Raw genomic sequence first — 113,446 nt, 5'->3', positions numbered from 1 at the left:
CGCGACGAGCCCGCTGCCGAGCGCCGCGCACGCAGTATCGGCCGCCCCCGTCGCCAGCGGCACGCCGGCCGGCAGCCCGAGCGCCCCCGCGGCCCGCGCAGCGAGCGTGCCGCAGCGCGCGAGCGACGCGTGCACCGGCGCGAACCGGTCGGCCGGCAGGCCCAGCGCATCGATCAAGGCCGGATCCCAGGCGCCGTCCGGCGTCGCGAGCGCGGTCGCGCATGCGTCGCTCGGATCGGCCGCCACCTCACCGCCCAGCGCGACGCGCAACCAGTCCTTCGGCTGCAAGGCCCAGCGCGCGGCACGCAGCACCTGCGGTTCGTATGCGGCGAGCCAGCGCAACAGCGGTCCCGCCATGCCGGGCGCGACGGGGTTCGGCGCGCCGGGCCAAGCGGCCGCGTCCGCTTCGCGCGCTGCGCGCGTATCGGGCCACAACAGCGCCGGCCGCACCGGCTGCCCGGCCGCGTCGATCAGCACGACGCCATGCATCTGGCCGGACAAGCCGATCGCGGCGACCTGCTCGCGCTCGCCGGCCGGCAGCCGCGCGGCGGCGCGCACGAGTGCCTGCCACCACGCGTCAGGCGCGATTTCGGCCCAGCCGGGCTGCGGCGACGACAACCCATAAGGTTCGCTCGCGACCGCGCGCTCGACGCCGTCGGCATCGAGCGTGACGAGTTTGACGGAGCCGGTGCCGAGGTCGATTCCGAGCAGGCGCATGACGTGATCGCAGATTCGAATGAACGGATATCGATGATAGCGGGATCGCGACCTGCGCCCCGATTTACGCAGCGCGTTTTGCCGCCGCGGCGACGCGACCGCGCGGCCGCGAACGACCGGCTTCACCGAGCTGCACTTTGCCCGCAAAACCGGCCGCTCGCGGGTTAACCCGGCACGATTTTCCGCAGGTCGTTTTTGCCACTATGCCGCAGTCGCGATACACACCATAAAGCCACCTATATTTGACACGGGGGCCCGCACTATTTTGAAGGGCTATAAAACCGGGAAACCTCACTCCAGCGGCAGTTTCCCGATGATCGACCCCCTGTTCCATGCCGAAATGGCATATCGAACCAGCAAAGAACGGAATAGAACCCAGCGCTCTTGTTGCGATGGTTCATTCCGCATAACTTCGTATCACCCCGAAAACAAGATCATGGAGTGAGACAGATGCAATCGAACACGGTCCATCCGTGCGATGAGGTGCTGCCGACCGGCAAGCTTGTAACGCTTGGTCTCCAGCACGTCCTCGTCATGTACGCCGGCGCTGTCGCCGTGCCGCTTATCGTTGGCGCCGCACTCAAGCTGCCGAAAGACCAGATCGCGTTCCTGATCAGCGCCGATCTGTTTTCGTGCGGCATCGCCACGCTGATCCAGACGCTGGGCCTGTGGATCTTCGGGATCCGCCTGCCCGTCATCATGGGCTGCACGTTCGCGGCAGTCGGCCCGATGATCGCGATCGGCACGAACCCCGGCCTCGGCATTCTCGACATCTTCGGTTCGACGATCGCGGCCGGCATCATCGGCATCGTGCTCGCGCCGATGATCGGCAAGCTGTTGCGGTTCTTCCCGCCGGTGGTCGTCGGCACCGTGATCGCGGTGATCGGGCTGTCGCTGATGGAAGTCGGCATCAACTGGGCGGCCGGCGGCGTCGGCAACCCCGAGTACGGCAGCCCCGTCTATCTCGGCCTGTCGCTGCTCGTGCTGACGCTGATCCTGATGATCAACAAGTTCGGCCGCGGCTTCATCGCGAACATCTCGGTGCTGCTCGGCATCGTCGCCGGCTTCGCGATCGCGTTCGCGATCGGCCGCGTGAATACCGACGGCGTCGCGCACGCACCGTGGGTCGGCATCGTGATGCCGTTCCACTTCGGAATGCCGCACTTCGACCCGCTGTCGATCGTGACGATGGTCACGGTGATGTTCGTCACGTTCATCGAATCGACCGGCATGTTCCTCGCGGTCGGCGACATGGTCGACCGTCCGGTCAACCAGGAACGCCTGGTGCGCGGCCTGCGCGTCGACGGCCTCGGCACGCTGATCGGCGGCATCTTCAACTCGTTCCCGCATACGTCGTTCTCGCAGAACGTCGGCCTGATCGGCGTGACGGGCGTGAAGAGCCGGTTCGTCTGCGCGACGGGCGGCGTGATCCTGGTGCTGCTCGGCCTGTTCCCGAAGATGGCGCAAGTCGTCGCGTCGGTGCCGCCGTTCGTGCTGGGCGGTGCGGGCATCGTGATGTTCGGGATGGTGGCTGCGAACGGCATCAAGGTGCTGTCGAAGGTCGACTTCGTGAACAACTCGCACAACCTGTTCATCGTCGCCGTGAGCGTCGGCATGGGCCTCGTGCCGGTCGTGTCGCCGCACTTCTTCTCGAAGCTGCCGCCCGCGTTCGCACCGATCCTGCACAGCGGCATCCTGCTCGCGTCGGCCACGGCCGTGATCCTGAACATCGTGTTCAACGGCGTGAAGGGCGAGAAGGACGCGCGGTGCGACATCCGCCGCGCCGGACACGACTTCGACGGACGCCCGGCCGACGTGCATCACTGATCGGCCCGACCCGGACGCGCCGGATCCCGGCGCGATGCGGTAAAGGAGAAACGCCACGGCATGCCGTGGCGTTTTGCTTTGTGGGGGGCGGACGGGTGACGCGTTGGTTCGCCGGCTCGTGGCTGGAGGCCGGGGGCCAGGCAACCAGGCAATGGAACGGCCCGGCATCAAGCGACATCGCATCGTGTGACGTCGATCGGTTCCGCCGATCGACACATCCGATCCGCACCGTGGCGGTGCGTATCGGCCAGCCCCATGCCGCATCGCCAACCCGCCGCGCTCGCTGCAAACCGGCCGCGCAAAAAGAAACGCCACGGACGCTCGTCCGTGGCGTTGTCGCGTGCCGGATACGGCAACGTCGGCGAACCGGCACGGTCTCCCGTCCCTGCCCGCCTCGGTGCTTACCCGTTCGTCGCGGCTGCCGACGCAGGCGCCGGGGCGGCCGCCTTGTCATAGTCGACCGTCTCGTCCGGCGCGCGCGGCGTCTCGCCAGCCCGCTGAATCCAGCCACCGCCCAGTGCGCGGTACAGCGTGACCAGGTTCGTCCAGCGTGCCAGACGCGCGCTGATCAGCGTCTGCTGCGCGGCGTACAGGTCGGTCTGCGCGGTCAGCACCGACAGGTAGCTGTCGACGCCATTCTTGTAGCGCAGGTCGGACAGATCGAAGCGGCGCTGCTGCGCGTGCTCGTTGCGCTCGAGCGCGGCGATCTGCTGGTCGTACGTGCCGCGTGCTGCCAGCCCGTCGGACACTTCGCGGAACGCCGACTGGATCGCCTTCTCGTAGTTGGCGATCTCGATGCGCTTCTGCACGTTCGCGAGGTTCAGGTTCGCGATGTTCTGCCCGCCTTCGAAGATCGGCATCGTGATCTGCGGCGCGAACGACCACGCCGCCGTGCCGGCCTTGAACAGGCCGCCGAGCGTCGGGCTGCCGGAACCGAACGCGCCCGTCAGCGAGATGCGCGGGAAGAACGCCGCACGCGCCGCGCCGATATTCGCGTTCGCGGCCAGCAGCGTCTGCTCGGCCTGCATCACGTCCGGACGACGCGTCAGCAGGTCCGACGGCAGGCCTGGCGGCACGTCCGTCAGCAGGTTCTGCGCGTCGAGCGGCATGCCCGCCGGCAGATCGTCCGGCAACGGCTCGCCGATCAGCAGCACCAGCGCGTTCAGTGCCTGCGCACGCGCACGCGCCTGTGCCTGCTGGTTCGCGAGCGCCGTCTCGACGACCGTCTGCGCCTGACGCAGTTCGAGCTCGGAGCCCGTGCCGTTGTCGAACTGCAGCTTCGTCAGGTCGTACTGCGCCTGAGCGGACTTCAGCGTGTTTTCCGTGACCTGCAGCAGGTCGTCGGTCGACAACAGCGTCAGGTACTGATCCGCCACTTGCGACACCAGCGAGATTTCCGACGCCTGCCGTGCATACGACGTCGACAGGTACTCCGCGAGCGCCTGGTCCTTCAGGCTCTGCACGCGACCGAACAGGTCGAGTTCCCACGACGCCGACAGCCCGACGTTGTAGGCGCGCGAGATGTACGGCGCACCCGTCGTCGACAGGCCTCGCGGCACGCGCTGGATGTTGCCCGTGCCCGTGCCGTCGAGCGTCGGGAACAGGCCCGCACGCGTGATCTGGTACTGCGCGCGCGCCGCCTCGATGTTCAGCACCGACACGCGCAGGTCGCGGTTGTTCTTCAGCGCGATCTCGATCAGCCGCTGCAGGCGCGGATCGACGAAGAATTCGCGCCAGCCGATGGCGGTCGCCGCCTGGCCGTTCGCGCTGCGCGCGCCGGCGGCACCCGGCTGCGTCGCATAGACGCCGCCGGCCGGGTACGCCTGCGCGACGGGTGCATCGGGCCGCTTGTAATGCGGCGCCATCGTGCAACCCGTGGCAAAGAGCGCGACCGCGATTGCAGTCAAAGCGTGTTTTTGCATCATCACTGTCCCTTGTTGCCTTGGTCGCCGTTGCCCGGCTTCTCTTCGTGGTGCGAGTGCTCCTGAGCCAGGCGCAGTGCCTCGTCGACGTCTTCCTTCTCGCCGCTGAAGATCCCGCGGATCTTCACGAAGAACATCGGGATCATGAAGATCGCGAGGAACGTCGCCGTGATCATCCCGCCGATCACGCCGGTACCGATCGCGTGCTGGCTGGCCGAACCCGCGCCGTTGCTGATCGCGAGCGGCATCACGCCGAGAATGAACGCGAGCGACGTCATCAGGATCGGACGCAGCCGCAGGCGCGCTGCTTCCAGCGCGGCCTCGATCGGCCCCATCTTTTCCGTCTGCTGCAACTCGCGCGCGAATTCGACGATCAGGATCGCGTTCTTCGCGGACAAGCCCACCGTGGTCAACAGGCCGACCTGGAAGAACACGTCGTTCTCGAGGCCGCGCATCGTCGCCGCGAGCAGTGCGCCGATCACGCCGAGCGGCACCACCATGATCACCGAGAACGGGATCGACCAGCTTTCATACAGTGCGGCCAGACACAGGAACACGACGAGGATCGAGATCGCGTACAGGATCGGCGCCTGCGAGCCCGACTGGATTTCCTGGAACGACAGGCCGGTCCACGAATAGCCGATACCGACCGGCAGCTTCTTCGCGAGCCCTTCCATCGCGGTCATCGCCTGACCGGTCGACTTGCCCGGTGCGGCCTGACCCTGGATTTCCATTGCCGACACGCCGTTGTAGCGCTCCAGCTTCGGCGAACCGTAGGTCCAGTGACCGGTCGCGAACGCGCTGAACGGCACCATCCCGCCCGAGCCGTTGCGCACGTACCAGATGTTCATGTCTTCCGGCGTCATCCGGAACGGCGCATCCGACTGCACGTACACCTTCTTGATCCGGCCGTCGGTGTCGAGGAAGTTGTTCACGTACTTCGACGCCCACGCGATCGAGAACGTCTGGTCGATCGCATCCGCTGTCACGCCGAGCGCGTTCGCCTTCTCGCGATCGATGTCGACCTTGTACTGCGGCGTGTCGTTCAGCCCGTTCGGACGCACACCCTGCAGCGTCGGATCCTTCGAGGCCATCCCGAGCAGCTGGTTACGTGCGGCCATCAGCGCGTCGTGGCCGAGACCGGCGTTGTCCGTCAGCTCGAAGTCGAAGCCGGCGGCGGTGCCGAGTTCCGGAATCGACGGCGGGTTGAACGGGATCACGATCGCGTCCTTGTAGCCCGAATAGCGCCCGAACATCCGGCCGATCAGCGCCTGCACCTTCTGGTTCGCGTGCTGACGCTGCGAGTAGTCCTTCAGGCGCACGAACACCAGGCCGGAGTTCTGGCCGCGGCCGGCGAAGCTGAAGCCGTTGACCGTGAACGCGGATTCGACGATTTCCTTCTCGTCCTTCAGCAGGTAGTCGGAAATGTTCGCGAGCGTCCGCGCGGTCGTTTCCTGCGTCGAGCCCGACGGCGTCTGCACGATCACGAACATCAGGCCCTGGTCTTCATCGGGCAGGAACGACTTCGGCAGGCGCACGAACAGCAGGCCGACCGCGACGATCACGACCAGGTAGATGATGAGCCAGCGACCCGACCGCTTGATCACGTGGTGCACGCCGACGTGATACTTGTCGCGGCTGTTGTTGAACGTGCGATTGAACCAGCCGAAGAAGCCCTTCTTCTCTTCGTGATGCCCTTGCGGGATCGGCTTGAGGATCGTCGCGCACAGTGCGGGCGTCAGAATCAACGCGACCAGCACGGACAGCACCATCGCCGACACGATCGTCAGCGAGAACTGACGATAGATCGCGCCGACCGAACCGCCGGAGAACGCGACCGGCACGAACACCGCCGACAGCACGAGCGCCACGCCGACCAGTGCGCCGGTGATCTGGCCCATCGCCTTGCGGGTCGCCTCCTTCGGTGACAGCCCCTCTTCCGCCATCACGCGCTCGACGTTCTCGACCACCACGATCGCATCGTCCACCAGCAGGCCGATTGCGAGCACGAGGCCGAACATCGACAGCGTGTTGATCGAGAAGCCCACCATCGACATGATCGCGAACGTGCCGAGCAGCACCACCGGCACCGCGATCGTCGGGATGATCGTCGCCCGCAGGTTCTGCAGGAACAGATACATCACGAGGAACACGAGCACGATACCTTCGAGCAGCGTCTTGACCACTTCCTCGATCGACAGCTTCACGAACGGCGTCGTGTCGTACGGATACTTCACGACGAGGCCGTGCGGGAAGAACGGTGCGAGCTCGTCGATCTTCGCGCGCACGGCCTTCGCGGTCGCAAGCGCGTTCGCGTTGGTCGCGAGCTGGATACCGAGTGCCGCGGTCGGCTGACCGTTGTACTTCGTGTCGAAGTTGTAGTTTTCACCGCCGAGGCCGATCTGCGCGACGTCCTTCAGGCGAACCTGCGAGCCGTCCTGGTTGACCTTCAGCAGGATGTTGCCGAACTGCTCGGGCGTCTGCAGCAGCGTCGATTCGGTGATCGTCGCCTGCAGCACGGTGCCCGGCTTGGCCGGCGTGCCGCCGATCTGGCCGCCCGCGATCTGCACGTTCTGTGCGGTGATCGCGCTCGTCACGTCGACCGGCGTGAGGCCGTAGTTCGTCAGGCGGTTCGGGTCGAGCCAGATCCGCATCGCGTACTGCGAGCCGAACAGCGTGACGGTACCGACGCCGTTCAACCGGCTGATCGGGTCCTTCACGTGCGACGCCACGAAGTTCGCGAGGTCGTACTTGTTCATGCTGCCGTCTTCGGAGTTGAAGGCGAGCACCAGCAGGAAGCTGCTGCTCGACTTCGTCACCGACAGGCCGAGCTGCTGCACGACCTGCGGCAGAATCGGCGTCGCGAGCGACAGCTTGTTCTGGACCTGAACCTGCGCGATGTCGGCGTTGGTACCCGGCGCGAACGTCAGCGTGATGGTCGCGTTGCCCGAGTCGTCACTCGTCGACGACATGTACAGGAAGTTGTCGAGACCGCTCATCTGCTGCTCGATCACCTGCGTCACCGTGTCTTCCACCGTCTTCGCGGAAGCGCCCGGGTAGTTCGCGGTGATCTGGATCGATGGCGGCGCGATCGTCGGATACTGCGAGATCGGCAGCGTGAAGATCGCCGCAACCCCGGCCAGCATCAGGATGATGGCGATCACCCACGCGAAGATCGGGCGATCGATAAAAAACTTTGCCATGAAACAGGCTCCCTGTTATTGCGCGCTCGACGCAGCGGCGGCGCTCGCCGGAGCGGCGCCCGATGCGGCGGCACCCGATGCGGCTGCGGCGCCGGAACCGGCGGCGGCCGGTGCGGCGGATGCGGCGGCGGCGCCCGACGCGGCGTCGGCAGCCGGCAACTGCGCCGCTACCGACTTCACGGTCGCGCCCGGACGCACCTTGTCGACGCCCTGCACGATCACGCGGTCGCCCGCTGCCAGACCACCTTCGACGATCCAGTTCTGACCCTGCATGCCGGTCGTCTTCAGCGGACGCGGCTCGACCTTGTTGCTCGCGTTCACGACCATCGCGACCGCCTGGCCCTTCTGGTCATGCGTAACGCCGATCTGCGGCACCAGGAACGCGTTCTCGTTCACGCCTTCCTCGATCCGTGCACGCACGAACATCCCCGGCAGCAGCACGCGGCCCAGGTTCGGGAACACCGCGCGGATCGTCACCGAGCCCGTGGTCTGGTCGACCGTCACGTCCGAGAACTGCAGCTTGCCCGCGTCCGAGTACGTCTTGCCGTCTTCCAGGATCAGCGACACCTTCGCCGCGCCCGGGCCGCTCGTCTTCAGGCGGCCGCTCTGCACGTCCTGGCGCAGCTTCAACCCTTCGAGGCTCGACTGCGTCAGGTCGACGTACACCGGATCGAGCTGCTGCACCGTCGACATCAGCGTCGCCTGGCTCGCCTGCACGTAGGCGCCCGGCGTCACCTGCGAAATGCCGACACGGCCGGTGATCGGCGACACGACGTCGGTATAGCCGAGGTTGATCTGCGCGGTGTCGACCGCCGCCTTGCCGGCCGCGACGTCCGCCGCGGCCTGCCCTTGCGTGGCCACCGCGTTGTCGTAGTCCTGCTTGCTGACCGCATTCGCGGCCACCAGCACCTTGTAGCGCGCAACCAGTGCGTTCTGCGTGACCAGGTTCGCCTGCGCCTTCGCGAGCGTCGCCTTCGCGCTGTTCAGTGCAGCGAGGTACGGCGCCGGGTCGATCTTGTAGAGGCGCTGGCCGGCCTTGACGTCGCTGCCTTCGGTGAATTCCCGGCGCAGCACGATGCCGTCGACCCGTGCGCGGACCTGCGCGACGAGGAACGCGCTGGTGCGGCCCGGCAGTTCGGTGAAGATCGCGACGGATTGCGGCTGGACAGTAACGACGCCGACTTCCGGCGTTTGCGGCGGCGGTGCCGATTCTTTTTTCCCGCACGCGGCCAGGAAAACGGCGGCCGTCGCGACAGTGAGTAAGCGGTATGGAACCCGTTCGACGCGCATGGAGCGACCTCTGTGTATAACCAATGGAATAAGTGCGGCGCCCGGACGGAGCGCCACACGGATGCGCCTCGCGGCGCAGATCGAACACCTGAATTACTGGACTACTAGATACAGCAAGTCGGCACGAAGACCTCCATGCCGACGAGACGCCGCGAACTGCGGACGGGTACTTTGGCGGGAATCAGCAGAGTGGGATATTAACTGATTGCCACTTGGGTCATTCGATCGTAGGGTGGTATTGTATATACATTCACGAATGTATGTAAAAAGCCCGCTCGCCCGTCGCCAGGTGCCCAGTCTTACGAATTGTTACCAGTCGCAAGCATATCCGGTCCACGTGATGGCGACGAGGGTTGCAGACCCTATATTCACCTACGATCGATCCATTCAGGCCTGCACATGGTCAGACGCACCAAGGAGGAGGCGCTCGAGACGCGCAATCGCATTCTCGACGCCGCCGAACACGTCTTTTTCGAGAAAGGCGTGTCGCACACGTCGCTCGCGGACATCGCCCAGCACGCCGGCGTGACGCGCGGCGCGATCTACTGGCATTTCGCGAACAAGAGCGAGTTGTTCGACGCGATGTTCGACCGCGTGTTCCTGCCGATCGACGAGCTCAAGCGGATGCCGCTTGACGCACCCGGCGGCAATCCGCTCGAGAAGATCCGCAAGATCCTGATCTGGTGCCTGCTCGGCGTGCAGCGCGACTCGCAGTTGCGGCGCGTGTTCAGCATCCTGTTCATGAAGTGCGAGTACGTCGCGGACATGGAGCCGCTGCTGCAGCGCAACCGCGCGGGGATGAGCGAGACGCTGCACGCGATCGATGCCGATCTCGCGGGAGCCGTGCGGCTCAAGCTGCTGCCCGAGCGGCTCGACACCTGGCGTGCGACGCTGATGCTGCACACGCTCGTCAGCGGCTTCGTGCGCGACATGCTGATGCTGCCCGACGAGATCGATGCCGAGCAGCATGCTGAACAGCTCGTCGACGGCTGTTTCGACATGCTGCGCTTCAGTCCGGCGATGCTGAAGACTGGCGACTGACCGGCTAGCCCACCGACGGCGCGGCGCGCGCCGTTTCATGTTCAGCGGCCGGGCCCATCCGGCCGCGCGCGGGCGGCGGCGTCGCTCCGCCCGATACCTTCCACGACGCTCCCCCGAACCGCTCAGGCCGCCTTCGCGCGTTGCGCGCGGGCCCGCCGGTTCGACCCGGCCACCGAATCGCACTTGGGCATCGCCGCGCCGGCGAGTCCCGCGATCCACGCCGCGGTCGACATCACCGCCGCGAAATTCGACTGGAACACCACCGTGTACGCACGGTGAATCTCTTCGGCGCTCGCCGCGCCCGCTTCGTTCTCGTACGGCAGCGCACCGGTCGCGTCCGCCAGGTATTCGACGTTCAGCCCCGCGTGCGCCGCATGGTAGACCGTCGCCGCATTGCAGTTGTGCGTCATGTAGCCGGCGACCGCGAGCGTGTCGATGCCGTGCGCGTCGAGCCACGCGGCGAGGTCGGTCCCGGCGAATGCGCTGGCCTGTGCCTTCACGATCAGGTGCGCGTACGGCCGCCCGGCGACGACCGGGTGCAGCGCGACGCCGTCCGTGCCGGGCGCGAAGATCGGCGCGCCGGCCGGTGCGACGTGCTGGACGACGATCACCGGCACGCCGGCCGCCTGCGCGGCGTCGATCGCACGGCCGATGTTCGCGAGCGATACGTCGATGTCCGGATACTCGATCGGCAGGTCGCCCGTCACGTATTCGTTCTGGACGTCGATCACGATGAGGGCACGGCGGGAAGCGGACGGGGAAGCGGACGAGGAAGCAGAAGAGGCAGACGGCGCGGCATTCGACATGACAGGCTCCGGGTTCGACAGCGCTGCCCTGCTCCGGAACGGGGCGGCCAGCAGCGCGATGCGATGCATTGTCGGATCGCGCGGCATACGCGGACAGTGGCCCGATAGCCATTCTTCGATAGAATCGGGCCATCAGCCTTCCGGAGCCCGTCATGCGCACCGCTACGTCGCCCGTTGCCCCCGCCCCGACCGTCGTCGCCGTGATCGCGTACGACGGCATCAGCCCGTTCCACCTGTCGGTGCCATCCGTCGTGTTCGGCAAGGAGCGCGATGCGGCCGCGACGCCCGCGTTCGAGTTCCGCGTGTGTTCGGCCGAGCGCGGCCCGCTGTCCACGACGGGCGGCTTCACGATCACCGCGCCGTACGGGCTCGACGCGCTCGACGACGCGGACATCGTCATCGTGCCGGCGTGGCGCGATCCGGACGAAGCACCGCCGGACGTGCTGGTCGACGCCGTGCGCGCGGCCGCCGCACGCGGCGCGCAGGTGGTCGGCCTGTGCCTCGGCGCGTACGTGCTCGCCGCGGCGGGGCTGCTCGACGGGCGCCCGGCCACGACCCACTGGGCGTGGGCCGACGACTTCGCGCAGCGCTTTCCGCGCGTGAAGCTCGACCCCGACGTGCTGTACGTCGACGATGGCAACCTGATGACGTCGGCCGGCACGGCCGCGGGGCTCGACTGCTGCCTGCACGTCGTGCGGCGGCGTTTCGGCTCGGACGCCGCGAACCAGATCGCGCGCCGTCTCGTGATCCCGCCGCACCGTCAGGGCGGGCAGGCGCAATACGTGCCGCAGCCCGTCGCCGCGCATCCGCGCGACGCACGGCTCGCGGGCCTGCTCGACTGGGTGCGTGCGCATCTCGACGTCACGCACAGCGTCGATTCGCTCGCCGAGCGCGTGCTGATGAGCCGGCGCACGTTCACGCGCCATTTCCGCCAGGCGACGGGCACGACCGTCACCGCATGGCTGCAGGCGGAGCGGCTCACGCGCGCGCAGCATCTGCTGGAAACCACCGGACAGTCGATCGACGCGATCGCGCAGGCGGCCGGCTACGGCTCGAGCGTGTCGCTGCGCCAGCATTTCGCCGGCGCGCTCGGCACTTCGCCGTCGGCCTATCGAAGGGAATTTCGCGGCGCCGGAGCGGACGCGCGACGCTAGCGGCCGCCGCGCCGGTGCCGGGCGGCCGGGCAATGCGCCGGCGGGCGCCGGCGCTCAGCCGCCGTTGATCCAGCCCGCCGCATACAGCAGCAGCGCGACGAACAGGATGATCGCCGCCCACGCCCAGACCGGAAGCGGGCTCGATTCGCGATGATGGAGCGCACTGGCGGCACGGCCGCTCAGCGCGCCGCCGAGGTGCGGCGGCACCGGACGCTTCGCCGCGGCCATCAACGACGCGGGCCGCAGGAACACATGCTGGCGACGCTGCGCGCTCGAGCGTGCGCGGTTCGGCACGAGACCGTGCTTCGCCTGTACGACCGCGCAGAATTCACGGAAGAAATCGTCGGTCCATTCGTGCAGGGCGTTCTCGATCTGCCGTGCCGGCAGTTCGGCGAGCGGCCCGCTCGCCGTCGTCCAGACCACGTATTCGATGCGTGTCGCGTCCGCGTCGTCGTCCGGCAACAGCACGAGTTCGACCTGGCCGCGCAGCGCGCCGAGGCCGTCGGCCCGCGCCTTGAAGCTGAGCACGCGGCGCGGCTGCCCTTCCGCGTCGCCCTGCTCGCTCGCCGAATGCGCGCGCACGTCGTAGCGCGCGCGCAGCGGGCCGAGCGGCACCGTGATCGTCAGCGCGAACTCGCCGTGCGCGAGCTTCACGAACGATTCGCAATGGTCGAAACTCGCGCGCAGCAACGCGAGATCCTCGAGCGCCTCCCGCACGACCGCCGGCGCGAGCGGTACGCGTAACGTGTCGTTCAGTTCCATGATGCCTCCCCGATGAACGCGCGCCGCATCAGGACGTCTCGACGAGACAGTCGACCCGTGCGACATCGAAGGCGACGTAGTGCGCGAGCGCGAACGCGGCCTCCTTCGGTTCCTCGTAACTCCATGCGGCGTTCTCGATCACGCCGTCTTCCGTCTGTAGATCGAAATGCACGGCCCGCCCCCTCAGCGGGCAGGTCGTCGTGATGCTCGACTTCACGAGCCTGCGCATGTTGACGTCGCCGCGCGGCAGGTAATGGATGTCCGGCAAGCCCGTTTCGCGCACGGTCAGCGCGCCGTGCGAATCGGCGTACGTGATGCCGCGATGGATCACGCGCACGCGATGGCGGTTCGGCATGATTTCGAGGCGAGGGTCGGCGGCATCGGACATCGTTTCTCCTCCGGGCGGCCTCGGCGGGCAAGCCGGGCGCAGGAAACGAAAAAGCCACGGCACGAGTGCCGTGGCTTTCATTATGGGCGAAACTTCATCCAATTGCGCGACCCCGACCGGCGCCGCGCGCGATGCGCTACTGTGCACTCCACTGGAACGCGGCTTTCGCGCCGCCCTTCGCGCCGACCGTGACCGCGCGCGCCTCATCGCTACCCTGGTACGACGCATGCACGGTGTAGCGCCCCGGCGGCAGCTTCACGAGCATGTACGGCCCGCGCGCATCCGTCTTCAGCAGTTCGGTGCCCTGGCCATCGACGATCCGCACATGGACGTCGGCCAGGTATTCGCCGCCCTTGCCGGTGAAGCGCAGCGCCAGCGGCCACACCGACTCGTTGCTCTCGAATGCCGTCGACTGGTCCTTGCCGATACCGCCTGACACGTAGCTGACATCGCCCTGCTGGCTCGCCGCGGGCAAGCCGTCCGATTGCGCGTACGCACCAGGCGCGGCCGCGAAGCCGGCGGCCAGTGCCGCGGCGACGGCAAATCGGGACACGTTGCGTAGATATTGCATGGCTCTCTCCTTTCGGGTCGGAACACAGCACCACGCGGCCGAACGCCGACGGCGCCCGCCACGGCCGGCCGGGGCCGGCCCGCAACGGTGACCGTCAGCTCAGGTCGACCGGCACGAAGATCTGTGCATTGTCGCGTTGGATCAGCAGAGCAAGACTGTTGCCTGCTCCCTTGACCGCATCGCGCAACTGCTCGGGACTCGTGACCGGGCGGCCGTTGACCGCGAGGATCACGTCGCCGGGCTGAATACCGGCAGTGGCCGCCGGGCCGCCGGCCTGCTGGACGATCAGCCCGTGCGACAGGTTGCTGGCGCTGCGCTCCTGCGGCGTGAGCGGACGGACCGCGACGCCGAGGCGCCCCTGCTCGACCGGGCCGCCGTCGTTCGACGCCAGCTTCGCGTCGGTCATCGCGCCGAGCGTCACGCTGATCGACTTCTTCGACTTGTCACGCCACACCTGCAGGTCGGCCTTCGAGCCGGGCTTGAGGTTGGCGATCTGCGCGGGCAGCGCCGAGGAGTCGGCAACCGGCGAGCCGTTGACCGCCAGAATCACGTCGCCCGGCTGCAGGCCGGCCTTCGCGGCCGGGCCGTTCGCGTCGACCGAGCTGACGAGCGCGCCGTCCGGCTTCTGCAGCCCGAACGAGCTCGCGAGCGTCTGGTTCAGCCCCTGTACGGCGACGCCGAGGCGGCCGCGGCTTACGTGGCCCGTCTTGACGAGCTCGTCCTTGACCTTGATCGCCTCATTGATCGGAATCGCGAACGACAGGCCCTGGAAGCCGCCCGTCTGCGAATAGATCATCGAGTTGATGCCGATCACCTCGCCCTGCAGGTTGAACAGCGGACCGCCCGAGTTGCCGGGGTTCACCGGCACGTCGGTCTGGATGAACGGCGTGTAGTTCTCGTCGGGCAGCGCGCGCGATTTCGCGCTGATGATGCCGGACGTGACCGTGTTGTCGAAGCCGTACGGCGAACCGATCGCGACGACCCACTGGCCGACCTTGCTCTGCGCCGGATCGCCGATCTTCACGGTCGGCAGGCCGCCCGCGTCGATCTTCAGCACCGCGACGTCGGACTGCTTGTCGGCGCCGACGACCTTCGCCTTGTACTCGCGCTTGTCGGTCAGCTTGACCGTGACCACGTTCGCGCCGTCGATCACGTGCGCATTGGTGAGGATGTACCCGTCGGAGCTGATGATGAATCCCGAACCGAGGCTCGCGCTCGGCTGGTCGTCCTGCTGCGCGTCACCGCCCATGCCCGGCATCTGGCCGTAGAAGTGCTTGAAGAACTGATAGAACGGATCGCTCGGGTCAATTGGCAGTTGCGGCTGCGGCACGCGTCGCGACACCTGCTTCACGACGTGCTTCGCGCTAATGTTCACGACCGCCGGGCCGTAGGTTTCGACCAGCCCGGAGAAATCGGGGATGCCGGTCTTCGCCGCGGCCTCGGCCGGCATCAGCGCGGCCGCCTGCGCGGGCGTGATGATCTGCGGATCGGCGCGGCGGGTGCCTGCGACATAGCCGGCGGACAGGGCGGCCGCCACGGCGACCGCGACGGCGCCGCGCGCAAGGAATCGGGTGTTCATCGTAGGACCTCCTCGTTGTTAGGTCGCAGCGTAACGACCCTGACTTAAAGGAGGCTTAATCGGCCTTGGTCGAGGCTCAAGCCGGCTGGCGCCGCACCGGCGGCGCCATTCTTCACACGGATTCGGACGCCTGCGGCGCCTGCGCCGGCAGCGCAGCGTCACGGAACACGACGCTCACGAGCAGGCCGCCCGCGGCCGCGTCGCCGAGCGACACCGTCGCGCCCTGCTGCGTCGCGACGCGCTTGACGATCGCGAGCCCGAGCCCGCTGCCCGATACGTCGGTGCGCGCCCGCGCGGAGCTGTCGCGGTAGAAGCGATCGAACACGCGCTCGCGCTCGTCGGCCGGGATACCGGGCCCGCTGTCGCCGATCTGCACGCAGGCGCGCCCGGCCGCGTCGCGCGTCAGCGACACGTCGATGCGCCCGCCGTCGGGCGTGTACTTCACCGCGTTGTCGAGCAGGTTGCCGAACATCACGCGCAACGCGCCGACGTCCGCGACGACGCTCGCCGCGCGCGTCTCCTCGAAGCCGAGATCGATGTGGTGGCGCTGCGCGAGCGGCGCATGCGCGGCCACGCATTCGGCGAGCAGCGCCTGCAGGTCGACCGGCTCGCGCATCGTCGCGCCGTCCGGCTCGGCGCGCGCGAGCGCGAGCAGCTGCTCGGCGAGGCGCGTCGCGCGCGTGACGCCGTCCTGCAGATCGGCGACCGCCTCGCGGCGCGACGTGTCGTCCTTCGCGCGTGCGACGAGCTGCGCCTGGATCTGCACGGCCGCGAGCGGCGTGCGCAGCTCGTGCGCGGCATCGGCGACGAACGCCTTCTGCGTGTCGAGCGCCGCCGACAACCGGGCGAGCAGCCCGTTGAGCGCGCGCACGAGCGGCTGCACCTCGAGCGGCAAACGCTGGTCGGGCAACGGATCGAGCGCCTCCGGCCGGCGCGCCTCGACCGCGCGCGTGAGGCGCTCAAGCGGCGCGAGCCCTTGCCCCACGATCATCCAGACCGCCGCGCCGAGGAACGGCAGCAGCACGATCAGCGGCCACAGCGTGCGCAGCGCGACGTTCGCCGCGAGCCGGTTGCGCACCGACAGCGGCTGCGCGAGCTGCACGACGTTGTCGCCGACGATCGCGCCGTACACGCGCCATTCGCCGCGATCGGTGCGCTCGGTCGAGAAGCCGAGTTCCGCGCGCGGCGCGATCGGCGCGCGCGGATGCGAGAAGTACATCAGCACGCCGTTGCGGTTCCAGATCTGGATCACGATGCCTTCGTCGCCGTTGGTGCGCGAGCCGAACACCTGCGAGAACGGTTCGGACGGCAGCGCCGCGGCGATTTCCTGCAGCTGGTAGTCGAACAGCTCGTTCGCCTCGGCGAGCGCCTGCCGGTAGATCAGCCAGCCCGCGATACCCACGCCCGCGACGACGATCGCGAGCAGCCAGATCAGCAATTGATGACGAATCGACCTCACGCGTCAGCTTTCCTTGACGACCATGTAGCCGAGCCCGCGCACGTTGCGGATCAGGTCCGAACCGAGCTTCTTGCGCAGCGCGTGGATGTAGACCTCGACCGTGTTGCTGCCGATCTCCTCGCCCCAGCCGTACATCTTCTCCTCGAGCTGGCTCTTCGACAGCACTGCGCCGGGCCGCGCGAGCAGCGCCTCCAGCAGCGCGAACTCGCGCGCGGACAGCGCGACGGGCGCACCGTCGAGCGTCACCTGGTGCGACGCGGGATCGAGCGTCAGCGCGCCGTGGCGGATCAGCGACTCGCTGCGCCCCGCCTGGCGGCGGATCAGCGCGCGCATCCGTGCGCCCAGTTCGTCGAGGTCGAACGGCTTGACGAGGTAGTCGTCGGCGCCCGCGTCGAGCCCCTTCACGCGATCGGCGACCGCGTCGCGCGCGGTGACGATCAGCACCGGCAGCGACAGCCCGCGCGCGCGCAGCGTGCGCAGCACGTCGATGCCGTCGCGCTTCGGCAGGCCGAGATCGAGCAGCAGCAGGTCGTACGTCTCGCCGCCGAGCGCCGTGAGCGCCGCGTCGCCGTCCTGCACCCAGTCGACCGCGAAGCCGTCGGAGCGCAGCGCCTTGCGTACGCCTTCGGCAATCATTCGATCGTCTTCAACAAGCAGAATCCGCATCGGAACTGGAACCCATCGGCGAATAAAACATGGCGACCATTGTAGCGCCGCGCATCGCGCGCGCGGCCCCTGCAATGCAACAGAAAGGCCGGTTGCGAGGGGCGCGTGCGGACTTGTCTCTACAATGTGCGCTCCGGCGCCGCGCGCGCCCTGCCCGAGCACCGTGCTTTTCCCGTATTCACCCATGCCGATTTCCGATCTTTCCGCCCGGTTCGCCCCCCGCGCCCGCCTCTGCGTGCGCGCGGCCGCCGTCGTCGCCACCTGCACGGCCCTTGCGTTCTCACCGTCCGCGCAGGCCCGCAAGAAGCCCCACAAGGAAGCGCGCAAGACCGCCGTCGTGTCGCCGGCCGCGCGCGCGGCCGGCCTGCCGGCGTCCGTGCTCGTCGCGCTGCAGCGCGCGAACGTGCCGGCATCGGCGATGAGCGTCGTCGTCGAGCGGGTCGGCAATCCCGAGCCGCTGATCGCGTGGAACGCAAGCCAGCCGATGCTGCCGGCGTCGACGATGAAACTCGTCACGACGTTCTCGGGCCTGTCGATCCTCGGCCCCGACTTCCGCTGGCGCACCACCGCGTATGCGGACGGCCCGGTCGACCCGGACGGCACGCTGCAGGGCAACTTGTACATCAAGGGCACCGGCGATCCGAAGCTCGTCCCCGAGGAACTGATCGACCTCGTCGACAAGATCCGCAAGGCGGGCATCAAGCGCGTGGCCGGCGGCCTCGTGCTCGACAAGAGTTATTTCGCCGCGTCGACGCGCGACCTGCCGTCGTTCGACGACGACGTGAGCGCGCCGTACAACGTCGGCCCCGATCCGCTGCTGTACGCGTTCAAGGCCGTGTCGTTCACGGTCACGCCGGGCGACGACGGCAAGGTGGCCGTCGACGTGCTGCCGCCGCTCGCGAACCTGTCGATCGACAATCAGCTGTACGAAGGCACGGGGTCGTGCGGCGCGGCCGCCGCGGCCGCGCGCCCGACGCTGTCGGCCGGCGGCCCGATCATGACCGCGTCGTTCGCCGGCGACTATCCGCTGCGCTGCGGCGCGCGCACGACCAATCTCGCGATCCTCGATCACACGACGTTCTTCGCACGCGGCTTCCTCGCGCTGTGGCAGCAGGACGGCGGCACGATCACGGGGCCCGTGAGCGAAGGCAAGGTGCCGACCACCGCGCGGCCGCTCGCCGTGCATCACAGCCCGGTGCTCGGCAGCATCGTCTACGACATCAACAAGTTCAGCAACAACGTGATGGCGCGCAACCTGTTCCTGACGATCGGCGCGGTCGCCGGCAAGCCGCCCGCGACTCCCGAGCAGTCGAGCCGCGCGATCCAGGCGTTCCTGCAGAAGAACGGCATCGCGATGCCCGACCTTGCGCTCGAGAACGGCTCGGGCCTGTCGCGCGAAGAACACGTGAGCGCGCTGTCGCTCGCCGCGCTGCTGCAGGCCGCGAACGCGAGCCCCGTCGCGCAGGCGTTCATCGATTCGCTGCCGATCGCCGGCATCGACGGCACGATGAAGAACCGCCTCACCAACGCCGGCGTGCTCGGCAACGCGCACATCAAGACCGGCACGCTGCGCGACGTGCGCGCGATCGCGGGCTACGTGGCCGGCGCCGACGGCCAGAGCTACATCGTCGTCAGCTTCATCAACAACGATCATGCGGAAGGCGCGCGCGCCGCGCACGACTCGCTGCTCGAATGGATCTACACGGGCGCACACTGACGCCCCGGCCGGCGCACGCGCGGCGACGCGCGCGCCGGCCTCGCCTTCCATCGGCCGCCACGGCCGCCCGTCCCGCGCCCGATTCTCGTCCGTAAAGCGGGGCCGCACCGTCCGCCCCCGTGCCGTGCGGCTTCCGTAGAAACCCTGTCCTCAGAGGGAACCCTCTACGCTCCCCTCTCGCCTAGCGCGTGGCGATTGCGTAGGCTGATGCCCTGACCGATATCTACAACGGGCGACACGCCCGGCCTCACGGCTTGCAGGGGAAAGGAGGAGACACGTCCATGCGATTCGACGTCGAATTGCTTCTGCTCGCGCTGGCGCCCGTCTTCCTGCTCTGCATCGCGTGGGAAGCCTGGCACCTCGCCCGCACGCGTGCGCAGGACCATGTCTATGCGTGGCGCGACACGCTGTGCAACGCGGCCCTCGCGCTGATGCACCAGGGCGCCGACAAGCTCGCGTGGCTGATCGTGATCCCCGTTTATGCGTACTGCTACGCACACTTCCGGCTGTTCACGTGGCACGACGGCTGGCTGTCGTTCGCCGTGCTGTTCGTCGGCCAGGATTTCCTCTACTACGTGTTCCATCGCGCGAGCCATCGCGTGCGCTGGCTGTGGGCCGCGCACGTCGTGCACCACTCGTCCGAGCGGATGAATTTCTCGACCGCGTTCCGGCAGAGCCTGATGTATCCCGTCGCGGGCATGTGGGTGTTCTGGCTGCCGCTCGCGCTACTCGGCTTTCCGCCGCAGCAGATCGTCGGCATCGTGCTGATCAACCTCGCGTTCCAGTTCTTCGTGCATACGCAGGCAATCGGCAAGCTCGGCTGGCTCGAATACGTGTTCAACACGCCGTCGATCCATCGCGCGCATCATGCGCGCAACCCGCGCTACATCGACCGCAATTACGCAGGTGTACTCGTGATCTGGGACCGCCTGTTCGGCAGCTACGTCGAGGAATCGCCCGGCGATCCGCCGCAGTACGGCATCGTCGAGCCGCTCGGCTCGAACAACCCGCTCGTCGCGACATTTCACGAGTGGGTGTCGATGGCGGCCGACACGTTGCGCGTCGACGGATGGCGCAACAAGCTGCGCGCGATTTTCGGCCCGCCCGAATGGGCGAGCACTTATCATGCGCAGAGCGCCGAAGCCGTACACCACGATCCGCGCACCGCGCCGTCCGCGGCCGTGCGCGACCAATAAACCACTTCAGCCAACGGCCGCCGTGCAGCCCGAACCTGAGCGGGCACGCGACAGATGCACCATACATCGGGCCATATCTACGAGGAGATCCATCGATGCAGTCACGACAACCTACCCCGTCGCGCAAACCGCAACGCCTGCTGCGCACCGCGCAGGTCGCGATCGCGGGCGCCGCGCTCGCACTGCTCGCCGCATGCGGCGGTGGCGACGACAACAACAGCAGCGCATCGAACACGCCGCCGTCCGGCGTGAAAATGCAGATCGTGTCGTTCGGCGACAGCCTGCAGGACGCCGGCACCTACTCGCAGATCAAGCTCGGCTTCGGCGGCGGCCGCTTCACGACCAACCCCGGCCAGGTATGGACGCAGGACGTCGCGCAGTACTACGGCGACACGCTGCAGCCCGCGAACCAGGGCGGCTTCGGCATTCCGCTGCAGGCCACGGGCGGCCTCGGCTACGCGCAGGGCGGCTCGCGCGTGACGCAGCAGCCGGGCCTCGGCCACGCGGACGCAAGCGTCCCGAACGCCGACTACGCACAGGCCACGACCACGCCGGTCGCCGACCAGGTCAAGCAGTACCTGTCGCAGCACGGCAGCTTCAACGCAGGCCAGATCGTGCTGATCAACGGCGGCGCGAACGACATCTTCTATCAGGCGCAGGTCGCGCAGGCGCAAGGCAACACGCCGGCCGCGCAACTCGCGGCCGCGCAGGCGATCGGCCTCGCCGCGCAGCAGCTCGGCGGCATCGTCCAGCAGATCGTCGCGGCCGGCGCAACGCACGTGTTCGTCGCGAACGTGCCTGACATCGGCGGCACACCGTTCGCGCTGCAGAGCGGCACGCAGGCCGTGTTCACGCAACTGACGGGGCTGTTCAACCAGACTCTGGTCGGCACGCTGGCTGCGCTGAAGGTCGACACGACGAAGTACGCGGTGATCGATTCGTTCACGTGGCAGGACGGCATCGCGGCCAACTACCAGGCGAACGGCTTCAGCGTGTCGAATACCGACACCGCGTGCAACCTGAAGGCGATGGTCGCGGCGGCCACCCAGTACGGTGTCGCGAACCCGACCGCATTCGGCCAGTCGCTGTTCTGCTCGCCGCAGACCTACACGGTCGCGAACGCGGACCAGACCTACATGTTCGCCGACACGGTCCACCCGACGACGCACCTGCACGCGCTGTTCGCGCAGTACGCCGAACAGCAGATCGCGAAGTCCGGCGTCGGCAAGTAAGCCGCCGGTCACGCGCGCAAACGAAAACGCCCGACTGGTTTGCCGGTCGGGCGTTTTTCATTTCCGGATCGAGTGCGGCAGGCGGTGTCAGTCGCGCGCTTCGAATGCCGCGGCCGCACGGCCGAGACGATCGTTGACCGCGATCCACTCGACGGTCTCGGGCAGCTTCTCGACGAGGATGCGTGCGACCTGCGCGCGGTCGAGCGCGCGCAGCATGCCGTACAGGTCGCGCGCATACGCCTGCGGATCTTCCGGCGCCGCGACGAAATGCACGCCGTCGGCCTGCGCCCAGCGCCCCGCGCGCGATGCGCGCGCGACGAGCGCAACGCGTTCGCCGTCGGTCTGCGCGGCCGCCAGCAGCGGCTCGAGTGCGTCGAACGGCAGCAGCGCAAGCGGCGTGCGCGGTGCGTAATGGGCCTTCAGCGTACCGGACGCGCGCGGCGCGGTCGCGTCGCTGCCGTCGGGCAGGCGCGGCGCGCGGCCGAGCACGTCGGCAATCTGCTGCGGCGTCACGTGCCCCGGGCGCAGCAGCGCCGGGAAGCCGCGCGACAGGTCGAGGATCGTCGATTCGATGCCGACTTCGGACGCGCCGCCGTCGAGCACGTGCACCGTGTCGCCGAATTCGTCGCGCACGTGCTGTGCGGTGGTCGGGCTCACGTGGCCGAAGCGGTTCGCGGACGGCGCAGCGACGCCGCCGTGGCCGCCGCGCCGCGCGCTGAACGCGGCCAGCAGCGCCTGCGCGACCGGATGCGACGGGCAGCGCAGGCCGACCGAATCCTGGCCGCCGCTCACGGCGTCGGGGATGCGCGCGTGGCGCTTCAGGATCAGCGTGAGCGGACCGGGCCAGAATGCATCGATCAGCGCCAGCGCATCGGCCGGCAGGTCGTCGGCCCAGTAGCCGGGATCGCCGCCGGGCGGCAGATGCACGATCACCGGATGGTTCGCGGGGCGCCCTTTCGCCGCGTAGATGCGCGCGACGGCCTCGGGATTCGCCGCGTCGCCACCGAGCCCGTAAACGGTTTCGGTCGGGAACGCGACGAGCTGGCCCACGTCGAGCAGCGCGGCAGCCGCGTCGATCTGCGCGGGCGTCACGGAGTTCGGGAGATCGATGGACACGGCTGGCGCCTCAGTCGAGCGGCACGCGCAGCAGCTGCGCGCACGCGGTGGCGGCGGCGACGGCCTCGTCGCACGTCTCGGCCGTGAAGTTCACGTGGCCCATCTTGCGGCCGACGCGCGCTTCTTCCTTGCCGTACAGGTGCAGGTGCGCGGCCGGCATCGCGGCGACCGTGTCCCATGGCGGCGTGACGGCATCGGCCGCCGCACCGTTCGGGAACCACACGTCGCCAAGGATGTTCAGCATCGCGGCCGGCGAGTGCTGGCGCGGGTTGCCGAGCGGCATGCGCGTCATCGCGCGCACCTGCTGCTCGAACTGGCTCGTTGCGCACGCATCGACCGTGTAGTGGCCGGAGTTGTGCGGGCGCGGTGCCATCTCGTTCGCGACGAACGAGCCGTCTTCCAGCACGAAGAATTCGACGCACAGCACGCCGACGTAGCCGAGCGTATCGGCGATCCGTACGGCCGCCTGCTGCGCCTCCTCGACGCGCGCGGCATCGGCGGCCGGCGCCGGCACGATCGTCAGCGCGAGGATGCCGTTGTGGTGCGCGTTCTGCGCGAGCGGGAACGCGGCCGAGCGGCCGTCCGCGCCGCGCGCGATCAGCGCGGACACTTCGTATTTCAGCGGCAGGCGCTTTTCCAGCACGCACGGCACGCCGCCGAGCGCCGCATGCGCGTCGCGCGCTTCCCGCGCGGTGCTCACGCGCACCTGGCCCTTGCCGTCGTAGCCGAGGCGCGCCGTCTTCAGGATGCCCGGCAGCACCGCGTCGAGCGCGGCATCGTCGAGCGCGGCGAGCGCCGCCGCCGATTCGATCACGACGTGCGGTGCGACCGGCACGCCCGAGGCCTCGATGAAACGCTTCTCCGCGATCCGGTCCTGCGCGACCGCGACGCAGCGGCCGGCCGGCGCGACGAACGTCGTGCGCGCGAGGAAATCGAGGCTCGCGGCCGGCACGTTCTCGAATTCCGTCGACACGGCATCGCACAGTTCGGCCAGTTCGGCCAGCGCGGCTTCGTCGTCGTAGGCCGCGCGCAGGTGGCGGTCGGCGACCGTGCCGGCGGGGCTCGTCGGATCGGGATCGAGCACGGCGACGCGATAGCCCATCGACTGGGCGGCAAAGCAGAACATGCGGCCGAGCTGGCCACCGCCGACCATGCCCAGCCACGCGCCGGGCAGGATCGGGGAAACGGAATCAGGAGTTGCGGTCATGTCAGTGGTCGATCGCGGCGGGCGCTGCCCGCCGCAGTGGGGAGGGTCAGGCGGCCGCCGGAATGGCAGTGCGGCCGCCGGTGCGCCGTCATGCCAGCGGCGGCAGCACCATCGCGTGCGCGGCTTCGTTCTGGCGCACGCGGAACGCGGCGAGCCGGTTCGCGTAGTCGACCGACGTGCCGGACAGGATCGACACCGCGAACAGCGCGGCATTCGCGGCGCCGGCCTCGCCGATCGCGAACGTCGCGACCGGCACGCCCTTCGGCATCTGCACGATCGAGTGCAGCGAATCGACGCCCTTCAGGTACTTGCTCGCGACCGGCACGCCGAGCACCGGCACCGTGGTCTTCGCGGCGAGCATGCCGGGCAGGTGCGCGGCGCCGCCGGCGCCCGCGATGATCGCACGCAGCCCGCGCTCGCGCGCCTTCTCCGCGTAGTCGAACATCTCGTCGGGCATCCGGTGCGCGGATACCACCTTCGCTTCGTACGGCACGCCGAATTCCTGCAGGATCGCTACCGCGTTCTTCATCACGTCCCAGTCGGAATTCGAACCCATCAGCACGCCGACGAGCGGCGCGCTGTGCGTGTGGGCGGTCTGGACTTCACTCATGTCGTGCGTTCCTCGCTCAGGCAAGCGGCTGGCCGGTGATGCGCTCGAGCGCTTCCTGGTACTTCGCGGCCGTCTTCTCGACGACGTCGGCCGGCAGCGCCGGCGCCGGCGCGGTCTTGCCCCACGGCTGCGCCTCGAGCCAGTCGCGCACGAACTGCTTGTCGAACGACGGCGGGTTGGTACCGACCTGGTACTGGTCGGCCGGCCAGAAGCGCGACGAATCGGCCGTCAGCACTTCGTCCATCAGGTACAGCTTGCCGTGGTTGTCGAGGCCGAATTCGAACTTCGTGTCGGCGATGATGATGCCGCGCGTCGCCGCGTAGTCGGCCGCTTCCTTGTACAGCTTGATCGAGATGTCGCGGATCGTCGCGGCCAGCTCGGTGCCGATGCGGCGCTCGGTTTCCTCGAACGTGATGTTCTCGTCGTGCTCGCCGAGCTCGGCCTTCGCGGCCGGCGTGAAGATCGGCTCGGGCAGCTTCTGCGCGTTCTGCAGGCCTTCCGGCAGCTGGACGCCACACACGGCGCCCGACGCCTGGTATTCCTTCCAGCCGCTGCCGGCCAGGTAGCCGCGCACGACCGCCTCGATCATGATCGGCTCGAGGCGCTTGACGACCACACCGCGGCCCTTGACCTGCTCGACCTCGTCGGCCGCGACGACCGCTTCCGGCGCGTCGCCCGTCAGGTGGTTCGGCACGATGTGCGCGAGCTTGTCGAACCAGAAGTTGGCCATCTGGTTCAGCACGCGGCCCTTGTTCGGAATCGGCTCGCCCATGATCACGTCGAATGCCGACAGGCGATCGGTCGTGACGATCAGGAGCTTGTCGTTGCCGACCGCGTAGTTGTCGCGGACCTTGCCGCGACCGAGGAGCGGCAGCGAGCGGAGCGTGGATTCGTAAAGGGTAGACATCGTCTTTTCGCAGATAAGGAGCCAAACAAAAAGGGAAACGCCGTTCCCCGCGGCAGGCGGGAACGGCGGTCTTGCAATGCGTCGGCGAACCGCCGGGCGATCATGCCCGGTGGCTGCCGGCCGGCCCTCGTTCGGCCGGACGGAACGGCTGCCGGGGCCGGATCAGATCGGGCCCCGGGGCAGTCAGCCCCGGCCCGGCGGCAAAACCGGGCGGGGCAATCGTACTACAGTCTCAGCGCACGACCTGCGCGAGCGCGCCGGACTTGTACTGTTCGGCGATCTTGTCGAGCGACACCGGCTTGATCTTCGCGGCCTGGCCTTCGCAGCCGAACGCGAGGTAGCGGTCGACGCACACCTGCTTCGCCGCTTCGCGCGCGGGCTTCAGGTAGTCGCGCGGATCGAACTTGCCCGGGTTCTCGAACAGGTAGCGGCGGATCGCGCCGGTGATCGCGAGACGCAGGTCGGTGTCGATGTTGATCTTGCGCACGCCGTGCTTGATGCCTTCCTGGATTTCCTCGACCGGTACGCCGTAGGTTTCCTTCATGTCGCCGCCGAATTCGCGGATCTCGGCCAGCAGTTCCTGCGGCACCGACGACGAACCGTGCATCACCAGGTGCGTGTTCGGGATGCGTGCGTGGATTTCCTTGATGCGCTGGATCGACAGGATGTCGCCCGTCGGCTTCTTCGAGAACTTGTACGCGCCGTGCGACGTGCCGATCGCGATCGCGAGCGCATCGCACTGCGTGAGCTTCACGAAGTCGGCTGCCTGCTCCGGATCGGTCAGCAGTTGCTCGCGGGTCATCGTGCCTTCCGCGCCGTGGCCGTCTTCCTTGTCGCCCTTCATCGTCTCGAGCGAGCCGAGCACGCCGAGTTCGGCTTCGACCGTCACGCCGATCGAGTGCGCCATCTCGACGACCTTGCGCGACACGTCGACGTTGTATTCGTACGAGGCGACCGTCTTGCCGTCCGCTTCGAGCGAACCGTCCATCATCACGCTGGTGAAGCCGCTGCGGATCGCGCCCATGCAGACCGCCGGCGACTGGCCGTGGTCCTGGTGCATCACGACCGGGATGTGCGGATACGACTCGACCGCCGCTTCGATCAAGTGGCGCAGGAACGGCTCGCCCGCGTACTTACGCGCGCCGGCCGATGCCTGCATGATCACGGGCGCGCCGACCTGGTCCGCCGCCGCCATGATCGCCTGGACCTGCTCCAGGTTGTTCACGTTGAAGGCCGGCAGGCCGTAACCGTGCTCTGCCGCGTGGTCCAGCAATTGACGCATTGATACGAGAGGCATTGTGGAACTCCTTGGAATGAAAACCGGTGCGCCCTGACGCCGGCGCGGCGCTCGCCCCCCGTCGAAACCGGGGCGGCACGGCGCGGCTGAGCGTCGAATAGCCGCATTTTATCGCGAAGCGCCTCCGATTCCGACCGCCCGGTGGCGCGTACTCGCATTTTGTTACCTTCGCACGGCACAATGCGGGCAAAAAACAGAAAAAAAGCCGCGCGGGGCATCGGACCCCACGCGGCTTTCGACAAATAATCGGTGCCCGATCAGCTCGGGCGGCCGGTGGACCGGTCAACGGACCGGCCCGGTGCGCTCCGGCGCTCAATAATGCTCGCCGACCCGCACGATCTTCAGCGTGTTGGTGCCGCCCGCCTGCCCCATCGGCTCGCCGACGGTCAGCACGACCATGTCGCCGTGCTGCACGTAGCCCTGCTTGACGACGATCTCGAGCGCTGCCTGCAACGCCGAGTCGCGGTCGCTGTTGAAGTCGACGTGCAGCGGCGTCACGTTGCGGTACAGCGCCATGGTGCGCTCGCTGCCGACGCGCGGCGTCAGCGCGAAGATCGGCACGTGCGTGTAGTGACGCGACATCCACAGCGCGGTCGCGCCGGATTCGGTCAGCGCGACGATCGCCTTCGCGCCCAGGTGATAGGCGGTGAACAGCGCGCCCATCGCGATCGACTGGTCGATCCGCGTGAACGTGCGGTCAAGGAAATCCTTGTCGAGTTCGACGTGCTCGGATTTTTCTGCCTCGACGCACACGGCCGCCATCGTTTCGATCGTGACGACCGGATACTTGCCGGCGGCCGTCTCGGCCGACAGCATCACCGCATCGGTGCCGTCGAGCACCGCGTTCGCGACGTCCGACACTTCCGCGCGGGTCGGCACGGGTGCGTGGATCATCGATTCCATCATCTGCGTCGCGGTGATCACGAGCTTGTTCGACTCGCGCGCCATCCGGATCATGCGCTTCTGCAGCGCCGGCACGGCCGCGTTGCCCACTTCCACCGCGAGGTCGCCGCGCGCGACCATGATGCCGTCGGACGCGTCGAGGATGCTCTGCAGCGCCGGAATCGCCTCCGCGCGCTCGATCTTCGCGATCATCTTCGGCTTGATGCCGTACGGCGCGCCCGCGATGTTCGCGAGCTGGCGCGCCATTTCCATGTCGGTGGCATTCTTCGGGAACGACACCGCGACCAGATCCGCGCCGAGCGACATCGCCGTGCGGATGTCCTCCATGTCCTTCGCGGTCAGCGCAGGCGCCGACAGGCCGCCGCCCTGGCGGTTGATCCCCTTGTTGTTCGACAGCTCGCCGCCCACCTTGACGATCGTGTGGATCTCGTCACCGAGCACGCGCTCGACGATCAGCACGATCAGGCCGTCGTTCAGCAGCAGCAGGTCGCCCGGCTTCAGGTCGCGCGGCAGTTCCTTGTAGTCGAGGCCGACCCGCTCGTCGTTGCCGAGCTCGCAGCCAGCATCGAGGATGAAGGCCTGGCCGGGCACGAGCGTCGTCTTGCCGTTCTCGAACTTGCCGACCCGGATCTTCGGGCCCTGGAGGTCGGCCATGATCGCGATCTCGCGGCCGACCTTGCGGGCGGCCTCGCGCACCATCTCGGCGCGCTGGCGGTGATCGTCGGCCGTGCCGTGCGAAAAATTGAGCCGCACGACGTCGAGGCCCGCCTGCATCATCTGCAGCAGAATCTCCGGCGAACTGGAAGCCGGGCCGATCGTGGCGACTATCTTGGTGGCGCGCTGCATGAAACTCCTCATCTGGATCAAGGTGGATGCGCTGGGTGAAACGCTGCGAGAGCCGGAATCGGCGGGCCCAGCGGCGGCCGTTCCGGGGGGCGTGCCGGTGCTTGCGCCCGGCATCGCTTTGTTCTGAATCTCGTGGTGCTGCACGGCCGCGTCGCCGGCGGCCGCCGGTGCGCGCGGGGTTGAGTTCGCCCGCGCGGGCGCGCGTTTGCGCTTGCCCGCGCCGGCCGGCTGCTCCGCCTTCGCGGAGCGCGCGGCCCTGGTCACCCCTGCGCGCGCCGCCACGCTCAGGCCGCCCGCGTTTCGAGCACTTCCACTGCCGGCAGCTTCTTCCCCTCGAGGAACTCGAGGAAGGCGCCGCCGCCCGTCGAGATGTAGCTGACCTGATCGTGGATGCCGTACTTCGCGATGGCCGCGAGCGTGTCGCCACCACCCGCGATCGAGAACGCGGACGATTTGGCGATGGCTTCTGCGAGCGTCTTGGTGCCGTTGCCGAACTGGTCGAACTCGAACACGCCGACCGGGCCGTTCCACACGATCGTGCCGGCCTTCTCGAGCTGGCTCGCGAGCGCCTTGGCCGTATCGGGGCCGATGTCGAGGATCATGTCGTCCGCTTCGATGTCGGCGACCTGCTTCACCGTGGCCGTGGCCGTCGGCGAGAATTCCTTGGCCGTCACGACGTCGGTCGGGATCGGCACCGACGCGCCGCGCTCGCGCGCTTCGTCGATAATCGCCTTCGCTTCCGCGACGAGATCGGCTTCCGCGAGCGACTTGCCGATCGACAGGCCGGCCGCGAGCATGAACGTGTTCGCGATGCCGCCGCCGACGATCAGCTGGTCGACCTTGCCGGCCAGCGACTTGAGAATGGTCAGCTTGGTCGACACCTTCGAGCCGGCGACGATCGCGACCAGCGGACGCGCCGGATTGCCGAGCGCCTTGCCGAGCGCGTCGAGTTCGGCGGCCAGCAGCGGGCCCGCGCACGCGACCGGCGCGTACTTCGCGATCCCGTGGGTGGTCGCTTCCGCGCGGTGCGCGGTGCCGAACGCGTCGTTCACGTACACGTCGCAGAGCTTCGCCATCTTCTGCGCGAGCTCGTCCGAATTCTTCTTCTCGCCCTTGTTCACGCGGCAGTTCTCGAGCAGCACGACCTGGCCCGGCGCGACGTTCACGCCGTTCTCGACCCAGTTCGAGACGAGCGGCACGTCACGGCCGAGCAGCTCGGCGAGGCGCGTCGCGACCGGCGCGAGCGAGTCTTCCGGCTTGAATTCGCCTTCGGTCGGACGACCGAGGTGCGACGTGACCATCACGGCCGCGCCGGCGTCGAGCGCGGCCTGGATGGCCGGCACGGACGCGCGCACGCGCGTGTCTTCGGTGATGTTGCCGTGATCGTCCTGCGGGACGTTCAGGTCGGCGCGGATGAACACCCGCTTGCCGGCGAGCTGGCCGGCGGCGATCAGGTCGGTAAGACGCTTGACTTGGCTCATGTTGAACAGATTGAAGTAGTGGATGGGGAAAGGGGGTTCACGCTGGACGTGCGCGGGCTGCCGCGTAAGGGCGCCGGATGCGGCCGTGGCTGGCGGTTCGCATGACGCGCACGGGTAAAAAATCTCGAACGGGCATTCTAGCCGATCCACCCGGCAGACTGACCCGTGCGGCGGCGAATTCCGCCTATTTGGGATCGCGCGCGGCAAGCGATATATTGCTGCAACGCAACAATGCGCGTGCGCGAGCGGCTCAGGGCCGGCTGGCCTGAACAGTGGTCAATCAGAAGATCAGGCGCAGCACGGTGAAGACGAGCATCCCGACGATGATCGTGCCGAGCATGCTGCGCCGCCACAAAAACCAGCCGAGGCCGGCGAGCGCCGCGTAGAACGGATGGTTGGACAGCGCGAACGACAGCCCGGCCGGCGTTTCGAGCACGTCGGGCAGCACGACCGCGACGAGCGCGGCGGCCGGCGCGTAGCGCAACGCGCGCTGCGCGCGCTCGGGCAGCACCGTGCGCTCGCCGCCGATCAGGAACAGCGCGCGCGTGACCGCCGTGACGATCGTCATCCCGACGATCACGATCCAGATTTCCGTCGCGCTCATTCGACTTCCTTTTCGTGCACGGTTTCGGTGCGGATGCGCCGCCAGTCGGCGCGTTCGACGAAGAAATCGGCCGTGCAGCCGGCCGCGAGCGCGGCCAGCACCGCGATCGGCAGCGCAAGCCGGTACGGCAGGTCGAATGCGATGAGCGACACGATGCCCGCGACCGCGACGGCTGCGAGCGTCGAGCGGTTCGCGACCGCCGACACCATGATCGGGATCAGCGCGAGCGTGCCGGCCAGTTCGAGGCCCCAGCTCGCGGGAAAGAAGCTCGCGAGCAGGATGCCGGCGAGCGACGACGCCTGCCACGACGCCCAGCTCGCGAGCGCCATCCCCCAGAAATACGCTTCCTTGCCCGGCACGTGGCCGTACGCGAAGCCCTGTTTCTGGAACAGCAGGTAGATCACGTCGCCGTTGAAATAGCCGATCGCGAGGCGCCGCCACAGCGGCAGGTAGGAAAAATGGGGAGCAAGCCCGGCGCTGAAGATCACGAACCGCATGTTGACCATCGCGGCCGTGAGCAGGATCGTCCAGATCGGCAGCTTCGCGACGAGGAGCGGCAGCACCGCGAGCTGCGACGAACCCGCGTAGACGAAGATCGACATCGCGCTCGCCTGCCCGAGCGTCATCACCGACTTGCTCATCGCGATGCCGGTGACGAGCCCCCAGGACAGGATCGCCATCAATGTCGGGGAATAATCGCGCGCGCCCTGGATCAGCGCGAAGCGGTCGGTGGCGGACAATCGAGCGAGCATGGGAAAGCGGGCCGCAGCGGGCGGTTCGTCCGAGCCCCGGCGTCTCCTGCCGGCGTGGCCCGTCGTTATTGGAATCGGTGCCGGACGATTATAGACCCGGCCCCGTGCCGACCGACCGGATCGACACCAAATGACGCTAAAATAAGCGTCTTTGCAGCTCAACACTGCACACAACCCGCAGCACCTCACTGCTTCCAGGAGAATCCTATGTCAATGGCCGACCGCGACGGCAAGATCTGGATGGACGGCAAGCTGATCGACTGGCGCGACGCCAAGATCCACGTCCTGACCCATACGCTGCACTACGGCATGGGCGTCTTCGAGGGCGTGCGCGCGTACAAGACGGCCGACGGGAGCACCGCGATCTTCCGCCTGCCGGAGCACACGAAACGTCTGCTGAATTCGGCGAAGATCTTCCAGATGGACGTGCCGTTCGACCGGGAAACGCTCGAAGCCGCGCAGTTGGAAGTCGTGCGCGAGAACAAGCTCGAGTCGTGCTACCTGCGCCCGATCATCTGGGTCGGCTCGGAAAAGCTCGGCGTGTCCGCGAAGGGCAACACGATCCACGTCGCGATCGCCGCATGGCCGTGGGGCGCGTACCTCGGCGAAGACGGCCTCGCGAAGGGCATCCGCGTGAAGACGTCGTCGTTCACGCGCCACCACGTGAACGTGTCGATGGTGCGTGCGAAGGCGTCGGGCTGGTACGTGAACTCGATCCTCGCGAACCAGGAAGCGACCGCCGACGGCTACGACGAAGCGCTGCTGCTCGACGTCGACGGCTACGTGTCGGAAGGCTCCGGCGAGAACTTCTTCCTCGTGAACAACGGCAAGCTGTACACGCCCGACCTGGCGTCGTGCCTCGACGGCATCACGCGCGACACAATCATCACGCTCGCGAAGGACGCCGGCATCGAGGTGATCGAGAAGCGCATCACGCGCGACGAGGTCTACACGGCCGACGAAGCGTTCTTCACGGGCACGGCCGCCGAAGTCACGCCGATCCGCGAACTCGACAACCGCACGATCGGCAGCGGCGCGCGCGGCCCGGTCACGGAAAAGCTCCAGTCGGCGTTTTTCGATATCGTGTCGGGCAAGAACGCGAAGTACGCGCACTGGCTGACGAAGGTCTGAGCGCGCCGCGCCACCGACCGCCCTACAAAAGAGTGATAAGAGAAAGTCTCATGAGTGAAATCAAGGAAATGCCGCTGGTCGAGCTGACGGCCAAGGATCTCCCCGCTTACTGCCCGAACCCGGCCATGGCGCGCTGGAGCGCGCACCCGCGCGTCTTCATCGACGTCTCGCACGGCGAGGCGCGCTGCCCGTACTGCGGGACGCGCTACAAGCTGCGCGACGGCGAGGTGGTCAAGGGCCACTGAGCCCCGGCCGGGCCTGCGGGCCCGCCGCTCGCGAGGCGGCGCAGCCGGGAGCCCCGGCGCGCCGCCCTTTTCCTGTTCTGACAACCCGAACGCGGTGCATGTGCGCCGTGCTTCATTACGACATCGGAAGTCGACCTGATGCGTCGAGCGCTGGTTATCGCACCGAACTGGATCGGTGACGCATTGATGGCGCAGCCGCTTTTTGCGCTGCTGAAGAAGCTCCATCCCCGCATCGCGATCGATGCCGTCGCGCCCTCGTGGGTCGCGCCCGTGCTCGAGCGGATGCCCGAGATCCACGATGTCTACGCGACCGACCTCGCGCACGGCAAGCTGCAGCTGCTGCGGCGCTGGCAGCTCGCGAGCGACCTGCGCGACGTCGGCTATGACGCGGCGTACGTGCTGCCGAATTCGCTGAAGTCCGCGGTGATCCCGTGGCTCGCGAACATCCCGCTGCGGATCGGCTACACGGGCGAGCACCGCTACGGCCTGCTCAACGTGCGGCACGCGAACCCGACCAAGTCGGGCGAGCGTCCGCCGATGACGAGCCACTACGCGGCGCTCGCGTATGCGCCGGGCGCGAAGCTGCCCGAGTCGATGAAGACGCTGCCCGCGCCGCGCCTCGACGCCGACCTGAACGAGACGGCGCGCGTGTCCGCGCGTTTCAACCTCGATACGCGCAAGCCGCTCGTGGTGTTCTGCCCCGGCGCGGAATACGGCCCGGCCAAGCGCTGGCCGCCCGAGCACTTCGCGACGCTCGCGACGATCGTCCACCAGTCGTTCCCGTACACGCAGATCGTCGCGCTCGGCTCGCAGAAGGACGCCGCCGCCGCGCAGGCGATCGCCGACCACGCGCCGAACGTGCGCAACCTGTGCGGGCAAACGTCGCTGTCCGAAGCGTGCGCGCTGATCGCGCGCGCGAACGCGGTCGTGACCAACGATTCGGGGCTGATGCACGTCGCCGCCGCGCTGCGCCGGCCGCTCGTCGCGTTGTACGGATCGACCGATCCGCGCCACACCCCTCCGCTGTCGGACCTGGCGAAGGTACAATGGCTGCATCTCGAATGCAGTCCCTGCTTCGAACGCGAGTGCCCGCTCGGCCATCTGAACTGCCTGCGCGAACTCGGTCCCGAGCAGGTATTCGGCGATTTGCGCGGCATGCTCGTCGGGCAGCGCTGACCCTGACCGGCAGCGTCGCACGACGCGCCGGGCAATCCGATTCACCGGTGTACGGCGGCTCCACGCGGGCCGCCGTGCTGAATACGGCGCGCGACGCGCGCGAGAGATAACCCCGATGCCACGTTTTGCCCGCCTCTTCGAAGCCGCTGCCGATACGCTGAATGCCTACTACCAGGCCGTCGCCGATGCCAATCTCGACGCGCTGCTGGGGTTGTGGATCGACGAGGACTTCGCCAGCTGCGTCTGGGCCGACGGCGAGCATCTGCACGGCCTCGACCAGATCCGCAGCGGGCTGGCCAACCGTCTGGCGACGCGCCCGGTGACGATCGAACCGCTCGACATCCGCGTATACGACAGTCTCGGCACCGTCGTCTACACGATCGCCGAAGCGCATCAACAGGCCGACCTGACGGCCGAACCCGACATGGTTTTCGCCACGTACGTGATGATTCACGAACGCGGCGAGTGGCGCATCGCGCATATTCACGCGAGCCTGATTCCCGAACAAGCGGCCGGACAATTCGCCGCGAAGATCCGTCACGGGCAGGGTCCGCTGCACTGACGAAGAAAGAAGCAACGCATTAGCGGGGCGATCATGAGTACGGCTTCTCCGCCCACCTCGCCGCTGACCGGGGCCCCGGCCCCCGACGACGATTCATTGCGCTATCGCGCACCGCGCTGGCTGCCGAACAGCCATGCCCAAACCATCGTGCCTGCGCTGTTCGCACGGCGTCCGGCTGTCGCATACCGACGAGAGCGATGGGAAACCCCCGACCACGACTTCATCGATCTCGACTGGGTCGCGCATCTCGACAGCGCGGCACCGCCGCCGGACGCGCCGCTGTTCGTGCTGTTCCATGGCCTCGAAGGCAGTTCCGGCTCGCACTACGCGCTGGCGATGATGGCCGCCGCGCGCGCGAAGGGCTGGCACGCGGTCGTCCCGCACTTTCGCAGCTGCAGCGGCGAGCTCAATCGGCAGCCGCGCTTCTACCATCTCGCCGACAGCGCCGAGGTCGACTGGATCCTGCGCCGGCTCGCCGCGCAGCATCGCGGGCCGATCGTCGCGGCCGGCGTGTCGCTCGGCGGCAACGTGCTGCTGCGCTGGCTCGGCGAGCACCGCAGCGACACGTCGATCGTGCATGCCGCCGCCGCGATCTCGACGCCGATCGACGTGCATGCGGGCGGTCGTGCGCTGTCGCAGGGCTTCGCGATGATCTATACGCGCAGCTTCCTGAAGACGCTGAAGCGCAAGGCGCTCGCGAAGCTCGACCAGTATCCGGGGTTGTTCGACCGCGACGCGATGCTGCGGGCGGTGACGATGCGCGACTTCGACGAAGTCGTGACCGCGCCGCTGCACGGCTTCGCGGACGCCGACGACTACTGGACCCAGGCCACGACGCGCCCGCTGCTGCCCGCGATCGACGTGCCCACCCTGATCCTCAACGCCCGCAACGATCCGTTCCTGCCCGAATCCGCGCTGCCGAGCGCCGCCGACGTGTCGCCGGCCGTCGAGCTCGACCAGCCCGCGGCAGGCGGCCATGCGGGATTCATGACCGGGCCGTTCCCCGGCCGCCTCGACTGGCTGTCGGCGCGGGTGTTCGGCTATTGCTCGAAATTCGTCGACCATGGATGACATCGTCAGGCAGGCCCTCGCCAAATGGCCGAACGTGCCGCACTGCACCGGCTGGCTGCTGCTCGACCGGCGCGGTGAATGGCGGCTGCGCGACGACGCCGCGCAAGCCGCCGGCGAGCTCGGCTCGCCGATCCGGCATGCGGCGCTGAACGCGTTCATCGGACGCAACTACGAATGCGATGCGCACGGCCAGTGGTTCTTCCAGAACGGGCCGCAACGCGTGTATGTCGAGCTCGCCTATACGCCGTGGGTCGTGCGCCTGGCCGAACGCGACGGGCAGCTTGCGCTGGCCGACCAGACGGGCACGCCGTTCGAGCCGGACGCCGCGTGGCTCGACGACGCGGGCGGCGTGCTGTTTCGCGCGGCGGGCACGCCGCCGCGCATCGCGGCGCTGCACGACCACGACCTCGGCTTGTTCGCCGATCATGCAGACTTCGACGCGACACCGCCCGTACTGCGCTGGCGCGACGGGCGCATGCTGCCGCTCGGCAACCTCGCGTGCGCCGACGTGCCGGCGACGTTCGGCTTCGTCGCAAGTCCAGCGCAGAGAGCCGGCGATGCGCCGGACGACGGCCGCGCCGGAACCTGACGCGCAATCGCCGTGCCCGCCTGACCGCCGTTATCCGCGGCCGTTCTTCTCGTCCTCGCGCTCTTCCTTGTAGCGCGCCTCGAATTCCAGCAGCCGCGCGCCGATGATCGACTGGTCGTAGAACGACACGTCCTTCGCGTCGCGCGCCTCCTTCAACTGGCGAATCGCCGACGGCCACGCGCCGTCGAGCGCCAGCTTCTCCGCGAGCGCGCGGCGCCGCGCGAGCACGTCGCCCTTGCCGTCGCTGGCCTTCGCGAGATAGTCCCACCAGTCCGGCTGCTCGGGGTCCGCTTGCGCCTGCGTGCGCGCGAGCGCCTGCGCTTCGGCGAAGCGGCGCGCGGCGATCAGCGCCTGCAGGTGCGCGACGATCGCCGCGTGCGACGCCGGCCAGCGCCGCTGCGCGAGCGCCGCGAGCCGCACCGCGTCGTCGGCCCGGCCCGCGCGGCGGGCAATGTCGGCGGCGAGCACGTCGAGGCTCGGCGAACTCGTCTCCGGATCGCCCGCGCGCCGTTCGCGCGCGTCGAACGCGGCGCGCGCCGACGCGAGCGCCTTGTCGGCCACGTCGTACTGGCCGAGCAGCGTATTCGCGAGCGCGATGCCGTACGCGTTCGCCGCGACGTTCGGCGCGGTGCGATCGTCGATCTCGAGCTGCATCCGGCGCGCCTCGGCCGCGATGTCGTTCGGCGCGCGGTTCTGCAGGATCCGCAGCCGCGCGCGCACGAAGCCGTACTCGGCCGACTGGTGCGGTTGCCGATACGGCGCGCGGCGTGCGCGATCCTCCATGTCGGCGATCCGTTCGCCCGTCAGCGGGTGCGTGCGCGCATAGGCCGGCACGCCCGCGTCGCCTGTCGACCTGCGTTCGAGTCGCTCGAAGAAGCCCGGCATTCCATACGGGTCGTAGCCGGCGCCGGCGAGCAGCTGGAAGCCGACGCGATCGGCCTCGCGCTCGGCCGAACGCGAGAAGCGCAGCTGGTTATCGACCGCATACGCCTGCCCGCCCATCGCGATCGCGCTGCCGAGATCGCCGCTGCGCGCGAGCACGCCCGCCAGCACGCCGAGCAGCATCGTCGCGAGCGCGGTGTAGCCGGTCTTCTCGTTCGCGCCGATCATCCGCGCGATGTGCCGCTGCAGCACGTGGCCCATCTCGTGGCCCACCACCGATGCGAGTTCCGATTCCGTCTGCGTCGTGATGACCAGCCCGCTGTTGATCCCGATGAAGCCGCCCGGCATCGAGAACGCGTTGATCTGCGAATCGCGCACCGGGAACAGGTCGAAGTCCGGCATGTAGCCGCCGATGTAGCGCGCCGCCGCCGCGGCCGCGAGCCGCGCCGCCATCGCATTCAGGTAGTCGCGCACGAGCCAGTCGTCGAGATAGTCCGGGTCGCGCCGCACCTCGCGCATCACGCGCTCGCCGAGACGGCGCTCGGCTTGGGGCGTGAGCGAACCGCCGGAGCCGTCGCCGAGATCGGGCAGTTCCAGTGCGCGCAGCGGCGCGCGCAGGCCCGCGACGGGCGCGGACGTGCCGTCGCCGCCCGAGAACCGGCTTTCGGTGCCGCCGTAGGTGCCGAATACGCCGGTCGCGATGCCGGAGGGCACCGTGGAAATCGACGGCGAATCGCCGGCCGCCGGCTCGAGCGGCAGCGTGGACGTGCGCTGCGCATGGCCGTTCGGCGGCAGCACGAGCGCCGTCGACAGCAACACGGCAAGCAACTGTTTCACACGCATGGCAGGATGAAAACGACGACGCCCCGCGCGCCGGGCGCGCATCGCGGCGTTTGGTCTGAAGATCCCGGTCATTGTACCGGTGCAATCGCGACTGTCCCGTGCGGCGGATGCGCCGTCTGCGCTCCCGGCGTCGCGTATCCCGCTGCTATGATAGGCGCCCGTTGAAACGTTGCATGTGATCGCGGTACGACGCCGGATGCGGTGTGTCGACCGGCCGCGAAGCATGAGATCGGAGCAAGACATGTCAGGACTTACCCATTTCGACGCCGCCGGCCACGCGCACATGGTCGACGTCGGCGGCAAGCAGGAAACGCAACGCATCGCGATCGCGCGCGGCACGATCCGGATGCTGCCCGCGACGTTCGCGCTGATCCGCGACGGCAAGGCCAAGAAAGGCGACGTGCTCGGCGTCGCGCGTATAGCCGCGATCCAGGGCGCGAAGCGCACCGCCGACCTCATCCCGCTGTGTCACCCGCTCGCGCTGACGCGGGTGGCCGTCGACTTCGAGCTCGACGACGCGCTGCCCGGGGTGCACTGCGTCGTGCAGGTCGAGACGTTCGGGCGGACCGGTGTCGAGATGGAAGCGCTGACTGCGGTGCAGGTCGGGCTGCTGACCGTGTACGACATGTGCAAGGCCGTCGATCGCGGGATGGTGATTACCGACGTGAGCGTCAGGGAGAAGCGCGGCGGGAAGTCGGGGGACTGGAAGGCGGAGGATGTGGCGGGCTGAAGCACGCATATCCCCGGGGCAGTTCGGGATGAATCGTCGGCCGTAACGATTCCCCGTTTCGAACAATAGAAAATCAGAACAACACGTCATCGATGAAGAAGACGCTGACGTACGCCGCGCCGATGCTGTGCGCACTCTCCATGCTACCGGCAGCCTTCGCCGCCAGCCCCTGCCCCGCCGCCGACACCGCCGCACGCGCGGCGCTCGATGCGCAGCGCCGTGTCCAGCAGGTCCGCAATCCTCAAGGGGACGGCGGCGGCACCGTCGACGTGTCACCGCCTTTGCGCGATGCGCTGCGCGCATACAAGCAGGCGCTCGTCGGCGCGATCGACGCGCGGCTTGCGTGCAGCGACGAACACGTCGAACCCGCTGCGCTGAAACGCACGCTAGCCGCAACGCTCGGCGTACCGGCCCAACCGACCCAGCCGAAAAACGGCGAATCGGCATTCGGCCGCAACCCTGACGTCGATATCGCGCGCGACGGCGCGTCCCACCCACTGCTCTTCGTGCGCGCCGGCTTCGACATCGCGTGCGGCGACGACAACCTGCTCACGGCCTATGCATGGGAAAACGGCAGCTGGCGGCGCGTGCTGCGCTGGCAGGCCGACGACTACAAGGACATCGGCGGTGCCTACGGCGGCGGTTTCTGGTTCGGGGCGTTGCCCGGCGGGCAGGTAGCGGTGGTCCACGGCACGCCGTGGTGCTCGTCGCGCTGGAGCCGGTTCGGCGCGGACGTGGTCGCACCCGCAAACGGGTCGGCCGCGCAACGCACGTTGTTCCATACGGAACACGGCTACGTGCTCGACGACAACGCGATCCGCTTCAAGGTGCGCCCCGACGGCTTCGAGATGCGCACGACGGTAGGCTCGCTCGACAGCGACGTGATGACGCGGCCGGGCATCTTCCGCTACCGCGTCGACGGCGACACCGTGCAACGCGTGCAGCCTGCGGCAGTCAACGGCCGCGATTTCGTCGACGAATGGCTGAAGACGGACGACGCGCTCGCGCGCGACTGGAGTGAACCGGTTGCGGCCGCAGCGGCGCTGAAAGCCCGGCAGGCGTTCAACGCGGACAGCAAGGCGCCCGATATCGGATTCACGTACGGCCCGGTACGCGGCTGCTCGGACAGCAAGGACCGCTTCCAGGTCGAACTGGATCTGACGGGCAAGGGCGGAGACACGGTCGCGCGACGCTACGCGCTGATCCGCCAGGAGCGCAACGGCTTCACGATGCTCGGGCTGCGCAATGCGGCCGAGCCGACGTGCCGCGGTGCAAACCTGATGCCGCAGCACTGACCCACGATCGCGCCGCGAACCGGCGTGACCGGCCGGGCAAGTGCGACGCGGCGTGACCGGCCGCGCCGGCCGCGCATCATTCGGCGCGGCGCGGCTCGAACACGAACGGTTGCGTGAGCAGGAACGGATTCGCGGTGGCGCCGGTCTGCGCGCAGGTCGCATGCGTCATCGCGTCGACGGCCGCGCGGTCGGCCGCCGCGTTGCGGCTGCTCGTCGTCACGGTGACGTTCTGCGCTTCGCCCGAGGTCGTCATCAGCGCGCGCACGAGTGCGGTGACCGGACGCGTAAGCGGCTTCGCGCCATCTGGATAGACGGCGCGCGGAATGTGGCAGGTCAGCTTGCTTTCCTGCGATGACGAAAGCATCGCGCAGCCGGAAAACAGCACGGCGACGGCAGGCAGGATCAGGATGGTCGAGCGAAGGGCCATGGTCGAATATCGTTCTTCAGTACTGTTCCGGACGAACGCCACGCCGGCGGACCTCGCCCGGCCGTATCGCATGCGTCGCCCTGCGCCGCAGCCATCGGACCGGCGCCCCGTTACGGCCGCGCGACCGTTGGTTGCAGCGGTCGCGATCCTGCTTGGCGGGTTCCCGGATAGCCGGGGACTGCGTTCGCGTCGATGAGCCGCACCGGGCGGTCACGCTCGCGATCGCTTTCGCGCATTGTGCACGCGCCGCCCCGCACGTGGCGGCGATTTGACAATGGTTGACGCGAATCACGCCGATTTCGGCCGGCATCCATTCTCTGCGGGAAGCAATCGCCGCCCCGTCACGGGCTGCCACCGCTCCCCTGCCTCACGGCAATCCGACCCGCGCCGGGATTCCCCGCCCGGCGCCGACCGGCTTCACTCCGAATCGTCGTCCGAGTCGTCGTCCGCGTCGGCCGGGACCTCACCGTACTTCGCGACGAGCTCAGCCTTGAACGCCTTCAGCGCCGGTTGCTGGTCGCACAGCTTGTACAGCGACGCCAACTGCTGCGGCCAGTCCTTCAGCTCCTTCGCGAATACCTGCAGGCGCGCGACCGTATCGAGCGCGTCGGCTTCGCGACCGGCCAGCGCCTGCAGCGCCGCATAGCGGCGCAGCACCGTCTCGCCGGGCAGCAGCGCGACCGCGCGTTCGTGCGCGGCAAGCTTGAGCGGCAGGTTGTCCGGCGAAATCGTCAGCAGCGTGGCCGCCCCGTAATCGCCCCATGCGCCGAACAGCAGCGACGGCGCATCGCGGTATTGCGCGGCCGGATCGCTACCGTAATACAGCACTTCCGCGCGCTGGTAGTCGCGCAGCACCGGCACCGCAGCCAGCACGCCGCCGACCGACAGCACCGCGAACAGCCCGAACGCCGCGCGCCCCGGGAGGATGCGCAGCGATTTCACTTCGAGCAGGCCGATCACAAACATCGCCGGCAGCAGGAAGAACATGTACTGCTGCGGATACTCGACGAGTGCGTGCATCAGCAGGATGCCGATCAGCGCGAGGCCGAACACGCGCGTGCTCGACTGCGGCGCGCGCACCGCGCGCACGAACCACGTCACGAGCGCGACGACGAGCACGCCCAGGCCGGCGAGACCGGACTTCGCGAGCAGGTCAATGAAAATGTCGTGCGAGTTGTTCGCGATCTCGACGCCGCCGAGCGTGCGCACCAGCGCGAACTGGTGCGACGGGAATTCGCCCCAGCCGACGCCGAGCAGTGGGTGCTCGCGGAACATCGCAAGCCCGTACTTCCACAGCGCGAGGCGCGGCGCGATCTGCCCGGCGTCGCGCATCCGGTCGGCCGCCGACTCGGCGAGCCCCAGATGGAAGTGCACGTTGGCCCAGCGCACCGCGACGTTCACCGCGACGAAAGCCACTGCGAGTACGACCGGCAGCAGCCACGCGCGCCGGTTGCCCGGTGCGCGGCGCGACTCGAGCCATGCCATCCAGAAGCCCGCGACGACCATCACCGCGACCTGCAGCCACGGCCCGCGCGACACCGTCAGCGCGAGCCCGGCCGACAGCACGATCGACAGTGCGAGCCACGCCCATACCGCGAGCCGGCGCGTCTGCACCAGGTACAGCGCGCCCGCGAGCGCGAACGCGATGTAGGTCGCCAGGTGGTTCGCCTGCGCCATGTTGCCGTACGGACGGCGATCGACCGCGATGTTGTACATGACGACGAACGGCGACACTGTCGACTCGAGGTGGAACAACTGCACGACCTGGCTGGCAACCGCGAGCATCCCGCCGAGGAGCAGCGCGCCGGCCATCATTGGCGCGGTGGCTTCGGCAAGCCCCTCGCGCGCGAGCGCATAGCCGGCCTGCATCGCGACCAGCGCGGCGGCCAGATAACCGACCGCCAGCCAGTTCATCGACGGCACCTTCAGCGGCATCAGCGCAACCTGCGCGATCAGCACCGCCGCGAAGCCGAGCGGCGCGACGAACGCGGCCGGCGCAGCAAACGGCTGGGCCGGGCGGCCAGTGCGCGCGAGCAGGACGACGGAGAGCCCCACCAGCAGATACAGCACCAGCGCGGAGAACTCGGAATAGAAGGTCGGGATCGGGTACGTGTGATTCGTGATCGAGTACGGCACGATCAGGGCGACAGCCAGTGCAACGAGCGGCAACGAACGGGAAAAAGTAGAAGGCATGAGCGAACCGGATGTCAGCAACCGGCGCACTATACAAAACTTTCCCCCCTCTGTGCGGGCCCGTCGCGCCGTCACACGATGACGCGCGACCGGCGCGGCCGGCTGGAGCGGCCGGCGCCCTGCCCTGCACGCGGCCCCGCACCGGCCAGAACGCGGCCGACACTACGCGCGGCACTCCGCCGGCGCATATTTCGCGGGCAACGTCGCGGCCTCGACCGGCAACGGGCCCGCGCCCGGCGCCGGCAGTGACGACGCGTCCTTGCCGGCGGCAAAGCATTCCCACGCGATCCCGCCGGCCTGCATCGCGCCCTTTTTTAGCGGCACGCGGGCCGTGGGCGTGTCGGCCTTGTCCGGTGCGGACGGCACCAGGACCAGCGTATTTGCGCCGGCCGCGGCGACGCGGGCGCTGAACGCCACCGTGATCTCGCCGGTGTCGGCGTCGATGAGCACGGATTCGACGTTGCGGGTGGCGGCCGGCGGGCTGTAGCCGCCGTCGAGGCCGGCGCCGCTCGCGGCGTTGTCCGCGACCGCAAGCCTGGCGGACGACGCGAGCGCGAGCCCCTCGCCGACACGCGAACGCGCGAGGTAGTCCTGATACGCGGGAATCGCATAGGCGGCGATCACGCCGACGATCGCGAGCACGATCATCAGCTCGATCAGCGTGAAGCCGGCCAGCCGCCAGCGCGGCACCGGCCGGCGCGTGCGCCGCAGATCGGCGGCAATGCGGCGGAACAGGGAAACGGAAAAAGCTTCGAACATGACTGGCTCCGGAAACGAAAAACGCCTGCCGAACGAGGCAGGCGTTTCGATCGTAGCCAGCGGGCCGCGAACCCGGCAGTCAGCCGGATGGCCAACTTCAATGCGCTTGCGGGGCGCCGCGGCGGCGCCGGAGCGCGTAACCGGCCGCCACGACGAACAGCGCGCCGGCGATGCTCGCGCCGTAGATCGCGGCCGGCGTATCGAGGACCGGCCAGCGATCGCCGACCGGGTCGTGCACCATCAGCCCGCCGGCGATCCAGCCGAGCAGCCCGGCGCCCAACGCGACGACGATCGGAAAGCGATCGAGCAGCTTCAGCACCAGCGTGCTGCCCCACACGATGATCGGCACGCTGACGACGAGCCCGAAGATCACGAGCGCAAGCCGGTGCGACGGTTCGGCCTGCTCGGCCGCGCCGGCGATCGCGATCACGTTGTCGAGGCTCATCACCGCGTCGGCGATCACGATCGTCTTCACGGCGTCCCACAGCCGGTCGGCCGGCTTCACGTTGTCATGCGCGTCGGCGTCCGGCGCCATCAGCTTGATGCCGATCCACAGCAGCAGCAGGCCGCCGCCGAATTTCAGGAACGGCACGTCGAGCAGCACGACCGCGAACGAGATCAGCGCGACACGCAGCAGGATCGCGCCGGCCGTGCCCCACACGACGCCGCGCAGCCGCTGGTTGGCCGGCAGGTTGCGGCACGCGAGCGCGATCACGACCGCGTTGTCGCCGCCGAGCAGGATATCGATGATGACGATCTGGAACACGGCGCCCCAGTGCAGCGACGTCAGGAATTCAAGCATGAGTGGTATCAGGTGCGGGGCAACGACTGTCGGACAGGCGACCCGGTTCATCGCCGGCACATGCATCGCGCATGCCCGGGCCTTACAAATTCATTGCGCGAGCATAACAAAAAACGCCGGCAAAGCCGGCGTTTTCTGCAGGACGAAACCAGACGGAATTTACAGCGCCTTCTTCAGCAGGCGACCCATTTCCGACGGGTTGCGCGTGACGGTGATGCCGCACGCTTCCATGATTTCCAGCTTCGCTTCGGCCGTATCCGCACCGCCCGAGATCAGCGCGCCGGCGTGGCCCATGCGCTTGCCCGGGGGCGCCGTGACGCCCGCGATGAAGCCGACGACCGGCTTCTTCATGTTGTCCTTGATCCACTCGGCGGCGTTGGCTTCGTCCGGACCGCCGATTTCGCCGATCATCACGACCGCATCCGTATCCGGATCGTCGTTGAACATCTTCATCACGTCGATGTGCTTCAGACCGTTGATCGGGTCGCCGCCGATACCGACTGCCGACGACTGGCCGAGGCCCAGTGCCGTCAGCTGTGCAACGGCTTCATACGTCAGCGTGCCCGAACGCGACACGACGCCGATACGGCCCTTGCGGTGGATGTGACCCGGCATGATGCCGATCTTCAGCTCGTCCGGCGTGATCGTGCCCGGGCAGTTCGGCCCGAGCAGCAGCGTCTTGCGGCCTTCGCGACGCATGCGGTCCTTCACTTCGATCATGTCGCGGACGGGGATGCCTTCCGTGATGCAGATCGCGAGATCCAGATCGGCTTCGACCGCTTCCCAAATCGCAGCCGCTGCGCCTGCCGGCGGAACGTAGATGACCGACACGGTTGCGCCGGTTTCTGCCTTCGCTTCCTTGACGCTCGCGTAGATCGGAATGCCTTCGAAATCTTCGCCGGCCTTCTTCGGGTTCACGCCCGCGACGAATGCTTCGCGACCGTTTGCATATTCACGGCAGGCGCGCGTGTGGAACTGACCGGTTTTGCCGGTAATGCCCTGCGTGATGACCTTCGTGTCCTTGTTGATCAGAATCGACATGTATTTTGACCTCTGTTCGATTGGCGTCGCGTGCAAGCCGCGCCGCCATGCGTGTTCAATAGCGCGCTTACTTGCCTGCGGCAGCCGCGACGACCTTCTGCGCAGCTTCTTCCATGCTGTCAGCGGAGATGATCGGCAGGCCCGAATCGGCCAGCATCTTCTTGCCGAGGTCCTCGTTCGTGCCCTTCATGCGCACGACGAGCGGCACGTTCAGGTTCACGGCCTTCGAACCGGCGATCACGCCTTCCGCGATCACGTCGCAGCGCATGATGCCGCCGAAGATGTTCACGAGGATCGCCTTCAGGTCCGGGTTCTTCAGCATCAGCTTGAACGCTTCGGTGACCTTCTCGGTCGTCGCGCCACCGCCGACGTCCAGGAAGTTCGCCGGCTCGCCGCCGAACAGCTTGATCGTGTCCATCGTCGCCATCGCGAGGCCTGCGCCGTTCACGAGACAGCCGATGTTGCCGTCGAGCGAGATGTACGCGAGGTCGAACTTCGACGCTTCGATTTCAGCCGGATCTTCTTCGTCCAGATCGCGGTACGCGACGATTTCCGGGTGGCGGAACAGCGCGTTCGAGTCGAAGTTGAACTTCGCGTCGAGTGCGATGACCTTGCCGTCGCCGGCGACGTTCAGCGGGTTGATTTCAGCCAGCGATGCGTCGGTTTCCCAGAATGCCTTGTACAGGCCTTGCAGGATCGCGCGTGCTTGCGGAATCGAAGCAGCCGGCACGCCGATCTTCGCGGCGAGGTCGTCAGCTTGCGCGTCGAGCAGGCCCGTCGACGGCTCGACGATGACCTTGTGGATCAGTTCCGGGTGCTTTTCCGCAACTTCCTCGATGTCCATGCCGCCTTCGCTCGAACCCATCAGAACGATCTTCTGCGTCACGCGATCGACGACGAGGCTGACATACAGTTCCTGCTTGATGTCGGCGCCTTCTTCGACCATCAGACGGTTGACCTTCTGGCCTTCCGGGCCGGTCTGGTGCGTGACGAGCTGCATGCCGAGGATCTGGTTCGCGTATTCGCGAACCTGCTCGATCGACTTCGCCACCTTCACGCCGCCGCCCTTGCCACGGCCACCCGCGTGAATCTGAGCCTTCACGACCCACACCGGGCCGCCCAGCTCTTCTGCCACCTTGACGGCCTCGTCAACCGAGAACGCCGGCTTGCCGCGCGGTACCGCGACTCCGAATTTCCGCAGGATTTCCTTACCCTGGTACTCGTGAATCTTCATGCGTGATTCCCTTCAGTCTGAGAGTTGGATGAAAAGTCGCTTAAGACGCTTCTTCGAATGATTTCCGTTCATTCCTTCGTGCTGCCGTCACCGGGCAGATCCGGCCGAAGCGGGCCATACCACTGCGGGTAGTACTGCCGCACGACCTCGCCGTCGAACCGCAACGCCTGGCAGCGGCCAAGCTGGAAAGGCGGTTCGGCGTGCACGGCGTCATGGTCCGGCCCTTCGCCACCCTCCTCGCGCACGTTCCACACATCACCGGCGAACGCCTGGATCGCTGCCGTCGGCAGCACGGCGCACAGTTCGGTGAGATGGGAACAGCCTGCGACGCCGGCGAGCAGCCGGTTCGCGTTGCGGCGGAAATTGCGGAAGAGATTGAGCCCGATGAGGGCCCGATAGGCAGGAGGGGCGGCTTGACAGTGACCGGGATAGGGAACCCATTCCGAAGACGCTTCGGCGTCGACGACATTGAGGTCACGATCGATAGTCACGCGCAGCCAGAGTTCGTGGATCGGCAGGCCTTGGGGCCGGATGCCCGACGCAAGTGCGACATCGCGCGGCTTGTGGTCGGTCAGGCAGGCTTCGATGTCCCACAAGCCGTCGCCGCGCTCGTAGGCTTCCGCTCGGATTGCGCGTCGATGTCGCAACTGACGGGGCACGGGCTCGGATAGCGGCATGCTGGAGGTTGAGGCCGAAGAGGAAAACCCGTGGATTTTAGCATATTGGGTATTTGAGGCATTCGGCCGCGACGGCGGGTATTCCCGCCTGTCCGGAAACGGTTGCATTGCAGCAAAATCGCGCGCAGCGCGCGCGACCGAGCCGCTCAGTCGTCGATCGGGAAATCGTCGCCGACCTTCAGCAACTTCACGATGGTCGCGCTCGAGAAGCCGCGCGCAGCAAGGAAGCGCGCCTGCTTCGCGCGCTCGGCGGGCGTTTGCGGCAGTGCACCGAATTTTTTGCGCCAGACCGCCTGCGCGCGTGTCAACTCGGTCTCGCGCAATTGTGCATTCACTTCCTCGACGAGACCGTCGCCGACCGCATGGCGCTTCAGCTCGCTGACGATGCGCGCGACCCCGACGCGCGATGCGCGGCGATGCACGAGGCTCTCGGCAAAGCGTGCGTCGGACAGCCAGCCGTCCTGTTCCAGCGCATCGAGCACCGGCTCGACGGATTCGTCTTCGCCGACGTAAGGCGCGAGCTTGCGCGCGAGTTCCGCGCGGCTGTATTCACGCCTGGACAGATAACCGAGCGCGCGGCCCTTCAATGAACGTGGCGGTTTCGACGACTTGCGCTCGGTGGCGCCGGACTCGCCGCCGGAAGCAGCGCTGGCGGAACCGCCGGACGCACGGCGCGTGCGACGCGGATGCTGGCTGCTGCGCGTGTATACATCTTCCTTGACCGGCGCCGCCGCATCGGCTGCGCGATCGCCGGGGAAGCTGACACCGGACACGCGACGACGTGACCGGTCATGCGCGTCGAACGATTCGTCGTCATCGAACGGATCGGCCGGCGCGGCAATCTCAAACGAAACGAGGGCATCGTCGGATGCCCTCGTCGCGGTGCGGTTCACGGCCTGACTGCCCGCGCCCCGCCGGTTGGCACCCGAGGATTCGGCTCGCCGGCCGGAGCGACCCGCCGTTTCAGGCGCGTCGCTCGGTTCCGGTTCGCCAGCCTGACCTCGGCGCCCGACCATCACTCTTCTTCGTCCATCGCCTCGGCTTCGTTGCCTGCGCCATCCGGCATTGCGACGACACCGAGCGATTCGCGGATGCGGTTCTCGATCTCGCGAGCGATTTCCGGATTCTCGCGCAGGAACTCACGCGCGTTGTCCTTGCCCTGGCCGATCTTCTCGCCGTTGTAGCTGTACCAGGCGCCTGCCTTGTCGACGATCTTCGCCTGCACGCCGAGATCGATGATCTCGCCCTGACGCGAAATGCCTTCGCCATACAGGATGTCGAAGATCGCTTCGCGGAACGGCGGCGACACCTTGTTCTTGACGACCTTCACGCGGGTTTCGTTGCCGATCACCTCGTCGTTCTTCTTGATCGAGCCGATCCGGCGGATATCGAGACGCACCGACGCATAGAATTTCAGTGCGTTGCCGCCCGTCGTGGTTTCCGGATTGCCGAACATCACACCGATCTTCATCCGGATCTGGTTGATGAAGATCACGAGGCAGTTCGTGCGCTTGATCGTACCCGTCAGCTTGCGCAGCGCCTGCGACATCAGGCGAGCCTGCAGGCCCGGCAGCGAATCGCCCATCTCGCCTTCGATTTCGGCCTTCGGCACGAGCGCCGCGACCGAGTCGATGACGATCATGTCGATCGAGCCCGAGCGCACCAGCGCGTCGGTGATTTCGAGCGCCTGCTCGCCGGTGTCCGGCTGCGAGATCAGCAGCTCCGGCACGTTCACGCCGAGCTTCGACGCGTATTGGACGTCGAGCGCGTGCTCGGCGTCGATGAAGGCTGCCGTGCCGCCGATCTTCTGCAGTTCGGCGATGACCTGCAGCGTGAGCGTGGTTTTACCCGACGATTCCGGACCGTAGATCTCGACCACCCGGCCGCGCGGCAGGCCGCCGACGCCAAGCGCGATATCGAGACCCAGCGAGCCCGTGGAGACGACCTGGATGTCCTCGGCCGCTTCGCCGTCGCCCATCCGCATGATCGACCCTTTGCCGAACTGCTTTTCGATCTGCGCGAGTGCGGCCGCCAGCGCCTTGCTCTTCTCGGCGGTCATCCCGGAGCCCTTCTTGCTATCTTCCATGAATCGTCCTTTGCTATGATGAGCAGCGTCTGTTAGAGGCGCGCCCGCTTTCAAGCGCCGCCCACGAATGCAGACACTGTATAAAAAAACAGTGTTTTATGCAAGCCCGCAATGCGGGCTGCGTTGTACACGAATAACTTCGGAGACAGCCGCGCCGGCGTGAACGCCCCGCCGGCCACCGGTCAGCAACATGCGAATTCTCATCGCCGAAGACGACAGCATACTCGCGGACGGCCTCACCCGGTCACTCCGCCAATCGGGCTATGCGGTCGACCACGTGAAGAGCGGCGTCGAGGCCGATACCGCGCTGTCGATGCAGTCCTTCGACCTGCTGATCCTCGATCTCGGGCTGCCCAAAATGTCCGGGCTCGAGGTGCTGAAGCGCCTGCGCGCGCGCAATTCCAATCTCCCCGTGCTGATCCTGACCGCCGCCGACAGCGTCGACGAACGCGTGAAGGGGCTCGACCTCGGCGCGGACGACTACATGGCCAAGCCGTTCGCGCTCAACGAGCTCGAGGCGCGCGTGCGCGCGCTGACCCGGCGCGGCGCGGGCGGCGGCCCGACCGTCGTGCGCCACGGTTCGCTCGCGTTCGATCAGGTCGGCCGCATCGCGTATGCGAACGAGCGCGTGCTCGACCTGTCTGCGCGCGAGCTCGGCCTGCTCGAAGTGCTGCTGCAGCGCATCGGCCGGCTCGTGTCGAAGGAGCAGCTCGTCGACCATCTGTGCGAATGGGGCGAGGAAGTCAGCAACAACGCGATCGAAGTGTACGTGCACCGGCTGCGCAAGAAGATCGAGCCGAGCGGCGTACGGATCTCCACCGTGCGCGGCCTCGGCTACTGCCTCGAGAAAGTCGCGCCCGCGGCGCCGGCCGACACGGCGGCGCCCCAGCCCGCGGCGGCCGGCACGCCGCTGCGCTGACACCGGCCGTCGCCGCGATGGCCACGCCGGCCCATTCCCGCCATCCGACCGGCGAGCAGCCGTCCGCCGCCGACGCCGCGCGCGACGCGCGCTACGAGAACCCGTTCGCGCCGCCCGACGAAACCGACACACCCGAGGCCGCGCGCCCGCGCTCGCTGTTCGGCGAGATCCTCGACTGGATGCTCGCGCCGCTCCTGCTGCTGTGGCCGATGAGCATCGCCGTCACCTATCTCGTCGCGAAGACGATCGCGAACGGGCCGTTCGATCGCGCGCTCGAGACCAACGCGTACGTGCTCGCGCGGCAGATCCATCCGGTCAACGGCGTCGCCGAGCTGACGCTGCCGCAGCAGACGCGCGACTTCCTGCGCGCGGACAACGTCGACAGCGTGTACTTCCAGGTGCTCGGCGCGCGCGGCGAGCTGGTCGCGGGCGAGGCCGACATGCCGCTGCCGCGCGACGAGGATCGCCCGCCGCCGGGCGTCGTCGTGTTCCGCGACGACCTGCTGCGCGGCAACGACGTGCGCGTCGCGTATACAACTGTCGCGCTGCCGGAATCGAGCGGCACGCAGCCTGTGCTCGTGCAGGTCGGCGAGACGCTCGACAAGCGCAACGCGCTCGCGAACGACATCATCAAGGGCGTGATCCTGCCGCAATTCGTGATCCTGCCGCTCGCGATCCTGCTGGTCTGGTTCGGGCTGTCGCGCGGGCTCGCGCCGCTCAACGCGCTGCAGGCGCACATCCGCGCGCGGCGGCCCGACGACCTGTCGCCCGTCGAGGCGCAGCGGGCGCCACCCGAGATCGAGCCGCTCGTCACGTCGTTCAACGACCTGCTCGCGCGCCTCGAACAGAACATGGCGCTGCAAAAGCGCTTCATCGCCGACGCCGCGCACCAGATGAAGACGCCGCTCGCGGGCCTGCGCACGCAGGCCGAGTTCGCGCTGCGCCACCCCGTGCCGCCCGACGTGCAGCGCTCGCTCGAGCAGATCGCGACCAGCTCCGAGCAGGCCGCGCGGCTCGTCACGCAGTTGCTCGCGCTCGCGCGCGCCGAGAACCGCGCGAGCGGGCTGACGTTCGAGCCGGTCGAGATCGCCGCGCTGGCGCGGCGCACGGTGCGCGACTGGGTGCAGGCCGCGCTCGCGAAGCGGATGGACCTCGGTTACGAAGGCCCGCCGGACGAGGACGACGCACCGCTCGACGTCGACGGCAACCCGGTGATGCTGCGCGAGATGCTCGGCAACCTGGTCGACAACGCGATCCGCTACACGCCCGCAGGCGGCCGCATCACCGTGCGCGTGCGGGCCGAGCGCGCGGCGCAGCGCGTGCATCTCGAGGTCGAGGACACCGGGCCGGGGATCCCCGCCGCCGAGCGCGACCGCGTCGTCGAGCGCTTCTACCGGATCCTCGGTCGCGAAGGCGACGGCAGCGGCCTGGGGCTCGCGATCGTGCGCGAGATCGCCGCGCAGCACGGCGGCACGCTGACGCTCGACGATCACGTCTACCAGCGCACGCCGCGCCTCGCGGGCACGCTCGTGCGCATCAGCCTGCCGCTATCGGACACGCCCCCCGCGCAATCCTGACGCACGCACCGCGCCCATCCGGCGCCGCGATCGCATCGAAACCGGCGTTTTACCGCCCGTTTGCGACACGATCGGGACGCGAAGCGGCCGATTCGCCGCGGGTTAACGCGCAGTCGTTTTGTGCGCGCGAGTCAGTGCGCCGTAAGTTTCCGTGCCAATAATCGTCGACAGGCCCGCCCACCCAAGGCGGCCGCATATCTATATCAAGGGACTTGGAGACGATTCATGGCAACGTTAGGCGGGCAAATTTCGCACTCGCCGATGACGGGCGAAGAGAAGAAGGTGATCTTCGCGTCGTCGCTCGGCACCGTGTTCGAGTGGTACGACTTTTACCTGGCCGGGTCACTCGCGGCCTACATCAGCAAGAGCTTCTTCTCCGGGGTCAATCCGACCGCCGCGTTCATCTTCACACTGCTCGGCTTCGCAGCCGGCTTCGCCGTGCGACCGTTCGGCGCGATCGTGTTCGGCCGGCTCGGCGACCTCGTCGGCCGCAAGCACACGTTCCTCGTGACGATCGTAATCATGGGCATCTCGACGTTCGTGGTCGGCTTCCTGCCCGGCTACACGTCGATCGGCATCGCAGCGCCCGTGATCTTCATCGCAATGCGGCTCCTGCAGGGCCTCGCGCTCGGCGGCGAGTACGGCGGCGCGGCGACCTACGTCGCCGAGCACGCACCGGCGAACCGGCGCGGCTTCTACACCGCGTGGATCCAGACCACCGCCACACTCGGCCTGTTCCTGTCGCTGCTCGTGATCCTCGGCGTGCGCACGTTCATCGGCGAAGAAGCGTTCGGCAGCTGGGGCTGGCGCGTGCCGTTCGTCGCGTCGATCCTGCTGCTCGCGGTGTCGGTGTGGATCCGGATGCAGCTGAACGAATCGCCGGTGTTCCTGCGCATCAAGGCGGAAGGCAAGACGTCGAAGGCGCCGCTGACCGAAGCGTTCGGCCAGTGGAAAAACCTGAAGATCGTGATCCTCGCGCTCGTCGGCCTGACCGCCGGCCAGGCCGTCGTGTGGTACACGGGCCAGTTCTACGCGCTGTTCTTCCTCACGCAGACGCTGAAGGTCGACGGTGCCAGCGCAAACATCCTGATCGCGATCGCCCTGCTGATCGGCACGCCGTTCTTCCTGTTCTTCGGCTCACTGTCGGACCGGATCGGCCGCAAGCCGATCATCCTCGCCGGCTGCCTGATCGCGGCGCTCACCTACTTCCCGCTGTTCAAGGCGCTCACGCACTACGCGAACCCGCAGCTCGAGCTCGCGACGCAGAAGGCACCGATCTCGGTCGTCGCCGATCCGGCCACCTGCTCGTTCCAGTTCAACCCGGTGGGCACGTCGAAGTTCACGAGCTCGTGCGACATCGTGAAGAGCGCGCTCGCGAAGGCCGGCCTGAACTACGAGAACGTCGCGGCACCGGCCGGCTCGACCGCCGAGATCAAGGTGGGCGACACGGTGATCGCGGCCTATGACGGCAAGGCGGCCGATGCGAAGGCGCAGGGCGCGGCGTTCGACAAGACGCTCGCGTCGACGCTGAAGGCTGCCGGCTATCCGGCCAAGGCCGACCCGACGCAGCTCAACTGGCCGATGACGATCGTGATCCTGACGATCCTCGTGATCTACGTGACGATGGTCTATGGCCCGATCGCCGCAATGCTGGTCGAGATGTTCCCGACGCGGATCCGCTACACGTCGATGTCGCTGCCGTATCACATCGGCAACGGCTGGTTCGGCGGCTTCTTGCCGGCAACCGCGTTCGCGATCGTCGCGGCGAAGGGCGATATCTACTCGGGGCTCTGGTATCCGATCGTGATCGCGCTGGCCACGTTCGTGATCGGTCTGCTGTTCGTCAAGGAGACGAAGGACTCGAACATCTACGCGCAGGATTGAGGCCGGGCGGCGGGCGGAAACCCGCCCGCAACCCGGGCCGGCATGGGCCGCCGGCAACTTTTTTCAGGAAAGATGGAAAAAGGTGTTGACAGCCCGACTGCATATCTACATAATTCAATTCTTCGGCGAATTAGCTCAGTCGGTTAGAGCGACGGAATCATAATCCGCAGGTCCGGGGTTCGAATCCCTGATTCGCCACCAAATGCGAAAGCCCGGTAGATCTTCGATCTACCGGGCTTTTTCAGTTGGGCTCAGCGGGGTGTCCGCCGCGAGCCCACTTCTTTTTCCCGCCCCTCCGCGCACCGTCCTCAACGCAGATTGCACGTCACGCCGTGCCGCACGCGAGCCGTCCCAGATAGTCCTGCACGAAAATGCATCGCGATGCGCCCCGAGCGCGCGCCGCGCTCGATCGTCCATTGCAGCGCCGGCTCCCGCGAACGCCGCGCCCTGCACCGCGTTCGTCGTGCCATCCACCTGTCAGGCCACCACCGCCCCGCCCCGCACCTCGGGCGGCGCCTCCACACGCACCTTCCCGCGCCAGTTCTCCCCGCCCTCCAGCGCCGGCGTCGACTCGAACAACTCCGCGATCCAGTCTGCGAACACGCGCACCTTCTGCGACAGATGCCGGTTGTGCGGATACACGATCGAGATGGGCTTGGGCTTCGGATTGCAGTCCGGCAGCACCTCGACCAGCGAGCCGTCGCGCAGGTTCGGCAGCACCATGAACAGCGTCGGCTGGATCATCCCGAAACCTTCGAGCCCGCACGTCACGTATGCATCCGAATCGTTGACGGTGACGCTGCCGTTCATCCGCACCTCGACCGGCTTGCCCTCGATCATGAACACCCACGGAATCGCGCGCGCACCGTGACTCGCGCGGAAATTGACCGCGTGATGGTCGGCCAGATCGGCGATCTCCTGCGGCTCGCCATGACGCGCCAGATAGCCGGGCGACGCGCAGGTCACGCGCTTGAGCATCCCGATGCGCCGCGCGACCATCGACGAATCCTCAAGCGGGCCGACCCGGATCATGCAGTCGATGCCCTCCTCGACCGGATCCACGTAGCGGTCCGCCAGGCCGAGATCGAGCGTGATGTCCGGATAGCGCTGACGAAAGATCGACAGCGCCGGCAACACGATGCGGCGCCCGAGCGAGCTCGGCATGTGGACGCGAAGCACGCCGCTCGGCTTGCGGTTGCCGGTCTGGAAGCTCGCGTCGGCTTCCGCGATCTCCGAGATGATCTTCATGCAATGCTCGTAGTACGCCGCGCCCTCCGGCGTCAGCGACAGCCGGCGCGTCGTCCGGTGCATCAGGCGCACGCCGAGCAGCGCCTCGAGATTCTGGATGATGGTCGTCACCGACGCGCGCGGCATCGCGAGCGTGTCGGCGGCACGCGTGAAGCTGTTCGCGTCGACCACGCGGGTGAAAACTTCCATTGCCTGGATGCGGTCCATGCTGCGCCCCCTTCGAATCGCCAACAGAACAGAATAGAGCGCGCGGCCGGCGCGGCACAAGCCCCCATCCATTGTTCTCCGCTCACGAATAGTTCCAGCGCTTCGAACTCGAAAGTGATCGAATTTCGTTCAGTTCAGCGCACCGATCGGTCCATCCCCGGTTGCCGCGCCCACGCCACCCGCAGTACGCCCACGCGTTACCGCACGAACCGCTCGCGATATCCCTGCGGCGACACGCCAAGCACGCGCACGAAACTGCGCCGCAACGTCTCTTCCGAACCGAATCCGCACCGCGTGGCGATCCGCTTGACGGGCCACACGGTTTCCCCGAGCAGGCGCTGCGCGGCCTCGACGCGGATCTGCTCGACCGCACGCGCGGGCGTGCGCCCGGTGCCGGCGCGATAATGCCGCACGAAGCTGCGCTCGCTCATGCTGACGCGCTCGGCCAATGCAGGCACGGACAGGTCGGCGGTCAGGTGCTCGGCGATCCATGCATGCAGTTCGCCGAAGCGGTCGTCGGTGCGCTGCATCGACAGCATCGCGCTGAACTGCGCCTGCCCGCCCGGCCGTTTCAGGAACACGACGAGTTCGCGCGCGGCGTCGAGTGCGATCGCCCGCCCGAGATCCTCCTCGACGAGCGCGAGCGCGAGATCGATGCCGGCCGTGACGCCCGCCGACGTCCACAGCGCGCCTTCGCGGATGAAGATCGGATCGGCTTCGACACGCACGTTCGGGTAGCGCGCCGCGAATTCGTCGCAGCGTGCCCAGTGCGTGACCGCGCGCCGCCCGTCCAGCAGGCCGGCCTCGGCGAGCAGGAACGCACCGGTGCAGACCGACGCGACGCGTCGCGCGCGCCGTGCCTGCTGCCGGACCCAGCGCACCATCCGCGCATCCCGCGACGCGGCGTGCACGCCCTTGCCGCCCGCGACGATCACCGTATCCGGCCGGACGGCCGAGCGCAGCGCATCGGCCACCACCACGAGACCGGACGACGTCTCGATCGGCCCCGCCTCGGCGGCCACGACACGCGGCGCATACGGTGCGGGCTGCCCGCGCTCCTGCGCGAGTTCGTTGACGGACGCGAACACCTGCAGCGGCCCGGTCACGTCGAGCAGTTGCGCACCGGGGAACGCGAGGATCAGGATCGAGCGCGAAGCGGCAGACATGGCGATTGGCTGAAAACGTGGGTGATCTGGCAATTTCGCCAAACACTACGCGCCTAGAATCGATCTGTCCATCGAGCGCCGGACGCGGCGTGTCCCCCTTCCATTCGGAGCCTTCGCATGACCCTGCATATCGGCCTTCTCGTGTTTCCGGGCGTCCAGCAACTCGATCTCACCGGCCCGCACGACGTGCTCGCGTCGCTGCCCGACGCGGCGGTTCACCTGGTCTGGAAATCGCGCGACACCGTCGCATCGAGCAGCGGCCTCGCGCTCGCGCCGACCTGCACGTTCGACGATTGCCCGCCGCTCGACGTGATCTGCGTGCCCGGCGGGATCGGGATCAACGACCTGCTGCTCGACGCCGCAACGATCGCGTTCGTGCAGCAGCGCGCGGCCACCGCGCGATACGTGACGTCGGTCTGCACGGGCGCGCTGCTGCTCGGCGTGGCCGGCCTGCTGCGCGGACGCCGCGCGACGACGCACTGGGCGTTTCATGGGCTGCTCGAACCGCTCGGGGCGGTGCCGGTGCACGAGCGCGTGGTGCGCGACGGCAACCTGATCACCGGCGGCGGCGTGACGGCCGGCATCGACTTCGCGCTGACGATCGCCGCCGAACTGGCCGGCGAGGAAGAGGCGCAATCGATCCAGCTCGCCCTCGAATACGCGCCCGCGCCGCCGTTCGACGCAGGCTCGCCGGACACCGCGCCCGCATCGGTCCTGAAGCGCGTGACCGAGCGCTCGGCTGCCGGCCTGGAGAAGCGCAGGCAGCTGATCGAAGCGGCATTGAGCGCGATGTCGCGCTGATCTCGCGCATCCGAAATCCGGCAGGCAGGCCGTCGCACGACGCCACTGCGCCGCCGCCCTGCCGCAACATTCGCACTTCAGGACCACCGATGAAAATCATCCGCAGCACCGCGTTCACCGCGCAGCGCCCATGGGGTGCGCTCGACATTGCCGATCTGAACGGCATTTCGGTCCGCCTGCACTGGACCGATCAGCCGTACCGGTGGCATGTGAACGAAGGCGAGGAAGTCTTCGCGGTGCTCGACGGCCGGGTCGAGATGCGCTATCGCGAAGCGGGCATCGAGCACGCAACGGTGCTCGAAACGGGCGACGTGTTCCACGCGGCGATCGGCACCGAACACGTCGCGCACCCGCTCGGCGAAGCACGCATCCTCGTGATCGAAGCCGCAGGCAGCGTCTGATGCGGGGCAACCGTTCGCGGACGCGTCGGGGCCGTTGATCGCCGCGCCGGCCACCCGGCCATCGTGCCGGAAGGCACGATCGTGGATCGTCACGTCGATCTCGTGTCGGAGGGCTTCGACATCGGGCTGCTGCTGTCGCAACAAGTCAGCCACAACACGCTGGTGAAACGCCCGCTCACGCGACTCAAGCGGATCGTATGCGCAGCGCCGCAGTACGTCGAGCGGCGTGGTGCGCCGGCCCATCCGCACGATCTCGCGTCGCCCACGTGCCTGGCATTCCATGCCGATTTCGCGGGCGAATACCTGTCGTTCGAGCACGACCACACGCGCGTCACCGTGCGGCCGAACAAGTCCGCATCGTCGAACAACATCGGGTTGATCCGGCGCTGGACGATGTCGGGCATGGGCATCGCGGTCCTGTCCGACTTTCTCGTCGAACCGGACCTCGCCGACGGCCGGCTGCTGACGCTCCTCCCCGACTATCGGCTGGAGGCGCTCGAGATGAATATCGCTTACCCGAGCCGGCGCCATTTTCCACGCAAGGTCCGGCTGTTCGTCGATCACCTGATCGAACATTTCGTCAGGTGAATGAAGGATGTAATCGCGCACCATTTTCCGTATCGACGTCGGGGCCCTTCCCCGCCCCCGACCGGCCAGGCCGGCTCGCCGGCTGGCCCGCGGATGGCCGGATCGCAGCCCCCGGGCCTGGCCAGGCCGGGCACGGCTGTTGCGTCCGTGCATCTCCGTAGTGAACGCTCTTGGCAGCCCGCCGTTGAGGACTAAACTAATCCTTAATGAGGCGCGGCCGGAGCCCGTGCCTTCAGGGAGATGCCGCCATGAATCGGCCGCTGAATCGCATCCTGCCGCGCATGACCGGTAGCGCATCGGTCTGGACGTGGATCAAGTGGTCTTTGCTGGCCGCGCTGCTGATCGCGATCGCGATCATTGCGCGGCTCGTCATGACCGAGATCGAGACGTCGCGCCTGCAGGCGCACTACTTGTCCGACCTCACCCGTGACGTCGGCTACACCATCGAGACGGGCGCGAGCGATCACATCCGCTTCCCCGCCAACGGCCCGTACGACCAGCGCCTCGGCTACGCGATGATTCCTGCGTTCCAGCAGCGTCTGCTCGCGCGCGGCTTCGTCGTGGGCAAGCAGGCGCGCGATTCCGAGCGGATGCTGTCGCTCGCCGATCACGGCCTGTTCCTGCCTTACGAAGAGAAAGACCAGGCCGGGCTGATGCTGTTCGATTCGACCGGCTCGCCGCTGTTCGCGACCGTGTTCCCGCAGCGCGTGTACGCCGATTTCGACACGGTGCCGCGCGTGGTCGCCGATTCGCTGCTGTTCATCGAGGACCGCTACCTGCTCGACGCGAACCAGCCGAACCGCAACCCGGCGATCGACTGGGGACGCTTCAGCCGCGCGGTCGCCGACCAGGCGATGCACGTCGTCAACCGTCACCAGACGCGCCCGGGCGGCAGCACGCTCGCGACGCAGATCGAGAAGTTCCGCCATTCGCCCGACGGCCGCACCGCGACGCCGCCGGAGAAGCTGCGGCAGATCGCGTCCGCGTCGATCCTCGCGTACCTGAACGGCCCGCAGACGATGCTCGCGCGCCGCTCGATCCTCGTGCGCTACCTGAACTCGGTGCCACTCGCCGCGCGGCCGCATGTCGGCGAGATCACCGGCATCGGCGACGGCCTCGCCGCGTGGTACGGCCGCGACTTCAACGACGTGAACCGCATCCTGTCGGCGCCGACGACCGGCGACAACGTCGACGAACAGGGCAAGACGTTCCGCGAGGTGCTGTCGCTGATCATCGCGCAGCGCGCGCCGTCGTACTTCCTGAATCGCGGCTATCCGGCGCTGCAGAAGCTGACCGACAGCTACCTGCGGCTGCTGTCGAACGGCGGCGTGATCTCGCCCGCGCTGCGCGATGCCGCGCTGGCCGCGCAGATAGAGCGTAGCGCGCCGCCGGCCGCCGCGCACGTGCAGTCGTTCGTGTCGCGCAAGGCCGTGTCGTCGGCGCGCGCGTCGCTGCTGTCGGCGCTCGGCATCAGCGACGTGTATCAGCTCGACCAGTTCGACCTGGAGGCGACCAGCACGCTCGACAACGGCGTGCAGCAGGCGGTGGCCGAACGGCTCGCGCGGGCCTCGACCCGCGACGGCGCGCAGGCCGCCGGCCTGTACGGCTTCGAGATGCTCGCGCCGAAGGACGACCCGTCGCACCTCACGTACAGCTTCACGCTGTACGAGCGTCGCAACGGCGCGAACATGTTGCGCGTGCAGACCGACAGCGTGAACCAGCCGTTCGACGTGAACCGCGGCGGCCGCATCAACCTCGGCTCGACCGCGAAACTGCGCACGCTGATCACCTACCTGCAGATCGTCTCCGACCTGCACGCGCGCTACGGCAACCTGTCGAACGCGCAACTCGCGCAGGTGAAGCCCGACCCGATCGACGGGCTGTCGCACTGGGCGCTCGACTACCTGTCGCATACGCGCGATCGCTCGCTGCAGGCAATGCTCGACGCGGCGGTCGAACGCAAGTATTCGGCGAGCCCCGACGTGTTCTACACGGGCGGCGGCGCGCAGGTGTTCTCGAACTTCGAGAAGTCGGACAACGGCCGGATCCTGACGCTGCACGCGGCGTTCGAGCATTCGGTCAACCTCGTGTTCGTGCGGCTGATGCGCGACATCGTCCATTACGAGATGCTCAAGACGGCCGGCCCGTCGTCGTCGTGGCTCGGCGATCCCGAGCAGCGCAAGCATTACCTCGAACAGTTCGTCGACGGCGAAAGCAAGGTCTACGTGAAGCGCTATTACACGCGCTATGCGGGCAAGGCGCCCGACGACGCACTCGCGCTGATGCTGCAGGACGTGCGCAAGTCGCCGCCGAAGATCGCGACGGTGCTGCGCAGCGTCGCGCCGAACGGATCGCTCGCGTGGTTCGATGCGCAGATGCGCGCGCAGCTGAAGGGCACGCCGGCCGCTTCGCTGTCGGACGACGATCTCGCCGCGCTCTATGCGAAGTATGCGATCGACCGCTTCAACCTCAACGATCGCGGCTACATCGCGAGTGTCCACCCGCTCGCGCTGTGGACGCTCAACTACCTGCGCGCGCACCCGAACGCGTCGCTCGACGAGGTCCAGCGCGATAGTCACGATGCGCGCTTCTACACCTATTCGTGGCTGTACAAGACGCGCTACCGCGGGACCCAGGACCGGCGCATCCGCCGCATGGTCGAGCTGCGTGCGTACGGGGAAATCACGAAGGCGTGGCGCGCGCTCGGCTACCCGTTCGCGGAAGTCACGCCATCGTACGCGGCCGCGATCGGCGCATCGGGCGACCAGCCCGACGCGCTCGCGAAACTGATCGGCCTGATCGCGAACGGCGGCCAGAAGGCGCCGACCGAGACGATCACCCGCCTCGACTTCGCGAAGGGCACGCCGTACGAAACGCGCTTCGTACGCGCGGCTGCACAGCCGCAGCCGACACTGTCGCCGGAGATCGTCAACGTGACGCGCACGCTGCTGCGCGACGTCGTGCTGAACGGTACCGGGCGGCGCCTTGCGGGCGGCTTCACGCTGCCCGACGGCAAGACGCTCGAGGTGTACGGCAAGACGGGGACGGGCGACCAGCGCTTCAATGTCTATGCGCGTGGCGCGCGGCTGATCGAGTCGCGCAAGGTCAATCGCAGCGGCACGTTCGTGTTCGTGCTCGGCGACCGCTTCTTCGGCGTGCTGACCGCGACCGCGCACGAGCCGTACGCGGCACGCTACGACTTCACGAGCGCGATGGCCGTGCAGTTGCTGAAGTCGATGGCGCCGGCGCTCGCACCGCTGATCGAGCGCCCGGCCACGGGCCCGGCACCGCAGGCGGAAACGCCGACGCCGCAGGCCGCGGCCAGGCCGTCCTGACGACGCCCCGTACGCTCACGCGACGACGCACCGCTCAGTGCGAGCGGCCGTCGTAGTGCGTGACGGGCAGCGCATCGATATCGACATCCTCGAGACATCGCACGTTGATCGCGGCCATCTCGGTGCCGTTCGGATGAGTCCCCTCGCCGAACGTGTGAATCCCGCATCGCTTGCAGAAGCGATGCCGGATCACGTGCTTGTTGAACATGTAGGTCGCGAGATTCTCGTCGGGTGTGAGGAGCGTCATGTGATCGCGCGGCACGAACCACATCAGCGCGCCCTTGCGCCGGCAGATCGAGCAGTTGCAGGCCATCACGCCCTGCAGGTCGCCTTCCGCCTCGAACTTCACGTCGCCGCAGTGACAGCTTCCACGATAGAGCATGGTCGTCTCCCGGGGCAGCCCGTGCGCGTCGACGGCATCCCGGCGGGACACCGTTGGCCGGGCCGGCTCAAGCGGTTACAGTAGCGCGCACCCGCGTCGCGCGCAATGCCCGGCGCCACCCGTCCCGAACCGCTCCGACCACGAGGAAAACCGCCATGCTCGAACTGCGTCCCGGCTGCGAATGCTGCGACAAGGACCTGCCGCCCGATGCGGCGGATGCGCTCATTTGTACCTTTGAATGTACCTTTTGCGCGACCTGCGCCAACGACGTGCTGAAGGGCCGCTGCCCAAACTGCGGCGGCGAGCTGGTGGCGCGCCCGCGCCGGCCGGCGAGCCTGCTCGCGAAGTATCCGGCGTCGACGCAACGCGTGCTGAAGCCGGGCGGCTGCCCGAACCACTGACGGCACGACGACGCCCTTCCCGTCACGACATCTCGATCCGCGCGCGCGTCACCGCGAGCAGCGACGCCATCGCGCGGCGCGCGCCGTCCTCGTCGCGCACGCGAATCGCATCGCTGACCGCCGCATGCTCGGCGAGCGACGCGTTGAACACGTCCGCGCGGCGCGCGTTCAGATGCAGTTGCGCCTCGAGCGTGCGGTCGATCAGCGCGCCGAGCGGCACCAGCAGCTCGTTGCCACCGGCCTCCAGCACGCTCAGGTGAAAGCGCAGGTCCGCGCGCACCCATTCGTCGACATTGCGCGCGGCGGCCATCGCGCGCACCGCGTCCTCGATCGCGTCGAAAGCACCCGGCCCGTGCGCGCGCGCGGCCAGCGCGGCCGCGTGCGGCTCGATCATCTCGCGCATCTCCTGCAGCTTCAGCGCGAACGCAAGCGGCGGCGCGACCCGCGCATACCAGTCGAGCAGATCGGCGTCGAGCAGGTTCCACGCGCGGCGCGGCCGCACGCGCGTGCCGACCTTCGGCCGCGATTCGACCAGCCCTTTCGACGTAAGCGTGCGCAGCGCCTCGCGCAGCACCGTGCGGCTCACGCCGAACATCTCCATCAGGTCCGGCTCCCGCGGCAGCAGCGACTCGGGCGGGTAGTCGCCGCGCAGGATCGCCGTCGCCAGCTGAAAGGCCGTCTGTCCATGCAGGTCGCGTTGAATGATCGTCCTCCGTTGAGCGGGCACGCGTCGGCTGCCCACTATCTGCACAATAATACTATTAATACTATTTTTTATCGGGCTGCGCTAGGATAACCGCCACGTACTCGACCGGCGCCGCATCCGCACGTCCGCGCCGGTCAACCCTGGAGACTCGCGCCATGAAAATCACCCGCCTCGAAACCTTCGTCGTCCCGCCGCGCTGGCTGTTCCTCAAGATCGAAACCGACGAAGGGATCGTCGGCTGGGGCGAGCCGATCGTCGAAGGACGCGCGCATACGGTCGAGGCCGCCGTGCAGGAGCTCGCCGACTACCTGGTCGGCCGCGACCCGCTGCTGATCGAGGATCACTGGCAGGTGATGTATCGCGCCGGCTTCTACCGCGGCGGCCCGATCATGATGAGCGCGATCGCGGGCGTCGACCAGGCGTTGTGGGACATCAAGGGCAAGCATCACGGCGTGCCGGTGCACGCGCTGCTCGGCGGGCAGGTGCGCGATCGCATCAAGGTGTATTCGTGGATCGGCGGCGACCGCCCGAGCGACGTTGCGAACAACGCGCGCGCGGTGGTCGAGCGCGGCTTCAAGGCGGTGAAGATGAACGGCTCCGAGGAGTTGCAGATCGTCGACACCTACGACAAGGTCGAACAGGTGATCGCCAACGTTGCGGCGGTGCGCGACGCGGTCGGCCCGCACGTCGGGATCGGCGTCGATTTCCACGGCCGCGTGCACAAGCCGATGGCGAAGGTGCTCGCGAAGGAGCTCGATCCGTACAAGCTGATGTTCATCGAGGAGCCGGTGCTGTCGGAGAATGCCGAGGCGTTGCGCGACATCGTCAACCAGACCAACACGCCGATCGCGCTCGGCGAACGGCTTTACTCGCGCTGGGACTTCAAGCACATCCTCGCGGGCGGCTACGTCGACATCATCCAGCCCGACGCGTCGCACGCGGGCGGCATCACCGAGTGCCGCAAGATCGCGACGCTCGCGGAAAGCTATGACGTCGCACTTGCGCTGCACTGCCCGCTCGGCCCGATCGCGCTGGCCGCGTGCCTGCAGCTCGACGCGGTCAGCTACAACGCGTTCATCCAGGAGCAGAGCCTCGGCATCCACTACAACCAGGGCAACGACCTGCTCGACTACCTGCGCAACCCCGAGGTGTTCCGCTACGAAGACGGCTTCGTCGCGATCCCGCAGGGCCCGGGGCTCGGCATCGACGTCAACGAGGAGAAGGTGCGCGAGATGGCGCAGACGGGCCACCGCTGGCGCAATCCGGTGTGGCGCCACGCAGACGGCAGCGTCGCCGAATGGTGACCGGTGGTGAGATAGTCGAGTTGCGCGGCGGGCACGCCGCGCATCGACTTCGACACGACTGCCCGACAAGCGGCCGTGTTTGCATCCGCGGCACGCGCAGGCGGCCGGCCCTGCGCCGCCCCGCGCCAGCCGTCAGCCGAGCGCCGCGAACCCCGGCACGCTGAACGACAGCACCGCGGCCGCGATGAACACGCCGATTATCGTCAGCGCCTCGAGATGCAGGATATTGCGGAACGTGTGCGCATCCTCGGTCGACGCGGTGCGGCGCAGGCGCGGCAGCGCGGAGAAGCGGTTCAGCCCGCCGAGCACGAGCGCGAGCGAGACGAGCAGCAGCTTGAGCAACAGCACGCGCCCCCACGTGCTGCCGTCGAGCGGCGCGAGCGAGCCGCCGAGCCCGCGCAGCGCATTGAGCACACCCGTGCCGAGCACGAATACGACCGCGATCACCGACGTACGCGACAGTTGCTGACCGATTCGGATCAGCCCGCCGCGCGCGACCGACGAGCCGAGCACCGGCAGCACCGCGAGCCCGCCCGCGAGCACGAGGCCGCCCCACACCGCGGTGGCGAGCAGGTGCAGCGTCTGCACGCCGACCGCCGCGGACAGCGCGCCCGTGTCGGCCGCATGGCCGAGCGACGCCTTGCCGGCCGCGACCACGATCACCGCGAGCCACAGCACCGCGTGCGCGAGCGGGCCGTCCGGCTTCGCGAGCGCGACGATCGCGAGCACCACCGCGCCGACGAACGCGACGCTCCACGCGAAGCCCGCGTGCGTCTGCGTCAGCATGGTCGGGATCGCGGCGAACGCGCCGCCGAGCCCCGTGCCGCTCATCGACGCGGCTTCGTACAGCAGCCAGCCGAGATCGGCGAGCACGAGCGCCAGCGCCGCCGCGACCAGCGAATGTTGCGCGCGCAGCCATGCCGGGTGCGACGGCGCGACGACCGGCCGTGCACCGTCCTTGCCGAGCCATGCCTTGAGCAGCGCCGAGCCGATCGCCATCGCGAACGTCGCGTCCATCAGCGCGCCGAGCGCGACCTGCCCGATCCACAAGCTGTCGACCTTCATCGCGCGCGCCCTCCCTGAAACGGCAGGCCGGTCGCGTGACGACAGGCGGAACAGCAACGGGAAGGCGGCAACGGCACGGTAGAAAACGTCATCGATGATTCCGGAAACGGGAGAAATGACTGGGTCTGCGGCGGAGGCGGCGCCGCGCGACCCGCGAGTGTACGGTCTTCGATGGTCAAAGCGCACGCCGGTTCACACGACCAGAGCATAAAGCGCGTCAAATTGTCGCAAGTCGCAAACAGACAGGAACCGATGTCCTTTTGCCAAATAGCCGTCATTACCCATCGATGATAGAATGCCGCGTCGCAGCAGCCCGGCTGTCCTGCCGTCCATGCGCCGAGCCGATCGTAGCCCGGACAAGGTCCCCGACGAATAAACATGGAGTCTCGTGTGTCTTCAAGACGCCTCTTCCGTCCGTTGCTCGCCGTTCTGTTGATCGGTGGCGCGGGCCTTACGAGCGCTGCCCAAGCGCAGACCAAGCCCACGGAGCAAGCGCACGCCCAGCAGGCGCCGCTCAAGGCACCCGATACGATGGCCGAGCGCGTGCGCGGCTGTACTGCATGCCATGGCGTTCACGGCCAGGGTACGGACAACGACTATTTCCCGCGGCTTGCCGGCAAACCGGCGGACTACCTGTACAACCAGCTCGTCAACTTCCGTGACGGCCGGCGCAAGTACCCGCCGATGAACTACCTGCTGACGTACCTGAACGACGATTACCTGAAAGAGATCGCCGAGCACTTCTCGGCCGAGCGTCCGCCGTACCCGACGCCGGCCAAGCCGACGCTGCCGGCCGCGACGCTCGCGCGCGGCAAGCAGCTCGTCACGCAAGGCGACCCGTCCCGCAAGCTGCCGGCCTGCGTGGCCTGCCACGGCGCAGGGCTGACCGGCATGCAGCCGGCGATCCCGGGCCTCGTCGGCCTGCACGCCGATTACCTGAGCGCACAGCTCGGCGCATGGCGCTCGGGCAACCGCCACGCGAAGGCGCCTGACTGCATGCACGACATCGCGTCGAAGCTGTCGGACGAAGACGTGACCGCCGTGACCGCATGGCTCGCCGCGCAACCGGCGCCCGCCAACCCCGTGCCGGCCCCGGCGCGTTCGATGAAGACTCCGCTCGCCTGCGGCAGCGAACCGCAATAAGGCAAGGGAGACAGACACAATGAAACGCAAGTCCTTGTTTGCACTCTCGGCTGTCGCGATCGTCGCGGCCGCCGCCCTCGTGCCGGTCCTGTGGCCGGGCAACGACACGCTGCACGGCGCTTCCGCCGTCGCGGCCACGCCGGCCGACCAGGCCGCGCAGATCAAGAAGGGCGAATACCTCGCGCGCGTCGGCGACTGTATCGCGTGCCATACCGTGCGCGGCGGCAAGTCGTTCGCGGGCGGCCTGCCGATGGCGACGCCGTTCGGCACGATGTACACGCCGAACATCACGCCGGACGACAAGGACGGCATCGGCAAGTGGACGTCGGACGACTTCTACCGCGCAATGCACACCGGTCGTTCGAAGGACGGCAGCCTGCTCTACCCGGGCTTCCCGTTCGCGAGCTACACGAAGGTCACGCGCGCCGATTCGGACGCGATCTACGCGTACCTGCGTTCGGTCCCGCCGGTATCGGTGCCGAGCCGTCCGCACGAACTGAAGTTCCCGTTCAACAACCGCAACCTGCTGATCGGCTGGCGCACGCTGTTCTTCAAGGAAGGCGAGTACAAGGCGGATCCGACCAAGTCGGTCGAATGGAACCGCGGTGCTTACCTCGTCGAAGGCCTCGGCCACTGCTCGATGTGCCACACGTCGATCAACATGATGGGCGGCCCGGTGAACTCGGCGGCCTTCGCGGGCGGCCTGATCCCGCTGCAGAACTGGTATGCGCCGTCGCTGACGAACGACAAGGAACTCGGCCTCGGCGACTGGCACGTGGAAGAGCTGTCCAACCTGCTGCAGGCCGGCGTGTCGAACCAGGGCGCGGTATTCGGCCCGATGGCCGACGTCGTGCACAACAGCCTCCAGTACATGAACGACGAAGATACGCGCGCGATGTCGACGTACCTGAAGTCGATCCCGCAGAAGGCTGAAGCGCCGAAGAACATGCAGTACGAGCCGTCGAAGCAGTTCGGCAACACGCTGTTCGACCAGGGCAAGAAGATCTACGCGGACAACTGCGCGACCTGCCACGCTGCAACCGGCTCGGGCAAGCCGCCGGCGTATCCGCCGCTCGCGGGCAACCACTCGATCGTGATGGAATCGGCAGTCAACCCGATCCGCATGGTGCTGAACGGTGGCTATCCGCCGAGCACGTTCAAGAATCCGCGTCCGTACGGGATGCCGCCGTTCGCACAGTCGCTGTCGAACCAGGAAGTCGCGGCGGTGGTAACCTATATCCGGATGTCGTGGGGCAACAACGGTACGCCGATCTCGCCGCAACAGGTGAGCGACCTGCGTTCCGCGCCGCTTGACTAAATAGCGCGCGACACAAACGGGGGCGCGGCTGCGGGAAACCGCAGCCGCGCCCCTTTGCTTTTTGCGACGCCAGTTCCCCGCGCAGGCCGCGCGAGGCGTCGCCGATCATAAAACTCCAGAGTGGTATCTATGTCTTTCGAATCTCTCGGCCTGGCCGAACCGCTCGTCAAGGCGGTCAACGAGCTCGGCTACACGTCGCCGACACCCATCCAGCAGCAAGCGATCCCTGCCGTCCTCGGCGGCGGCGACCTGCTCGCCGGCGCACAGACCGGCACCGGCAAGACCGCCGGCTTCACGCTGCCGATCCTGCAGCGCCTGCACACGTTCTACGCCGAGCATCGCGGCGCGAAGCGCGCGATCCGCGCGCTGATCCTCACGCCGACGCGCGAACTCGCCGCCCAGGTCGAGGAAAGCGTGCGCGCATACAGCAAGTACCTGAAGCTGCGCTCGACCGTGATGTTCGGCGGCGTCAGCATCAATCCGCAGATCGATGCACTCAAGCGCGGCGTCGACATCGTCGTCGCGACGCCGGGGCGCCTGCTCGATCACATGCAGCAGAAGACGATCGACCTGTCGAACCTCGACATCCTCGTGCTCGACGAAGCCGACCGGATGCTCGACATGGGCTTCATCCACGACATCAAGCGCGTGCTCGCGAAGCTGCCGCCGGAGCGCCAGAACCTGCTGTTCTCGGCGACCTTCTCCGACGAGATCAAGGCGCTCGCCGACAACCTGCTCGATTCGCCGGCGCTGATCGAAGTCGCGCGCCGCAACACCACCGCGGAAAGCGTCGCGCAGAAGATCCACCCGGTCGACCGCGATCGCAAGCGCGAGCTGCTCACGCACCTGATCCGCGAACACAACTGGTTCCAGGTGCTCGTGTTCACGCGCACCAAGCACGGCGCGAACCGGCTCGCCGAACAGCTGACGAAGGACGGCATCAGCGCGATGGCCATCCACGGCAACAAGAGCCAGTCGGCACGCACGCGCGCGCTCGCGGAATTCAAGAACAGCACGCTGCAGGTGCTGGTCGCGACCGACATCGCCGCACGCGGGATCGACATCGACCAGCTGCCGCACGTCGTCAACTTCGACCTGCCGAACGTGCCCGAGGATTACGTGCACCGGATCGGCCGGACGGGCCGCGCGGGCGCGACCGGCGAAGCCGTGTCGCTCGTGTGCGTCGACGAGAAGCAGCTGCTGCGCGACATCGAGCGGCTGATCAAGCGCGAGATTCCGCAGGAAGTGATCGCGGGCTTCGAACCCGATCCGACCGCGAAGCCGGAGCCGATCCAGCAACGCCGCGGGCAGCAGCCGCGCGGCGGCGGCGGCGGCGGCGGCGGCGGCGGCGGCGGCGGTGGCGGCGGCAATCGCCAGCCGCGTGCAGGGGGCTCAGGCCAGCCTGCCGCGAAGCGCGACGGCAACAACGCGCAGCCGAAGGCCGCGAAGGCAGCCAAGCCGCGCACGGCCGGCGGCACGAGCGGCAACGCCAACAGCGGCGGTCGTCCGTCCGGCGGCAACAGCGCGCGTCCCGCCAACGGCAATGCCGCGCATGCGAACCGCAACCGTTCGTCGCGCAGCGGCCAGCGCGGTCACTGAAGCCGCGCGGCCGCGCGCCGCAGGTGCTCGACCTGGCGCTGCCAGCGTGCGAGCACCTCGGCGCGCTCCCCTTCCAGCGCGAACGTGACACCAGTCGCGAGACGCGCATAGCCGACCCGCTGCGCATCGCCGTGCGCGATCGTCGCAGCGAATCCGGCCAGTCCGCCGAACTCTCCTTCGAGCGGCTCGATCCTCAGTTGTGCCTGCCAGAATGCGCCGTCCGCGACGAGCGTCAGCGCAGCCGTGCGCCGTTGCACCAGCGCGCGCGCCGCGCGCGATTGCGGCCATAGCGCGAGCAGCAGCGTACGCGCATCGCGCGCATGGATCTCGCCGACGCTGAGCAGCGTCGTGCGCAACTGGCCGTCGTCGGTCGCGACGATCAACGATGCGGCAAAGTCGGCATGGCGTTCGAGCGCGGTGCCGTCGAACAGCGCGACGACGGCCGGCGGCCACGCATCGAACGTCCATTGTTCGAGCGCGTGGCGATGGGAATCGGTCATGATGGCGGCCCCGGTGGAAAGCAGACGATGATGCCGCAGCATACGCGCGAAGGGCCGCGCGGTGACGCTCAGCGCAGGAACACGTGCCGCGTGATTTTCGCCAGCGGATAGTGGACGCCCGGCTGGATCTTCGCGGGCAGGTCGAGCGGCTTGAGCAGCATCTTCACGCACATGTCGGCCGACAGGTTGCGCCGTACGAGCGAACTGATGCGCGCGGCACGCTCGCGGTTGTACTGGCTGTCGCCGACGCGATCCGGATAGCGGATCGCGAACACGTGGCGCAGCGCGATCTCCGAATCCTCGTTCTTGATTTCCATCACGCGGCGCATCAGCGCGCCGAGCACCGCGAGCCGGCCATTCCCCTCGCGCTGGTTGTACTTCTTGAAGAACTTGAAGAAGTGCTTGTAGTGACGCACTTCGTCCGTGCGGATGTTGTCGGTGATTTCCTTCAGCACGGGCTCGTCCGAGCATTCGTTGATCGCGCGATAGAGCGTGGCCGTACCCGTCTCGACGACGCAGCGCGCGACCATCTCGAGCGCGCGGGTCTTCTCGAACGCCTCGACCGAGCAGGTCTTCGAATACTCGGCGAAGAAATTCGCGAAAGCGGTGTCCCAGTCGAACTCGGGCCACACGTGCGCGATGTACGCCTTCAGCGCGCGCCCGTGCTGCAGTTCCTCATGCTCCCATGCATTGTTGAGCCACGCGGAGACTTCCGGATCGTCGTTGAAGAACTCGCTCAGGTTGCTCGTGTAGAGATCCGAGCCGCTTTCGATGAACGACGATGCGCACAGCAGCAGCAGCAGATCCTCGTTCGCGGCGGCGCGCTGACGATCGATCCGGTTCAGGTCGATGTCCTCGATACGCCACGGCATGACGTGCGTCGTTTCGGTGTCCATGGTGGTGCGCTCCCAGTCGTCGCGCGGCCGGCCGTCCCTTACCTTCGGCACGGGCCCGGCGCGCCCGCAGGCGACGTATTGCTTGTTGCATTTATCGTGGATTCATCCGGCCGAGCCATGCTGGCATCTTAGCCGGACTTCGATGTTCGTGCTTCAGAGCACTGACCATCCGTGACACGCGCAGTTCCGCCGCCCATGTTGCAGTTCGTTAGATGAGTTCTTCGAACCGGTTGCGCGGGTTCGATGGTATGCGTCACACCAAACAAAACGGGCGGCCGTTCGGCCGCCCGTCGGGCACCACACTGGAAGCGTTCCGTCAGAAACCGGCCGCCAGGCCGTCGCGACGGCTGTCGCTCGCGGCCACGTAGCCGCGCTCGGGATCGTCCGGATCGAGGCGCCACACGAACTGCCCCGAACCGAAGTCCATGTACGGGTCGTCGATCGACTTGATCGTATGTCCGCGTGCCGCGAGCGCATCGATCGTCGCGCGATTCATCGTTGCCTCGACATCGAGCGTGAAGTCGCGGTTGACCTTCCAGCGCGGCGCATCGCAGGCGGCCTGCGGCTGCTGCCCATAGCCGAGCATCCGCACGGCGGTCTGCAGGTGGCCCTGCGGCTGCATGTCGCCGCCCATCACGCCGAAGCTCATCACGGCCTCGGTGCGACCGTTGGCTTCCTCGGTGACGAACGCCGGGATGATCGTATGGAACGGCCGCTTGCCGCCCGCGACGACGTTCGGCGATGCCGGGTCCATCGAGAAGCCGTGCCCGCGGTTCTGCAACGCAATGCCCGCGCCAGGCACCACGAGCCCCGAACCGAAGCCCATGTAGTTCGACTGGATGAAGCTCACCATCATCCCGCGCTCGTCCGCCGCCGACAGGTAGATCGTGCCGCCCGAATGCGGGCGGCCGGCGGCGAAGTGCGTCGCGCGCGTGCGATCGATCAGCTTCGCGCGCGCCGCGAGATACGCATCGTCGAGCATCTGCTCGGGCGTCACGTCCATCGCTCGCGGATCGGCGACGTAGCGGTAGACGTCCGCGAACGCGAGCTTCATCGCCTCGATCTGCAGGTGCTGCGAGTCGACCGAATCGACCGGCCATTCGGTCAGGCCCGCATGCTCGGCGATCCCGAGCGCGATCAGCGCGGCGATGCCCTGCCCGTTCGGCGGGATCTCGTGAATCGTGTGGCGGCCGAACCGCTTGCCGATCGGCTCGACCCACTCCGGCCGGTACGCGCGCAGGTCGGCTTCGGTCAGCGCGCCGCCGCCTTCGCGCGCGAACGCCGCGATCCGTTCGGCGAGCGCGCCTTCATAGAACGCACGCGCGCCTTCCTTCGCGAGCGTGCGCAGGGTCTGCGCATGGCCGGGCAGGCACATGCGTTCGCCGACGAGCGGCGCACGCCCGCGCGGCATGAAGGTGTCGGCGAAGCCCGGCAGGCGCTGCAGTTCGGGCACCGCGGCCGCCCACTTGTGCGCGACGATCGGCGACACCGAATAGCCGCGCTCGGCAATCTCGATCGCCGGCTCGAGCAGGTCCGCGAACGGCAGCGAACCGAACTTCGCATGCAGCGCTTCCCAGCCCGCGATCACGCCCGGCACCGTGACGGTGTCCCAGCCGCGGGTCGGCTTGTTCGCGATGCCGCGCGCATCCTCGCCGTGGCGCTTGCGGAAATAGTCGGGGTTCCACGCGGCGGGAGCGACACCCGACGCATTCAGCCCGGACAGCCGCTCGCCGTCCCACACGAGCGCGAACGCGTCGCCGCCGAGCCCGCACGACACGGGCTCGACCACCGTGATCGCGGCCGCGGCGGCCAGCGCCGCGTCGACGGCATTACCGCCCTTCCACAGCATCCGCAGCCCGGCCTGCGCGGCGAGCGGGTGCGACGTCGACACGACGTTGCGCGCGAACACCGGAATGCGGGTCGTCGGATACGGGTTGTGCCAGTTGAAGCCAGTCATCGGTTCCACCTCGTCGAAAGCTGAATGAACGCGCCGGACGCACGATCGGCGTGCGCGGACAGTCCGCCATTGCAGCGCGATCCGCGCGATCGCGCAAATTCATTTGTCACATGAATCCATGCGCTTTCTGCATGAATTCCCGGCAGTCATACGCCGCAGGCCGGTCGAAGGCCCTTCCCGCCCTTACAATACCTGCTCCGCCTCACGATCCGACCGCCGAGCCATGACCCGAGACCCTCGCCTCACCCTCAACGCGCGCCAGCAGGAACTGCTCGAATGGGTGCAGCGCGACGGCTTCGTGACCGTCGACGATCTCGCCGCGCACTTCGCGGTCACGCCGCAGACGATCCGCCGCGACGTGAACTGGCTCGCCGACCTCAACCTGCTGCGCCGCTACCATGGCGGCGCGAGCCTGCCGACCAGCTCGGAGAACGTGTCGTACACCGCGCGCCAGCGGATGTTCCATGACGAGAAGCGGCGCATCGCGGCGCTGGCGGCATCGCACATCCCCGACCAGGCCTCGCTGTTCATCAACCTCGGCACGACGACCGAGGAAGTTGCGCGCGCACTGAACCGCCATCACGGACTGCACGTGATCACGAACAACCTGAACGTCGCGTCGATGATGAGCGGCTACCCCGACTGCGAGGTGCTGATCACGGGCGGCATCGTGCGGCCGTGGGACAAGGGGATCGTCGGCGAACTCGCGATCGACTTCATCCGCCAGTTCAAGGTCGACTACGCGATCATCGGCACGTCGGCGATCGAGGCCGACGGCACGCTGCGCGACTTCGACACGCGCGAGGTGCGCGTCGCCGAGGCGATCATGCAGCACGCGCGCACGGTCTACCTCGTGGCCGATCATTCGAAAGTCGGACGCCCGGCGCTGGTGCGCCAGGGGCACCTGAGCCAGGTGCACGCGCTTTTCACCGACAAGCCGCTGCCGCCGGAGATGGCCGACACGGTGGCCGCCGCGGGCACCCAGGTGTATATCGCGGAATGACGCTTGCGATGCTGCACCGCACCTGAAACTTCAAGTGAAATCAAGAAGTTGGCGTGTCGGCCGAACCGCTTGCTGCATGCCCACCTGTCAAACCGAAAATTAACGGGGCACGATTTGTCGTTGCCCGCGCGCTCGACTAGACTCCAGTTCCCCGGCCCGTTCGCGCGACCCGCCTGTGCCATGGCGTGCGCGAATTCCAAGGCCGGCGAATACAGCTTTCCCCCCAAGCCATACCCCCCGGGGTATCGCGCACCGGCGTTTGCGCCGGTCGCGCGGGCAAACCGATTGCCATGGAGAGAACGATGCTGAGTCCGCATGAATTTGCCACGCTACTGCTTGTGAAGGACGCCCCTGACCACGGCGACATGGAACGCGATGAACTCGACGCGCTGCTCGAACAGCAGCTCGTGCGGCTGGAAGGGCTGGGATCGGGACGCAAATACTGCGTGACCGAAACTGGCGACGCCGCGTTGCGATCCATCAAATACCGTTATTCGTGAAATTCCACTGTTCCTGACCTGAACGCGCCGGCCGGATTCCCGGCCGCGCCGCCGCCCCCGCTTTCTCGCCTCTCGCACCGGCTCGCGCCGGTCCGCGTCAGCCCCCGCGCAGCGTCGGGTCGACCGCGGCCCGCCAGCTGACGGCCTGCGCGCGTGCGCCGTTGAAATACGCGACCCAGCCGGCGCGCCCCGCCGCATCGGGCGCCGCATAGTGCGTCGAAAGTTCGTTTACGAACGCGCAATAGTTCGCTTGCGTCAGCCCGCGATACCGCTTCGCCACGTACGCGTCGTACAGCGTCGAATAGACCGGCTGCGCGTCCGCACCCCAATCGCGCGCGGTGCCGCCGCACGCCGTCTGCAGGTCGACGAACGATGGCGCCCGCCAGTTGCCGGCAAGCGGCGGCGTGCCGGCGCTGCACCCTGCCAGGACGACGGCGCACACGCCGGCCCACATCCCAATACGCATGATTCACCTCGCGAAACGGTCGATTCCGCCAGTATCGTCCGGGATCGCGCCGCGCGCTACTGGCCCCGCTTTTTCGAACTTTACTTTTTCGATTTCGTTCGTTAAATTTCGAATTCGAACATTTCATGTTCGCCCATTTCCATCAGACGATAAGGACAGCAGGGTGACCCAACCGAATCGCTACGATCTGCTCGTCGTCGGCGGCGGCATCAATGGCGCGGGGATCGCGCGCGATGCGGCCGGCCGCGGCCTGTCGGTCCTGCTCTGCGAGCAGGACGACCTCGCGTCGCACACGTCGTCGTCCAGCACCAAGCTGATTCACGGCGGCCTGCGCTATCTCGAGTACAACGAGTTCGGACTCGTGCGCAAGGCGCTGCAGGAGCGCGAGACGCTGCTGCGCGCGGCGCCGCACATCATGTGGCCGCTGCGCTTCGTGATGCCGCACATGCCGAACCTGCGGCCGGCGTGGCTGATCCGCATCGGCCTGTTCCTCTACGATCACCTCGCGAAACGCGAGCTGCTGCCCGGCTCGCGCGGCATCGACATGCGCCGCCATGCGGCCGGCAGGCCGCTGATCGACTCGATCAAGCGCGGCTTCGTGTATTCGGACGGCTGGGTCGACGACGCGCGCCTCGTCGTGCTGAACGCACTCGATGCGAAGGAGCGCGGCGCCGAGATCCTCACGCGCACGAAGCTGGTGTCGGCGGAGCGCCGCGGCGACGAATGGGAAGCACGCCTGCAGCACGCGGACGGCTCGATCCGGGTCGTGCATGCACGCGCGGTCGCGAACGCGGCCGGCCCGTGGGTCGGCGACGTGCTGCACGGCGCGCTCGGCCGCGGCGCGCAGCATAGCGTGCGGCTCGTGAAGGGCAGCCACATCATCACGCGGCGACTGTTCGAGCACGATCATGCGTACATCTTCCAGAACCCGGACAAGCGGATCATCTTCGCGATTCCGTACGAACACGACTTCACGCTGATCGGCACGACCGACGTCGAATACACGAACGATCCCGCGAAGGTCGCGATCGATCGCGACGAGACGCAGTATCTGTGCGATTCGATCAACCGCTACTTCAAGCGCAAGATCTCGCCGGCCGACGTGCACTGGACCTATTCGGGCGTGCGTCCGCTGCTCGAGGACGAAAACGCGGCGAACGCGTCGGCCGTCACGCGCGACTACCGCCTCGAGATGGACGACGGCGCCGGCGCGCCGCTGCTGTCGGTGTTCGGCGGCAAGATCACGACGTTCCGCAAGCTGGCGGAAGAAGCCGGCGACCTGCTGTGCCGCGCGCTCGGCCGCGACGCGACCACCTGGACGGCCGGCGCGCCACTGCCGGGCGGCGACATCGCGAACGCGAAGTTCGACGTGTTCGCCGGCGCATTCGCGAAACGGCATCCGTGGCTGCCCGCCGCGCTCGCACGCCGCTATGCGCGTGCGTACGGTACGCGCGCGGAACGGGTGGTCGACGGCGCGCAGTCGCTCGCGGATCTCGGCACCGAGATCGCCCCGGGCATCCATGACGCCGAGCTGCGCTACCTGCGCGACGTCGAATGGGCGACCTGCGCGCAGGACGTGCTGTGGCGCCGCTCGAAGCTCGGCCTGCACGTCGAGCCGGGCTCGCTCGACGCGGTGACGGCCGCGGTCGACGCGTGGTTCGCCGCCGCGCACGCGCCGCACGCGTGATCCCTTTGCAGTTGCAGTTGTCTTACCGACGTTGATTCACCGACGCGCCGCGTAACATGCGGCGCGCATCACAACTACGCCAATCCACGGATGGAGATGAGAGACATGCAGGACCAGTACATCCTCGCGCTTGACCAGGGCACGACGAGCTCCCGCGCAATGCTGTTCGATCGCCAGGGCAACATCGTGTCGATCGCCCAGAAGGAATTCGAACAGATCTACCCGCAACCCGGCTGGGTCGAGCACGACCCGCAGGAAATCTGGTCGACGCAAGCGGGCGTCGCCGCCGAAGCCGTCACGCGCACCGGCCTGAACGGCACGTCGATCGCCGCGATCGGCATCACCAACCAGCGCGAGACGACGATCGTCTGGGATCGCGAGACGGGCCAGCCCGTCTACAACGCGATCGTGTGGCAGGACCGCCGCACCGCCGACTTCTGCGATTCGCTCAAGCAGCAGGGCCTCGAGGCGAAGGTGCGCGCGAAGACCGGCCTGCCGATCGACTCGTACTTCTCCGCAACCAAGATCCGCTGGATCCTCGACAACGTGCCGGGCGCGCGCGACCGGGCGCGCCAGGGCAAGCTTGCGTTCGGCACCGTCGACAGCTGGCTCGTGTGGAACTTCACGAAGCACGAGCTGCACGTAACCGACGTGACCAACGCGTCGCGCACGATGCTGTTCAACATCCACACGCGCGAGTGGGACAGCGAGCTGCTCGAACTGCTCGACATCCCGCGCAGCATGCTGCCGGACGTGAAGGCGTCGTCGGAAATCTACGGCTACACGAAGACCACCGTGTTCGCATCGAAGATCCCGCTCGCGGGCATCGCCGGCGACCAGCAGGCGGCGCTGTTCGGCCAGATGTGCACGACGTCGGGCATGGTGAAGAACACCTACGGCACCGGCTGCTTCCTGATGATGAACACCGGCGACAAGCCGATCGAGTCGAAGAACAACCTCGTCACGACGATCGCCTGGCAGATCGGCGACGACGTGCAGTACGCGCTCGAAGGCAGCATCTTCATCGCGGGCGCGGTCGTGCAGTGGCTGCGCGACGGCGTCGGCATCATCAAGACGGCCGCCGAGATCGAAGCGCTCGCCGCGAGCGTGCCGCATACCGACGGCGTCTACCTCGTGCCGGCGTTCGCAGGCCTCGGCGCACCGCACTGGAACGCCCGGGCGCGCGGCTCGGTGTTCGGCGTCACGCGCGGCACGACGTCGGCGCACCTCGCACGCGCGGCGCTCGATGCGATCGCGTACCAGTCGCTCGACGTGCTGGCCGCGATGGAAGCCGATTCGGGCATCAGCATCGGCGAGCTGCGCGTCGACGGCGGCGCAAGCGCGAACGACCTGCTGATGCAGTTCCAGGCCGACCTGCTCGGCGTCGACGCGGTGCGTCCGCAGATCACCGAGACGACCGCGCTTGGCGCGGCCTACCTCGCGGGCCTCGCGATCGGCTACTGGAACAACCTCGACGAAGTGCGCAGCCAGTGGCAGCTCGATCGCCGCTTCTCGCCGTCGATGCCGAAGGAGCAGGTCGAGCGCTGCATGGCCGGCTGGCAGCGCGCGGTGCGCGCCGCCAAGGCGTGGGCCGACGACACGCAGTAACCGTAAGACATCCTGACGAAATACAACAATACCGGCGGGCCGCGCAGCGCGCGAGTCCGCCGTCATCTACGAGAGACAACATGTCACCTTATATTGCGGAATTCATCGGCACGGCGATCCTCGTGCTGCTCGGCAACGGCGCGGTCGCAAACGTGCTGCTGGCAAAGACCAAGGGCAAAGGCGCGGACCTGATCGTGATCGTGATGGGCTGGGCGATGGCCGTGTTCGTCGCCGTCTACGTGACCGCGTCGTTCAGCGGCGCGCACCTGAACCCGATCGTCACGATCAGCCTCGCGCTCGCCGGCAAGTTCGCGTGGTCGAAGGTCGGCGGCTACATCCTCGCGCAAATGCTCGGCGGGATGGCCGGCGCGCTGCTCGTGTGGCTCGCCTATCGCCAGCACTTCGCGAAGGAAGTCGACGCGGACCTGAAGCTCGCGGTGTTCTGCACGGCACCCGCAATCCGCAGCGTCACGCACAACGTGCTGACCGAAGCGATCTGCACGTTCGTGCTGATCCTCGGCGTGCTGTACCTCGCGTCGCCGCAAGTCGGCCTCGGCGCGCTCGACGCGCTGCCCGTCGGCCTGCTCGTGCTCGGCATCGGCATCTCGCTCGGCGGCCCGACCGGCTATGCGATGAGCCCGGCGCGCGACCTGTCGCCGCGCCTGATGCATGCGCTGCTGCCGATCCCCGGCAAGCGCGACAGCGACTGGCGCTATGCGTGGGTGCCGGTGATCGGCCCGCTGCTCGGCGGCGCCGCGGCGGCCGGCCTGTATCTGCGCCTGCACGCGATGGCCTGATCACGGTTTCATTCGAGCTTGAGCGCGCGGCAGCGGCTGCCGCGCGCTTCTACCCGCTTCCTTCCTCCTCCCGCTTCACCCGGCCGCCACTGCGCCGGCACCGCGCACCGCCGCTAGCGATCGCCCGCGGCCGACACCAGCGACTTCAGCTTCACACCCGCATCCGCGACCGCGGCCGGCGTCACGTCGATCCTGCGCTCGACCAGCATGCGCGCGACGTGCATCTCCTTCACGAATCCCGACGCCCGACCGAAACCGCTTGCCGCGACGAGCCGCTCGCTTGCGTCGAAGTGGAAATGGATTTCCGCATCGTCGCCGAGCACACGCGCGACCGTCCGTTCGCCGAGCGCCGGCACACCGGTCAGGACGACGATCGACGACGGGCTCGCCGCGCTCGAACTGGCCGAGGCCGCGATGACGTCGTGGCAGACGGGGCGCGTGGTCGAGGTGTGACGCACGCGACGGCGGCCGGCGCGAGCGGGCCGCCGCCGGGCAACGGTGCCGGGCCCCGGCCCGACAGGCGGGACCGGCCCGGCGCCGCAAGCGGCGCGCCGAACGACGCGCGGCCCGGCCGCGAAAGCACGTATCATGGCGGCATGATCGGCGTCGCCGACGCCCCGCCTCTTCACCATCATGCTCGATCACCTCATCTGTGACTGCGACGGCGTACTCGTCGACAGCGAAGTCATCGCCGACCGCGTGCTGTTCGAAACGCTGTCCACCACCTTCCCGCACCTGGATTTCACAGCCGCCGCGAAGTCGGCGTTCGGCCAGCAGACGTCACGCTTTCTCGCCGGGCTCGAAGCGCAATTCGGGATCCGGATGCCCGACAACTTCATCGAAACCATTGAGCACAACATCGAGACCGGTCTCGCGCAGTCGCTCGCGCCGATCACCGGCGTGCGCGACGCATTGCTGAAGGTCGGCCTGCCGGCCGCGGTGGTATCGAACAGCCGGCTCGTGCGCGTGCGCAGCTCGCTCAAGCGCGCGTCGCTCACCGAAATCTTCGGCGATCGCGTGTTCAGCTCCGAGCAGGTCGCGCGGCCGAAGCCCTATCCCGACGTGTACCTGCATGCGGCGCATACGCTGGGCGTCGCGCCGGAGCGCTGCATCGTCGTCGAGGACAGCGTGTCGGGCCTGAACGCCGCGCGCGCGGCGGGCATGAAGACGATCGCGTTCGTCGGCGCGAGCCACATCCCCGACAACTACGCGGACGCGCTGCGCGCGATGGGCATCACGCGAATCATGCGCAAGATGGATGAACTGCCGGCGCTCGTCGCGGCCGGCATGCGCGGCGAATTCGGCGACGTGCAGTCCTGACGGACGGTCACGCCGGATCGCAATGATCCGGCGCGCGGCCATCTGCACACGCCGTGCCGCGGGCGCATTGACGCGCCCGCCCCTTCACGATCAGGCCGGCTCGCAGCAGCGCTCGCGCGCGGCGGCCAGCGCCTCGCGGAATTCGACGAGTTCCGCGATCGTCAGCATCGGCAGCCCATGCTGTTGCGCGAAACGCTCGACGTCGTCACCGCGCGTCATCGTGCCGTCCGGATTCATCAGCTCGCACAGCACGCCGGCCGGCTTCAGGCCCGCGAGAATCGACAGGTCGACCGTGCCTTCGGTATGACCGCGGCGCGCCAGCACGCCGCCCGGTTGCGCACGCAGCGGAAACACGTGGCCGGGGCGCACGATGTCGTACGGCTTTGCGTCGTCGGCGATCGCCGCGCGGATCGTCGTCACGCGGTCGGCCGCGGACACGCCGGTATGCACGCCTTCGCGCGCCTCGATCGATACGGTGAAGGCGGTGCCGTTGCGGCTTTCGTTGGTCTGCACCATCGGCGCCAGCTCGAGCGCGCGCACCTTGTCGTCGGTCAGGCACAGGCACACGATGCCGCTGCACTCGCGGATCAGCAGCGCCATTGTCTCGGGCGTGATGCGCTCGGCGGCAACGATCAGGTCGGCCTCGTTTTCACGGTCGTGATCGTCCTGCAACACGACCGCGCGGCCCGCGCGCAACGCGTCGAGCGCGGCGGCGATGCGTGGCGGCACCGGTTCGGAATCGAGCAACGGGAGATCGGCAAAGGCGTCGGCGGGTGCCGACGAAACGGACATCAAGGACATGTGAAACGCTCCTCGCAATTAGGATTTGGGCGAAAAACGTTCCAGGGCATTGCAAACAGACAGAACGACAACCCGCTTCGCACACATGGCAAAGCGGCCCTGACGGACATGACTATCTGCACATCTTCTCTCATCCGGACTGTGACCGTCGGCTCTGGCATTCGACCAGATCTGCTGACCCCGCGCGGATGCGCGGGCGCTCGCGGGCTCGCCGGCTTTCGCCAGCCTACCGCCGGTGGGGAATTTCGCCCCGCCCTGAAGACGCACTGATCGCCGGCTGGGGTCTGCCCATGACCGGCGGGCCAAGCATACATCAGCTGCGCGCACCGCGCAGCGAACCACACCTGAAATCTTACTGACGACTCCGTCTACCGGCATCGTCCGAACGGCCGACACCGGGCCTGCGCGCCCGTCCTGAACGGACCCGGCGCCGGCCAGGCCGGCCGCGCCCGGTCAGCCGGCCGCGTGCACGGCGTCGGGCACGAGCCAGCGCGGCGGCACCTCGGGGCTCACCGTCACGCGGAACGCGCGCGCCTCGCTATCGCCCGGGTTGCGCAGGCTGTACGGCTGGTCGGCGTCGAACACGATCGCGTCGCCGGTCGCGAGCAGCTGGCGGCGGTCGTGCACGCTGACTTCGAGCGTGCCCTCGCTGACGACGAGGTTGACCGACGTGCCGGGCGCGCGGCGCGTACCGGGCTCGGTATGCAGCGGCGCGATCCGCAGCTCGTGGAACTCGGCCGCGGCCGGTTCGCCTTGCGGATACAGCGCACGCGCCGAGAAACGCCCGTTCGAGCTGACGAGCCGCGACGCGCGCTCGGCCGCCAGGTGCTCGAAGCCGTTCACCGCGTGGCGACGCAGGAACGCGGCGACCGAGACCTTCAGCGCCGCGGCGATCTTGCAGAGCACCTTGATCGACGGCACGCTGCGCGCCGATTCGATCTGCGCGAGCATCGCCCGCGAGACGCCGGACAGCCGCGCGAGCGCATCGAGCGACAGTTGCCGCTCGGCGCGCAAGCGCGCGAGGTTCACGCCGACGACCTGTTCGAGGACATCGAGCGACGCGGACGTCCGCGCGTCGGCGGCATCGCCGGACTCGAAGGAAGACACATCGCGCACCAGCGCCAGGGGTGAAGACATAGCATGGCCTCCGGGCCGCCGTGCGGCCCTGCGAATGGGGTAAGCCGGAATCGGGTTGCGCCACGAACGGCGCATATCGACACGCTATCACCCGGCCTTGACCCGGCAAACGAAGTTATCTTCACACCGTTATCAGCATCGCGGAGGAATGCGTTTCGCGCGAACCTGTTCCCGTCGCGATAGCGGCGGTGTACCGTCGCAAGGCATCGATCGACGCACCGCTGCCGACCGCTTCGCGCGCGAGGAAGCGGCGCTCGACGACCTGCTGAATGCATGCCGCTGACGGTCGCCGCATCGCCATATCGGGGTCGGAGTTCACCGAAAGACGTCGCGCGGCTGCAACCCGCCGGCCGCCGGCGGCCGCGCGTAAAGCTATAATGGAAGGCTTTCCCGACGGCTTTTCACGATCGTTCACCAGCGTTCACGCTACGCTCGATGCGCGCTGCGCGCGCCCGGTCCGCCCCGCGGCACCGGCACGAGCGGCTGCACGCGCAGCAGCCGTCCCGATTCACCCTTGACGACGCCCCCAGGTCAACCACTGCGAACGGCGAATCCCCATGACAAAGAAAGTTTACGTAAAGACCTTCGGCTGCCAGATGAACGAGTACGACTCGGACAAGATGGTGGACGTGCTCAATGCGGCCGAAGGCCTCGAAAAGACCGATACCCCGGAAGACGCGGACATCATCCTGTTCAACACGTGCTCGGTGCGCGAGAAGGCGCAGGAAAAGGTGTTCTCCGACCTCGGCCGCGTGCGCGAGCTGAAGGAAGCGAAGCCGGGCCTGCTGATCGGCGTCGGCGGCTGCGTCGCGAGCCAGGAAGGCGCGTCGATCGTGTCGCGCGCCCCGTACGTCGACCTCGTGTTCGGCCCGCAGACGCTGCACCGCCTGCCGCAGATGATCGACGCGCGCCGCACGAGCGGCCGTGCGCAGGTCGACATCACGTTCCCCGAGATCGAGAAGTTCGACCACCTGCCGCCTGCGCGCGTCGAGGGGCCGAGCGCGTTCGTGTCGATCATGGAGGGCTGCTCGAAGTACTGCAGCTACTGCGTCGTGCCGTACACGCGCGGCGATGAAGTGTCGCGCCCGCTCGACGACGTGCTGACCGAAGTGGCCGGTCTCGCCGACCAGGGCGTGCGCGAAGTCACGCTGCTCGGCCAGAACGTGAACGCGTATCGCGGCGCGCTGACGGCCGGTTCCACCGAGATCGCCGATTTCGCGACACTGATCGAATACGTCGCCGACATCCCCGGCATCGAGCGGATCCGCTACACGACGTCGCACCCGAAGGAATTCACGCAGCGCCTGATCGACACCTACGCGAAGGTGCCGAAGCTCGTGAGCCACCTGCACCTGCCGGTCCAGCACGGCTCCGACCGCATCCTGATGGCGATGAAGCGCGGCTACACGGTGCTCGAATACAAATCGGTGATCCGCAAGCTGCGCGCGATCCGCCCCGACCTGTCGCTTTCCACCGACATGATCGTCGGCTTCCCCGGCGAGACCGAGGACGATTTCGACAAGATGATGGCGCTCGTGCACGAGATGAGCTACGACACCAGCTTCTCGTTCATCTACAGCCCGCGCCCCGGCACGCCGGCCGCGAACCTGCACGACGACACGCCGCGCGAGGTCAAGCTCAAACGCCTGCAACATCTGCAGGCGACCATCGAGGAAAACGTCGCGCGCATCAGCCAGTCGATGGTTGGGAAGGTCGAGCGGATCCTCGTCGAGGGCCCGTCGCGCAAGGACCCGAACGAACTGTCGGGCCGCACCGAGAACAACCGGGTCGTGAATTTCCCGGCGCCGCTCGCGTCGCACCCGCGCCTGATCGGCCAGATGATCGACGTGAAGATCAACCACGCGTACCCGCACTCGCTGCGCGGCGAGCTCCTGCTCGTGAGCGACGACGCGAGCGCGGCCACCCACTGACCGACTGACGCTCAACAGGAGCCCGACGCTACTTTGAAGACCGTCCAAGCACTGGAATTCACCGCGCCGCGCGAAGACAACGCGCGCCTCGCCAACCTCTGCGGCCCGCTCGACGAGAACCTGCGGCAGATCGAACAGGCACTCGACGTCACGCTCGCGCGGCGCGGCCACCGGATCACGATCCGCGGGCGCGGCGCGAAGCTCGCGCTTACCGCGCTCGAAAACTTCTACAACCGTGCGCGCGATCCGCTGTCGGTCGACGATATCCAGCTCGCGCTGGTCGAAGTGCGTCACACCGGCGGCAACGGCCGCCAGAACACACTCGACGTGCGCTTCCGCGGCGACCCCGACCATCCGTTCGACGAACCCGTCGTGCAGCTCGACGACGAAAGCCCCGACGAGGAACCGGCGCCGAAGCTCTACACGCGGCGCGCCGACCTGCGCGGCCGCACGCCCGCGCAGCGCGAATACCTGAAGCAGATCCTGTCGCACGACGTGACGTTCGGCATCGGGCCAGCCGGCACCGGCAAGACCTACCTCGCGGTCGCGTGCGCGGTCGACGCGCTCGAGCGCGACCAGGTCAAGCGGATCGTGCTGACGCGCCCGGCCGTCGAAGCCGGCGAGCGGCTCGGCTTCCTGCCGGGCGATCTCGCGCAGAAGGTCGACCCGTACCTGCGCCCGCTGTACGACGCGCTGTACGACCTGCTCGGCTTCGACAAGACCGCCAAGATGTTCGAGCGCCAGATGATCGAGATCGCGCCGCTCGCGTACATGCGCGGCCGCACGCTGAACCACGCGTTCATCATCCTCGACGAGGCGCAGAACACGACGCCCGAGCAGATGAAGATGTTCCTCACGCGGATCGGCTTCGGCTCGAAGGCCGTCGTCACCGGCGACACGAGCCAGGTCGACCTGCCGCGCGGGCACAAGAGCGGCCTCGTCGAGGCGCAGCAGGTGCTCGGCGGTGTGCGCGGCATCGCGCTCACGCGCTTCACGAGCGCGGACGTCGTGCGTCATCCGCTCGTCGCGCGCATCGTCGAGGCATACGACGACTTCCACGCGCAGCACCAGGACGCGTGACGAGCCGGCGGCGCCCGCGCGCCGCACCGGCCACCAGCCCGGCCCGCCCCGCCCGACGGCGCGCCGGGCTTTTTTGCGCCCGCGCGCGGCCGGTGCGAATTCGGGAACGATCGGCCGTTTGGTGTATCCTCAACCCGTTCCAATCGCCGCACCCGTCATGAAATCCTCCCGTTCTCGCAAGTCCGGGCGCGCCCAGTCCGCCGCGCCCGATTCCCCCCGTCTTTCGCTGTTCGATGCGAAGGGCAAGGCCCGGACCGTCAACGCGCAAGGGCTGCGAATCGACTTTCCGGACGGCCGCAGCCTGATGTTCGACCTGTCGGGCAGCTCGGGCGACGCAGCCGTCGCCATCGTCGCGCAGCACAACGACCCGGCGATGCGCGCGAAGCTCGCGCTGCAGCCCGAGCATTACGACAGCGTGACGCTGCACGTGGGCGCCGAACTCGCGCCGCGCGAGGACGAAATCGACGAAATGGCGGACGAGCCGCGCGAACTGGAGCTCGACCTGTCCGTGCAGTACGGCGACGAGATCACCGGCGAAGTGCGCAAGACGCTGCCCAAGCGCAAGCTGATCGCCGAATGGATCGAGCCGGCGCTGTTCGCCAGCGCGCAGCTGACCGTGCGCTTCGTCGGCGAGGAGGAAGGCCGCACGCTGAACGCCGGCTACCGCCACAAGGACTACCCGACCAACGTGCTGACCTTCGCGTACGACGCAGCGCCCGACGGCACCGTGATCGGCGACCTCGTGCTGTGCTGCCCGGTCGTCGAGAAGGAAGCGCACGAGCAGGGCAAGCCGCTCGCGGCCCACTACGCGCACCTGCTGGTGCACGGCGCACTGCACGCGCAGGGCTACGATCACGAGACGAGCGACGAGGACGCGGCCGAAATGGAAGCGCTCGAAGTCGCCATCCTCGCGAAGCTGGGCTTCCCGAACCCGTACCAGTAAGCCGTCCGCACGATGCGCCACGCCGCGATGCTGCCGCCCGCCTACCCGCCGTCGATCGGCGAGGGACGGCTGCTGACGGAAGACGAGCTCGCGGCGTCGCTCGCGCACACGATGCGCGACTGGGACGGCCGGCAGGATCTCTGGCTGTTCGGCTATGGCTCGCTGATCTGGAACCCCGGGCTGCCAACGGTCGCCGCGGTGCGCGGCAAGGTGCACGGCTACCATCGCGGGCTCTACCTGTGGTCGCGCGTGAACCGCGGCACGCCCGAACGTCCGGGCCTCGTGCTCGCGCTCGATCGCGGCGGCTCGTGCTCGGGCATCGCATTCCGGCTCGCGGGCCCGACCGCGCAGCCGCATCTCGAGACCTTGTGGAAGCGCGAGATGCCGATGGGCTCGTACCGGCCCGCGTGGCTGCCGTGCACGCTCGAGACCGGCGAACGCGTGAACGCGCTCGCGTTCGTGATGCGCCGCGACGTGCCGACCTACACGGGCAAGCTGACCGATCCCGTCGTGAAGGAAGTGTTCGGCTGCGCGGCCGGCCGCTACGGCACGACGCTCGACTACGTGAGCCGCACCGTCGACGCGCTGCGCGCGAGCGGCATCCCCGATCGCGCGCTGGAAGGGCTGCTCGCCCGATGCCGGTGACGCTCGACCGGCAGGCTTGCGCCACGCCGGCCGCCGGCACACGGGCGCTGGCCCGCGCCCCCGAACGAGGACACGACCCGATGAAACCGTCACGCAGATCGCACGGCACGCTTGCCGCGCTGCTGATCGCCGCGAGCGTCGCGCTGTCCGGCTGCGGGCTGTTCGGCTGCGGCGGCGCCGCGACCAACGGCGCGGCCGCCGGCGGCTGTTCGGCCGGCATGCGCTTCTGAGTTTCCGCCCGGCCCCGCCCTCACGCGACAAAATGCCACCGGCGCCGACTGGCCGTCCGGTTGGCGTCCCACCCCGGCTTTTTTGCCAGCGCTGCGCCGCCGCCCCTTTCTGAGATAGGATGGATACGAAGGACGGCGCTGCGCCCGGCGCGGCCGTTCCCGAGCGGGGCTCGCGCGCACCGCCTGCCCCCGGCCGGACGGCCGGGGTGACACGGCCGCGCCATGCCCTTGGTGTATCCTTGCCTACTCCGTGACCGCGCGCCCCGGCATGACCCGGGCGCACCACCATGAACGATTCGTATCCCAGTCGAAAGCCAACCGACAAACCGCAAGAAAAGCGCTCGCTGCTCGAGCGCCTGACCGACTTCATCTCGCCCGAGCCGGAATCCCGGACCGAGCTGCTGGAAATCCTCCAGGACGCCCACGAACGCAACCTGATCGACGCCGATTCGCTGTCGATGATCGAAGGCGTGTTCCAGGTGTCCGACCTGTGCGCCCGCGACATCATGGTGCCGCGCGCACAGATGGACGCGATCAACATCGCCGACAAGCCTGAAGACTTCATTCCGTTCGTCCTCGAGAAAGCGCACTCGCGCTACCCCGTGTACGAGGAGAACCGCGACAACGTGATCGGCGTGCTGCTCGCGAAAGACCTGCTGCGCTTCTATGCCGAAGAGGAATTCGACGTGCGCGGGATGCTGCGCCCCGCCGTGTTCATTCCCGAATCGAAGCGCCTGAACGTGCTGCTGCACGACTTCCGCGTGAACCGCAACCACCTCGCGATCGTCGTCGACGAATACGGCGGCGTCGCGGGCCTGATCACGATCGAGGACGTGCTCGAACAGATCGTCGGCGACATCGAGGACGAATACGACTTCGACGAGGAAGCCGGCAACATCATCTCGGGGCCCGACGGCCGCTACCGCGTGCGCGCGCTCACCGAGATCGAACAGTTCAACGAGGCGTTCGGCACCGACTTCCCCGACGACGAGGTCGACACGATCGGCGGGCTGATCACCCATCATTTCGGCCGCGTGCCGCACCGCGGCGAGAAGCTGCAGCTCGGCAACCTCGTGTTCGAGATCCAGCGCGGCGACGCGCGCCAGGTCCACGTGCTGCTGGTCCGCCGCAACCCGCTCGCGAGCCGCCGCGCCGAAACCTCGCACGAGGACTGACCGTCTCGCGCCGGCCGCGCCTCCTTCAACCGCTCGCCCTCTTCCGCTTCACATGGACGATCCGATCCCGTCCCGCCCGGCTGGCGGTCTTCTCGTGCCGGCGCCCGGCCGCGCGCTGCCGCGCTGGCACTACCCGGCCGCGCTGCTCGCCGGCGCCGCCAATACGCTCAGCTTCGCGCCGACGCCGCACGGCGGCTGGCTGCAGCTCGCCGTATTCGTCTGGTTTTTCGCGCAGCTGACGCGCACGTCGAGCTGGCGCGGCGCCGCGCTCACCGGCGGCGCGTTCGGCTTCGGCAATTTCATCAGCGGCATCTGGTGGCTCTACATCAGCATGCACGTGTACGGCGAGATGGCCGCGCCGCTCGCGGGCGGCGCACTGGTGCTGTTCTCGCTGTACCTGTCGCTGTACCCGGCGTTCTCGGCCGGGCTGTGGTCGTTCTGCGCGGGCCATGCGTGGCATCGCCGCGAGCCCGATCCGCGGCCGTTCTCGCCGACCTGGCACGGCGCATTCGCCTTTGCGAGCGCGTGGGCGCTCGGCGAATGGCTGCGCGGCACCGTGTTTACCGGCTTTCCGTGGCTCGCGAGCGGCTATCCGCAGGTCGACGGCCCGTTCGCGGGCTTCGCGCCGGTCGTCGGCGTGTACGGGATCGCGTGGGTGCTCGCGTTGTTCGCCGCGCTGGTCGTGCAGGCGCTCGTCGCCGCGCGGCGGCCGCCCGCCGATGCACGCGGCGCCGGCGGCAACGCGCGCGTGCGCATCGCCGCGCCGGCCGGCATCGCCGTCGCGCTCGTCGCGGCCGGTATCGGACTGTCGCAGGCCACCTGGACCGTGCCCGCGAACGCGCCGCTCACGGTGCGGCTGCTGCAGGGCAACGTGAAGCAGGACATCAAGTTCGAGCAGGAAGGCATCGACGCGGCGATCAAGATGTACCAGCAGATGATCGTCGCGCAACCCGCCGACCTGATCGTCACGCCGGAGACCGCGATCGCGGTGATGATCCAGGAGCTGCCCGAGCCGTTCGCGGTCGCGATCCGCAAGTTCAGCGATACGACGGGCTCGGCCGTGCTGTTCGGCGCGGTCGGCGCGTCGGTGACGCCAGACGGCCATTACGTCGACTACACGAACAGCCTGTACGGCGTGACGCCGCACTCGCGCGACATCTATCACTACGACAAGCACCACCTCGTGCCCTTCGGCGAATTCATCCCGTGGGGCTTCCGGTGGTTCGTCGACCTGATGAAGATGCCGCTCGGCGACTTCGCGCGCGGCGCGCCGGTGCAGAAGCCGTTCCTCGTGCACAACCAGCCGGTGATGGCCGACATCTGCTACGAGGACTTGTTCGGCGAGGAAATCGCCGCGACGATCCGCGACAACCCGCAGCCGCCCGGAGTGCTCGTCAACGTGACGAACCTCGCGTGGTTCGGCGACACGATCGCGCTCGACCAGCACCTGCAGATCGCGCGGATGCGCGCGCTCGAAACGGGCCGGCCGATGCTGCGCTCGACCAACACCGGGATGACGGCCGCGATCGACGCGCACGGCCGCGTGCTCGGCCAGCTGAAGCCGTTCACGATCGGCTCGCTCGACGTGCGGATCGAAGGCACGAGCGGCTTCACGCCGTACGTGACGAGCGGCAACAACATCGTGCTCGCGGTGTCGCTGGTGCTGCTCGCGTTCGGCTTCACGTTCGGGCCGGGCCTGCGCCGCCGCAACGGCGCGAAGGCCGACGACCGGACCGTTTGACGTGTCACGCGGCCGTCGCGCGCTGCGTGGCGGCCGCTGTTGCGGCATGCGGCCCTGCGGATGCCGAAACTCACCGCCAGAGCGTTCCGCGCGACGTCCGCCCACATCGCGGGGACGCTCATCCGCTCGAGCTCAGACCAGCCGCTGCGCGTCCGCGACCAGCCCGCGCAGGTCCCGCCCGAGCGCGTCCAGCACCGGTGCCCATGCGCCGAAGCGCGGCTGCCGATACAGCGTGGCGGTCGGATACCACGGGCTGTCGGTGCGCTCGAGCAGCCACGGCCAGTGCGGATTCACGTCGAGCAACACCCACGTGCGCGCGCCGAGCGCGCCCGACAGGTGCGCGACCGACGTGCACACCGTGATCACCAGATCCAGCGCGTCGATGAACGCGGCCGTATCGTCGAAACTCTTCAGTTCGGCCGTGAAGTCATCGATCGCGAAACCGGCCGCGCGCGCCGCGGCGATATCCGCGTTCGCGCCCGGCTGCAGCGAGTAAAACGCGACGCCGTCGATGCCGCGAAACGCATCGGCATAGCGCGCCAGCCCGACACGCCGGAATGGATTGCGCTGATGCCCCGCGCTGCCCGTCCACACGAGCCCGACCTTCAGCCGGCCGTCACCCGCGAGCCGGGCGCGCCATGCGTCGCGCGCGTGCGGATCGGCGCGCAGGTACGGCACCGACGCGCCGAGCGTCGACGTCTCCATGCCGAGCATCAGCGGCAGGCCGATCAGCGGCACTTCGTAATCGAAGGCGGGCAGCGCATCGACGCCGCCGCCCGCGCTGAAGCCATCCGCGTGCGCGCCGAGGCTGCGCTCCATCAGCGTGCCGACCTGCGCAAACGTGTTCCACACGAGCCGGCCGCCCTCGCGGTGCACGCGCTCGGCGAGCGGCGCGACGAAACGGGCGAACTGCAGCACGTCGCCGAGCCCCTGCTCGCCCCACACGAGCAGCGTCTTGCCCGCGAGCGGCTCGCCCTGCCAGCGCGGCCCCGGCAGCACCGGCCGGCGGCCGCGCAGCTCGCCGGCGCCGTCCCAGCGCGCCTCGTGGCCGCGCCAGCCGTCCGCGTAGTTGCCGCGCACGAGCTGGATGATCGCCAGGTTGAAACGGAACGATGCGTCGTCGGGCGCCACGTCGCACGCGCGCGCCGCGTAGCGCTCGGCATCGTCCCAGCGCTGCGCTTCCTTCATCGTCATCGCGATGTTGTTCAGCGCGAGCGCATTGTCGGGCGCGATCTCCGCGAGCCGCGCAGCACACGCGAGCGCGCCGTCGAGGTCGTGCGTCGCGAGCCGCGCGACCACCAGGTTGATCCATGCCTGCACGTCGAGCGGGTCGGCCGCCACGGCTGCGTCGAGCAGCGCGATTTCCTCGTCGCGATCGCCGCCCGACAGCCGCAGCGCGATCGCGAGGTTGTTGCGCAGCGACGGCCAGCCGGGGTCGAGCGCGTACGCGGCGCGATACGGCGCGATGGCGTCGGCGTGCCGGCCAAGCATCTGCAGCGCATAGCCGTGATTGAAGCGCGCGCCCGCATCCGGATGCAGGCGCGCCGCGCATTCGGCCAGCGCGAGCGCGTCGGCCGCGCGCTGCCGCGCGACGAGCGTCGAGGTGAGCTGCGCGAGCGCGGCCATGTCGACCGGATGCAGATGGCCGGCGGCGGCGAGCCAGAGCGCGTGCGCATCGCGCTCGCCGCGCGAGCGCGCGTCGGCGGCCTGCCCGAGCAGCGCAAGCAGCGGCGGCAACAGTGGAATGAGGAGGTCGTTCGAATCGTCCATACGGTCCGGGAATCGGCGAGCGGTGGCGCGGCAGGCGCCGCGCGCACCGCGATACGCGATACGCGATACGCGATACGCGATACGCGATACGCGATACGCGATACGCGCATCTTAACGCCCGCGGGAAACGGCACGGCAAGCGTATCGCGACGTCCGTGCGCGACCGCTCGGAGCGCTTCGGCTGTCCGCGCGCAGGCTGCGCCCAGGCCGCCGGAACACCGTCGACAGCCCCTTCGTCCGCGTTCCGGCCGCATCCGGTCGCCGATCCGGTAAAATTGCACGTTTCAGCACACTAACAAGCCGCGCCGCCGCGCGAGCCGACCCTCCGGGCCCCGCCCGGAGCGCCGCCCGCAACGGAGCGCCAGCGCCACGAAGGCTCTTCATGCTTACGTTTCAGCAAATCATCCTGACGCTGCAGTCCTACTGGGACAAGCAGGGTTGCGCCCTGCTCCAGCCCATCGACATGGAAGTCGGCGCGGGCACGTCGCACGTCCACACGTTCCTGCGCGCGGTCGGCCCCGAGCCGTGGCGCGCCGCGTACGTGCAGCCGTCGCGCCGCCCGAAGGACGGCCGCTACGGCGAGAACCCGAACCGCCTGCAGCACTACTACCAGTATCAGGTCGTGCTCAAGCCGGCGCCGGAAAACATCCTTGACCTGTACCTCGGCTCGCTCGAAGCACTCGGCTTCGATCTGAAGCAGAACGACGTGCGCTTCGTCGAGGACGACTGGGAAAACCCGACGCTCGGCGCGTGGGGCCTCGGCTGGGAAGTGTGGCTGAACGGCATGGAAGTCACTCAGTTCACGTATTTCCAGCAGGTCGGCGGCCTCGACTGCAAGCCCGTGCTCGGCGAGATCACGTACGGCCTCGAGCGCCTCGCGATGTACCTGCAGAAGGTCGAGAACGTGTACGACCTGGTGTGGACCGAGTGGGAAGAGCACGGCCCGAACGGCCCCGAGCTGCGCCGCCTGTCGTACGGCGACGTCTACCACCAGAACGAGGTCGAGCAGTCGACCTACAACTTCGAGCACGCGAACGTCGACCTGCTGTTCACGTTCTTCAACAGCTACGAAGCGGAAGCGAAGAAGATGATCGACGCGCAGCTCGCGCTGCCCGCGTACGAACTCGTGCTGAAGGCCGGCCACACGTTCAACCTGCTCGACGCGCGCGGCGCGATCTCGGTGACCGAGCGTGCGGCATACATCGGCCGCATCCGCGCACTGTCGCGTCTCGTCGCGCAGGCTTACTACGACTCGCGCGAGAAGCTCGGCTTCCCGATGCTCGGCAATCCGCCGGGCGTGCCGGGCCTCACCACCGACGCCCAGGACGCCGCCCAGCCGGCATGGGTGCCGCCGCTCAAGGTCGAACGCAAGATCGATCAGGACTGACGAGACGAGATTTATTCCAGACATGACGCACAATCATCCCGCCCCCCTGCTCGTCGAACTGCTGACCGAAGAGCTGCCGCCGAAGGCCCTCGCGCGCCTCGGCGACGCATTCGCCGAAGGTCTCGCGCAACGCCTCGCGGCGCGCGACCTCGTCGAAGGCGAACTCGTGTTCGAACGCTACGCCACGCCGCGCCGCCTCGCCGTCGTCGTGCAGAACGTGCGCGCCGTCGCGCCTGAAAAACAGGTCCGCGAAAAGGTCCTGCCCGTGTCCGTCGCGCTCGACGCCGAAGGCAAGCCGACCGCCCCGCTCGCGAAGAAGCTCGCGGCGCTCGGCCACCCGAACCTGTCGATCGCCGATCTCGAGCGCGCGCAGGACGGCAAGGCCGAAGCGTTCTTCGTCAACTATTCGGCGGCCGGCGCGACGCTCGCCGACGGGCTGCAGGCCGCGCTCGACGAAACGCTCGAGAAGCTGCCGATCCCGAAGGTCATGACCTACCAGCGCCCGGACGGCTCCGACGTGAAGTTCGTGCGCCCGGTGCATCGCCTGACGGTGCTGCACGACGATCAGGTCGTGCCCGTCACCGCGTTCGGCATCGACGCCGGCGACACGACGCTCGGCCACCGCTTCCTGTCCGACGGCCTCGTCGCGATCCAGCATGCGCGCGCGTATGCCGACACGCTGCGCGACAAGGGCCGCGTGATCGCACACTTCGCCGATCGCCGCGAGACGATCCGCACGCAACTGAACGAACACGCGAACGGCGACACGGTCGTGATGCCCGAATCGCTGCTCGATGAAGTGACGTCGCTGGTCGAATGGCCGGTCGTCTATCCGTGCCGCTTCGAGGACGAATTCCTGCAGGTGCCGCAGGAATGCCTGATCCTCACGATGCAGACCAACCAGAAGTACTTCGCGCTGACCGACGTCGGCGGCAAGCTGCGCTCGCGCTTCCTGATCGTGTCGAACATCGACACGAAGACGCCGAGCGAGATCATCGAAGGCAACGAGCGCGTCGTGCGTCCGCGCCTCGCCGACGCGAAGTTCTTCTTCGAGCAGGACAAGAAGAAGCCGCTCGCCGACCGCGTGCCGCAGCTCGCGAACGTCGTCTATCACAACAAGCTCGGTTCGGCGCTCGCGCGCGTCGAGCGCCTCGAGGCGCTGGCCGGCGAGATCGCGCCCGCGATCGGCGCCGACGCCGCGCACGCGCAGCGCGCTGCGCGCCTCGCGAAGGCCGACCTGCTGACCGACATGGTCGGCGAGTTCCCGGAACTGCAGGGCACGATGGGCACGTACTACGCGCGTCATGACGGCGAACCCGACGACGTCGCGCTCGCGTGCGCCGAGCACTACCAGCCGCGCTTCTCCGGCGACGCGCTGCCGACCACGCCGGTGTCGACCGCCGTCGCGCTGGCCGACAAGCTCGAGACGATCGTCGGCATCTGGGGCATCGGCCTCGCGCCGACCGGCGAGAAGGATCCGTTCGCGCTGCGCCGTCACGCGCTCGGCGTGCTGCGCCTGCTGCTCGAGAAGCAGCTGCCGCTCGACCTCGTGTCGCTGCTGCGCACGGCCCATGCGCGCTTCGCGAGCGTGCCGGGCGTCGCGGAATCGACCGACGCGATCTTCACGTTCTTCATGGACCGCCTGCGCGGCCTGCTGCGCGAACGCGGCTACTCGGCCGGCGAAGTCGACGCGGTGCTGAGCCTGAACCCGACGCGGGTCGACGATCTCGTCGCGCGCCTCGACGCGGTGCGCGAATTCACGCGCCTCGCGGAAGCCGAAGCGCTCGCGGCCGCGAACAAGCGGATCTCGAACATCCTGAAGAAATCGGAAACCGCCGCGAACGGCGCGGTGCAGCCGGCGCTGCTCGTCGAGGCGGCCGAAAAGGCGCTGCACGAACAGCTCACGGCCGTGACGCCGCACGTGCAGTCGCAGCTCGAGGCGCGTGCGTACACGGGCGCGCTGTCGGCGCTCGCCGCGCTGCGCGCGCCGGTCGACACGTTCTTCAACGACGTGATGGTCAATGCCGAGGATCCCGCGCTGCGCGCGAACCGTCTCGCGCTGCTGTTCGCGCTGCATCAGCAGATGAACTGCGTCGCCGACATCTCGAAGCTTGCCGCATAAGGGCCGAACGATGCCGACCAGCCCCAACCGCAAGCTCGTCGTCCTCGACCGGGACGGTGTGATCAACGTCGATTCGGATGCGTTCATCAAGACGCCCGACGAGTGGATCGTGCTGCCCGGCAGCCTCGAGGCGATCGCTCGGCTCAACCATGCAGGCTATCGCGTGGTCGTCGCGACCAACCAGTCCGGCATCGGCCGCGGGCTGTTCGACATGGCCGCGCTCAATGCGATGCACCTGAAGATGCATCGCGCGGCGGCCGCGGTCGGTGCGCGCATCGACGCGGTGTTCTTCTGCCCGCATACGTCGGAAGACCACTGCGACTGCCGCAAGCCGAAGCCCGGCATGATGCAGATGATCGCCGAGCGCTTTGAGATCGATCCCGATCACACGCCGGTCGTCGGCGATTCGCTGCGCGACCTGCAGGCCGGCGTCGCGGTCGGCTTCCAGCCGCACCTGGTGCTGACCGGCAAGGGCAAGAAGACGCTCGCCGCCGGCAACCTGCCGGACGGCACGAAGGTCCACGACGACCTGCGCGCGTTCGCGCTCGATTTCCTTTCACACGAACACGAGTGATGCGGCCGCCGCGCGCATCCTCCCTACTGTCAGACCCACGCCGATGCGCTTTGTCCGCTCCCTGCTGCTGCTGATCTACTTCATCGTGTACACGGTGCCGTACGCCACCGCGTGCTTCATCGCCTTTCCGTTCATGCGCCCCGACGCGCGCTACTGGATGGCGGCCGGCTGGTGCAAATCGACGCTGTGGGTCGTGCGCTGGCTGAACGGCATCCGCTACCGGATCGAAGGCTACGAGAACCTGCCCGACGGCCCGGCCGTGCTGCTGTCGAAGCACCAGTCCGCGTGGGAGACGCTCGCGTTTCCGGCGCTGATGCCGAAGCCGCTCTGCTACGTGTTCAAGCGCGAGCTGCTGTACGTGCCGTTCTTCGGCTGGGCGCTCGGGCTGCTGCACATGGTCAACATCAACCGCAAGGAAGGCAAGAATGCCTTCGTGTCGGTGATCCGCCAGGGCAAGAAGCGCCTGTCGGAAGGCGCGTGGATGATCATGTTCCCGGAAGGCACGCGCACGCCGGTCGGCAAGCAGGGCAAGTACAAGACGGGCGGCGCGCGCTTCGCGATCGAAACCGGCGCGCCGGTCGTGCCGATCGCGCACAATGCAGGACGGGTGTGGCCGCGCAACTCGTTCACGAAATTCCCGGGCGTCGTCACCGTGTCGATCGGCAAGCCGATTCCCGTCGAAGGCAAGACGCCCGACGTATTGAACTCGCAGGTCGAAGCATGGATCGAAGCGGAAATGCGCCGCATCGATCCCGATGCCTATCGCCAACCGGGCAATGCCGGCACGCGCGACGCCGCGCGCGTCTGAATCACCCGGATTGCAGCCGTTGCGTACGACGAAACGAAGCGAACTGATGAAAAAGCGTCCGCGACCACGGCCTGCCGTCGTGGCCCTCGATCATCGCCAGATGGACCTGCCGCTCTTCGACGGGCCGGCAGCTCCAGCGTCGGCACCGTCGACGCCCCCCGCGCCGCCGGCACCGCCTGAAGCAGCACCCGCCGCCCCCCTCGACCCGGGCCCCGCGCGCGATCGCTCCCGCGTCCGCACGCTCGCGCTCGCCAGCCGCGTGCTCGAATACCGGCTGAAGCGCTCGGCACGCCGCACGATCGGCTTCACGATCGACGGCAGCGGGCTGGCGATCACCGCGCCGCGCTGGGTCACGCTCGCCGATATCGAAGCGGCGATCGCCGAAAAGCAGCGCTGGATCTTCGCGAAGCTGGCGGAGTGGAAGACCCGCACCGAGCAGCGTGCGCTGCCGCAGATCGACTGGCGCGACGGCGCGCAACTCCCGTATCTCGGCAAGACGGTGACGATCGCGCTGGGCGCGGGCGCCGTCGCGTTCGACGCCGCTGCGCTGCGGCTGTCGCTGCCGCTGCCCACGCAGGCGGACATGCAGCAGATCAAGGATCGCGTGCAGGGCTGGCTGCAGGGCGAAGCGAAGCGGATCTTCGGCGAACGCCTCGTCGTCTACGCGGAGAAGCTCGGCGTCACGTATTCGATGTATGCGCTGTCGTCGGCCGCGACGCGCTGGGGCAGTTGCTCGAGCGACGGCAAGATCCGGCTGAACTGGCGGCTGATCCATTTCCCGATGTCGATCATCGACTACGTCGTCGCGCACGAGCTGTCGCACCTGCGCGAAATGAACCACAGCCCGGCGTTCTGGCAGACCGTCGAATCGATCTTCCCGGAATTCCGCGAAGCGCGGCACACGCTCAAGCATCACCCGCCCGAGCTGCTGCCGTCGCTGTAACGCCGTCAGTCACGGCGTAAACGCAAACGGGCGATGCGGGGGTGACCCGCATCGCCCGTTTTGCCACTCACGACACGCATCGCGCGCCGCGAGCCGCTCATCCGGCGCTCAGTGCGCCTTCTTCTGGATGAACTCGATCTTGTAGCCGTCCGGATCCTCGACGAACGCGATCACGGTCGTGCCGTGCTTCATCGGGCCCGCTTCGCGGGTGACCTTGCCGCCTTGCGCCTTGATCTTGTCGCAGGCCGCGTACGCGTCCTCGACTTCCACCGCCAGGTGGCCGAAGCCGTTGCCGAGATCGTATGACGGCGTATCCCAGTTATGGGTGAGCTCGATCACGGTGCCCGTGCTTTCCGCTTCGTAGCCGACGAACGCGAGCGTGAACTTGCCTTCCGGATAATCCTCGCGACGCAGCAGCTTCATGCCGAGCAATTCGGTGTAGAACTTGATCGAGCGGTCGAGATCGCCGACTCGCAGCATCGTATGCAGCAAACGCATGTGTTGTACTCCTGTGGGGACTTACCAGAACCGGAAATTCTACCGGAGTCGGGTGAATCTCGCCGTCGGCGCCCCGTGGGCCGGCGGCCGATACGGGCATCTGCGTGACGGGTCGGAAGCCGGTGCGCCGGCCGGCACCACCCGGCTCATCGGCCCCCGTCGACCCGGCCGATCGGGTAACATCCTTCAACCTCGCACCAAAAGCGGGCGTGTCGCCCGCCACCCAAACCCGACCATCACCCCGTTCAGCCACCCTTGCCTGCCGTGCGAAACTGCCGATTCGAGCGTGCCGGAGCCGCCGTCCGCCTGCCGCTGCCCCTGCCCTTACCGTCTTCCCGCCACCCCCGCGAGGTTCGCCGATGACCGCGCTCGCCGCAGCGCCCGTGCGCCGTGCACTCGACATGCGCGCCATCGGCGTGATGTTGCTGCTGTGCGCGATCTGGGGCTTCCAGCAAGTCGCGATCAAGAGCACGAACGCGGCGATCCCGCCGATGTTCCAGGCCGGACTGCGCTCGGTGATCGCCGCGCTCCTGCTATGGGGCTGGGCCCGCTCCCGCGGTACGCCGCTGTTTCGCGCGGACGGCACGCTCGGCGCGGGCATCGCGGCCGGTGCGCTGTTCGCCGGCGAGTTCATCTGCGTGTTCTTCGGGCTGACGCTGACGAGCGCGTCTCACATGGCGATCTTCCTGTACACGGCGCCGTGTTTCACGGCGCTGGGCCTCCACCTGTTCACGCCGGGCGAGCGGCTGCAGCGGACCCAGTGGGCCGGCGTCGGCCTCGCGTTCGGCGGCATCGCGCTCGCGTTCGCGGACGGCTTCCTGAAGCCGCGCGTGCCCGGCGCGTCGATGCTGGCGGGGCTCGCCGGCGACGCGCTCGGGATCCTCGGCGGCGCGATGTGGGCCGCGACGACGGTCGTCGTGCGCTCGACGTCGCTCGCGCGGGTCAGCGCGAGCAAGACGTTGTTCTACCAGCTCGCGGTGTCGGCCATCGTGCTGGTCGCGCTCGCCGCGCTGCTCGGCCAGATGTCGTTCGCGCAGGTCACGCCGCTTGCACTCGCGAGCCTCGCGTACCAGTCGGTGATCGTCGCGTTCGTCAGCTATCTGTCGTGGTTCTGGCTGCTGACGCGCTACAGCGCGTCCCGGCTGTCGGTGTTCACGTTCCTGTCACCGCTGTTCGGCGTCGCGTTCGGCGTGCTGCTGCTCGGTGAATCGGTCGGCTGGCGCTTCATGTCGGCGGCCGCGCTGGTGCTGACCGGCATCGCGCTCGTCAACGCGCCGCCGCGCGGGCGCGCCTGACGCCACCCGGCCGGCCGCGGTCCGGCATCCCGCAACCGGCCCGGGAAAATAAAAAGGCTGCCCGCCAGGGCAGCCTCGTGAACCTCGCGCCGGCACGCGCCGCGCGCGTTGCCCGTTGCCGTTACTCCGCAGCCTTGCGCACCGCCGCAAGCGCCTGCGCGACGCCGACGTATTCGGCCACGCTCACGTCCTCCGCGCGCCGCGCGAGATCGAAACCGAGCCCTTCGAAATCGATCGTCTCGCGGTAGTCGCCGAGCGTGTTGCGCAGCATCTTGCGGCGCTGCGAGAACGCGGCCGTGACGACTTCGCCGAGCAGCACGGGATCGACGTCCGGCAGTTCGTGCGGCTCGTACGGAATCATCCGGACGATCGCCGAATCGACCTTCGGCGGCGGCTGGAACGATTCCGGCGGCACGTCGAGCATCTTCTCCATCACGTAGCGGTACTGCAGCATCACCGACAGCCGCGAGAACGCCTTCGTGCCCGGCTCCGCGACCATCCGCTCGACGACTTCGTTCTGCAGCATGAAATGCTGGTCGATGACCGCATCGGCGAACGTCATCAGGTGGAACAGCAGCGGGCTGGAAATGTTGTACGGCAGGTTGCCGACGATCCGCAGCGACGGCTTGTCGCCAGGCGCCGCGAGCGAGCGGAAGTCGAACGCGAGCGCGTCGCCCGCGTGCAGTTCCAGCAGCGCGCCGAAGCGCTGCTGCAGGCGCCCGATCAGGTCGCGGTCGAGCTCGACCGCGTGCAGCGGCGACTCGGGCGTCGCGAGACGCGCGATCAGCGGCTCGGTCAGCGCGCCGAGCCCGGGGCCGATCTCGACCATCCGCTGGCCGCGCGCGGGACCGATCGTCGCGACGATCGAGTCGATCACGCCGTGATCGACGAGGAAGTTCTGCCCGAAGCGCTTGCGCGCGAAGTGGCCTTGGTGCTGTCTGCTGTTCGACATCGACTGAAAAAAACGAAAAATACGACGAATAAGGTCAGGCCTTGGCCCGTGTGCGTCAGGACGCGCGGCGATGGCGCGCCATCGTGACGGCCGTGTCGAGCGCGGCGACCATGCTGCCCGGATCCGCGCGGCCCGTGCCGGCCAGATCCAGCGCGGTGCCGTGATCGACCGACGTGCGGATGATCGGCAGCCCGAGCGTGACATTGATGCCCTCGCCGAAGGTCGCATACTTCAGCACGGGCAAGCCCTGATCATGGAACATCGCGAGCACGCAATCGGCGCCCTCGAGATGGCGCGGCTGGAACAGCGTGTCGGCCGGATAAGGGCCGCGCGCGTCGATGCCCTGCGCTTGCGCCCGCGCGAGCGCCGGCGAGATCACGTCGATCTCCTCGCGGCCGAGGTAGCCGTTTTCGCCCGCATGCGGGTTCAGCCCCGTCACGAGGATGCGCGGCGCCGCGAGACCGAAGTCGCGCCGCAGGTCGCGATCGACGATCGCCAGCGTCTCGACGAGCCCGTCGATCGTCAGCGCGGCCGACACGTCCTTCAGCGGCAGGTGCGTCGTCGCAAGCGCGACGCGCAGCGGCCGCTCGCCGGTGCCCGCCAGCATCATCACGACGCGCGGCGTATGGGTGCGTTCCGCGAGGTATTCGGTATGGCCGGTAAACGGCACGCCGGCATCGTTGATCGTGCTCTTCTGCAGCGGCGCGGTAACGATCGCGTCGTACCGGCCCGCCAGCGCGCCGTCGATCGCGGCGTCGAGCAGCCCGAGCACGTAGCGGCCGTTGGCCGCGTCGAGCGTGCCCGCCTGCGCCGGCACGGCGAGCGGATGATGCTCGACCGACACCGGGCCGCCGCCGGCGAGCACCGCACGGTCGGCGCCGACGGCCGCCGCGCGCGCGTCGAGCAGCGCAGCGTCGCCGAGCACGGTGAAATGCGCGCCGGGCCAGCGCCGTGCGGCGTCCTGCAACGCCTGCACGGTCAGCTCCGGGCCGACACCCGCGGGTTCGCCGGTCGTGATCGCGATCTGCAGCGCGGGCGTCGTCATGTAAAGCTCGCTCAGTTCGCCGGGCCGGCGCCGCCGATCTTGTACTGCACGTACGACGAATCGCGCAGCTCGCGCAGCCAGTCGGCATACGCCTGCTCGGCCTTGCGCTGGCCGATCGCCTGGCGCGCGATATCCATCTGCTGCTGCACCGAGCCTTCCGCCTCGCGGCGGTCGATCACCTGGATCAGGTGGTAGCCGTATTCGGTACGCACCGGCTGGCTGATCTGGCCGTCCTGCAGGTTGTTCATCGCGCGCTCGAATTCAGGCACCGTCTCGCCCGGGCTGATCCAGCCGAGATCGCCGCCCTGCGACGCCGACCCGTCCTGCGAGTAGGTGCGCGCGAACTTCGCGAAATCGGCACCGGCCTCGACCTGCTTGCGAATGTCCTGCAACTGCTGGCGCGCCTGGCCTTCCGACTTGCCTTCGCCGACACGCAACAGGATGTGACGCACGTGCGTCTGCACGATCTTCGGCGCCGCGGCGGCTGCACCCTGGCTCTGGCGGCGGTCGACGAGACGCACGATCTCGAAGCCGTCCGGCACGCGGATCAGCGTCGGGTTGACCTGGCCCGGACGCAGCTTCGATGCGGCGTCGACGACGTCGGCCGGCAGCGCGCCCGGTGCCTTGAAGCCGAGGTCGCCGCCCTTCTTCGCGTCGTTCGCTTCCGAATTGTTCTTCGCGAGCTTCTCGAAATCGGCGCCGGACGTAGCCTGCTGCAGCAGCGCTTCAGCCTTCTTCTGCGCGGTTTCGATCTCGGCCTGCGGCGCATTGGTCGGCGCCTTGACGAAGATGTGCTGGAAGCGCAGGTCCTGCTGCTGCGATGCGTTCGGCCCGCGCTGGCTCGCGATGTAGTTCGCGACCTCGGCGTCCGACACGGTGATCTTGCCGTCGACCTCGCGCTCGCGCAGCTTCGACAGCATCAACTCGGTGCGGGCGTCGCTCGTGAACACGCTCCAGGGCACGCCTTGTGCCTCGAGACGCCCGCGATACTGTTCGAGCGTCATCCCGTTCGCCTGCGCGAGGCGCTGCAGCGTGGACTGCACGGTGGCGTCGTCGACGCGGATCCCGTCGTCCTTGGCCTTCTGCACCTGGATGCGTTCGAGCACCATCTGGTTCAGCACCTGCGCGCGCAGCTGGTCGGCCGGCGGCACGGGCGCGTTCTGCTGCTGCAGCCGGCGCGAGATCAGGCCGGCGCGCTGGTCGAGTTCGCGGCCGGTAATCACGTCGTTGTTGACGACCGCGACGACTTCGTCGGCGAGCTGCGCGCCTTGCGAACCGAGCGCCTGCGCCGCGGCCGGCGCGGCGGCGAGCAGCGCGGCGGACGCGGCGAGGCTGGACACGACTGCCGCGAAACGAAGGGTGTTCTTCATTGCCACTGATACTCCATTGAAATCGTGCTGACCGGTGCAGACAAGCCGGCGTTACTCGTAGTTGCTGAAGCGGGACATCGGCGGCGGCGCGGACGGCAGCGCCGTGTAACCCGGCACCCCGGCGCGGAATGCGGCCACGAGGCCATTGTCGACGCTCGACAGCCCCTTCAACGTCAGCTGCATCATGACTCGCGTCGACGAGTTCTGTTGCCCCGACGTATTCACGCCGTTCGCGTACCGCTGGATACCGACGCCGAGCGCCCAGCAATCCGCGTCGTATTGTAAGCCGAGCAGACCGTCGACGATCCGGTCGGCGGCCAGGTCGTAGTTGAAGCGGCCGACCGCATACAGGCGGCGCGTGAGCGGCCATTGCGCGGACACCAGGAACTGGTTGATCGGCTGGTTGTCCAGCGTCGTGTTCGCACGCGTATAGCGATAGCCAACGTTGATCACGCGGCGCTCGCCCGGGCTGAAACCGAAACCGACGCTCGACTTCACCAGCTGGTTGTTGTTCTGGTTGTACTGGAACGCCGTCTCCGACATGAAGCCGGAGCCGAGTTTCAGCGCGGCGCCGACGATCAGGTCCGAGTGGCGCGCCAGCACGGCGGACTGCCCCGAGTTCAGCGTGACGCGCTGATCGGCGAAGTAGTACTGCTGCGCGACCACGAAGCGCGCACGTTCGTCGCCGGTGCGCGGATCGATGAAGCGCGACGTGAGGCCGGCCGTGATCCGGTTCGCGTCCGCGATCCGGTCGTTGCCGACGAACGTGTTCGGCTGGTAGATCTCCGCGAGGCCGAAGTCCGATTCCGCGGTGTCGAACAGCGGCGCGTTCGACTGGTTGCGATACGGCGTGTACACGTAGTACAGGCGCGGCTCGAGGGTCTGGATGAAGTCCTGGCCGAACAGGCGCACCGAACGGTCGAAGATCAGGCCCGTGTCGAAGCTCACGGTCGGGATCGACTCGGTGAAGCGCTTCGGGCTGTTCGGCGTGCTCGACGACAGGTAGTTCAGGTCATACGACGCGAAGTGGTACTGGACCTTCGGCACGACAAAGTAGCCGGGGCCGTACACACCGTATGCGAGGTACGGGTTGAAAACGATCCGGTCGCCTTCGGTCGAATCGGCGGTCGTGATGCGGAACCGCGAATAGTCGGCTTCCGCGCCGAAGTCGAAGCCACCGACGTTGTACTTCGTGTACTTCACGTTCAATTGCGGCTCGCGGCTGTACGGCGCGATCGACGGCGGCAAGGTCTGCCAGTGCTGGTAGCGCGCGAGCACCGACCACGGGCCGTTGTTGTACGTGAGCCCGGCTTCCTGCTGGTACAGCGTCTGCGTCCCGTTGATGAACTCGTTCATCGACCCAAGGTCTTCGGGATACGTGTTGTCCGAGACCTTGTTGAAGTAGACGTAGCCGCCGAAACCGCCGCCGAAGTTCTGCTGGTGCTGCCAGTAGATCGCGTAGCGGTCGCGGTGCGCGAGCCGGTCATCCGGCAGGTAATTGGCCGTAAACGTGCCCGAATACGACGGCGACAGGTAGCGGAACGTCGCCTCGGTCTGCACGCCGCGCCGCGAGATGATGCGCGGCGTGATCGTCAGGTCGCGGTTCGGCGCGATGTTGAAGTAGTACGGCAGCGTCAGCTCGAACCCGTTGTTCGAGTTCATCGAGAACGTCGGCGGCAGCAGGCCGCTGCGGCGCTCGCCCGACAGCGGGAACGTCATCCACGGGCTCGCGAAGATCGGCACGCCCTGGAAGAACAGCACGCCGTTGCGCGCGGTGCCTTCGTCGGCGCCCGTATCGAAGTCGAAGCGGCTGCCCTTGATGTACCACGCGGGGTTCGTCGAACACTGGCACGCCGTGTAGGTGCCGTTGACGAACACCGAGCGCTCGCTGTCGAGCAGGTCGACGCGCTCCGCGCTGCCCGACCCGCCGGTCACGTTGAAGTGGTACTTCGGCGCCGTCATGAAGCCCTGGTTCGCCTCGATCTTCAGATGCGCTTCGGGGCCGGCGAACGACGTGCCGCCGTTGATCACCCGGACCTGGCCGTACGCATCGGCCATGTCGGTATCCTGATCGTAGTGGATCGCGTCGGCCTTCACGACCGCGTCGCCGCGGCGCAGCTCGGCCGAGCCCTTCGCGGCCAGGTCCTGCTCGGCCGTGCCGCTCGTATGGTCGGCAATCACGAAGGCGGACGGTTTCGCACCGTCCTTCAGCGGATGATCCTCGAGCTGGGGCGCGAGACGCAGATCCCACGGCGAGTCGAGCTGCTGCGGCTGCGCGGCCGCGCCCGACAGCTGCGCGTACGACACGGCCGGCACGAGGCCGGGCACGGCCAGGAGCGCGAGCGCGAGCCGCCGTTTGCGCGGCGCCCCGTCACCGGGGAAGACATTCGGGAATAGCGGTTTGGGCGGCATCTATCGTTTGGCGAATCGCCCCTTGTCAACCGCGCCTGCATGGCACATTCGCGCACGGCGGGCCGCACCGTCGCACCGCGACTGCGGCTGAGCGCAAACCGGGGAGGCGATCGGGCGGACGGCGCTACAGGCGGCGGGCCGGCACGGCGGAAGCTGACGCGGGGCGCGTCAAAAAAGTCGTGGGGTATTATATGGCAAGACGTTCCCCCCTCCGCCGAGTTTCATGACGCCCCCATCCGCCGCATCCCAGCCTGACGCCCGCCTCGAAGCACTCGCCGCGTGGCTGCGCCCGCTCGCCGAGCGCTACGCCCTCGACCTGTCGACCCTCGCGCCCGCGTCGTCGGACGCCAGTTTCCGCCGCTATTTTCGTGTCGCGTCGGCCACGAGCCCCGCTGGCTCGCTGGTCGCGGTCGATGCGCCGCCGCCCGAGAAGTGCCGCGAGTTCGTCCAGGTTGCGCAGCTGCTCGCCGCGGCCGGCGATCACGTGCCGGACGTGCTGGCCCACGATTTCGACGCGGGCTTCATGCTCGTGACGGACCTCGGCCGCACGTCGTACATCTCGGTGCTCGATCCGGCCGACCCGGCCGCCGCGCGGCCGCTGATGCGCGACGCACTCGACGCGCTGATCCGCTTCCAGCTGAGCTCGAAGCCCGACGTGCTGCCGCCGTTCGACGAGACGTTCCTGCGCCGCGAGATGGAGCTGCTGCCCGAATGGTATGTCGGCCGGCACCTCGGCAAGCCCGTCACCGACGCGATGCGCGGCACGCTCGACCGCACCTTCGCGCTGCTGGTCGCGAGCGCCCATGCGCAGCCGCAGGGCTTCATGCTGCGCGATTTCATGCCGCGCAACCTGATGGTCTGCGAGCCGAACCCGGGTGTGCTCGACTTCCAGGACGCCGTGTACGGGCCGCTGACGTACGACGTCGTGTCGCTGCTGCGCGACGCGTTCATCAGCTGGGACGAGGAGTTCGAGCTCGACTGCTTCGCGTACTACTGGGAAAAGGCGAAGAAGGCCGGCCTGCCGGTCGACCCCGATTTCGGCGAGTTCTACCGCCAGCTCGAGTGGATGGGGCTGCAGCGCCACATCAAGATTCTCGGCCTGTTCGCACGCATCAACTACCGTGACGGCAAGCCGCACTACCTGAACGACCTGCCGCGCTTCCTGACCTATGCGCGCAAGGTCGCACTGCGCTACCGCCCGCTCGTGCCGTTCGCGAAGCTGCTCGACGAGCTCGAGGGTAAGGCGGCGGCCGACGTCGGCTATACGTTCTGACCGCCCGATAGCCCTGAAACCCAGCCGAACATGAGCACTACCCTGACCACGGCGATGATCTTCGCCGCCGGGCGCGGCGAACGGATGCGCCCGCTGACCGACACCCGCCCGAAGCCGCTGCTCGAAGCCGGCGGCAAGCCGCTGATCGTCTGGCAGATCGAAGCGCTCGCCCGCGCAGGCATCGAGACGATCGTGATCAACCACGCATGGCTCGGCGAGCAGCTCGAGGCGACGCTCGGCGACGGCTCGCGCTGGGACGTGCGCCTCGCGTATTCGGCCGAAGGTGATGCACTGGAAACCGCGGGCGGCATCGCGCAGGCGCTGCCGCTGCTCGAGCGCGACGGCAAGCCAACGGTGTTCGCGGCGGTCGCCGGCGACGTGTACTGCGCATTCGACTACCGGACGCTCGCCGCCCGCGCCGCGCAGATGGCCGCGCTCGACGCGCCCGCGATGCATCTCGTGATGGTGCCGAACCCGCCGTTCCATCCGGCCGGCGATTTCGTGCTCCGCAACGACGGCCGGCTGGCGCTCGCCGGCGCCCCGCGCGTCACGTTCGGCAGCATCGGCTTGTACGACACGCGGATGTTCCGCGACATCGTGCCCGGCACGCACCGCGCGCTCTCGCCTTACTTCAAGGCGACCATCGAGGCCGGCCGCGCGAGCGGCGAATTGTATGAAGGTACCTGGGAGAACGTCGGCACGCCCGCCCAGCTCGGCGAGCTCGACGCACGGCTGCGCGCCGCCGCGGGCTGATCGTTGCGCGGCTGACCGCGCCGGGCCACCCGGCGCGGCGGCCAACCGCCCGGCCGATCGTCGGCAGGCCGATCAGGAATCGAATGCCGCGAACGCGCCGCCGGGTCACCCTGCCGTGACGGCGCAACGCCGCCCGATCCCGGACGGCCGGCAAACCGCCCGTTCCCGCCGCACGTCGCCCCGCACGGCAGCCACGCTTACGCGGCCTCGGCCGCTTCCCCGCCCGCCGCCGCGCGCTGCTGCTGCAGCGCCCACATCTGCGCATACAGCCCGTCCGCGCGCACGAGCTCGTCATGCGTGCCGCGCTCGACGATCCGTCCGTGGTCCATCACGAGAATCTGCTGCGCATGCACGACCGTCGACAGCCGGTGCGCGATCACGAGCGTCGTGCGGTGCCGCGCGATCTGGTCGAGCTCGTGCTGGATCGCGCGCTCCGAGCGCGAATCGAGCGCCGACGTCGCCTCGTCGAACAGCAGCACCGGCGGATCCTTCAGCAGCGTGCGCGCGATCGCGACGCGCTGCTTCTCGCCGCCCGACAGCTTCAGCCCGCGCTCGCCGACCGACGTGTCATAGCCCTTCGGCAAGCTTTCGATGAAGTCGTGGATATGCGCGGCGCGCGCGGCCGCGATCACTTCGTCGCGGCTCGCGGTCGGCCGGCCGTACGCGATGTTGTAGTAGATCGAGTCGTTGAACAGCACGGTGTCCTGCGGCACGATCCCGATCGATGCACGCAGCGAGTCCTGCGTGACGTCGCGGATGTCCTGGCCGTCGATCCGGATCGCGCCGCCCGCCTGCCGGTCGAGATCGTAGAAGCGGAACAGCAGCCGCGACAGCGTCGACTTGCCGGAGCCGCTGTGGCCGACCACCGCGGTCGTCGTGCCCGCGTCGATCGTGAACGTCACGTCGTGCAGGATCGGCCGCGACGCTTCGTACGAGAAGTTCACGTGCTCGAAGCGCACCTGCGCGCCGGCCACCGCGAGCGGCCGCGCGTCCGTCGCGTCCGCGACTTCCCTCGCGGCCGACAGCAGCCCGAACATCCGGTCCATGTCGGTCAGGCTCTGCTTCAGCTCGCGATACACGACGCCGAGAAAATTCAGCGGAATGTACAGCTGCAGCATGAAGGTGTTGATCAGCACGAGATCGCCGAGCGTCAGCTTGCCGGCGAGCACGCCCTGGGTCGCGCGCCACAGGATGAACACGAGCCCGGTGCCGATGATCGCCTGCTGGCCGAAGTTCAGCACCGACAGCGAGTTCTGCGAGCGGATCGCGGCCTTGCGGTAGCGCTTCAGGTTCTCGTCGTAGCGCTGCGCCTCCCACTCTTCGTTGCCGAAGTACTTCACCGTCTCGTAGTTGATCAGCGAATCGATCGCCCGCGAGTTCGCACGCGAATCGAGTTCGTTCATCGTGCGGCGAAAGTGCGTGCGCCAGTTGGTGACCTTCACGGTGAACACGATGTACGTGACCAGCGCCGCGAACGTGACATACGCGTAGTACGCCTCGTACTTGACCACGAAGAAGCCGAGCACGAGCCCGACCTCGACGAGCGTCGGCAGGATGCTGTACAGCGAATACGAAATCAGTTGCTGGATGCCGCGCGTGCCGCGCTCGATGTCGCGCGACATGCCGCCCGTCTGGCGTTCGAGATGGAAGCGCAGCGACAGCCCGTGCAGATGGCGGAATACCTGCAGCGCGAGCTGGCGCACCGCGCTCTCCGTGACCTTCGAGAACAGGAGCTCGCGCAGTTCGGTAAACAGCGACGTCGACAGCCGCACGAGCGCATAGGCGACGACCAGCAGGCCCACGCCGCCCGCGAGCACGATGCCGGCCGACTGCTCCGCGCGGCCGAGCGCCGTGAGCTGCTGCACGGCGGACAGGTGGTCGACGATGCGTTTCATCACGACCGGCACGCCGAGGTTCGCGACCTTCGCGCCGATCAGGCAGCCGAGCGCGAGCACGACGCGCCACTTGTAGGTGGCCAGGTACGGCAGCAGCGACCGGATGGTCTGCCAGTCGTTGCGAGGCCCGGTCGAAGCCGGCGCGGGCTCGCCGGAAGCGGAATATCGGCGCATGGGGGGGAAGGATCGGCGGCGGAGCCGGACGCGTGCTGCGGCGGCCGACTCGCCCGCTTTCTCGTACAATTTGCGGACGTTGTATTGTCGCAGAAGCCGCTACGCGCCGCTGCCGGCGGCCTCGCCGGCCGGCCTGCGCGTGGCGGCGCATTTATTACAGGATGAAAGCCCCCGCCATGACCGATTCGACCCTCGAACTTCCGCAAAAGCAGCCCGCGCTGCGCGTCGTCCCGCAACCGCACGACGCGAACGTCCACGGCGACGTGTTCGGCGGCTGGATCATGTCGCAGGTCGATATCGCCGGCTCGATTCCCGCGAGCCAGCGCGCGAACGGTCGCGTCGCGACGGTCGCGGTCAATTCGTTCGTGTTCAAGCAGCCGGTGTTCGTCGGCGACCTGCTGAGCTTCTATGCCACCATCACGCGCACCGGCAACACGTCCGTGACGGTCGACGTCGAGGTGTACGCACAGCGCATGCGCCTGATCGGCGAGATCGTGAAGGTCACCGAAGCGACGCTCACTTACGTCGCGACCGACACCGACCGCAAGCCGCGGCAACTGCCGCCGCTCTGACACGCGTGCCGCGCGGCCCGTCAGTGCGTGGCCGTCAACCCGAACTCCCGCATCGCCGGCACGAAATCGTGATTGAGCTTCGGCTTGCGCGACAGCTTCATCAGCACATAGCGCTGGAACGGCGCGAGCCGCTGCCACTGCGCGAGCGCGGGCGCCGGCAGCCCGGCCAGCGCGCTCTGCTGCACGAGCGCGTCCGGCACCATGTCGGTGGCGCGCCAGGTCGGCTGCTCGTCCGGCTGGAACCACGACGGTTCGAGATCGGCATGCGTGCGCAGCATCTCGAACAGCGCGTGATCGAAGTTGGGCTCGATCGCGGTGTCGTCGTCGGCCGGAAAGCGCGCGAGCAGCTTGCGGTCCTCGATCGGCAGCAGTTGCCACTGCTCCAGTGAAATCCGCAGACCAAACCGGTCGAGATTGAAACGCACGATCATCGGGATGTACGTCAGGTTTTCCGACGAATCGTGTTCGAAATTGAATAGCAGCGGAGCGTCGCTGAGTCCCATGGTCGTTACCTGAGTGGCGGATGCCGGCGCGGCCGGCCTGCCTGAGGTATTTTAGAACCTCTGCGCGCGAGCGGCGCACACGATCGTCGCCGCACCTGCCTCGAATCAACGGGAGTGCTCGTGAATCCGACCCAATCCGACGAACTGCGCGACGACCTGCGCGCCGAACCGCGCGGCGCAATCGAGCTGACCGTGCGCCGCACGCGCGGCGGCGTCGTCGAGACTGCGCACGACTACGTCGGCCAGGAATGGCCGGTCGCGCTGGTCTTCAACGGTATCTCGCACGCGGTGATGATGTGCACGCCGCGCGACCTCGAGGCGTTCGCGGTCGGCTTCGCGATCTCGGAAGGCATCGTCGCGCGCGGCAGCGACATCAAGGACATCGAGGTGATCCTGCACGTCGACGCGCCGCTGCCGCACGCGGAAGTGCATCTGGAGGTGGTCCAGCAGGCGTTCGCCGCGCTGAAGGACCGGCGCCGCGCGCTCGCGGGGCGCACCGGCTGCGGCGTGTGCGGGATCGAAAGCATCGACCTGCTCGACCTCGCGCCCGAACGGGTGCCTGACACCGGCTTTCTCGCGCGCCTTGCGCCCGACGCGCTCGCGCGCGCCGCGCATGCGCTGCCGGCCCACCAGGCGCTCACGCAACTCACCGGCGGCCTGCATGCGGCCGCGTGGTGCGACGCAACAGGCGCGATCCGGATCGCGTTCGAGGATGTCGGCCGCCACAACGCGCTCGACAAGCTGATCGGCGCGCTCGTGCTGTCGCGCGCCGACGCGACCGACGGCTTCGTGTTCCTGTCGAGCCGCGCGAGCTACGAGCTCGTGCGCAAGTCGGCGCGGGTCGGCATCCCGATGGTCGCGACGATCTCCGCGCCGTCGTCACTCGCGATCGAGATCGCGAAGACGGCCGGGTTGCGGCTGGTCAGCTTCTGCCGCGAAACCGGCCACGTCGATTACGGCACCGCTTGAGCGGTCGCGGCGGGCGCCTTGCCTGCGGGTCCGGAATCCGCAGCCGGCCGCTCGCCCGCGAGGGCCGGCGGAGGCACCTCGGATGCCGCCTCGCTCGTCCGGTTTCCGAGGTAGTCCGTCCAGAGCTTGCGGTCAGTGTCATAGAGCTTGCAGCGGCGGGCCGTGTCGAAGTACCAGCGCCAGCTGAAACGCTGCACGACGATCCGCCCGGGCAACATGTCCTCCAGCTTTGCCTGCGCCGGCTTGAGCCGGTACAGCGGCACGCTCATGTCGACGTGATGCGCCGTGTGCTCCATGATGTGGTGCAGCAGGCCACCGATACCGAGCGGGAACGTCAGGTGCAGCGTGGTCGACACGAACGGCGCAGCATTCGACCATTCGGCGCGGTTCGCGTGCCATGCGATGCGCGGGTCGGTATGGTGGACATACACGACGAAGCCGATCATCGAGCACCAGAACAAGAACGGCACGAACACACCGGTCGCGAGCAGCAGCGCGACGGGTTGTTGCGTCTCGATCGCCACCCCGACGACGGCGGCGATCCATACGGCCGCGAAGCCCGTCACCAGCAGGCAGTCGCGCCGGAACACCGGCCGCGACGCACCGATATAGCCCCGGGTCGGGAAATACATCCGAAGCCACCAGATCTCGACGAGATAGTAGAGGCCCGGCGCCCATCCGCTCCGGTAGACGCGATCCAGCCACCGCCGCGCCGGCGACAGCGCGGCGAATTCCGCCGGCGTATGCGGCGCCCACACGAAATCGAAGCCCTTCAGGTTCGTATAGCCGTGATGCACGACGTTGTGCCCGACTTCCCACAGGCTGTAAGGCGTCAGCGACGGCAGGAAGACGATGCGGCCGAGCCAGCGGTTCAGCCGGCGGTCGGGCGTCAGGCTCTGATGGCATGCATCGTGCCCGATGATGAACAGTCGCCCGGTGATGAACCCGGCGGCCATCCCGCAGACGATCTTGCCGACCGTCGACGGAATCAGCAGCGCGCCGGCGAACGCCGCGAACAGCAACAGGTAGTCGAGCACGAGCAGCAGGATCGGGCGCACGATCTCGCGCGTGGCGAACGGCACGAGCCATGCGCGGATCACCTTGCGATGCGGGAACGGCTCGTCGGCGCGAACCGGTGTCTGGGAATCGTTGTTGACCATGATGCAGAAAGGCGTGCGATTCGCACGCCCGAAAGAGAAGGAGCCGTGCGGCACGCACGGTACAGCGGGCCGGGCCGAACTGCGACCCGGGCCGGTTATCGCGACATCATGTTCATGCTGACGTTGTGCATCACCCACAGCGTCCCGACGATCAGGATCAACGCGGTCAGCACCGTATAGCTGAACGCCATCACGTTCCAGCGCTGGCTGGACGACGTGTTCATGTGCAGGAAGCAGACGAGATGCACGACGATCTGCACGAATGCGAGCCCCGCGAGCGCGATGATCGCCGCCTTCGGCGCCAGCACGCCGCCCATCACGAGGCCGAACGACGCGGCCGTCAGCAGCACCGACAGCATGAAACCGACGAGGTAGCCGCCGGTCGTACCGTGCGCTTCATCGTGGTGGATGAGTTGCGAATGGGCCATTTAGATCACGCTCGCGAGATAAACGAAGGAGAACACGCAGATCCAGACGATGTCGAGGAAGTGCCAGAAGAGGCTCAGGCAGGTAAGGCGCCGGAAGTCGCGCTCCGTCATGCCGGGGCCGCGAGCGATCTGCACGACGAGCACGACCATCCACAAGAGGCCGACCGCCACGTGCAGCCCGTGCGTGCCGACGAGCGCGAAGAACGCCGACAGGAATGCGCTGCGCTGCGGGCCCGCGCCCTGCGCGATCAGGTGCGAGAACTCGCGCAGCTCCATCGCGAGAAACGCGGCGCCCAGCACGAACGTCACTGCGAGCCACACGAACACCGTGCCGCGCCGGCGGCGCTGTGCGCCGAGCATCGCGAAGCCGTACGTGATGCTCGACAGCAGCAGCGCCGCCGTCTCGAGCGCGACGCCCGGAATGTCGAACAGGTCCTTCGCGCTCGGCCCGCCCGCGAACTGGTGGCCGAGCACCGCGAACGTCGCGAACAGCGACGCGAAGATCACGCAGTCGGTCATCAGGTACAGCCAGAAGCCGAACACCGAATGCGACGGCGGATGGTGGTGCGCGGCCGGATGACGGGCCGCGCCCGCGAGAGATTGATACGACATCAGTTCGCCTCCAGTTCGACTTCCGGCGCCGGTGTGCCGATCCGCACGCCTGCGCGTTGTTCCTCGATCTTGCGGACGGTATCCGCCGGAATGTAATAGCCGTCGTTGTCCTGTGCGCTGTACAGCACCACCGTTGCGACGATGCCGACGAGCGCGGCGATCGCGAGCCACCAGATGTGCCAGACGAGCGCGAAGCCGAGCAGCAGGCTGAAGATGCCGACGAAGAAGCCCGCGCTCGTGTTCGACGGCATGTGAATGTCCTCGTACCTGACATTCTTGCCGAGGCCGAGCCCGAGGCCCTTCGCCTTGCGGTACGCAAGCTCGTCGAGTTCGTGCACGTTCGGGAGGACCGCGAAGTTGTAGACCGCGGGCGGCGACGACGTCGCCCATTCGAGCGTGCGGCCGTTCCACGGGTCGCCCGTCGCGTCGCGATACTGCGGCTGGTTACGATTGCGCCAGCCGACCCACACCGAC

The 113,446-nt window shown here is 68.0% G+C and carries 103 protein-coding genes, 1 tRNA gene, 3 pseudogenes and 1 riboswitch (2 of these 108 cut by a window edge); of the genes and pseudogenes, 52 read left to right on the top strand and 55 right to left on the bottom strand.

All coding sequences use genetic code 11. The features are described from left to right. Positions 1-717, bottom strand: partial view of a xylulokinase gene (locus GEM_RS04110; protein WP_014896189.1) — the beginning only. 720 nt of this gene lie to the left of the window's left edge; the window shows 717 of its 1,437 coding nt (coding positions 1-717); its start codon is at positions 715-717; its stop codon lies off the left edge, out of view. 450 nt (positions 718-1,167) lie between these two features. On the opposite strand from GEM_RS04110, the gene GEM_RS04105 reads away from it, so the two are divergent. Then, positions 1,168-2,544: a nucleobase:cation symporter-2 family protein gene (locus GEM_RS04105; RefSeq protein ID WP_014896188.1), complete on the top strand. Its 1,377-nt coding sequence runs from the start codon at positions 1,168-1,170 to the stop codon at positions 2,542-2,544. A gap of 401 nt (positions 2,545-2,945) precedes the next feature. On the opposite strand, the gene GEM_RS04100 is transcribed toward GEM_RS04105, so the two are convergent. Genes GEM_RS04100 through GEM_RS04090 form a run of 3 tightly spaced genes read right to left on the bottom strand, consistent with a single transcriptional unit; the run spans position 2,946 to position 8,959 of the window. Beyond that, entirely contained in the window at positions 2,946-4,469 is a 1,524-nt protein-coding gene (locus tag GEM_RS04100) for an efflux transporter outer membrane subunit (RefSeq protein WP_014896187.1), read from the bottom strand. Further along, the gene (gene bpeB, locus GEM_RS04095; RefSeq protein WP_014896186.1) at positions 4,469-7,669 is read right to left on the bottom strand and encodes an efflux RND transporter permease BpeB; all 3,201 of its coding nucleotides are present in this window, start codon (positions 7,667-7,669) and stop codon (positions 4,469-4,471) included. Before bpeB ends, GEM_RS04100 begins: the two co-directional genes overlap by 1 nt. 15 nt (positions 7,670-7,684) lie before the next feature. After that, entirely contained in the window at positions 7,685-8,959 is a 1,275-nt protein-coding gene (locus GEM_RS04090) for an efflux RND transporter periplasmic adaptor subunit (protein WP_014896185.1), read from the bottom strand. A gap of 399 nt (positions 8,960-9,358) precedes the next feature. Between GEM_RS04090 and GEM_RS04085 the strand changes: the two genes are divergently transcribed. After that, positions 9,359-10,000 (top strand): TetR family transcriptional regulator, encoded by a 642-nt coding sequence (locus tag GEM_RS04085; protein ID WP_014896184.1) that lies wholly within the window; start codon positions 9,359-9,361, stop codon positions 9,998-10,000. Between the two features lie 122 nt (positions 10,001-10,122). Here the strand turns inward: GEM_RS04085 and GEM_RS04080 are convergent, their stop codons facing one another. Beyond that, positions 10,123-10,806 (bottom strand): cysteine hydrolase family protein, encoded by a 684-nt coding sequence (locus tag GEM_RS04080; RefSeq protein WP_014896183.1) that lies wholly within the window; start codon positions 10,804-10,806, stop codon positions 10,123-10,125. Positions 10,807-10,958: 152 nt separating this feature from the next. On the opposite strand from GEM_RS04080, the gene GEM_RS04075 reads away from it, so the two are divergent. Continuing rightward, positions 10,959-11,960, top strand: coding sequence for a helix-turn-helix domain-containing protein (locus GEM_RS04075; RefSeq protein WP_014896182.1), 1,002 nt, complete (start codon positions 10,959-10,961; stop codon positions 11,958-11,960). Between the two features lie 54 nt (positions 11,961-12,014). Here GEM_RS04075 and GEM_RS04070 read toward each other — a convergent pair whose 3' ends face one another. From GEM_RS04070 to GEM_RS04045, 6 genes are all read right to left on the bottom strand, one after another. Beyond that, on the bottom strand, positions 12,015-12,722 hold the full coding sequence (locus GEM_RS04070; RefSeq protein ID WP_014896181.1) for a CoxG family protein: 708 nt from the start codon (positions 12,720-12,722) through the stop codon (positions 12,015-12,017). 28 nt (positions 12,723-12,750) lie between these two features. Continuing rightward, the gene (locus GEM_RS04065) at positions 12,751-13,110 is read right to left on the bottom strand and encodes a DUF427 domain-containing protein (RefSeq protein WP_014896180.1); all 360 of its coding nucleotides are present in this window, start codon (positions 13,108-13,110) and stop codon (positions 12,751-12,753) included. A gap of 136 nt (positions 13,111-13,246) precedes the next feature. Continuing rightward, entirely contained in the window at positions 13,247-13,681 is a 435-nt protein-coding gene (locus GEM_RS04060; protein ID WP_014896179.1) for a carboxypeptidase-like regulatory domain-containing protein, read from the bottom strand. A gap of 94 nt (positions 13,682-13,775) precedes the next feature. After that, entirely contained in the window at positions 13,776-15,260 is a 1,485-nt protein-coding gene (locus GEM_RS04055) for a DegQ family serine endoprotease (protein WP_014896178.1), read from the bottom strand. 112 nt (positions 15,261-15,372) lie between these two features. Then, entirely contained in the window at positions 15,373-16,719 is a 1,347-nt protein-coding gene (locus GEM_RS04050; protein ID WP_014896177.1) for an ATP-binding protein, read from the bottom strand. Positions 16,720-16,722: 3 nt separating this feature from the next. Then, positions 16,723-17,385, bottom strand: coding sequence for a response regulator (locus GEM_RS04045; RefSeq protein WP_041490448.1), 663 nt, complete (start codon positions 17,383-17,385; stop codon positions 16,723-16,725). Between the two features lie 184 nt (positions 17,386-17,569). On the opposite strand from GEM_RS04045, the gene dacB reads away from it, so the two are divergent. The 3 genes from dacB to GEM_RS04030 all read left to right on the top strand — a co-directional run bounded on the left by dacB (position 17,570) and on the right by GEM_RS04030 (position 21,530). Beyond that, on the top strand, positions 17,570-19,102 hold the full coding sequence (dacB, locus tag GEM_RS04040; protein ID WP_014896175.1) for a D-alanyl-D-alanine carboxypeptidase/D-alanyl-D-alanine-endopeptidase: 1,533 nt from the start codon (positions 17,570-17,572) through the stop codon (positions 19,100-19,102). A gap of 281 nt (positions 19,103-19,383) precedes the next feature. Then, positions 19,384-20,298: a sterol desaturase family protein gene (locus GEM_RS04035; RefSeq protein WP_014896174.1), complete on the top strand. Its 915-nt coding sequence runs from the start codon at positions 19,384-19,386 to the stop codon at positions 20,296-20,298. A 95-nt stretch (positions 20,299-20,393) separates the two neighbouring features. Beyond that, on the top strand, positions 20,394-21,530 hold the full coding sequence (locus GEM_RS04030; protein WP_014896173.1) for an SGNH/GDSL hydrolase family protein: 1,137 nt from the start codon (positions 20,394-20,396) through the stop codon (positions 21,528-21,530). Between the two features lie 87 nt (positions 21,531-21,617). Here GEM_RS04030 and GEM_RS04025 read toward each other — a convergent pair whose 3' ends face one another. From GEM_RS04025 to pyk, 6 genes are all read right to left on the bottom strand, one after another. Continuing rightward, positions 21,618-22,646 (bottom strand): L-threonylcarbamoyladenylate synthase, encoded by a 1,029-nt coding sequence (locus tag GEM_RS04025; protein WP_014896172.1) that lies wholly within the window; start codon positions 22,644-22,646, stop codon positions 21,618-21,620. A 10-nt stretch (positions 22,647-22,656) separates the two neighbouring features. Then, a complete protein-coding gene (locus GEM_RS04020; protein WP_014896171.1) occupies positions 22,657-23,853 on the bottom strand; it encodes a 5-(carboxyamino)imidazole ribonucleotide synthase in 1,197 nt (398 codons plus the stop codon). Positions 23,854-23,941: 88 nt separating this feature from the next. Then, positions 23,942-24,463, bottom strand: a complete 522-nt coding sequence (gene purE / locus GEM_RS04015; protein WP_014896170.1) for a 5-(carboxyamino)imidazole ribonucleotide mutase — start codon at positions 24,461-24,463, stop codon at positions 23,942-23,944. A gap of 16 nt (positions 24,464-24,479) precedes the next feature. Beyond that, complete coding sequence (locus GEM_RS04010; RefSeq protein ID WP_014896169.1) at positions 24,480-25,370, bottom strand: phosphoribosylaminoimidazolesuccinocarboxamide synthase; 891 nt, start codon at positions 25,368-25,370, stop codon at positions 24,480-24,482. A 232-nt stretch (positions 25,371-25,602) separates the two neighbouring features. Next, positions 25,603-26,667, bottom strand: coding sequence for a class II fructose-bisphosphate aldolase (gene fba, locus GEM_RS04005; RefSeq protein ID WP_014896168.1), 1,065 nt, complete (start codon positions 26,665-26,667; stop codon positions 25,603-25,605). Positions 26,668-26,979: 312 nt separating this feature from the next. After that, a complete protein-coding gene (gene pyk / locus GEM_RS04000; RefSeq protein ID WP_014896167.1) occupies positions 26,980-28,416 on the bottom strand; it encodes a pyruvate kinase in 1,437 nt (478 codons plus the stop codon). On the opposite strand from pyk, the gene GEM_RS32115 reads away from it, so the two are divergent. Continuing rightward, positions 28,415-28,543 (top strand): hypothetical protein, encoded by a 129-nt coding sequence (locus tag GEM_RS32115; RefSeq protein ID WP_256097633.1) that lies wholly within the window; start codon positions 28,415-28,417, stop codon positions 28,541-28,543. The genes pyk and GEM_RS32115 overlap by 2 nt on opposite strands. A gap of 157 nt (positions 28,544-28,700) precedes the next feature. Here GEM_RS32115 and GEM_RS03995 read toward each other — a convergent pair whose 3' ends face one another. The 3 genes from GEM_RS03995 to GEM_RS03985 form a co-directional block, all read right to left on the bottom strand. Further along, positions 28,701-29,897, bottom strand: a complete 1,197-nt coding sequence (locus GEM_RS03995) for a phosphoglycerate kinase (RefSeq protein WP_014896166.1) — start codon at positions 29,895-29,897, stop codon at positions 28,701-28,703. Positions 29,898-30,177: 280 nt separating this feature from the next. Then, complete coding sequence (locus GEM_RS03990; protein WP_014896165.1) at positions 30,178-30,501, bottom strand: AzlD domain-containing protein; 324 nt, start codon at positions 30,499-30,501, stop codon at positions 30,178-30,180. Next, positions 30,498-31,253, bottom strand: a complete 756-nt coding sequence (locus GEM_RS03985) for an AzlC family ABC transporter permease (RefSeq protein WP_014896164.1) — start codon at positions 31,251-31,253, stop codon at positions 30,498-30,500. Before GEM_RS03985 ends, GEM_RS03990 begins: the two co-directional genes overlap by 4 nt. Positions 31,254-31,460: 207 nt before the next feature. On the opposite strand from GEM_RS03985, the gene GEM_RS03980 reads away from it, so the two are divergent. From GEM_RS03980 to GEM_RS03955, 6 genes are all read left to right on the top strand, one after another. After that, positions 31,461-32,384 (top strand): branched-chain amino acid transaminase, encoded by a 924-nt coding sequence (locus tag GEM_RS03980; RefSeq protein WP_014896163.1) that lies wholly within the window; start codon positions 31,461-31,463, stop codon positions 32,382-32,384. A gap of 50 nt (positions 32,385-32,434) precedes the next feature. Next, complete coding sequence (locus GEM_RS03975; protein WP_006749970.1) at positions 32,435-32,629, top strand: zinc-finger domain-containing protein; 195 nt, start codon at positions 32,435-32,437, stop codon at positions 32,627-32,629. 138 nt (positions 32,630-32,767) lie between these two features. Beyond that, complete coding sequence (gene waaF / locus GEM_RS03970; RefSeq protein ID WP_014896162.1) at positions 32,768-33,805, top strand: lipopolysaccharide heptosyltransferase II; 1,038 nt, start codon at positions 32,768-32,770, stop codon at positions 33,803-33,805. A 115-nt stretch (positions 33,806-33,920) separates the two neighbouring features. Further along, a complete protein-coding gene (locus tag GEM_RS03965; protein WP_014896161.1) occupies positions 33,921-34,367 on the top strand; it encodes a nuclear transport factor 2 family protein in 447 nt (148 codons plus the stop codon). A 33-nt stretch (positions 34,368-34,400) separates the two neighbouring features. Next, the gene (locus GEM_RS03960; protein ID WP_014896160.1) at positions 34,401-35,438 is read left to right on the top strand and encodes a hydrolase; all 1,038 of its coding nucleotides are present in this window, start codon (positions 34,401-34,403) and stop codon (positions 35,436-35,438) included. Beyond that, entirely contained in the window at positions 35,431-36,027 is a 597-nt protein-coding gene (locus tag GEM_RS03955) for a DUF2946 family protein (RefSeq protein ID WP_014896159.1), read from the top strand. Before GEM_RS03960 ends, GEM_RS03955 begins: the two co-directional genes overlap by 8 nt. 30 nt (positions 36,028-36,057) lie before the next feature. Here the strand turns inward: GEM_RS03955 and GEM_RS03950 are convergent, their stop codons facing one another. Further along, the gene (locus tag GEM_RS03950; RefSeq protein ID WP_014896158.1) at positions 36,058-37,752 is read right to left on the bottom strand and encodes a M48 family metalloprotease; all 1,695 of its coding nucleotides are present in this window, start codon (positions 37,750-37,752) and stop codon (positions 36,058-36,060) included. A gap of 241 nt (positions 37,753-37,993) precedes the next feature. On the opposite strand from GEM_RS03950, the gene moaC reads away from it, so the two are divergent. Then, entirely contained in the window at positions 37,994-38,482 is a 489-nt protein-coding gene (moaC, locus tag GEM_RS03945; protein ID WP_006482362.1) for a cyclic pyranopterin monophosphate synthase MoaC, read from the top strand. Between the two features lie 92 nt (positions 38,483-38,574). Further along, positions 38,575-39,777 (top strand): hypothetical protein, encoded by a 1,203-nt coding sequence (locus GEM_RS03940; protein WP_014896157.1) that lies wholly within the window; start codon positions 38,575-38,577, stop codon positions 39,775-39,777. A 76-nt stretch (positions 39,778-39,853) separates the two neighbouring features. Here the strand turns inward: GEM_RS03940 and GEM_RS03935 are convergent, their stop codons facing one another. From GEM_RS03935 to recA, 9 genes are all read right to left on the bottom strand, one after another. After that, complete coding sequence (locus GEM_RS03935) at positions 39,854-40,204, bottom strand: TonB family protein (RefSeq protein ID WP_014896156.1); 351 nt, start codon at positions 40,202-40,204, stop codon at positions 39,854-39,856. 417 nt (positions 40,205-40,621) lie between these two features. Further along, on the bottom strand, positions 40,622-42,397 hold the full coding sequence (locus GEM_RS03930; RefSeq protein WP_014896155.1) for a PglL family O-oligosaccharyltransferase: 1,776 nt from the start codon (positions 42,395-42,397) through the stop codon (positions 40,622-40,624). 162 nt (positions 42,398-42,559) lie between these two features. Continuing rightward, positions 42,560-43,156, bottom strand: a complete 597-nt coding sequence (locus GEM_RS03925) for a pilin (RefSeq protein ID WP_014896154.1) — start codon at positions 43,154-43,156, stop codon at positions 42,560-42,562. 97 nt (positions 43,157-43,253) lie between these two features. Then, entirely contained in the window at positions 43,254-43,958 is a 705-nt protein-coding gene (locus tag GEM_RS03920; protein WP_014896153.1) for a TerC family protein, read from the bottom strand. A 159-nt stretch (positions 43,959-44,117) separates the two neighbouring features. Continuing rightward, entirely contained in the window at positions 44,118-44,999 is an 882-nt protein-coding gene (gene sucD, locus GEM_RS03915) for a succinate--CoA ligase subunit alpha (protein WP_006477916.1), read from the bottom strand. 67 nt (positions 45,000-45,066) lie between these two features. Then, entirely contained in the window at positions 45,067-46,233 is a 1,167-nt protein-coding gene (gene sucC / locus GEM_RS03910; RefSeq protein ID WP_014896152.1) for an ADP-forming succinate--CoA ligase subunit beta, read from the bottom strand. 68 nt (positions 46,234-46,301) lie between these two features. Next, a complete protein-coding gene (locus GEM_RS03905; RefSeq protein ID WP_014896151.1) occupies positions 46,302-46,910 on the bottom strand; it encodes a DUF2889 domain-containing protein in 609 nt (202 codons plus the stop codon). Between the two features lie 146 nt (positions 46,911-47,056). Then, positions 47,057-47,926 carry a recombination regulator RecX gene (gene recX, locus GEM_RS03900; protein ID WP_014896150.1) on the bottom strand — a complete coding sequence of 290 codons (870 nt, stop codon included), beginning with the start codon at positions 47,924-47,926 and terminating at the stop codon, positions 47,057-47,059. Further along, positions 47,926-48,996 (bottom strand): recombinase RecA, encoded by a 1,071-nt coding sequence (gene recA / locus GEM_RS03895; RefSeq protein WP_014896149.1) that lies wholly within the window; start codon positions 48,994-48,996, stop codon positions 47,926-47,928. The genes recX and recA overlap by 1 nt, the downstream gene beginning before the upstream one ends. Positions 48,997-49,186: 190 nt before the next feature. Between recA and GEM_RS03890 the strand changes: the two genes are divergently transcribed. The 4 genes from GEM_RS03890 to GEM_RS03875 all read left to right on the top strand — a co-directional run bounded on the left by GEM_RS03890 (position 49,187) and on the right by GEM_RS03875 (position 53,577). Continuing rightward, complete coding sequence (locus tag GEM_RS03890; protein ID WP_014896148.1) at positions 49,187-49,915, top strand: response regulator transcription factor; 729 nt, start codon at positions 49,187-49,189, stop codon at positions 49,913-49,915. 17 nt (positions 49,916-49,932) lie between these two features. Next, on the top strand, positions 49,933-51,492 hold the full coding sequence (locus GEM_RS03885) for a sensor histidine kinase (protein ID WP_014896147.1): 1,560 nt from the start codon (positions 49,933-49,935) through the stop codon (positions 51,490-51,492). 225 nt (positions 51,493-51,717) lie between these two features. Continuing rightward, positions 51,718-53,376, top strand: a complete 1,659-nt coding sequence (locus GEM_RS03880) for an MFS transporter (protein WP_014896146.1) — start codon at positions 51,718-51,720, stop codon at positions 53,374-53,376. Between the two features lie 124 nt (positions 53,377-53,500). Next, a tRNA-Met gene (locus GEM_RS03875) sits at positions 53,501-53,577 on the top strand. Positions 53,578-53,853: 276 nt separating this feature from the next. Here GEM_RS03875 and GEM_RS03870 read toward each other — a convergent pair. Together GEM_RS03870 and GEM_RS03865 are read right to left on the bottom strand one after the other, a co-directional pair. Beyond that, positions 53,854-54,831 carry a LysR family transcriptional regulator gene (locus tag GEM_RS03870; RefSeq protein ID WP_014896145.1) on the bottom strand — a complete coding sequence of 326 codons (978 nt, stop codon included), beginning with the start codon at positions 54,829-54,831 and terminating at the stop codon, positions 53,854-53,856. 197 nt (positions 54,832-55,028) lie between these two features. Further along, positions 55,029-55,997 carry a GlxA family transcriptional regulator gene (locus GEM_RS03865; RefSeq protein WP_014896144.1) on the bottom strand — a complete coding sequence of 323 codons (969 nt, stop codon included), beginning with the start codon at positions 55,995-55,997 and terminating at the stop codon, positions 55,029-55,031. A gap of 117 nt (positions 55,998-56,114) precedes the next feature. Between GEM_RS03865 and GEM_RS03860 the strand changes: the two genes are divergently transcribed. From GEM_RS03860 to GEM_RS03845, 4 genes and pseudogenes are all read left to right on the top strand, one after another. Beyond that, entirely contained in the window at positions 56,115-56,798 is a 684-nt protein-coding gene (locus GEM_RS03860) for a DJ-1/PfpI family protein (RefSeq protein WP_014896143.1), read from the top strand. 89 nt (positions 56,799-56,887) lie between these two features. Continuing rightward, the gene (locus GEM_RS03855; protein WP_014896142.1) at positions 56,888-57,199 is read left to right on the top strand and encodes a cupin domain-containing protein; all 312 of its coding nucleotides are present in this window, start codon (positions 56,888-56,890) and stop codon (positions 57,197-57,199) included. Between the two features lie 51 nt (positions 57,200-57,250). Then, positions 57,251-57,787 (top strand): annotated as a pseudogene (locus tag GEM_RS03850) (substrate binding domain-containing protein); the annotation flags it as partial. Between the two features lie 248 nt (positions 57,788-58,035). Beyond that, positions 58,036-61,122 carry a biosynthetic peptidoglycan transglycosylase gene (locus tag GEM_RS03845; protein WP_014896140.1) on the top strand — a complete coding sequence of 1,029 codons (3,087 nt, stop codon included), beginning with the start codon at positions 58,036-58,038 and terminating at the stop codon, positions 61,120-61,122. A gap of 34 nt (positions 61,123-61,156) precedes the next feature. On the opposite strand, the gene GEM_RS03840 is transcribed toward GEM_RS03845, so the two are convergent. Then, complete coding sequence (locus GEM_RS03840; protein WP_014896139.1) at positions 61,157-61,504, bottom strand: GFA family protein; 348 nt, start codon at positions 61,502-61,504, stop codon at positions 61,157-61,159. A gap of 155 nt (positions 61,505-61,659) precedes the next feature. On the opposite strand from GEM_RS03840, the gene GEM_RS03835 reads away from it, so the two are divergent. After that, entirely contained in the window at positions 61,660-61,905 is a 246-nt protein-coding gene (locus GEM_RS03835; RefSeq protein WP_014896138.1) for a DUF1272 domain-containing protein, read from the top strand. A 22-nt stretch (positions 61,906-61,927) separates the two neighbouring features. On the opposite strand, the gene GEM_RS03830 is transcribed toward GEM_RS03835, so the two are convergent. Beyond that, on the bottom strand, positions 61,928-62,632 hold the full coding sequence (locus GEM_RS03830; protein ID WP_014896137.1) for a FadR/GntR family transcriptional regulator: 705 nt from the start codon (positions 62,630-62,632) through the stop codon (positions 61,928-61,930). A 134-nt stretch (positions 62,633-62,766) separates the two neighbouring features. On the opposite strand from GEM_RS03830, the gene dgoD reads away from it, so the two are divergent. Further along, positions 62,767-63,915, top strand: coding sequence for a galactonate dehydratase (gene dgoD / locus GEM_RS03825; RefSeq protein WP_014896136.1), 1,149 nt, complete (start codon positions 62,767-62,769; stop codon positions 63,913-63,915). 132 nt (positions 63,916-64,047) lie between these two features. Here dgoD and GEM_RS03820 read toward each other — a convergent pair whose 3' ends face one another. Further along, positions 64,048-64,980 carry a CopD family protein gene (locus GEM_RS03820; protein ID WP_014896135.1) on the bottom strand — a complete coding sequence of 311 codons (933 nt, stop codon included), beginning with the start codon at positions 64,978-64,980 and terminating at the stop codon, positions 64,048-64,050. A 378-nt stretch (positions 64,981-65,358) separates the two neighbouring features. Between GEM_RS03820 and GEM_RS03815 the strand changes: the two genes are divergently transcribed. The 3 genes from GEM_RS03815 to GEM_RS03805 all read left to right on the top strand — a co-directional run bounded on the left by GEM_RS03815 (position 65,359) and on the right by GEM_RS03805 (position 69,040). Next, entirely contained in the window at positions 65,359-66,123 is a 765-nt protein-coding gene (locus GEM_RS03815; RefSeq protein WP_014896134.1) for a c-type cytochrome, read from the top strand. 19 nt (positions 66,124-66,142) lie between these two features. Continuing rightward, positions 66,143-67,441, top strand: a complete 1,299-nt coding sequence (locus GEM_RS03810) for a c-type cytochrome (RefSeq protein WP_014896133.1) — start codon at positions 66,143-66,145, stop codon at positions 67,439-67,441. A 129-nt stretch (positions 67,442-67,570) separates the two neighbouring features. After that, entirely contained in the window at positions 67,571-69,040 is a 1,470-nt protein-coding gene (locus GEM_RS03805; RefSeq protein WP_014896132.1) for a DEAD/DEAH box helicase, read from the top strand. On the opposite strand, the gene GEM_RS03800 is transcribed toward GEM_RS03805, so the two are convergent. The 3 genes from GEM_RS03800 to GEM_RS03790 all read right to left on the bottom strand — a co-directional run bounded on the left by GEM_RS03800 (position 69,034) and on the right by GEM_RS03790 (position 72,393). Continuing rightward, a complete protein-coding gene (locus GEM_RS03800; protein ID WP_014896131.1) occupies positions 69,034-69,540 on the bottom strand; it encodes a hypothetical protein in 507 nt (168 codons plus the stop codon). The two genes, GEM_RS03805 and GEM_RS03800, sit on opposite strands and share 7 nt — an antisense overlap. Before the next feature lie 68 nt (positions 69,541-69,608). Next, positions 69,609-70,436 (bottom strand): ferritin-like domain-containing protein, encoded by an 828-nt coding sequence (locus tag GEM_RS03795; protein WP_014896130.1) that lies wholly within the window; start codon positions 70,434-70,436, stop codon positions 69,609-69,611. A gap of 316 nt (positions 70,437-70,752) precedes the next feature. Beyond that, positions 70,753-72,393, bottom strand: coding sequence for a gamma-glutamyltransferase family protein (locus GEM_RS03790; protein WP_014896129.1), 1,641 nt, complete (start codon positions 72,391-72,393; stop codon positions 70,753-70,755). A 223-nt stretch (positions 72,394-72,616) separates the two neighbouring features. Between GEM_RS03790 and GEM_RS03785 the strand changes: the two genes are divergently transcribed. Next, positions 72,617-73,396 (top strand): DeoR/GlpR family DNA-binding transcription regulator, encoded by a 780-nt coding sequence (locus GEM_RS03785; RefSeq protein WP_014896128.1) that lies wholly within the window; start codon positions 72,617-72,619, stop codon positions 73,394-73,396. Positions 73,397-73,698: 302 nt separating this feature from the next. Then, positions 73,699-73,896, top strand: coding sequence for a hypothetical protein (locus GEM_RS03780; RefSeq protein WP_014896127.1), 198 nt, complete (start codon positions 73,699-73,701; stop codon positions 73,894-73,896). 97 nt (positions 73,897-73,993) lie between these two features. Here the strand turns inward: GEM_RS03780 and GEM_RS03775 are convergent, their stop codons facing one another. Further along, positions 73,994-74,362 carry a hypothetical protein gene (locus GEM_RS03775; RefSeq protein ID WP_014896126.1) on the bottom strand — a complete coding sequence of 123 codons (369 nt, stop codon included), beginning with the start codon at positions 74,360-74,362 and terminating at the stop codon, positions 73,994-73,996. Positions 74,363-74,525: 163 nt separating this feature from the next. On the opposite strand from GEM_RS03775, the gene glpD reads away from it, so the two are divergent. The 3 genes from glpD to GEM_RS03760 all read left to right on the top strand — a co-directional run bounded on the left by glpD (position 74,526) and on the right by GEM_RS03760 (position 78,454). Then, on the top strand, positions 74,526-76,049 hold the full coding sequence (glpD, locus tag GEM_RS03770; protein ID WP_014896125.1) for a glycerol-3-phosphate dehydrogenase: 1,524 nt from the start codon (positions 74,526-74,528) through the stop codon (positions 76,047-76,049). A 105-nt stretch (positions 76,050-76,154) separates the two neighbouring features. Beyond that, positions 76,155-77,657, top strand: a complete 1,503-nt coding sequence (glpK, locus tag GEM_RS03765) for a glycerol kinase GlpK (RefSeq protein WP_014896124.1) — start codon at positions 76,155-76,157, stop codon at positions 77,655-77,657. Positions 77,658-77,737: 80 nt separating this feature from the next. Continuing rightward, positions 77,738-78,454, top strand: a complete 717-nt coding sequence (locus GEM_RS03760; RefSeq protein ID WP_014896123.1) for an MIP/aquaporin family protein — start codon at positions 77,738-77,740, stop codon at positions 78,452-78,454. Between the two features lie 113 nt (positions 78,455-78,567). Here GEM_RS03760 and GEM_RS03755 read toward each other — a convergent pair. Beyond that, positions 78,568-78,819, bottom strand: a pseudogene (locus GEM_RS03755) (oxidoreductase C-terminal domain-containing protein); the annotation flags it as partial. On the opposite strand from GEM_RS03755, the pseudogene GEM_RS32110 reads away from it, so the two are divergent. Next, positions 78,806-78,907, top strand: a pseudogene (locus tag GEM_RS32110) (inositol 2-dehydrogenase); the annotation flags it as partial. The pseudogenes GEM_RS03755 and GEM_RS32110 sit on opposite strands and share 14 nt — an antisense overlap. 180 nt (positions 78,908-79,087) lie before the next feature. Next, positions 79,088-79,774 carry an HAD family hydrolase gene (locus GEM_RS03750; RefSeq protein WP_014896121.1) on the top strand — a complete coding sequence of 229 codons (687 nt, stop codon included), beginning with the start codon at positions 79,088-79,090 and terminating at the stop codon, positions 79,772-79,774. Between the two features lie 90 nt (positions 79,775-79,864). Here GEM_RS03750 and ribB read toward each other — a convergent pair whose 3' ends face one another. The 3 genes from ribB to GEM_RS31075 form a co-directional block, all read right to left on the bottom strand. After that, entirely contained in the window at positions 79,865-80,575 is a 711-nt protein-coding gene (gene ribB / locus GEM_RS03745) for a 3,4-dihydroxy-2-butanone-4-phosphate synthase (RefSeq protein WP_014896120.1), read from the bottom strand. 118 nt (positions 80,576-80,693) lie between these two features. Next, positions 80,694-80,842: riboswitch (FMN riboswitch) on the bottom strand. A gap of 186 nt (positions 80,843-81,028) precedes the next feature. Further along, on the bottom strand, positions 81,029-81,712 hold the full coding sequence (locus GEM_RS03740) for a helix-turn-helix domain-containing protein (protein WP_014896119.1): 684 nt from the start codon (positions 81,710-81,712) through the stop codon (positions 81,029-81,031). Between the two features lie 121 nt (positions 81,713-81,833). Then, positions 81,834-82,127 (bottom strand): hypothetical protein, encoded by a 294-nt coding sequence (locus GEM_RS31075; protein ID WP_148283804.1) that lies wholly within the window; start codon positions 82,125-82,127, stop codon positions 81,834-81,836. Between the two features lie 142 nt (positions 82,128-82,269). Here GEM_RS31075 and miaB point away from each other — a divergent pair, with 142 nt between their 5' ends. From miaB to lnt, 7 genes are all read left to right on the top strand, one after another. After that, positions 82,270-83,643, top strand: coding sequence for a tRNA (N6-isopentenyl adenosine(37)-C2)-methylthiotransferase MiaB (gene miaB, locus GEM_RS03730; RefSeq protein ID WP_014896118.1), 1,374 nt, complete (start codon positions 82,270-82,272; stop codon positions 83,641-83,643). Between the two features lie 33 nt (positions 83,644-83,676). Further along, positions 83,677-84,723: a PhoH family protein gene (locus tag GEM_RS03725; RefSeq protein ID WP_014896117.1), complete on the top strand. Its 1,047-nt coding sequence runs from the start codon at positions 83,677-83,679 to the stop codon at positions 84,721-84,723. A gap of 157 nt (positions 84,724-84,880) precedes the next feature. Continuing rightward, complete coding sequence (gene ybeY, locus GEM_RS03720; protein ID WP_014896116.1) at positions 84,881-85,666, top strand: rRNA maturation RNase YbeY; 786 nt, start codon at positions 84,881-84,883, stop codon at positions 85,664-85,666. 12 nt (positions 85,667-85,678) lie between these two features. Beyond that, positions 85,679-86,311: a gamma-glutamylcyclotransferase gene (locus GEM_RS03715; protein ID WP_014896115.1), complete on the top strand. Its 633-nt coding sequence runs from the start codon at positions 85,679-85,681 to the stop codon at positions 86,309-86,311. 80 nt (positions 86,312-86,391) lie between these two features. Continuing rightward, entirely contained in the window at positions 86,392-86,541 is a 150-nt protein-coding gene (locus GEM_RS31750) for a hypothetical protein (protein ID WP_014896114.1), read from the top strand. Positions 86,542-86,828: 287 nt separating this feature from the next. Further along, positions 86,829-87,716, top strand: coding sequence for an HlyC/CorC family transporter (locus GEM_RS03705; protein WP_014896113.1), 888 nt, complete (start codon positions 86,829-86,831; stop codon positions 87,714-87,716). 52 nt (positions 87,717-87,768) lie between these two features. Then, the gene (gene lnt, locus GEM_RS03700; protein WP_014896112.1) at positions 87,769-89,457 is read left to right on the top strand and encodes an apolipoprotein N-acyltransferase; all 1,689 of its coding nucleotides are present in this window, start codon (positions 87,769-87,771) and stop codon (positions 89,455-89,457) included. Positions 89,458-89,589: 132 nt separating this feature from the next. Here lnt and GEM_RS03695 read toward each other — a convergent pair whose 3' ends face one another. After that, positions 89,590-91,227, bottom strand: a complete 1,638-nt coding sequence (locus GEM_RS03695; protein ID WP_014896111.1) for a tetratricopeptide repeat protein — start codon at positions 91,225-91,227, stop codon at positions 89,590-89,592. A gap of 382 nt (positions 91,228-91,609) precedes the next feature. Here GEM_RS03695 and glyQ point away from each other — a divergent pair, with 382 nt between their 5' ends. From glyQ to GEM_RS03670, 5 genes are read left to right on the top strand one after another with little or no spacing between them, the layout of a single operon-like run. After that, on the top strand, positions 91,610-92,614 hold the full coding sequence (gene glyQ / locus GEM_RS03690) for a glycine--tRNA ligase subunit alpha (RefSeq protein WP_014896110.1): 1,005 nt from the start codon (positions 91,610-91,612) through the stop codon (positions 92,612-92,614). Positions 92,615-92,636: 22 nt separating this feature from the next. Beyond that, positions 92,637-94,736, top strand: coding sequence for a glycine--tRNA ligase subunit beta (gene glyS, locus GEM_RS03685; RefSeq protein ID WP_014896109.1), 2,100 nt, complete (start codon positions 92,637-92,639; stop codon positions 94,734-94,736). 10 nt (positions 94,737-94,746) lie between these two features. Then, positions 94,747-95,310: a D-glycero-beta-D-manno-heptose 1,7-bisphosphate 7-phosphatase gene (gene gmhB, locus GEM_RS03680; protein ID WP_014896108.1), complete on the top strand. Its 564-nt coding sequence runs from the start codon at positions 94,747-94,749 to the stop codon at positions 95,308-95,310. Positions 95,311-95,353: 43 nt separating this feature from the next. Beyond that, a complete protein-coding gene (locus GEM_RS03675; protein ID WP_014896107.1) occupies positions 95,354-96,118 on the top strand; it encodes a lysophospholipid acyltransferase family protein in 765 nt (254 codons plus the stop codon). A gap of 46 nt (positions 96,119-96,164) precedes the next feature. Beyond that, a complete protein-coding gene (locus GEM_RS03670) occupies positions 96,165-97,061 on the top strand; it encodes a M48 family metallopeptidase (protein WP_041490600.1) in 897 nt (298 codons plus the stop codon). Between the two features lie 108 nt (positions 97,062-97,169). Here GEM_RS03670 and gloA read toward each other — a convergent pair whose 3' ends face one another. Next, the gene (gloA, locus tag GEM_RS03665; protein ID WP_014896105.1) at positions 97,170-97,559 is read right to left on the bottom strand and encodes a lactoylglutathione lyase; all 390 of its coding nucleotides are present in this window, start codon (positions 97,557-97,559) and stop codon (positions 97,170-97,172) included. A 359-nt stretch (positions 97,560-97,918) separates the two neighbouring features. On the opposite strand from gloA, the gene GEM_RS03660 reads away from it, so the two are divergent. Beyond that, positions 97,919-98,854: a DMT family transporter gene (locus tag GEM_RS03660; protein WP_014896104.1), complete on the top strand. Its 936-nt coding sequence runs from the start codon at positions 97,919-97,921 to the stop codon at positions 98,852-98,854. 121 nt (positions 98,855-98,975) lie between these two features. On the opposite strand, the gene rsmA is transcribed toward GEM_RS03660, so the two are convergent. The 4 genes from rsmA to GEM_RS03640 are packed head-to-tail and all read right to left on the bottom strand — an operon-like array spanning position 98,976 to position 104,633. Then, entirely contained in the window at positions 98,976-99,806 is an 831-nt protein-coding gene (gene rsmA, locus GEM_RS03655; protein WP_014896103.1) for a 16S rRNA (adenine(1518)-N(6)/adenine(1519)-N(6))-dimethyltransferase RsmA, read from the bottom strand. 55 nt (positions 99,807-99,861) lie between these two features. Further along, a complete protein-coding gene (pdxA, locus tag GEM_RS03650; RefSeq protein ID WP_014896102.1) occupies positions 99,862-100,851 on the bottom strand; it encodes a 4-hydroxythreonine-4-phosphate dehydrogenase PdxA in 990 nt (329 codons plus the stop codon). A gap of 11 nt (positions 100,852-100,862) precedes the next feature. Beyond that, positions 100,863-102,221, bottom strand: coding sequence for a peptidylprolyl isomerase (locus GEM_RS03645; RefSeq protein ID WP_014896101.1), 1,359 nt, complete (start codon positions 102,219-102,221; stop codon positions 100,863-100,865). A 51-nt stretch (positions 102,222-102,272) separates the two neighbouring features. Next, entirely contained in the window at positions 102,273-104,633 is a 2,361-nt protein-coding gene (locus GEM_RS03640; protein WP_014896100.1) for an LPS-assembly protein LptD, read from the bottom strand. A 223-nt stretch (positions 104,634-104,856) separates the two neighbouring features. Between GEM_RS03640 and GEM_RS03635 the strand changes: the two genes are divergently transcribed. Continuing rightward, positions 104,857-105,906: an aminoglycoside phosphotransferase family protein gene (locus GEM_RS03635; protein WP_014896099.1), complete on the top strand. Its 1,050-nt coding sequence runs from the start codon at positions 104,857-104,859 to the stop codon at positions 105,904-105,906. Positions 105,907-105,936: 30 nt separating this feature from the next. Next, positions 105,937-106,659: an N-acetylmuramate alpha-1-phosphate uridylyltransferase MurU gene (gene murU / locus GEM_RS03630; protein WP_014896098.1), complete on the top strand. Its 723-nt coding sequence runs from the start codon at positions 105,937-105,939 to the stop codon at positions 106,657-106,659. A 197-nt stretch (positions 106,660-106,856) separates the two neighbouring features. On the opposite strand, the gene GEM_RS03625 is transcribed toward murU, so the two are convergent. Beyond that, on the bottom strand, positions 106,857-108,728 hold the full coding sequence (locus tag GEM_RS03625; protein WP_014896097.1) for an ABCB family ABC transporter ATP-binding protein/permease: 1,872 nt from the start codon (positions 108,726-108,728) through the stop codon (positions 106,857-106,859). 176 nt (positions 108,729-108,904) lie between these two features. On the opposite strand from GEM_RS03625, the gene GEM_RS03620 reads away from it, so the two are divergent. Continuing rightward, complete coding sequence (locus GEM_RS03620) at positions 108,905-109,300, top strand: acyl-CoA thioesterase (protein ID WP_014896096.1); 396 nt, start codon at positions 108,905-108,907, stop codon at positions 109,298-109,300. A 20-nt stretch (positions 109,301-109,320) separates the two neighbouring features. On the opposite strand, the gene GEM_RS03615 is transcribed toward GEM_RS03620, so the two are convergent. Continuing rightward, entirely contained in the window at positions 109,321-109,803 is a 483-nt protein-coding gene (locus GEM_RS03615; RefSeq protein ID WP_014896095.1) for a nitrate reductase associated protein, read from the bottom strand. Positions 109,804-109,917: 114 nt separating this feature from the next. Here GEM_RS03615 and fdhD point away from each other — a divergent pair, with 114 nt between their 5' ends. Further along, positions 109,918-110,772, top strand: coding sequence for a formate dehydrogenase accessory sulfurtransferase FdhD (fdhD, locus tag GEM_RS03610; protein WP_085963747.1), 855 nt, complete (start codon positions 109,918-109,920; stop codon positions 110,770-110,772). On the opposite strand, the gene GEM_RS03605 is transcribed toward fdhD, so the two are convergent. The 4 genes from GEM_RS03605 to cyoB all read right to left on the bottom strand — a co-directional run. Beyond that, on the bottom strand, positions 110,757-111,932 hold the full coding sequence (locus GEM_RS03605; RefSeq protein ID WP_014896093.1) for a fatty acid desaturase: 1,176 nt from the start codon (positions 111,930-111,932) through the stop codon (positions 110,757-110,759). The genes fdhD and GEM_RS03605 overlap by 16 nt on opposite strands. Positions 111,933-112,027: 95 nt before the next feature. Continuing rightward, entirely contained in the window at positions 112,028-112,360 is a 333-nt protein-coding gene (gene cyoD / locus GEM_RS03600) for a cytochrome o ubiquinol oxidase subunit IV (RefSeq protein WP_014896092.1), read from the bottom strand. Continuing rightward, positions 112,361-112,972 (bottom strand): cytochrome o ubiquinol oxidase subunit III, encoded by a 612-nt coding sequence (gene cyoC, locus GEM_RS03595; protein WP_014896091.1) that lies wholly within the window; start codon positions 112,970-112,972, stop codon positions 112,361-112,363. Continuing rightward, positions 112,972-113,446, bottom strand: partial view of a cytochrome o ubiquinol oxidase subunit I gene (gene cyoB / locus GEM_RS03590; RefSeq protein ID WP_014896090.1) — the 3' portion only. Its footprint extends 1,538 nt past the window's final position; the window shows 475 of its 2,013 coding nt (coding positions 1,539-2,013); its start codon lies beyond the right edge, outside the window; it ends in the stop codon at positions 112,972-112,974. Before cyoB ends, cyoC begins: the two co-directional genes overlap by 1 nt.

Source organism: Burkholderia cepacia GG4 (assembly GCF_000292915.1).
GTDB classification, from domain to species: Bacteria; Pseudomonadota; Gammaproteobacteria; order Burkholderiales; family Burkholderiaceae; genus Burkholderia; species Burkholderia cepacia_D.
Note: the sequence above shows the minus strand (reverse complement) of the source record. Positions and strands in the feature narration are given on the sequence as shown.

Bases quoted from the DNA above. Each gene is read 5' to 3' on its own strand.
- GEM_RS04105 (WP_014896188.1), top strand. From the start codon at position 1,168: ATGCAATCGAACACGGTCCATCCGTGCGATGAGGTGCTGCCGACCGGC.
- GEM_RS04100 (WP_014896187.1), bottom strand. From the start codon at position 4,469: ATGATGCAAAAACACGCTTTGACTGCAATCGCGGTCGCGCTCTTTGCC.
- bpeB (WP_014896186.1), bottom strand. From the start codon at position 7,669: ATGGCAAAGTTTTTTATCGATCGCCCGATCTTCGCGTGGGTGATCGCC.
- GEM_RS04090 (WP_014896185.1), bottom strand. From the start codon at position 8,959: ATGCGCGTCGAACGGGTTCCATACCGCTTACTCACTGTCGCGACGGCC.
- GEM_RS04085 (WP_014896184.1), top strand. From the start codon at position 9,359: ATGGTCAGACGCACCAAGGAGGAGGCGCTCGAGACGCGCAATCGCATT.
- GEM_RS04080 (WP_014896183.1), bottom strand. From the start codon at position 10,806: ATGTCGAATGCCGCGCCGTCTGCCTCTTCTGCTTCCTCGTCCGCTTCC.
- GEM_RS04075 (WP_014896182.1), top strand. From the start codon at position 10,959: ATGCGCACCGCTACGTCGCCCGTTGCCCCCGCCCCGACCGTCGTCGCC.
- GEM_RS04070 (WP_014896181.1), bottom strand. From the start codon at position 12,722: ATGGAACTGAACGACACGTTACGCGTACCGCTCGCGCCGGCGGTCGTG.
- GEM_RS04065 (WP_014896180.1), bottom strand. From the start codon at position 13,110: ATGTCCGATGCCGCCGACCCTCGCCTCGAAATCATGCCGAACCGCCAT.
- GEM_RS04060 (WP_014896179.1), bottom strand. From the start codon at position 13,681: ATGCAATATCTACGCAACGTGTCCCGATTTGCCGTCGCCGCGGCACTG.
- GEM_RS04055 (WP_014896178.1), bottom strand. From the start codon at position 15,260: ATGAACACCCGATTCCTTGCGCGCGGCGCCGTCGCGGTCGCCGTGGCG.
- GEM_RS04045 (WP_041490448.1), bottom strand. From the start codon at position 17,385: ATGCGGATTCTGCTTGTTGAAGACGATCGAATGATTGCCGAAGGCGTA.
- dacB (WP_014896175.1), top strand. From the start codon at position 17,570: ATGCCGATTTCCGATCTTTCCGCCCGGTTCGCCCCCCGCGCCCGCCTC.
- GEM_RS04035 (WP_014896174.1), top strand. From the start codon at position 19,384: ATGCGATTCGACGTCGAATTGCTTCTGCTCGCGCTGGCGCCCGTCTTC.
- GEM_RS04030 (WP_014896173.1), top strand. From the start codon at position 20,394: ATGCAGTCACGACAACCTACCCCGTCGCGCAAACCGCAACGCCTGCTG.
- GEM_RS04020 (WP_014896171.1), bottom strand. From the start codon at position 23,853: ATGACCGCAACTCCTGATTCCGTTTCCCCGATCCTGCCCGGCGCGTGG.
- purE (WP_014896170.1), bottom strand. From the start codon at position 24,463: ATGAGTGAAGTCCAGACCGCCCACACGCACAGCGCGCCGCTCGTCGGC.
- GEM_RS04010 (WP_014896169.1), bottom strand. From the start codon at position 25,370: ATGTCTACCCTTTACGAATCCACGCTCCGCTCGCTGCCGCTCCTCGGT.
- fba (WP_014896168.1), bottom strand. From the start codon at position 26,667: ATGCCTCTCGTATCAATGCGTCAATTGCTGGACCACGCGGCAGAGCAC.
- GEM_RS32115 (WP_256097633.1), top strand. From the start codon at position 28,415: ATGAAACTCCTCATCTGGATCAAGGTGGATGCGCTGGGTGAAACGCTG.
- pyk (WP_014896167.1), bottom strand. From the start codon at position 28,416: ATGCAGCGCGCCACCAAGATAGTCGCCACGATCGGCCCGGCTTCCAGT.
- GEM_RS03995 (WP_014896166.1), bottom strand. From the start codon at position 29,897: ATGAGCCAAGTCAAGCGTCTTACCGACCTGATCGCCGCCGGCCAGCTC.
- GEM_RS03990 (WP_014896165.1), bottom strand. From the start codon at position 30,501: ATGAGCGCGACGGAAATCTGGATCGTGATCGTCGGGATGACGATCGTC.
- GEM_RS03985 (WP_014896164.1), bottom strand. From the start codon at position 31,253: ATGCTCGCTCGATTGTCCGCCACCGACCGCTTCGCGCTGATCCAGGGC.
- GEM_RS03980 (WP_014896163.1), top strand. From the start codon at position 31,461: ATGTCAATGGCCGACCGCGACGGCAAGATCTGGATGGACGGCAAGCTG.
- GEM_RS03975 (WP_006749970.1), top strand. From the start codon at position 32,435: ATGAGTGAAATCAAGGAAATGCCGCTGGTCGAGCTGACGGCCAAGGAT.
- waaF (WP_014896162.1), top strand. From the start codon at position 32,768: ATGCGTCGAGCGCTGGTTATCGCACCGAACTGGATCGGTGACGCATTG.
- GEM_RS03965 (WP_014896161.1), top strand. From the start codon at position 33,921: ATGCCACGTTTTGCCCGCCTCTTCGAAGCCGCTGCCGATACGCTGAAT.
- GEM_RS03960 (WP_014896160.1), top strand. From the start codon at position 34,401: ATGAGTACGGCTTCTCCGCCCACCTCGCCGCTGACCGGGGCCCCGGCC.
- GEM_RS03955 (WP_014896159.1), top strand. From the start codon at position 35,431: ATGGATGACATCGTCAGGCAGGCCCTCGCCAAATGGCCGAACGTGCCG.
- GEM_RS03950 (WP_014896158.1), bottom strand. From the start codon at position 37,752: ATGCGTGTGAAACAGTTGCTTGCCGTGTTGCTGTCGACGGCGCTCGTG.
- moaC (WP_006482362.1), top strand. From the start codon at position 37,994: ATGTCAGGACTTACCCATTTCGACGCCGCCGGCCACGCGCACATGGTC.
- GEM_RS03940 (WP_014896157.1), top strand. From the start codon at position 38,575: ATGAAGAAGACGCTGACGTACGCCGCGCCGATGCTGTGCGCACTCTCC.
- GEM_RS03935 (WP_014896156.1), bottom strand. From the start codon at position 40,204: ATGGCCCTTCGCTCGACCATCCTGATCCTGCCTGCCGTCGCCGTGCTG.
- GEM_RS03930 (WP_014896155.1), bottom strand. From the start codon at position 42,397: ATGCCTTCTACTTTTTCCCGTTCGTTGCCGCTCGTTGCACTGGCTGTC.
- GEM_RS03925 (WP_014896154.1), bottom strand. From the start codon at position 43,156: ATGTTCGAAGCTTTTTCCGTTTCCCTGTTCCGCCGCATTGCCGCCGAT.
- GEM_RS03920 (WP_014896153.1), bottom strand. From the start codon at position 43,958: ATGCTTGAATTCCTGACGTCGCTGCACTGGGGCGCCGTGTTCCAGATC.
- sucD (WP_006477916.1), bottom strand. From the start codon at position 44,999: ATGTCGATTCTGATCAACAAGGACACGAAGGTCATCACGCAGGGCATT.
- sucC (WP_014896152.1), bottom strand. From the start codon at position 46,233: ATGAAGATTCACGAGTACCAGGGTAAGGAAATCCTGCGGAAATTCGGA.
- GEM_RS03905 (WP_014896151.1), bottom strand. From the start codon at position 46,910: ATGCCGCTATCCGAGCCCGTGCCCCGTCAGTTGCGACATCGACGCGCA.
- recX (WP_014896150.1), bottom strand. From the start codon at position 47,926: ATGGTCGGGCGCCGAGGTCAGGCTGGCGAACCGGAACCGAGCGACGCG.
- recA (WP_014896149.1), bottom strand. From the start codon at position 48,996: ATGGAAGATAGCAAGAAGGGCTCCGGGATGACCGCCGAGAAGAGCAAG.
- GEM_RS03890 (WP_014896148.1), top strand. From the start codon at position 49,187: ATGCGAATTCTCATCGCCGAAGACGACAGCATACTCGCGGACGGCCTC.
- GEM_RS03885 (WP_014896147.1), top strand. From the start codon at position 49,933: ATGGCCACGCCGGCCCATTCCCGCCATCCGACCGGCGAGCAGCCGTCC.
- GEM_RS03880 (WP_014896146.1), top strand. From the start codon at position 51,718: ATGGCAACGTTAGGCGGGCAAATTTCGCACTCGCCGATGACGGGCGAA.
- GEM_RS03870 (WP_014896145.1), bottom strand. From the start codon at position 54,831: ATGGACCGCATCCAGGCAATGGAAGTTTTCACCCGCGTGGTCGACGCG.
- GEM_RS03865 (WP_014896144.1), bottom strand. From the start codon at position 55,997: ATGTCTGCCGCTTCGCGCTCGATCCTGATCCTCGCGTTCCCCGGTGCG.
- GEM_RS03860 (WP_014896143.1), top strand. From the start codon at position 56,115: ATGACCCTGCATATCGGCCTTCTCGTGTTTCCGGGCGTCCAGCAACTC.
- GEM_RS03855 (WP_014896142.1), top strand. From the start codon at position 56,888: ATGAAAATCATCCGCAGCACCGCGTTCACCGCGCAGCGCCCATGGGGT.
- GEM_RS03845 (WP_014896140.1), top strand. From the start codon at position 58,036: ATGAATCGGCCGCTGAATCGCATCCTGCCGCGCATGACCGGTAGCGCA.
- GEM_RS03840 (WP_014896139.1), bottom strand. From the start codon at position 61,504: ATGCTCTATCGTGGAAGCTGTCACTGCGGCGACGTGAAGTTCGAGGCG.
- GEM_RS03835 (WP_014896138.1), top strand. From the start codon at position 61,660: ATGCTCGAACTGCGTCCCGGCTGCGAATGCTGCGACAAGGACCTGCCG.
- dgoD (WP_014896136.1), top strand. From the start codon at position 62,767: ATGAAAATCACCCGCCTCGAAACCTTCGTCGTCCCGCCGCGCTGGCTG.
- GEM_RS03820 (WP_014896135.1), bottom strand. From the start codon at position 64,980: ATGAAGGTCGACAGCTTGTGGATCGGGCAGGTCGCGCTCGGCGCGCTG.
- GEM_RS03815 (WP_014896134.1), top strand. From the start codon at position 65,359: ATGGAGTCTCGTGTGTCTTCAAGACGCCTCTTCCGTCCGTTGCTCGCC.
- GEM_RS03810 (WP_014896133.1), top strand. From the start codon at position 66,143: ATGAAACGCAAGTCCTTGTTTGCACTCTCGGCTGTCGCGATCGTCGCG.
- GEM_RS03805 (WP_014896132.1), top strand. From the start codon at position 67,571: ATGTCTTTCGAATCTCTCGGCCTGGCCGAACCGCTCGTCAAGGCGGTC.
- GEM_RS03800 (WP_014896131.1), bottom strand. From the start codon at position 69,540: ATGACCGATTCCCATCGCCACGCGCTCGAACAATGGACGTTCGATGCG.
- GEM_RS03795 (WP_014896130.1), bottom strand. From the start codon at position 70,436: ATGGACACCGAAACGACGCACGTCATGCCGTGGCGTATCGAGGACATC.
- GEM_RS03790 (WP_014896129.1), bottom strand. From the start codon at position 72,393: ATGACTGGCTTCAACTGGCACAACCCGTATCCGACGACCCGCATTCCG.
- GEM_RS03785 (WP_014896128.1), top strand. From the start codon at position 72,617: ATGACCCGAGACCCTCGCCTCACCCTCAACGCGCGCCAGCAGGAACTG.
- GEM_RS03780 (WP_014896127.1), top strand. From the start codon at position 73,699: ATGCTGAGTCCGCATGAATTTGCCACGCTACTGCTTGTGAAGGACGCC.
- GEM_RS03775 (WP_014896126.1), bottom strand. From the start codon at position 74,362: ATGCGTATTGGGATGTGGGCCGGCGTGTGCGCCGTCGTCCTGGCAGGG.
- glpK (WP_014896124.1), top strand. From the start codon at position 76,155: ATGCAGGACCAGTACATCCTCGCGCTTGACCAGGGCACGACGAGCTCC.
- GEM_RS03760 (WP_014896123.1), top strand. From the start codon at position 77,738: ATGTCACCTTATATTGCGGAATTCATCGGCACGGCGATCCTCGTGCTG.
- GEM_RS03750 (WP_014896121.1), top strand. From the start codon at position 79,088: ATGCTCGATCACCTCATCTGTGACTGCGACGGCGTACTCGTCGACAGC.
- ribB (WP_014896120.1), bottom strand. From the start codon at position 80,575: ATGTCCTTGATGTCCGTTTCGTCGGCACCCGCCGACGCCTTTGCCGAT.
- GEM_RS03740 (WP_014896119.1), bottom strand. From the start codon at position 81,712: ATGTCTTCACCCCTGGCGCTGGTGCGCGATGTGTCTTCCTTCGAGTCC.
- miaB (WP_014896118.1), top strand. From the start codon at position 82,270: ATGACAAAGAAAGTTTACGTAAAGACCTTCGGCTGCCAGATGAACGAG.
- ybeY (WP_014896116.1), top strand. From the start codon at position 84,881: ATGAAATCCTCCCGTTCTCGCAAGTCCGGGCGCGCCCAGTCCGCCGCG.
- GEM_RS03715 (WP_014896115.1), top strand. From the start codon at position 85,679: ATGCGCCACGCCGCGATGCTGCCGCCCGCCTACCCGCCGTCGATCGGC.
- GEM_RS31750 (WP_014896114.1), top strand. From the start codon at position 86,392: ATGAAACCGTCACGCAGATCGCACGGCACGCTTGCCGCGCTGCTGATC.
- GEM_RS03705 (WP_014896113.1), top strand. From the start codon at position 86,829: ATGAACGATTCGTATCCCAGTCGAAAGCCAACCGACAAACCGCAAGAA.
- lnt (WP_014896112.1), top strand. From the start codon at position 87,769: ATGGACGATCCGATCCCGTCCCGCCCGGCTGGCGGTCTTCTCGTGCCG.
- GEM_RS03695 (WP_014896111.1), bottom strand. From the start codon at position 91,227: ATGGACGATTCGAACGACCTCCTCATTCCACTGTTGCCGCCGCTGCTT.
- glyQ (WP_014896110.1), top strand. From the start codon at position 91,610: ATGCTTACGTTTCAGCAAATCATCCTGACGCTGCAGTCCTACTGGGAC.
- glyS (WP_014896109.1), top strand. From the start codon at position 92,637: ATGACGCACAATCATCCCGCCCCCCTGCTCGTCGAACTGCTGACCGAA.
- gmhB (WP_014896108.1), top strand. From the start codon at position 94,747: ATGCCGACCAGCCCCAACCGCAAGCTCGTCGTCCTCGACCGGGACGGT.
- GEM_RS03675 (WP_014896107.1), top strand. From the start codon at position 95,354: ATGCGCTTTGTCCGCTCCCTGCTGCTGCTGATCTACTTCATCGTGTAC.
- GEM_RS03670 (WP_041490600.1), top strand. From the start codon at position 96,165: ATGAAAAAGCGTCCGCGACCACGGCCTGCCGTCGTGGCCCTCGATCAT.
- gloA (WP_014896105.1), bottom strand. From the start codon at position 97,559: ATGCGTTTGCTGCATACGATGCTGCGAGTCGGCGATCTCGACCGCTCG.
- GEM_RS03660 (WP_014896104.1), top strand. From the start codon at position 97,919: ATGACCGCGCTCGCCGCAGCGCCCGTGCGCCGTGCACTCGACATGCGC.
- rsmA (WP_014896103.1), bottom strand. From the start codon at position 99,806: ATGTCGAACAGCAGACAGCACCAAGGCCACTTCGCGCGCAAGCGCTTC.
- pdxA (WP_014896102.1), bottom strand. From the start codon at position 100,851: ATGACGACGCCCGCGCTGCAGATCGCGATCACGACCGGCGAACCCGCG.
- GEM_RS03645 (WP_014896101.1), bottom strand. From the start codon at position 102,221: ATGAAGAACACCCTTCGTTTCGCGGCAGTCGTGTCCAGCCTCGCCGCG.
- GEM_RS03640 (WP_014896100.1), bottom strand. From the start codon at position 104,633: ATGCCGCCCAAACCGCTATTCCCGAATGTCTTCCCCGGTGACGGGGCG.
- GEM_RS03635 (WP_014896099.1), top strand. From the start codon at position 104,857: ATGACGCCCCCATCCGCCGCATCCCAGCCTGACGCCCGCCTCGAAGCA.
- murU (WP_014896098.1), top strand. From the start codon at position 105,937: ATGAGCACTACCCTGACCACGGCGATGATCTTCGCCGCCGGGCGCGGC.
- GEM_RS03625 (WP_014896097.1), bottom strand. From the start codon at position 108,728: ATGCGCCGATATTCCGCTTCCGGCGAGCCCGCGCCGGCTTCGACCGGG.
- GEM_RS03620 (WP_014896096.1), top strand. From the start codon at position 108,905: ATGACCGATTCGACCCTCGAACTTCCGCAAAAGCAGCCCGCGCTGCGC.
- GEM_RS03615 (WP_014896095.1), bottom strand. From the start codon at position 109,803: ATGGGACTCAGCGACGCTCCGCTGCTATTCAATTTCGAACACGATTCG.
- GEM_RS03605 (WP_014896093.1), bottom strand. From the start codon at position 111,932: ATGGTCAACAACGATTCCCAGACACCGGTTCGCGCCGACGAGCCGTTC.
- cyoD (WP_014896092.1), bottom strand. From the start codon at position 112,360: ATGGCCCATTCGCAACTCATCCACCACGATGAAGCGCACGGTACGACC.
- cyoC (WP_014896091.1), bottom strand. From the start codon at position 112,972: ATGTCGTATCAATCTCTCGCGGGCGCGGCCCGTCATCCGGCCGCGCAC.